We start from the raw sequence: 115,343 nt of genomic DNA on the forward strand, positions 1-115,343 counted from the left end.
GTCCCCCAGCCCACTCACATAACCCAAAAAACCAACATCAATCACACCACCGCGGGGTGGAGCAGCCCGGTAGCTCGTCAGGCTCATAACCTGAAGGCCGCAGGTTCAAATCCTGCCCCCGCAACCAAAAACACCCTCAAAACCCCGCTAAGTCCCTGACTTGGCGGGGTTTTTTGTTGCGTCCAACACCACACCCCTATCAAACTCCCCATTATTTCAATGACTTGGTACCAGTAGGTTCAAATCGGGGTGCCTGATACCCGCAACCAACTGTCCTGTACGCAGGCGTGCTCCGACATGCCGGGGCATAATCGCGCGCAGGAGAAAGAGCGGGGAGGGGACACTGTCCTCGGGCATGCAGAAACTCCTGAGACAATGCTATCTCGAGATGACGGTAATGGGGGGGGAACGGAAGGTCTGCTTTTGATAAGGCTATCGGTAAACCGGACACTCAAATGGACGACGCTCGCTAAGATATTGAACCTGTTCGAGGCCGTCCCAGAAACTTGCCGGAATCCGGTATTTGGTTACGGAATAATTAGGAGCTAAACGTTTAATTGAGTGTACGTGTATAAAACATACTCAGTTTGTTAAGCATGACCGATTTCTCTCTATAGTGCGATATTGTTGCCGCTCACTACACACACCGACGCGAACAGTTCTTTTGAAGGCAGAAAAAGCTGTAATCGTCCGTGACGTTGGCGCTGGCGTAATTATCGCGTCACAACGGGTAACTGGAGCTAATAATGATTCGGCAGAGGTTATTACAAGACAAGGTGCTTTGCATTTTCTGTGATAATGAAGTGGGCACTCGCATTAAACCTGAACATATTCTGCTCGACGCGCTAGGCTCAGGACCTATTAATTTATTGAACTGAGCGAGACGTTGTGATTCACAGGCTTACCGATGGAGGTAAGGCTGTGAGTGACGTATTTTTGCTGTCTGAACGCCAGATGGAGCGGATTGAGCCGTTTTTTCCTCTGCCGCATGGAGTGCCCCGTGTGGATGACCGGCGTGTTTTGAGCGGGATCGTTTATGTGATCCGTAACGGCCTTTAGTGGAAAGACGCTCCGAAAGCGTATGGTCCGCACAAGACTTTATACAACCGCTTTATCCGGTGGAGCCGTCTCGGTGTTTTTGACAGGACCTTTGTCGCCCTGACAGAACAGGCTGGCCGTTCGAAGCGGCTGATGATTGATGCAACACACCTTAAGGCACACCGGACATCGGCGTCCCTGCTCAAAAAGGGGCTTTCCCCGCCATATTGGACGCACAAAAGGCGGTCTGAACTCAAAGCTTCATGCCGTGTGCGATGATCAGGGCCGACCTGTCCGCCTGCATCTGACTGCTGGACAGGTTAGTGACTTCAGAGGCGCAGACGTGCTTCTGGCAGACCTCCCCGATGAGACAGAAGAAGTCATCGGAGACAGAGGCTATGACAGCAACCGGATCAGGCTATCGCTTGCAGAACGCAATATCACTGCCTGTATTCCTCCGAAAAAGAACCGGAAAATAAAGCCGCCTTACAACTGGCATCTGTATAAAAAGCGTCATCTGATCGAAAACATGTTCGTAAAGCTGAAAGACTGGCGACGGGTGGCAACACGATACGACCGCTGTGCTCATACATTCATGTCCGCAATCCAAATCGCAGCAAGCTTCATCTTCTATCTTAAAGAGTGAGTCCTGAGCCTAGGTTATGCCCAAAACGGGCTGAAGATGCTCAGGCGGCTGGAAAAGTCACCGGATGACATGAAGGGATTGCTCTCGGGTTTCGTCGAACAGGCGGAAAAGCTCCGAGAAGAGAAGCCGGACGACTTTCTAGGGGCAATGGAGACGTTGCTGTCGGGCTTTCTCGAAGAGGGCCAGCAGAAGCTGAAAGGTTAGGCTTCGCGTCGAGCGACCCTCGTTGTCGAAGGGGGTATCCCTCTCGACAGATGGGTAGGTCGGGAAGGCAGGCACCCAGCCAATCTTGAAAACTGTCAGAAAACCGCGTATATTTCTGACAGGAGATCTGCCATGCAGCGCTTGACCGAACAGATTCTTGAGCATGCGACGCGGCTGCCAGAGGGCACGCCGGTCGCAGCTAAGAGCTTGCTTCACCTTGGCAATCGCGCCGCGGTGGACCAGGCCCTGTCGCGCCTGGCCGAGCGGGGACAACTGATCCGGGCCGGACGTGGTGTTTACCTCCTGCCGGTCACGAGCCGGTTCGGGACCAGGGCGCCGTCCGTGGAACAGGCGGTCGAGGCGCTCGCCGCCCAGCGCGGCGAGGTTATCGTCTCTAGCGGTGCGGCCGCCGCCAACAGCCTCGGCCTTACGACGCAGGTGCCGGTCCGATCCGTCTATCTGACGTCGGGGCGCACCCGGAAGATGAGCCTCGGCAAGCAGACCGTTGAGCTTCGCCACGCGCCTCGCTGGCAGCTCGCTATGCCGCATCGGCCGGCAGGTCAGGCGGTGCGAGCACTCGCCTGGCTCGGGCCGGAGAAAGCCGAGGCGGCTCTCAAGACCCTGAAACGAAAGCTGCCACCCGCCGCTTTCAGCGAACTGGCGGCGGCGGCGCCGCAGCTTCCGACCTGGCTCGCGCAAAGCGTGGGGAAGGTCGCGCATGGCTGATGCCTTTCTGCTCCTTCCGGCCGAGGATCGCCGGGAAGCCTTGAGCGTCGCCGCCGACCGCTCGGGCAGACCGGCGCACCTTCTGGAGAAGGACGCATGGGTGGTGTGGGCGCTGGCGACGCTCTACGGCTCGCCGCTCGGCGAACATCTCGTCTTCAAGGGCGGCACTTCGCTTTCGAAAGCCTATCGGATCATCAGACGGTTCTCCGAGGATGTCGATCTGACCTACGACATCCGCGCGCTCGCACCCGACCTCGTCGGAGACAATGGCGAGGCGCTACCGAAGACGCGAAGTGAGGAAAAGCGCTGGACGAGCGCGGTGCGCGAGCGCCTGCCGGAATGGGTGGCCGGAGCCGTTCAGCCGATCATCACCGAAGCCCTGGCGAGCGGCCCCTTCTCGGCGACGACCCGGGTCGATGGTGAGAAGCTCTTCATCGACTACGAAGCGACGGCGACCGGCTCCGGCTATGTCGCCCCAAGCGTCCTGCTCGAATTCGGCGCCCGCTCGACCGGCGAGCCAGCAAGTTTGCGGGACATCGCCTGTGATGCGGCTGGCTTGGTTGATGGGGTGGACTTCCCGACAGCGCGGCCAAGGGTCATGCACGCCGAGCGGACGTTCTGGGAGAAGGCGACGGCGATCCACGTCTTCTGCCTGCAGCAGCGACTGCGCGGTGATCGCTTCGCGCGCCATTGGCATGACGTCGCCCGGCTCGACGAAGCAGGCTTGGCAATCACCGCTATTGCTGATCGTGAACTGGCAAATGCGGTCGCGCGGCACAAGGCGATGTTCTTTGCCGAGAAGGCCGCCGACCGATCGGCGATCGATTATGCCGCAGCTGTCAATGGCGATCTGCATCTCGTCCCCGCCGGCGACGGCGCGAAGGCCTTGGAAGATGATTATGCCCGCATGGTCGACGATGGCCTCCTGTTGGAAGATGCGGAGCCATTCGCTGAGCTTATGGATCGATGTGCAGATATCGCGGCACGTGCGAATGCCGGGGCTTCAGAACAAGGAAAAGCGCGCGAGGAAAGGGGCTGAGGGAGGATGTTGAGTCGGGGATCTGAATGGCGCCGGTGGGAGCCGCACATTCACGCGCCTGGCACCGTGATGAACAATCAATTCACCGGGCCGACGGCATGGGAAGACTATCTCACCGCACTGGAGGGTGCGACCCCTGCGATCGAGGCGATCGCAGTCACTGACTACTATGTCACCGACACCTATGAGGAGGTGCTGCGACATAGGGCCGATGGTCGGCTGCCGGGCGCGAAGCTCGTGTTCCCGAATGTCGAGCTGCGCCTCGATGTAGCGACTGCCAAGGGGGGATTCGTCAATCTCCACCTCTTCGTTAGCCCGGAAGACCCGAAGCATCTCGAGGAGCTGCAGCGCTTGCTATCACGGCTCCAGTTCAACGTGATGCAAGATCGCTTCGACTGCACGAGGTCAGAGCTCATTCGCCTTGGCAAGAAGGCGGATCCGACCATCACCGATGACCGAGCAGCGCTGGCCTACGGAGCCAACCAGTTCAAGGTCAATTTCCAGAAGCTTCGCGAAGTTTTTGGCGAAAGCGGATGGGCCAAGAAGAACATACTCATCGCCGTCGCCGGCGGCGCGACCGACGGCACTTCGGGCGTTCGGGAGGCAGCCGATCAGACCATCCGGCGCGAGATCGAGGGCTTCGCGGATGTGATCTTCGCGAGCAGCGCCGCCCAGCGGGAGTTCTGGCTTGGCGAGCGCGCCCTTGGTCCCGCTGAGATCCGCAACCTCTATGGTGGGCTCAAGCCCTGCCTGCATGGCAGCGACGCGCACAAAATCGAGGATGTCGCTACTCCGTTTGGTGATCGCTTCTCGTGGATCAAGGGCGGCTTGGAATTCGACGCGCTGAGACAGGCCTGCATCGATCCTGGTGGGCGCGCTTATGTTGGGGCTGAACCGCCGGGGACCGCGACGCCATCGCAAGTGATCTCACAGATTAAAGTCTTAGACGCGCCATGGGTTACCACGCCCATAATCCCGCTCAATCCCGGCTTGGTCGCAATTATCGGCGCTCGCGGATCGGGTAAGACCGCGCTCGCCGACATGATCGCTGCCGGCTGCGACTCCATAACGGATGAGACGTGGAATGCTGACGAATGGGCGAACCCGTCCTTCCTCGTCCGTGCCCGCGACGTGATCGGAGACGGCAAGGTCGAGGTGAGTTGGGCTGCAGGCGCGCCGAGCACGCGCCGGCTTGATGGTTCGGACGCCAATGGCTCCTTTGCCTATGAGCGGGTTCGCTATCTATCCCAGCAATTTGTCGAGGAGCTTTGCTCGTCGAGCGGGCTGACGGATGGGCTGTTGCGCGAGATTGAGCGGGTGATCTTCAACGCGCATCCGGACGAGTCCCGCGACGGCGCCCTGGATTTCGAGGAACTGCTCGAACAGCGTGCGTCACGTCATCGCCTTGCGCGTGAGCGCGAGGCGGAAGCCGTTTCCCAGATTTCCGATTTGATCAGTGCCGAGCTGGAAAAGGAGAAGTTGGTCACCAGCTTCGAGGGCCAGGTCGCCCAAAAAAAGAAGCTGGTCGATGCCTACACCGCTGATCGGGCCAAGCTCGTGTCGGCCGGAAGCGAGCAACGCGCGCAACGGCACACCGAGTTAGCCGGTGCTGCGAACGAGGTCCGTGCGAAGCTTCGCCGGTTTACCGGCCAGCGCCAGACCTTCCTCGCGATGCAAGACGAGGTGAAGGACTTGCGCCGAAACCAGGCGCCCGACGCTTTGCGACAAGCTCAAGGTCGGCACCCTCACAGCGGAATGTCGCCGGAACAATGGGCCTCCTTCCTGCTCGACTACAAGGGGCCAGTCGACGACGACCTTGTCGGGTATGTGAAGTGGGTTGATGGCAAGATCGCCGAGCTCAAGGGGACCACGCCTGCGCCGGGCGACCCGAACAAGCCCTTCTTCCCGGACGATACTGATCTCAACACGCTATCGCAGGCGATGCTCGAGGCGGAGATGGCACGGCTGGAGAAGCTGGTCAGCGCCGATAAGGAGACGCAGCGGCGATATACGGCGCTGTCTGGCAGCATCGCGAAGGAAACCGCCGCGCTGCAGACGCTCACGGACAAGTTGAAGGACGCGCAGGGCGCCAAGGAGCGTGCGCGTGAACTCCAGAAGGACCGCGAGGAGGCCTATGGACGTGCCTTCGATGCGCTGGTTGCGGAACAAGCGGTACTGGAAGAGCTATATGCACCGCTGATGGCCCGGTTGGCAGCCGCCTCGGGCACCCTGAAGAAGCTCTCCTTTTCGGTGACGCGTATCGCGAACGTTGAGGAGTGGGCGACTCAGGCGGAGAACGGGCTCATCGACCTGCGCAAGGCCGGCGCCTTCCGCGGCAAGGGCACGTTGGTGCAGAAGGCGAATGAGGTGCTGAAGGAAGCATGGGAGACCGGCGATTCCGCTGGGGTTCGCGCCGCGATGGCAGAATTCCGCCGCCTCTATCAGAAGGATCTTCTCGACCATTCGCCGGTCGCACATACCGATCAGGTCGAATTCCGCGCTTGGTCGAAGCGCTTCGCCCAATGGCTTTTCAGCACGGACCACCTCTCGATCCGTTATGGCATCGACTATGACGGCGTCGACATCCGGAAACTGTCTCCTGGCACGCGGGGGATCGTGCTGCTGCTTTTGTATCTGGCCCTCGATGACAACGACAATCGTCCGCTAGTGATCGATCAGCCGGAAGAGAATCTCGACCCCAAGTCGGTGTTCGAGGAACTGGTACATCTCTTCGTGGAGGCGAAGGCGCAGCGTCAGGTCATCATGGTCACGCACAATGCCAACCTCGTGATCAACACGGACGCGGATCAAATAATCATCGCGGAGGCAGGCCCGCACCCACCTGGCGCTTTGCCTCCCATCACCTACAAGTCAGGCGGTCTCGAAAATGCCGAGATCCGTAAGGCTGTGTGCGACATTCTCGAAGGCGGCGAAGGCGCGTTTCAGGAACGTGCGCGCCGTCTGCGAGTGCGGTTAGATCGATAGGATGAACAAAAAGGCGAACTCGTGCTGCATCTCTTAGTCGATACTTGCGTGTGGCTCGACATGGCAAAGGATTATCGGCATCAGCCGACTCTCGCCGCCCTGGAGCAAATGATCGAGGCCGGCGAAGTCGGCCTGATCTTGCCGAAGCAATCAGTTGATGAGTTTGCGCGCAACAAAGACCGCATCATTCGGGAGAGGGGGAAGAGCCTCAGTAGCACCTTCAAGCGGGTCAAGGAGGCTGTGCGGCAATTCGGCAAAGAAGAAGGTCGCGAGGAGGCCTTGGCCAGCTTGGATGACGTGGATCACCGCATCACCATCCTTGGCGAGGCGGTCCACGAGAGCGTTCAGCGCATCGAGAAGATTTTTGCCCAGGCGACGGTGATCGAGACCAGCGACGCGGTAAAGCTTCGAGCCGCAGAGCGTGCGGTCGATAAGCGTGCTCCGTTTCACAAAGATAAGAATAGTATCGGCGATGCAATTCTAATCGAAGTTTACCGCGAAATTCTCTCTGGAACTGACGAAAGCTCGGAATACGCTTTCGTAACGCATAACAAGCACGATTTTTCGGACATGGCGCGTGACGAGCGTGAGCCGCATCCCGATCTTGCGGACCTGTTTGCAGAGGAACACTCCAGCTACTCCTTGGCTATCGGTGAAGTGCTGAACGCGTATGCGCCGGACTTGATGGAAGAGGTGAAATGGGAGTTCGAATATCGTGAGGAGCCTCGCTTGCTGAGCGAGATCATGGAAGCCGAAAACCTGCTGTTTCGCCAAGTCTGGTATAATCGCCATTGGAATCTTAGGTCGGCGATTGAAAGCGGCAAGCACAAGGTCGTCAGCGAAGCGGAATGGACAAAACATCCCAAACGCCACCAGAAATTGACCGTCGATACCGTCTGGGAAAGGGCGTTGGCTGCTGCAAAGCGAACGGAGGATGAGGTTGGCTTGGAAAACCTCGGACCTTGGAGCGATTTTGAGTGGGGCATGCTGAACGGCAAGCTGAGCGCTTTGCGGTGGGTGATCGGCAGCGAATGGGATTTTCTCGATACCTGACGTCGAGGCTTTAGGTCGGCATGGCAATGGTTACATGGGTCTGATAAGGTCTCCGACGGTACTTTTCGGTGCTGAGTCATCTGAATTGCTCGCGCGATCGAAACTGAAAATTTGCGCAACCGATCTCGATAGATACCGAAATCACGCAAAAAAATTTTCAGCCAAATTTCCCTGAAAAAACAACACCGTAACAATTTGACGGCCCATGGGCCGGCTTCTTGCGGGGCGAGCAAGAAAAAAACCAGCTAGATCAATGACCTAGCTGGGTTTAGAACAATCGAGTGGGAGTGACGGATACAAACGGCGGCAATAGCGTAGTTTCGGCGGTGATCTTCGCCTTTGCTTATTCGCCTTCGCTTGATTGCTGTTCTCCTTCATTTCCCACGACCTTCCTGCGGACTCACACCATTTATGTCTTTTACAACGAATCTGCGATCACTCTCGAGATGATGTAAAGCCGCTTCGACAAGTGAGAGTGCCCTGGCGTAGGATAGCGTGCACAAAGGCGGGCCTGCTTTGCTTCCAGAAAGCGACTGACGCTGTTTCCAGGGCGGTCCTTGCAATTTTAGCCGAGCTGTTTCAAAGTGCAAAAATGAGCGGGAAAAAGGGTAAGGGCGCGAGGAAAGCGAAGGTAGCCGCTCAGCAGTCAGCGGAGCGCGACGATCTCATCAAAGATGCAGGCGGCTATGACTGGGGCTGGCCCGCCATCGAGATGGTCATGGCCAATATGGAACTGTCGCAGCGCCTGGCCGCCGGCGGCTTTTCGGGCTGCGGCTATGGCATCATCCCCGATGATCTGCCCTTCATAACGCTCGTTGGCTCCAACATTCGCGGAATGCAGTCCGCGCTCGCGCTGCTGAAGGAATGGACCACGCTGTCTGGACCAAACGCGATCCGCCTTGAGATCGCTTATGATGGGCCGGGCTATGTGCTCGCGATCTCGCAGCAGGTCGATCTCCTGTGCTGGCGTGTTTCCGGCATCGACACGGTCCGCCAGCCGCTGATGATGGTGACGAGCCATATCAAGCGCATGGATTCGCGGCATCGGGTGCTCGATCAGCTCGCCGACTATGCCGAGCAGCCGGTAGCGCCTCTGCGGCTGATTGTCGCGGAGATGCCGGAGAGCGTCTCGCGCGGAGGCGGCAGCCGCGACTTCGGCTTCACGCCCAATTGGGAAAACGCCATCCTCCTGCCCGGCATTGAAGTCTATCGGCGGCCTGAGGATCGACCGCCGCACACGATGGCGAGAACCGAGGCCGAATTCGAGGCAAGGACGAAAAATGGTCCGGATCCCGGCTGGCCGCCAGCCCCGGAACAGGATCCCGCGAGCGTCGCGAGCGCCCGTGAGCGGCGGCTCGCCGCGTCGATGCCCAAGACGCTCCACGTGCTCCGCAACACTCACCGAGGTGCCGCGTTTCTGGAGCAGGCGTTGGTGCTGGGGTGCGCCCGGTGGCAGGTCGAGCAGGCGATCTGCAATATTCGGTCGGCCGATTTTCTTGCCTATCAGCCAAACGGTGCGCGCAAGCGCCTCGCCATGATCGACGCCGTCCGTCATCGCGTGCTGGAGCCGGCCTCGATGGACGTCGATCTCACCGTCATCTCGAACGACCAGATCAGCGCCCAGATCGGGCTCGACGCCGCCTTCCTGTTGCGGCGTCTCGAACCCGACCGTGAGATCGGGGACGCCGTCGCTGAGCGGATCGAGCGTATTCGGGAGCTCGGTTATGGCTGACCCGCGTCTGCAGCGGGCGCCGGCGGACCGCCTGCGGGTCTTCATCAGCTCGACAATCGGCGAGTGCGCGACCGAGCGGGAAGCCGCGCGCGCTGCTATCCGGGGTCTCAACTTCGAGCCGGTGCAGTTCGAGCGTGAAGGCGCGCGAGCGGAGGCGCCCCGCGACTTCTATCTGCGCAAGCTCCAGGACTCGCACATCGTCATCGGCATCTATCGCAAGTCCTATGGATGGATCGACGAAGCCAAGGGGATGTCCATTTCCGGGCTCGAAGACGAGTTTCGCGAGACGCAGCGGCTCGGCAGGGATTTCCTAGCCTATGTGCTGAAATCCACGCCCGACCGCGATGCCCGGCTCGAGGCGATGGTCAGCGAGATGATGGGCGGTCCGCACATCCTCCATTTCTTCGATGACGGCGAGGATCTCGAGGCGCGGTTTCGCGATGACCTGACGGCGCTAGTCACCGACCGGGTTACGCTAGCGCAAACCCCGTCGCCGGCCATCGGCACGGCGAGCGCAACGCTCGCCGCCATCTTCCGCGGCGAAGCGCTGCGCGTCCGGCGCAACGGACTACTCGATCACCTTTCGCGGTCCGCCGCGCTTGCTCGGATCGTCTGGGTGACAGGAGCATCGGGCGCGGGCAAGACGGCGCTCGTGGCCGAATGGTCGCATGAGCGCGAAGCGGCTTATGTCAACGCGCGCGGCATGGACGCCCGCACGGCGCTGCTCGCCGCGGCCGAGCGGCTGGGGATCGCGCGCGGACCGGAGCTTGCGACACCCTTGTTCGAGGACGCCCGCTCAATGCTGGTCGCGCGCTGGCGACACGGCAATGGCTGGCCCTTGGTGCTGGACGATCCGGAAGATGCCGATGCGGTCTGGTCGGTCCTCGGCGCCTGTCTCGGGCAGAGCGGCACTGGCTCGGTGGTGATCGTCTCGCGCGAAAAGCCGGAAGGCGCAGCAGGAGACGAGCTGCCGGTAGAGGGCTTCACCAGCGACGAGCTGGTGGCGCTGCGCACGCTCGCAGGCGCGTCCGTCCCGGCCGGCCCGGGAGATCTGCCGCTCCTCCTTCGCACGAAGGCGGGGGCCGTGACAGGCAGCCAGCGCTACGACGCGCTGGCTGCCGTCTCGCGCGAGATTCTCGGTTATCTGTCGCTTGCGCCGGCGATGCTGACCCTGTCCGACATGCAAGCGCTGCTCGGGAGTGCGGCCGCGACAGCAACCGAGATCACCGAGCATGTCGCCGCTATGGACGATCTCCTGATGGAGACCCCGGCCGGGTACGGCTTCATCCACGAGAGCCTGCGCGAGGAGATTGGGCAGATTGTCCTTGAGCGCCCCCAATTGCATGGACTGCTCGTCGATCGCCTGTCGAAGCGGCTCGCGCGCACCGGAAGATCCTGGGCGGCCTTCAGCCTGCGGCGAAGCGAGATGTCCGAGCGGGTCGCGCGGCTCGCCAATCGGGCCGCCTCGGAGGCGGTGTTCAGTGGATCGACGCGACACCTGACCGATGCGCTCGACTATCTCGTTGACTATTATCGGTCGCGTTCGGAGAAGGGCCGCCTCGTTTCAGTTCTGATTGCGCTCGGCGAAGCGCGCGCGAACCAGGGCGCGACCAAAGCGGCCGAGCTGCTGTTGCAGGAGGCGCGCGACACCGCGGCGCAGATCGACGATCGCGAAGCCGGCGAGATGATCGATCTGCTCCAGGCCTCGATCGATCTGAGGCGTTCGGCATCGGCGACCGCCCTTGAGCGGGTGCGCGCGCTTCGCGACATTGCGCGAGCACAGGGTCGCAAGGATCGCGAGGGGCGGCTGCTGCTTGACGAGGGCGTGGCCTATCTGAGCGTGAACGACACTGACGCAGCCGCGCCGATCTTTCGACGCGCCCGCGAGGTCTTCGCGGAGCTCGAGGATGGATATGGCCTCGAGATCGCGACACGCAATCTGATCGCATCGCTCACACTCTCGAAAGAGGGGAGAAGCGAAGCCGAAGCACTCCGCGCCGAGCTGGAGGTCGACGAGCCCGATTCCCCACGTCATCGCGCGTGGCTGTGCAATTTGGAAACTCCGCGCCTCCGCATCGAGAAAAGGTTCGAGGAAGCCGAAGCGATGGCCCGCGACGCGATCACCATCGGCGAGGAACTGGGCGACAGATATTTGGTGGCGATCAACCAGATTATGCTCGGCAACGTGCTGCGCGATGCGGATGATCTCGCTGGTGCGAGAGAGGCCTATGCCGAGGGCGGCAAGCTCGGCCAGTCAGTGGGCCGGCCCGACATTGAGGGACGTAGCTCGCGTTTGCTCGCCTCGGTCGACAATCAGGCCGCCGCAGCGGCGGACGGTGTGGAAAGGCGCATACTCGCAGCACGTGCCGAGCAATATGCGACCCACGCCGCCGGGCTCTTGGCGGACAGTTATGCCTGGGTCGAGCAGGCCTTCGCGCTTGAGGAGCGGGGAGACGCCCACCGGATTCAGGGGCACGACCGTGACGCAATGTCCGACTATGCGCTCGCCATCGCCGGGTATCTGCGCGGAGATGATCGTGCCGAAGCCGAGCGCCTGTTGCGCTACTTCGTACCGTTCATCGCCGAGGAGGAAGATCTCGAGACGCTGATCGCGCTCGCCTTCGATGGCCGGAGCGATCTCAAGGGGTCGAGTGCTTGGGTCGAAGCAATGACAGTAGCGCTATCGCGCTGCCCGAGCGCGGCCGCACCCAGCGTCCTCGGCTCTCTGGTCCGGTCCTTTCTCCCCGGCCGGAATGGTGCATTTTGGTTCGATTGTCTGGTCCGGTGCCTCCTTGCTGTCGACGAGCGGCGCGGTCTGAGAAAGCAGGGATCGCTGGGCTCTATGCTCTTGCTGGCGATCCTTGGCTTTGGTCGGCATCGCGCCTTCACTACCGCGGAATTGCTTACGCTTATGGGGATCTGCGCGAGCGGGCTGGACCATATGGTCGTGCGTCATCGCCCCGACGACGATTTGAACCTTGTCCTTCGGCTAGGCAGCACGCAGCGCCTGCTTTTCACCGTGCGCACCGATGGCAAGAAACCTGAATCCATGTTCGTGGCGCTGGTGATCGGAGCCTTCCTCGATGCCTTTGCAGATGAGCTTTCGGACATTCTCTCGCCCGACCTGTTGGAAGAGGGTGCCGCGATTGACGTCCATGTCTTCGGCCAGGCAGTCAAAAGCAAGACGGTCGCGGACTTTTTTCGCGAACGCCTCAAGGACAAGCCCGTTGCGACCGCCCGGATCATCGCGAAGGAGGGCGAGGAGCCACCCATCGTGGTCTTTGCGCGGAAGGATGCGATCGAGGCCCTGACAGCGAGCGAGGAACGGGGTGGGGAACTCGAGATCATGCTAGCGCGCGTCCTTGACGAAGTCATCTTCGTGACCACGGGTCGCAGCGTCGACGACGAGATTTTCTCCGCGAAGATCAGAGATCTGCTCATCTCAATCCTGCGATAGCGCGTCACGGACAAACGGCTCGCCTCAGCAGATCGGCGCCGCTGCGGCTTTGTTGCGTTCCTCGACGCCGATAGCGAGCGCCAGTTGGATCAATGCTGCCCTCGCGATCTTCATCATCCGGAGCGCTTTGGCTTCGAGCAGATCGCTGTTGATCGACAGGCCTAAGCCGTTGGATGCGGGCAAGGTGAGCATCAGATCCCATGCCCATTCCACCAAAGAAGAACAGGAAATCAAAGCCACCTTACAATTGGCATCTGTATAAAAAGCGCCATCTGATCGAAAACATGTTCGCAAAGCTGAAAGACTGGCGACGGGTGGCAACACGATACGACCGCTGTGCTCATACATTCATGTCCGCAATCCAAATCGCAGCAAGCTTCATCTTCTATCTTAAAGAATGAGTCCTGAGCCTAGTGCAGCCATGTGTGTATTTCTCGCATACCTATGACATATAAGCAATATATAGCGAACGTCTACACGTTAGCAGCCGGTGAACGTCTGGTTTCGGGATTTGCTGTCGTGCTCCGAACGACCGAATTGAGGGCGAAAGCAGTCTGTCTGCTTGCTACGCGCTAAACGGACCTACCGGTTTCGCCTCATGTCGGACGCTGGACGTAGTATCTCAGAGGTCGTAAAGCCGACATTAAGTTGGCTGATCTATGCGACATACTCTTCGGCTGGTCAAATTGTGCGCTTTCTGTTACTAATATGCTTAGATCGGAAGTGGATCGAACTCACTCTGAAAATTTCAATAAATTTAAGCTCGTATTTTGATGGACGCCGGCGTCTGGCGTTGGCCACTCATGCGACATGCAAAGCCCGCCCTTACCGGTGGGCTTTTTTTATGTCCGCATCACAGGATATTTTATGCCCGATACGGATCAGCATCCCGCCCTGACCTTCGTCATGAGCACACATCACCTGCTCGGCATCGTTAGGCAACATCTACCCAGTCAGGAAACAGTCATCCGCCTCGACGGGCTTGCGCGGACGGGCTTCGGCGCGGCGGAGATGGCTGGAGGCGCTGCCCTCCTCGCTGACCCAGACCCGATCTTCAGCAAGATTGGCGGCGCTGCGCTCATCGCCCATGGAATGGATATAATGGCTGCGGGAAACCGGGCCTGGACCACCGGTCAGGCTACGCCGACGATGACCGAACGAGCGGCACGGGCTGCCGCTCTAATGGCACATGCGTCACCGGTCGTAGCTGATATAACGGGGGCTGTTGCTGACGCGTTGGTCCCCACCAGTATATTGCATAAAATTGGTGCGCTTACCGCCACACGGTCTATTCGGGTTGTCTCCGCTGATCGTGGCCATCTTAATTTCGATCATGGTGATATTGTTCCGGAGCATTTCCACTCGCCTGCTCCAGATTTCGGACAACCGACTAGCCAAGATCTGCTTATACCTCATCGACAGAGCAGTCTAAATCTCGACCATCATGAGGCCCCCTCGCATAATCGCCGTGCAGGCGGACATGTTTTACTCAGACACATTGCTCTGACAAAAGAGTATATCGAAAAACGCTTCACGAAAGAGGGGCGCCCTGTCGTCTCATTTTTTACGTCGAAGCACGAGGCGGAGCGCGCAATCCACCAGGTTCTGCAAGACAACGCCCATTTGATTGATAACTGGCTTAAGACAGCGCCAAAAGACGCAAAATTTGATATTTCAAGTAGTATTTCAGGGCATGGAACTGTCGTTATCCATCAGGCCGATCGAGTGAGACGGGCAGCACGCCGTGCAGAGGTTACAATTAAGAACACTGAGCATAATGGGATGATTTACCATGTTTTCACCGTCAAACTCTTCGCACGCTGAGATTCGAGATGCATTTCCCCGGTTGTCCAATGTGGGGACCAGTTCATTGGGTGAAGATGCCGACATGTGTGGTGACACGCTGGACGAAGCAATTCAGGATGGACCACGAGGGCGTAGCCTACAGTTTAAACTTGAGACGATCCATGAGCTACAACGCCTTTTGAGTTTTCCTGACAAAGAGATTGATCGGATCACGCAGACATGGGTTCTGCTTTCGATTGATCCGATAGCGGATGTTGAGGAACCACCAAATTGGGGCCGATATTCGACTTATAGAGCTTTCTGGGAGGCGGTTCTGCGTGCCTTCGAGACCGACTCAGAAGTGCAAAAGCACGTGCATGTCTGACGTTGGCCGCCATGATGAATGGCGGCTATCAGGCCCCTGGATTCCTAAACCGGACAGACCGGTGTCCCCCCATTGCTGTCGGAATAAGACACGGTGGGTACGGCTTTATCAGGACAGGTGAGAAGGACAGGGTAACTTCTCGATTGGTCCCTCAACCAACGTATGTGGGGAGGGACAGCTATATTCCCCGCATGTTATGCGGATATAGTGTTGCAGCTTGCGGTGATTGATCTCTATATTCTCCGCAAGGAGTGCAGGGAATATGGCGCGATACATTCATGAGCTCGGAGACTGGCCGGACTTCCGGTGGGACAATGATGCCATCTCCCATGCATTGGCCGCTGTGCGTCACCGGCAGGGTCGGCTTCTGGGACGTATGGAAAGTCTCGGCTTCGATTTCAGATCGGAAGCGGTACTCCAGACCCTGACCGAGGACGTCATCAAGTCGAGCGAGATTGAGGGGGAAAACCTCGATCGCGAGCAGGTGCGCTCTTCCATCGCCCGGCGACTGGGTATGGATATTGGTGCGCTGGCGCCAGTGGATCGGGATGTCGAAGGCGTCGTGGAGATGATGTTGGACGCAACCCGGCATTATGCTGAGCCTTTGACCGAAGAAAGGCTGTTCGCCTGGCATGCGGCTTTGTTTCCCACCGGACGAAACGGCATGTCACGCATTCTGGTGGGAGAGTGGCGTGATGACAGAACCGGCCCGATGCAGGTTGTGTCAGGGCCTGTCGGGCGAGAGAAAGTCCACTATGAGGCATCCCCTGCCAGCAGCGTACCCACTGAGATGCAGGTCTTTCTCGATTGGTGTAATGTCGGGCAGGCGCTAGACCCTGTGCTGAAGGCAGCCATTGCGCATCTGTGGTTTGTTACCATTCATCCGTTTGAGGATGGAAACGGGCGCATGGCGCGGGCCATCGGCGACCTCATGCTGGCGCGCTCGGAACAGACAGACCAGCGTTTTTACAGCCTGTCGGCCCAGATCCGTCAGGAGAGAAGGGATTACTATGCAATCCTTGAGGTCACCCAGAAGGGGGATATGGACATCACGCCTTGGTTGCGCTGGTTTCTGGGGGCTCTGGATCGCGCATTTGATCGCGCTGAACTGGTTCTGGGAAAAGTCATCCAGAAGGCCCGTTTCTGGGATAATCTGGCTGGTCAATCGATCAATGACCGGCAGCGTCTCATGCTCAACCGTCTGCTCGACGGGTTCGAGGGCAAGCTGACCTCATCCAAATGGGCGAAGTTGGCGAAGACGTCACCGGATACCGCTCTGCGTGATATCAATGATCTCGTGTCACGCGATATTCTGGTTCGGGAGGCTGCGGGAGGAAGAAGCACCAGCTACAGGCTAGTTTTCTCTGAGGCGTAAACCGAAGATCCGCACTGGTGCCTTCCTGATCGCGGGAAAGGACATCCATCGTCTCTGTCACAATAAGAGACTTGCCGTGCGGCAGGGGCGGCCGGACCATGAGGAGTAGGGGGGACGGATCAAACGAACATAAGGAAAAAAGTGTTCAATGTTTCAGTCACTTAACTACGCTGCCACACGTTCAACGAACCCGCTGACAAGCGGCAGTTTTCTTTGGTTGCAGGCCCCCGCAACCACCGATACCCACACTCCCGTGAGCAATGCTCCGGGAGTGTTTCTTTTGTGTGCACAAGATGTGTATAAAGCGTAAATGCTGAATATAAGAACAGAACGACTTATTCTCCGCAACTTTCGCGAAACGGATGGTCCGGCTTTATATTCCTATCTGCATAATCCACGATCCAGCTGTTTTTTTTTCGCTCAGGCTTTCTGATGAAGTCGCCTCAATGTCTTAACGCCGGTAGGTTCAAATCGGGGTCAAATGAACCCGCAACCAACTGCTTTGTATGCAGGTGTAAAAGGGCGGACTCAGGGGTACCGGGGCATAAGCGGGCGCAGCATGCTCAGCCGGTGGCGGCGTCAGCGCGGCTGGACGTTCAAAAAAAGACCGCCCGTGCACTGGAGCAGGAGCGTCCCGACGTCCTGAAACGGCGTGCGGGCTGGTTTGATGCCCAGCCGGATCTTGACCCGGAACAGCTAGTGTTCATCGACGAAACTAGCTTTTCTACAAAAATAGCCCGGATGCAAGGGCGTGCCGTGCCCCGCGCGGAGAACGATGCCGTGCGGGCGTGCTGCATGGACATTGGAAAACTACCACCTTCACTGGAGTCCTGCGGCACGGTAGGCCTGACCACGCCATTCGTACATGATGAGGCCATGAACGGTGTCGTGTTCCAGACCTATGTTAGCCAGATGCTCGTGCCGAAGTTGCTGCCGGGCAACATCGTCATCCTCGATAATTTGCCCGCCTACTGGATGCCTGGCGCACGTCGGGCCGTAACAGGCCGAAGCGTCGATAATGTTCCTGCCCCCCTATAGCCCGGACTTCAATCCGATCGAGATGGTCTTCTCCAAGCTCAAATCCCTCATGCGGAGCCGGGCAGAACGCACCGTCACGGCACTTTGGGATGTCGGCGGAGACGTCCTCCGGGCCTTCACCCCAACCCAGTGCGCCAACTTCTTCACCGCCGCAGGATATGAGCCGGATTAACGTGGAATGGCTATAGCATCGCGGAAATAGATACGGCTGTCTATTAATAAGATAACAGATATATTTGAAATAAGGATTATATTTCTCATTATGAGAATTAATAATCTCAAAAAATTTTAATATATGAGAGGATAAGATGGAAAACAAAACAAATATAGACATAAATAAATATATACATATGTATCTTGTTTTTTCAAAATTCTCTCTAATTATAGGAGGAATATTCATACTGTTATATAGCGCATCAAATGATATTTTATCTGATATCATCCATACTATTAGTTTAATTGAATTTCTAATTTATGGTTTAAGCCTTATGGGTGCTATATTTTTTACAAATATTATAGGATCGCTTTTATCATACTGGATGTATTTTCTAATTACATAGTTTAGTGTTACCAGAAGACGATTTGCAAAACCAGAGAATCGTCTGGATTATAGTACAACAAACACAGACAGTGTTTTTGCATCTACCAAAGGAACCAAAATATTTTATGTTATAGTTTCATTTATATTATTCTTTTTTGGGACATTATTTGGCATAAATTATTATACAAAAACAGGCAGTTCTGATTTTCTTAAATATTTCTCTTATGTGTTTGCTTCTGGCTTCTTCTTGTATTCTTTCATTAATATAAGATACGATAAAAATAACGAAATGAAAAGTTTAATGAGGAATAGGTATTTTTTCATAATTGTTCCTCTTGTCCCATTCATTCTTGTTCCGATTTCGACATTTATAGGACCAATATATTTAACAACTATAGGAATAATACCTTATGAAAAAACCAGCTTTATAATGAATGAAGAAGCTTCTGATATTATTAGGGATATATCAAAAATTAATAATAACAGAAAAGATAAAATTCCTCTTATGGAATGTGTTGTCTCAAACGATAAGAAGAAAGAACGTCTATATCCACAAGTCAAGCCCATACTCTATGGAATAGGAGATTACACTTTCTTCTCAGTCCCAGTAGCTGAAAAAGAAAATCCTATTGTCGTAAAAATACCAACCAAAGATTTAATTGTGTTGAAAAATGTGAAAATCGTATCTTGCCCTTAGAGCCCTTTTGGAAAATGGGGGTATAGGGCTTTGCATTGGGTATGAAAGGTGATTTTCCCCGTTGGGATATGGACACCTCAAACCCTAGCACGCATGGCCGCTCTATCCCGCAAGACGAAACGCTACCCATCTGATATCTGACCGACGAGGAGTAGGAGTGGGGACAGATTGCGCCTCTGATGCCGTCTGCAAGCCCGCAAGGGCGCAAGTGGAGAGTCGATTTTCGGGAGATCCTCAACGCTCTGTGCTATCTGGTGCACTCAGGCTGCGGGTGGAAGATGCTTCCTGTTCATTTCGGCCCCTGGCAGACAGTCTACTGGTGGTTTCGCCGTCTGATACGCCGGTTCTTGTTCTGCACGATCCATGACGTCTGCACGATGCTCGATCGTGAAGCTGAAGGGCGTGAAGTGAACCCGACGGGCAGTGTGAGTCGACAGCCAAAGTATAAAGGCACCTCTCGCATAGACGCGAAGCTATGACGTAGGCAAGAAGATCGTCGGGCGCAAGCGGAATATCGCCGTCGATACCGACGGCCGCCTGCTGATGGTGTACCTGACGCCCGCGGATATTTCCGACAGCGTCGGCGGCCAGATGATCTTGGATGCGATCCTTGGGGAGCTGACGCTGGCGGAACTGGCTTCGAAATATGGTGTGCATCAGACGATGATCGCCCAATGGAAACGGCAGGCGATCGAGGGAATGGCGCCGACCTTTTCCGGGAAGATGGTGTCTGAGCCCCCAGTCAGCTCTGCTGATGTGGAGAAACTGCACGCGAAGATAGGCGAGCTTCTCATGGGCCGGGATTTTTTACGCGATGCCTCTGCTCGGTTGGGCGTGATCAGAGGCGGCAGATGATTGACCCCAAGCGAGCGTATCTGCCGATTATCCGGCAATGCACGTTGCTGCACCTCAACCGGTCTGGCATCTACTATCGACCTGTACCACAGAGCGGGGCCAATCTGGATCTGATGCGGCTGATCGACGCCCAGTTCCTGCAAGCGCCCTATTATGTATTATGGCTCGCGGCAGATAACATGGTATCTGCGACGCCTTGGGTATGAAGTAGGCTGCAAGCGGGTCTGGCGGCTCATGGCGATCATGGACTGGTTCACGTGCAAGGTGCTGTCCTGGCGCCTGTCGAACACGATGGAGGCGGAGTTCTGTATTGAGGCGCTCCGGGATGCGCTGATGCGTTACGACACCCCGGAGATTTTCAACACGGACCAGGGCTCACAATTCACGACGCCCCGTTTTACCGGGATCCTGGGAACATCAGATCCGTATCAGCATGGACGGGCTTGGGCGCTGGCTGGACAACGTGTTCATCGAGCGTCTGTGGCGGTCGCTGAAATGCGAATGTATCTACCTGCACGCGTTCGAGACTGGATCGGCACTACGGACCGGGCTTGCCAGATGGATTGTGCATTACAACGGACAGCGGCCCCATTCAGCTTTGGCTGAACGCACGCCCGATGAAGCGTATCATGACACGCCGAAGCCATCTGGTCCGGGGTTAACCCCGGACCAGAGAGCCAACAGCAGCGCCGTCAGAATGGCGACATAACAACAACCGGGTATAGCTTATTCAAACCTAAAAACTGTCCGAACGGACGGGGCTACCCCTATACGTCCAACGCTACGACAAATGTCAAACCGTTTTGTTCTCCGCCATCTGCCTCGCTGCAACTGTCATGTTCTGGCTACTAATCTTGAGTTTGATAAGAGTATAAGAGTGATTTGTTTTACTGTCTGGGTAGCCTTCTGCTTGGGTCAACGGAACCATGGGTTCATACAACACGGACATCCGGGGTGGTTTTTCTTTTCCAGAACATCGTCTTCCGGAGCATCGCAGCTCACAGAAGATGCATGCTGCTTACTTTCTTTCGCCGTGTTCGGGATCGAAGCATTATCGAGCAAACAACTCCCTTCGTCTTGTGTGTGATCAGGCTTCATCATCGGTTCCATAGTAGAGTTTACCAAGCTCGATCGGCAGACGTTCCTGACTGCGACGATGAGCATTGGTATCTCGCAGCGAATAGGCGCAGCCGCAATATTCCTGCTGATAGAACTTCTCCTGCTTGCTGATTTCAATCATCCGGGCGGACCCTCCACCCTTACGCCAGTTGAAATCCCAGTAAGACAGCCCTTCATAAGGGGATACACTGCGTTGGCCGCAGTTATTGATCTGCGCCATGTTCTTCCATCGCGAAATACCGAGAGAACTGGTCATCACCGGGAAACCGTGTTCGTGAGCGTAAAGCGCTGTGCGCTCGAAGCGCATATCGAAACACATGGTGCAACGTATACCGCGTTCCGGCTCCCATTCCATGCCTTTCGCACGGGCAAACCAGTTGTCCCGGTCGTAGTCGGCATCAATGAAAGGAATGCCATGTTTATGGGCAAAACGGATGTTTTCATCCTTGCGGAGGAGATATTCCCGTTCGGGATGGATGTTCGGATTGTAGAAGAAGATCGTGTAGTCGATACCCGATGCAGTCATCGCCTCCATCACTTCACCCGAACAGGGTGCGCAGCATGAATGGAGGAGCACCTTCTTGTGTCCATTCGGTGGTGTTAAAATCTGTCGGGGTTTCTCGCTCATCGAAGATTTCCATTTTTTTCAAAGGGTCTATCAAATTATGAGATGCGACCTGGTGCATAGGGCGTACCCCGAGAATATGAGCAATCGCGCAAACGAGGTCAGATCGGTTCAGCGTGGAGACATGAAACTCGTTAATGCCATAGGCCTGCAAGGTACGGATCTGCTCCACCGCCACCATAGTTGAGACGATACGACGAAGTTCAGGACCCTTCGCTGTACCTTCAAACAGATATTTCAACCACACCGGAACTGTTACTCCACACAAGGCTGAGAAGCGCACGATCTGTTCGTAGTTCGAAACCGGCATAATACCAGGAATGATTGGCGCAGTAATTCCGGCCTTCAGGCAGCGGTCCAAAAAACGTAGATAGACCTCAATATCAAAGAAATACTGCGTGATGGCGCGTGTTGCCCCCGCATCAATCTTGCGCTTGAGATTGTCCAGATCAGCTTCTGGGCTTGACGCAGCAGGGTGGGTCTCAGGATAGGCGGCCACAGAGATATCGAAATCCGCGATGCGACGCAGACCGGTAACAAGATCGCTAGCATAAGGGTAGCCATTTGATTGCGGAGAGTAACCAACCGCGCCTGTAGGAGAATCACCACGCAGGGCCACGATATGCTTAACGCCAGCGTCCCAATAGCGACGGGCCAGTTCATCCACCTTCTCGCGGGTTGCTCCGACACAAGTCAGGTGAGCGGCTGGGACAAGGTCTGTCTCCCGCCTCAAGCGCAATACTGTGGAGAGCGTACCGACCTGGGTGGTCCCGCCGGCACCATAGGTGACCGAAACAAAGCGAGGAGCAAGAGGGGTGAGGCGTTGGATGCAGTCCCAGAGCCGCTGTTCCATTGCGTCTGTTCGCGATGGGATAAACTCAAAAGACAGGATTGGAGCTTCGAAGTTACGCGATAACAGTCCGTTAATACGCTTTTCTGACAGCCAATTGGTGAGTGTGTCGGTCATATTAGCCGCATACGATAATAGCTTCCGCACCTTTTCCTGAAAGCCTCAGATGGAAACGAATGCGAGTTTGAATTCAGAGCGAAGTAAGGTCGTGAGGTCGGTGACGACCAAGGAAAACTATTCGTGTCAGGCATGGGACTACTACGATAAGAGGCCGTGATGATAAGCAGAAATGATTTATTTTTATAAATATATGAATTTTTTGCATTTATGGAATGAGACGTTTCATATCAATCATATGCCACTTGATCAGGCCAAACTGATCAGAGCCATGCTGGCAGATCGGGGCTATAACAGTGACAACTTCCGCTACGATCTGCTGATCCACGGAATGTTGCCAGTCAATTCCATTACTCAAAGGCCAAAGTGCGCCGCAGCAAAACAGACTGGCTGGTGTTATGGGGATCTTAACCCGTTACAACGAGACAGCCCGATCCTTCATGAATTTCCTCAATCTCGACGCCGGGAGGCTCTGGATTAATTCTTTTTCAACGCGCTTAATGAACTTTGACAAGCTGTACGGGCGCTAGAGAGGGAGATTGCTAACAGGGTTGGCCGTGTTTCGCTGATACTGGCAAGATAACCTGATTTATCTCTTTTTGGACCGTTTTCATGCAGTTAAGGAAAATAATCCATAGTGCTTTGCAGCTTCTTTAATAAAATTGTTCTCTCATGACGACCTGTTTTTTCAGGTCGTCATGGTTTTGTGTATTTATGATTCTGCTGTTGGTTTGATTTTGTACCAGATCGCATAAAGAGCGGGTAGAAAGATTAGGATCAGTACTGTTCCTGCAGCCGTTCCGCCAATGAGCGTAAAGGCCATGGAGCCCCAGAAGACTGACTCTGTCAGGGGTATGAAGGCCAACACGGCGGCGAGTGCGGTGAGAATAACAGGACGCGCGCGCTGCACGGTGGCTTCAACGACGGCATGGAATGGATCAAGTCCTGCCGCCTGATTGACCTTGATCTGCCCGATGAGGATCAGCGTGTTGCGCATCAATATGCCCGACAGTCCGATCAGTCCCAGGATCGCATTGAAACCGAAGGGCTGGTGAAAGAGCAGTAAGACAGGGACGGTGCCGATCAGCCCCAGAGGAGCCGTCAGAAAGACCATCATCATTGCTGACATGCTGCGCGTTTCAATGACCAGAACGAGAAGCGTCAGGAGGATCATCACCGGGAAGATCGGGAGAAGCGCGAGATTGGCTTTGCCTGCCTCCTCGGTGTTCCCGCCAGTTTCAATGCGATACCCTGCCGGCAATGTTGCCTTCAACTGGGTGAGGGCGGTCTCAATCTCTGCTGAGACCTGAGGAGGTTGAAGGTTTTCGTCGATATCGCTCTGGACGGTTATGGTCGGAACACGATCACGCCTGCGCAGGATCGGATCTTCCGCGCGATAGTCTATATGGCCGATCTGGCTCAGGGAAACTGCGCCTCCCTCATTATTGCTGATGATCATGTCCTTGAGACGAGCAGGATCAAGGCGGTCAAGACCAGCGCTTCGGGCGATCAGATCGACGGCCCGGACATCTTCGCGGATTTGTGTGACCGGGATGCCCAGAAGCAGAAACTGGATCTGAGAAGCCGCGTCTTCCGGTGTCAGACCCAAGAGCCGCAAACGTGCCTGATCCAGCAGAAAATGGGCTGTGGGCGCACGTTCACCCCAGTCGGTGTTCACCTGACGGGTGTTCGGATTTTCCCGCATGATGTCCTGCACTTGCCGGGCAATCACTCTTAGTTCGTCCGCGTCAGGACCCATGATGCGAAATGCGACGGGAAAGTGCGAATAGGGGCCAAATACCAACTGGGTTGCGCGGATACGAGCCTCCGGCGCCAGTCCTTGAGCAACTTTCGTGCGAAGCTTGAACTTCAGGCGATCGCGCGCTTTTTCGTCAGGCGTCAGAACGATGATTTTGGCAAAAGACGGATCGGGGAGTTCAGGGTTATAGGCAAAGAAAAATCGGGGTGCGCCCGCACCGACATAGCTGGTCACAATCCGGGCTTCAGGCTGGGTACGCAGCCAGCTTTCCACTCTCGCGGTGATTTTGCTGGTCGCTTCGATACTTGTACCTTCAGGCATCTGAACTTCGACCAGAACCTCGGGGCGGTCTGATGTTGGAAAGAACTGTTGCTTGACTGCTCCCATCCCCATGACTGCCAGAACGAACACCATGCCCACACCGCTGGCGACAAGAAATTTTCGGCGTATTGCCCAGATGACGAGACGTCGGAATTTCTGATAGCGGGGCGTCATGTACGGCGACCCGTGTTCGTTATCGACCTTATGGATTTCGGGAAGCAGTTTCACGCCGAGATACGGGGTGAAAACGACCGCCACGATCCAGGAGGTGATCAGTGCAAATCCGACTACCCAGAAAATGTTCCCCGCATATTCGCCGGCCGTGGATTTTGCGAAACCGACCGGTGTAAAGCCGATAACCGTGACCAGAGTGCCTGCCAGCATCGGAGCAGCAGTGTGGCTCCAGGCATAGGCGGCAGCCTTGGTGCGCTCATAACCTTCTTCAAGTTTTACGACCATCATCTCGATCGCGATAATTGCGTCGTCCACGAGAAGGCCAAGAGAAATGATCAGGGCACCGAGGGTGATGCGATCAAGGGCACGGCCCGTCAGATGCATGATGATCATGACGGTTGCCAGTGTGAGAGGCACAGCGGCTGCAACCACGATGCCGACACGCCATCCCAGACTGATGAGGCAAACAATCATGACTACGACCAGCGCGACGAAAAATTTCAACATGAATTCGCCGACCGCTTCGTGGATGTTCACGGCCTGATCGACAACCTTGGTCAAGGTGACACCCTGCGGCAGGCCAGAGGAAAGTGTCTTTCCTGCTTCGTCCAGTGCATGTCCCAGTGTCTGTCCGTTCCAGTGCTCCTGCATCACGACATTGAGGACCAGAGCCTGCTCTCCGTTGTGCCGGATCAGATAGGTCGCGGGATCTTCATAGCCCCTTTCCACAGTCGCGATGTCGGATATCCTGAAGGTGCGACCATGGGCTGTGACCGGCGTGTCACGGATCGCTTCGAGATCGGTGAATTTTCCGTCCAGACGAATGAAAACCTGCGGACCACTGGTATCGATCGAACCCGCCGCAGTGACATTGTTCTGGCGGACGAGGGTGTTGAAAATATCCTGTGGGCGAATGCCAAGCGTAGCGAGACGTGAATTGGAAAAATTGACGAAAATCTGCTCTGGACGTTCTCCGACGATATCGACCTTTCGCACGCCAGGGACATGCAGAAGGCGCTGACGAACGGTCTCGGCATGGCGAACCAGCAAACGCTCGGGGAGGCCATGGCCCTCAATCGCGTAAACCGCGAAATCGACATCACTGTATTCGTCGTTGACGAAAGGTCCCATGACGCCGCGCGGTAGCTTGGGGGTCGTATCGAAAAGCTTCTTGCGCGCCTGATAGAACTGCTCCGGTACCGCGGATGGCGGCGTACTGTCCTTCAGCGTCACCAGAAGGACGGTCATGCCGGGTCTGGCCAGCGTCTCGACCCTGTCATACCACTGGAGTTCCTGAAGCCGTTTCTCCAGCGGGTCGGCGACGAGATCCTGCATTTCCTGCGCTGTGGCCCCCGGCCATGCAGCGGAGACGGTAAAGCTTTTGACTGTGAAAGTAGGGTCTTCAGCGCGCCCGAGCTGCCTGAAGGCAAAAGCTCCAGCGAGACTGAGAGCGATAATCAGAAAGAGAGTAATCCCGCGCTCACGAACGGCAAGAGCCGAGAGGTTGAAGCGACTCATTGCATCGCCACTTTCTTATGGGCGAGAGCGACCTGCTCATCGGTATGGAGATAATGACCGCCGATTGCGACGATAGTTGCTCCGACCGTCAGGGCAGGGTCCTGGGTGAGCCTGAGCACGGCGTTTTCTGCCGTCAGACGTGAAATCTGCACCTTGTGAAAGCTCACGCGGGAGGTCGTGCGATCCACAACCCATATCCCCTGACCTTCTCCTTCGTCGTCCAGAGAACCTAAAGGAATTTGCAGACTTTCACGCGCTGTTTCGTTCGGGAAACGGACCTGTACCGTGGCGCCGAGGGGGGCTGCTGCTCCTTCGCCCTCCATGACATAACGGGCCTCGTAGGTCCGTGTCGTGGAATCCGAAGCATCGGAAAGCTGTCGCAGATACGCTGGCACGCTCTGCGTACCGCCATACAGAATGGCCTGAACGTCAGAGTGCAATGCAGGACGAAGGCCCTCGGGCAGGTCGATACGGGCTTCGCGTGGGCCGGCATGTGCCAGAACGATAACCGTCTGGCCGCTCGAGACGACCTGTCCGGGCTCTGCCCGTGTCTCGACAATTACTCCGTCAGCATCGGCCCGAAGCAGCGAATAGTCGTCCTGGTTGCGGGCAACTTTTTCCTGCGCAATGGCGGCATCGAGCTGGGCTTTTGCACTGTCAGCCTCTGCCTTCATCTCATCATAGGTTATGGCAGAGGCCGCTCCCGTTCCGACAAGCCCGCGATAGCGTTTTTCATCAGCCGCGGCCTTTACCCAACGGGCACGAGCGGAAGCCATGCTGCCGGTCTGTGCTGTCAGGGCATGGACATAGTCGGTTGGGTCCAGACGCATCAGCACCTGACCAGCTTTTACCTGCTGGCCGGCATCAACCAAACGCTCAATGATTTTGCCCTGAATACGAAAACCAAGATCACTCTGTACGCGTGCGACGACGGTACCTGTAAAGCGGTAGGACTCACTGTCCGCGCGTTCGATGTGGGCAGCTTGCACCACCCGATCCGCAACACGAGGGTCGTGTTGATCCTCATGTTTGCAGCCGATGAGTCCTAACGTGGCGGATAAGGTGACCACCGCAAGGCGGGGCGGGCGCAAGACGGCCATTGAAGGGCTCCAGGACGAAAATAATATCTCATCCTGTTTATTGGTGAACGATTTGTCAATCCGTCACAAATAAATCTATGGTGCTAGGCTGCGTAGCACCAGATTGGCGATCATCGTCGCATCATTATCGAGAGTTTCCAGATTGTACTCCAGAAGGGCAGGGTGCCTGATTGGCTGGAGGCTCAGGACGATCGCCCGGCAGGTCTCGTCAATGGGGGTTTTGCGTTCGAACTCCCCCCGCTCGCGGCCCTCTAGAAGAAGGTTGCGGATGATGCTGCTTAATTCCTGATCGAAGGCGATGGCGGCGTGCCATTTCTCCTCAATCGCAGACGCTACGATGTCGTGCATCTTGCGATCATGCAGGAAAAGCTCTGCGCCGTTATGAGCAAGAGACTGAAAGATTTTCCGCAGTTTTTCAGAGGGTGTAATGTTGTCTTTTACGATGGCCTGAATATCGCTCAGGAGCGTGTCGTGACAAAGGGAGCAGATCGCTTCGCCGATGGCTTTTTTGGATTCGAAGAATTTATAGAGATAGGCGGTCGAGAGACCGATTGCCTTGGCCAGATCCGCGACGGTTGTTTTCTTGTAGCCGTAGAGTCCGAAGTGCTCGTGAGCGGCCGCGATAATCTGGTCCCTGCGTTCGTGATCGACTGGTCCTCGCTGCCCTGATGGTTTTCTGGTCATCGTCTCGTCCTGCTGTGTGCCTTCAGAGCCTTGTAAACCTCCCACCTCGCATTGACAACGAGTGACGAATATGGAAACAATTCACTCGTATTGCATGCCCAGACAGCATTTCTGGTCTTACATTTGGGGTATGAAACATATGGCTGTCGATCATGCTGCGCGAACGATCCTGCCGAAATCCTTCAGGTCGCTCCCAGTCGAGCGGCTTTTTCTGTCTTCTGTCGTTATGCTGGGTCTTGGAGCCTGCGCAGTCGGACCGGATTACAAGGCGCCACATACGGATCTTGCTGCGTTTCATAATTCCGGTTTTGAGAACAATGTTGCAGGACAGGCGCCACTGCCTCTGGATCGCTGGTGGGAAGGATTTCATGATCCCGAACTGGTGCGTATTGAGCAGCGTGTCCTGACGCAGAACCTCGATCTTGAAGCGGCACTCGGTCGTATACGACAGGCTCATGGTGCGGCCGAGGCCGCTGCCGCGCAAATGTTGCCGACACTGGATTTTACTCCGCAGGTCTCGGCTTATCGTCTGTCCAATGAAGGGCTGATTGGTCGCATGGCACGGAATTTTCCGGGTTATAACCGCGATCAGCGCGCCTATGATGTGCATGGCATTGCCAGTTGGGAGCTGGATCTTTTTGGAGGACTGCGTCGGGGGCATGAGGCGGCCAGAGACGAAGCCGAGGCGGCAATCGCGCAGAGTGCAGGGGTGCGGGTCAGTGTCGCAGGGGATGCTGCGGACGCTTATTTCCAGATCCGTGGATATCAGGCCCGGCTACGTGTTGCGGAAGATCAGATCACGACAGACGCCCATCTTCTGAATCTTGTGCAGCAAAGATATGCGCGGGGTGTTGCGTCGCAGCGCGAGGTCGATCAGGCGCAGGCGCTTCTCCAGTCCGCACAGGAGACAGTGCCGGTGCTGCGGGTCGTTTTGGAGGTACAACTCAACCGGTTGGATTTTCTGATGGGCGTGCAACCGGGAACCTATGCACAGGAACTGGCGCTTTCCTCGCCTCCGCCAACGATCCCGCCCATTGGGAATGTCACCCCCGCAGATGTTTTAAGGCGTCGCCCCGATGTTATTGCGTCTGAGCGACGTCTTGCCGCGTCGAATGCCCGTATCGGGCAGGCATTGGCGGATTATTATCCAAAACTTTCACTCTCGGGGGCTCTGGGCTTCCAGAGCCTGAGCGTGAACAAGATGTTTACGCCAGCCGGTTTCGGGCCGGCGGCGTCCGGGGCTCTGCGATGGAGAATTTTCGACTTCGGCAAGATTGATGCGGAGGTTCAGCAGTCAAAAGGAGCTTATGCCGAACAACTGGCACAATACCGATCGACTGTTCTTCACGCAGCCGAAGATGTGGAAAACGCTTTCATGGCGTTGGAGCAATCTGAAAAACGTGCGGAAGATCTCGGAATTGAAGTCGCGTCTTTGACGCAGGCGCGGGATCTGTCCAGCCAGTCCTACAGGGCTGGGGTCATCCCGTTGACGGATGTTCTCGACGCTAATCGGCAGTTGCTGGACGCCAAAGACCGTCAGGCCGACACTCAGAGCGAAACTGCCCGTGCGGCTGTCAGATCCTTCAGGGCGATTGGCGGGGGCTGGGAAGGGGCGACGGACGTCACCAGAGTGGCTTCACGTTAGGTCAACAGACCATCACCATTGTTGTCGTAATACTCCAACCTGAAAGAACGGGATATGAACCAGAATATTTCGGAAGCAGAAAAAATGCCTGCGAATAACAGCGCGAATTCCATTCGGAAAAGAGCTCTGGTGACGGGTGCTTCAAGTGGTCTTGGTATTGATTTTGCTGATGTGCTGGCAGTGCAAGGATACAATCTCGTTCTGGTGGCACGGCGACAGGAACCGATGGAAACCCTGGCTGAACAGCTTCGGATCAAGCATGGCGTGGAAGTCGTTGTGCAGCCTGCTGATCTTGCGGTTCCGGGTGCAGCGGCGGCTCTCAAGGGATATTTGGAGACAAGGTCGCTTCAGATTGACGTTCTGGTGAATAACGCCGGTTACGGACTGCATGGCGATTTTCTGGAAACGCCAATTGAGCGCACCGTCGATATGATTCAACTCAACGTAACAGCACTTACGGAACTGAGTTATGTGTTCGGGCAGGATATGGCGGCTCGAGGTCATGGTCATGTTCTTCTCGTCGCAAGCCTATTGGCATTTCAGCCAGTGCCGACCTATGCAGCTTACGCCGCGACAAAAGCTTATGTGCTTTCTTTTGGAGAGGCGCTTCATGACGAACTCCGCTCCTGCGGCGTCACCGTGACTGCGCTTTGTCCGGGCCATACCAAGACTGGATTTGATGCCGCCGCCGGAGCAACTGTCTCAGCTGCGCTACGCTTGCTGACCATGCAGCCCCGTCCGGTGGTTCAGAGTGGATTGCGTGCGCTCTGGAAGGGGCGGGCAAGTGTGACCGCCGGTATCATGAACAAATTCGTCGTGTTCTCTAATCGTCTGATGCCGCGATCCATGCAAAGAGCTGCAATGAAGACAGTGCTTGGCTCGTAAATAATCATGGCGAGATTTTTTTGACAGGACGCTAATATGTCAGAAAAATTGTGCTGATTGAGATCTGCAAAAGGCTCGCCGGATCATGCCAGCGAGCCTTTTGCAGAGAGTGAATATTTCTATTCTTTACTCAGACAGGTTGCGCCAGAGGTCGATATGTCCTTCGCGGGCATATTGATCAATCAGTTTCAGTTCATCCGCGCTGAAAGACTGATTTTTCAGGGCATCCAGTGAATCGTCAAGCTGCTGAACATTGCGTGCGCCAATGAGGGCGGATGTGACACGGGGATCGCGCAGGATCCAGGCAATGGCCATCTGTGCGAGGGACTGTCCGCGTTTTTGCGCAATGTCATTCAGGGCCCGGACATGTGCGATATTGTCCTCTGAGAGCATGGCCTGAACAAAGGAGTCTCCGATGGCTGCGCGTGAGTTTTCGGGAACGCCATTGAGATATTTGTTGGTCAGAAGCCCCTGAGCCAGCGGAGAAAAAGCGATACATCCAACGCCAAGGTTTTCGAGTGTATCGAGCAGTTCCACCTCAACCCAGCGATTGAGCATCGAATAAGACGGCTGGTGGATGAGGAGCGGTACGCCCTCAGCCTTCAGAATGGCAGCAGCCTGTTTTGTTCGCTCCGGACCATAGGATGAAATACCAATATAGAGCGCTTTGCCCTGACGATGCATCTGCACCAGAGCACTCATTGTCTCTTCAAGCGGGACATCCGGCGTTGGGCGATGGGAGTAAAAAATATCGACGTAATCCAGCCCCATTCTCTGGAGGCTCTGGTCGAGAGAGGCGAGAAGGTATTTGCGGGACCCGCCGTTACCATACGGGCCGGGCCACATGTCCCATCCGGCTTTTGAAGAAATAATCATTTCGTCGCGATGGGCCGCAAAATCCTTTTTGAGGATCGTGCCGAAATTTTCTTCGGCAGAGCCGTAGGGCGGTCCATAGTTATTGGCCAGATCGAAGTGCGTTACGCCACGATCAAAGGCGCGCCTGATGACGGCACGACCTGTCTCGAACACGTCAGTGCCTCCGAAATTGTGCCACAAACCAAGGGAAATGGGCGGCAGATCAAGGCCGGAGCGGCCACAACGACGAAAGGTCGCTGTTTCATAACGGGAGGGGTCTGGTGTCCAGGTCATGCGGCTTTCCTTTTTGTGCGTATCGTGATGCTGGCTTCAGTCAAACCGGGAGAGTGAAGCATGGTTCAGATGTGGCAAGACGTGCCGGGCGAACAGGTCGCATTCGCTCTGATGAGGGTAGCCTGACAGGATGAAGGCTTCCATCCCGAGTTCCTGATAGGCGCGCAGCTTGGCCAGAATCTGGTCGGGAGTGCCAACCAGGGCTGCACCACAGCCAGATCTTGCCCGGCCAATGCCGGTCCACAGAATGTCTTCGACGTAGCCTTCGCTATCGGCGCGATCCCTGAGTTCTCCCTGTCGCAGCACTCCGGCCGTCACAGCATCAAGTGAACGGTTGCGGATGCTGGCGCCGGTGGAGGCGTCCAATTTGGAAACAAGTCGAGAGGCGGCGGCGCGCGCCTCTGCTTCGGTATCCCGAACGATGACATGCACGCGATAGCCGAACTTCAGGGTGCGGCCGTGTCGGGCAGCACGGGCCCGCATGTCAGTGACGACATCCCGAACGCCTTCGAGTGTATCAGGCCACATCAGATAGACATCGGCCGCTGCCGCTGCGGTTTCACGGGCAGCTTCGGAAAGACCGCCAAAATAGAACAGAGGAGACTTGCCGCCGTAGCCCTGCAAGCGAGGGGGAGCGATGGACAGATTGTAAAACTCCCCCTGGGCCTCGACAGGCTGACCGTTCAGGAGGGCTCGCAGGATATGCATATATTCGAGGGTGCGTCTGTAACGCGGCGCGCTTTCCAGCGTCTCGCCCGGAAGATCCGAGGAAATGATGTTGATATCGAGACGCCCCTCGGCCATCTGGTCAAGCGTGGCGAGCTGTCTCGCCTGTTGAGGGGGCCAGACCTCTCCGCAGCGAATGGCTGTCAGCAGTTTCAGACGACGCAGCAGGGGAGCCATCCCACCAGCAAAAGCGATTGTATCCAGCCCCAGACTGTATCCGGAAGGCAGAAGGATACGGTCAAAGCCTCCTTTTTCCGCACCTAGTACGATATTCCTGCAGTGTTCCCAGGATGACTGGAGCGCCTTGTCCGGAACACCGAGAAATTCATAGTCATCATCACACAGGGCGGAGAACCAACTGACTTCACAGGATGGAGTTGAGGCGGGAGGGGCTGACATCTGAAGACCTAATCACTAAATATAAATGTTTAATACTTATTTACCACTTTGTTTAATTGATGTATAGCGCGCTTCGCGGCATTAACAACAACACGTGGCGGACAATGCGTTTTATCCTCGTTGGTACCGGCCTTATGGCTCAGGAACATATCCGTAATCTGGCGCTCGTGCCCGGAACACGTGTCGTTGCGCTTGTTGATCCTGAACCCTCTTCCATCGTCTGGGCACAAGAAAGCCTGCGGGCCAGTTTCGGTGAGGATGCTGGCGATATTCCGGCTTATGCCGACGTTCCGTCCATGCTTGCAGTAACTGAGGCTGATGCGGTGATTGTCGCGTCGCCAAATTATACGCATCACGATGTGCTTTTGCCGCTGCTCGATACGGATCTTCATATTCTTTGCGAAAAGCCGCTTTGTACTACGGTGGCGGACGCCGCAGACATTGTCGCGCGGACAGACGGACGGAAGGGTATTTTCTGGGTCGGGATGGAATACCGGTTTATGCCCCCTGTCTCACGCTTCATTGCTGATGTGCATGAGGGCAGGATCGGTGTTTTGAAGCGGCTGGCGCTCCATGAGCATCGCTTTCCGTTTCTGGCCAAGGTTGGAGACTGGAACCGCTTCAACCGCAATACCGGCGGTACGATGGTCGAAAAATGCTGTCATTTCTTCGATCTCATGACCTGTATCGTACGTGCCAATCCTGTCAGCGTTTTTTGTTCGGGAGCGGCGGACGTCAATCATCTTGATGAGCGTTATGACGGGCAGGCGCCTGATATCATCGACAATAGCTATACCATTGTCGACTTCGACAACGGCGTGCGCGCCATGCTGGATCTGTGCATGTTTGCAGAAGGGGCTGAAGAACAGGAGCAGCTTGTGGCAATTGGGGATCGCGCAAAGCTGGAAGTGGGTATTCCGTCCGGGGTCAAGGTTTTCTCTCCCCGCGTTCCTGTGGGTGAGCCCAAAGCCGTTGTGCGGGAGACGATCGAAGTGCGCGATGACGTGCTTGCTGCCGGACATCATCATGGGGCGACTTACTTCCAACTCCTGGCGTTTTTGGATGCAGCCGCCGGGCGCGCACCGGTTCAGGTGACGGCCGCAGATGGTCTTCTGGCCGTAAAAATCGGGACGGCAGCCGAGATCAGTGCCCGGGAAAAACGGGTGGTCAGACTGTCGGAACTGGAGGGTTAAGGTCGGGATCGGCAGTCTGGGAAAGAAGTTTCCTAACCGGTGCGAAAAGCGCCAGTGCGAGCCATCCCAGAATATAAGCGACGGCGCAGTAAGCGAAAACAGGCTTCAGTGACTGGCCCGGAGCCGCAAATTGCCCCAGAAGATGCAGCATGAGTGCGCCGCCGATATTACCCGCAAAAGCGCCCACTCCTGTTGCGCGCCCAGTCATCCGTGTCGGAGCCCACTCGGTAATGAACCCGAACAGATTGGTGGCGAAGGCCTGATGAGCTGCCAGAGTAAGCCCGCAGACTGCAATGCCGAAAGTCAGGCTGGACGTTGTGAGCAGCAGAGGGAGCGGCAGGGCGCACAAGGCGGCGAAAGCCATAATGACGCGTCGTGCTGTTTCATGCCTGTACCCGGCCCGCGTCAGGAAAAAAGGTCCGTACCCTCCCAGAATGGAGCCAATCCCTGCCATGCCGTAGGCTATGGCGAGCGGAAAACCCATGGAAGACGGCTCAAGTGCAAAGCGGCGATGAAGCAGGTCGGGTAGCCAGAACAGCAGGAACCACCAGACCGGGTCGGTAAGAAACTTTCCCAACGCAAAGCCTGTAACACAGCGCCAGACAGGGAGGGTTGTGTGTTCTGCATGAGCGGTTGTCGAAGCCGGTGCCTTGCTGCCGCCCACCCGGGCAAAACGGAACCAGAGCAACGCGCAAAGCAGTCCTGAAGCACCAACCGCGATAATTGTGCCGCGCCACCCCAGCACGGGGAACAGAAGAGCTACAATCAGAGGTGTGCCCATTGCGGCCAGATTTGGAGCCGCGTTGAGCAGGCCGATCATGCGACCCTGAGAATCACGAGGGAATGTCGTTCTGATGGCCTTCATGCTGGCGGGTGTGCCCACACCCTCAAACAGCCCCAGAGCAACCCGAACGGCTAAAAAGCCGCTGACACTCCGCACCGCAGCATGCAGGATGGTTGCAAGGCTCCACCCTGTCAGACCAAAACCCAGCGTCTTTTTTATTCCCAGGCGATCGACAACCCACCCACTGACCAGCAGGCTGATAGCAATTGTCGCCTGTGACCATGAGGAAATTGAAGCGTAGTCCGCGGCAGTCCAGCCGAAAATACGGTCCAGTTCAGGCTTTAGAAGGGCCAAAATCTGCCGGTCTGCGTAAGCTATGATACCGATCAGAAACAGCAGAGAGGGCATCAGGATAGATTGTTCTTCTGCTTTGTCCGCTTGTGCCGTTTCTGGTGCTTGTGATGGTCTGAAGAGCCGTCTGGCCATCGGCTCAGAAGTCCTTGTGCAAGGTAAAGCCACCATAACGGCCGTAATCGCGCGGGAGCCAGTTTACGACACCTCCCAGGCTCCCATAGCCCATATAAGAGGCGTAATGTGTATTGATGGCATTGCGCATGATGAGCGTAAGACGCAACCGATGCTTCTTATCCTCGATCGTCGTACCGAGATTCCAGATCCCATAAGCTTTCTGAATGGTGTCGGGCGTTTCCGTCAGCGAATACTGGGTGCGGCTCTGCCATGTATAATCACTGTCTAATGAAAGGGTGAAACGATCATTCAGCGGTCGCGTGTAATCCGCATTCAGGACAAGTTTCCAGCGCGGTGCAAAAGGTAGCGGCTGGCCGTTTACATTGCAGGAGAGAGGCGCACCGGCAGGGCAATTGAAATGATCGACCGTGGCATAGGTATAGGCAAAATTGCCTCCAACAGTCAGATAGCGGAAGGGGCGTGCGGTAATGTCCCCCTCTACGCCTTTGCTGGAAACTGTTCCTGCATTGATAAGGCGCGTGACGGTCGCACCTGCAACGGTATCCAGAAAATTGGCCTGATAGTTTGAAAAATCTTCAATGAAAGCTGCGAAATTCGCTGTAATCCTACGATGCAGGAACTGTGATTTCAGACCAATTTCAAAGCTGTTATTCTGTTCTGGTCGTAGAGATTTTGCGTCTGTGTTCTGCATATTAAAGAACACATTATAAGCTGGTCCTTTATATCCATGTGAATAGGTGAAATAGGCATGGATATCGTGACTGACGTCATATTGCAGGCCGATCCGGTCAACATACCCGTTATGGGCTGTCGAGCCATTGGAAGAATAGTCTGGACGAATACCCGTTACTGCTGCAGCGGATGTCGATGTCCGGTTGAAGCGGTAATCCAGATCGTCTCTCAGGAGACGGAGCCCCAGAATAGCTCTGAAATCCTTCGTGAAATTCAGGTTGCCTTCGGCAAAAGCTGCGTAATTGTTTCCAGTAGTTCCGAAATCGGCATGCCCGGAAGTAGATGTTCCGCCGTAAGGCTGCAAAGATCGGTCATATGTCTCTGAATCAGACGTATGAAGATAATACAGGCCTGCTACATAATCGAAAAAATGCCCTTTCGGGGATGCAATACGGATCTCCTGAGATGCCTGCCAGAAATCCAGCCATCCATGATCAGCGAGTTGCGGCAGGGAAGGGTAGGGCTGAGACAGTTGGTCGTAATCCTGATCCTGTGTGTTCTGCCAGCGCCGGTAGGCGGAAATGGAAGTCAGGGTATAATCGCCAAACTTTCGATCAAGCGTGATTGAGGCACCTCCATTGTGGTCAATGGATTTGCTGAGAGTATTATTACTGACACGCGTATTATTCGATGACGGCTGAATACCTTCAGAACTTAGAGCCTGCGCCAGTGCAGCATTGTTCGTCACTGTTCCTGTAGGGTAGGCAACATGTGAGGTCGATGAAAAGACCCCATTGGGAACAGCATCGTTGGAATACATATAATCCAGCCCCAGGGTGACCCGTGTCTGGTCGTCAGGCGTCCATGCCAGCTTCGTTCTCGCGCCGCGATGCTGATATCCGTTAACGGTTTCGCTGTTGTACACATTACGGACATTCCCGGTGTACCCTCCAACCAGAAAAGACCCAATGGCTGTCAGTTTTGACGGAATGAGTGTGCCTGAGGCGCTAGCACTCAAGCGATACTCGTCTCCAGAAAAATAGGAAGCGTCGGCATGGGCATGAAAGGCTTCTGTTGGCGCTGAGGTGACGATATTCACTGCACCTGCCGAAGCATTTTTACCAAACAGAGTGCCCTGTGGCCCCCGTAACACTTCAATATGTTCAAGATCGAGAAGATCTGCAGTGGCCTGACCCGAGCGGGCCAGAACCACACCATCCAGAACGGTAGAGACAGAAGGCTCTACGCCCGGGGATGTGGAAATCGTCCCTATACCACGCACAAAAACCGTCCTATCTTTGGAAGATGCACTTGTGCGGAAATTGGCCGACGGAACAAACTGGAATATTCCCTGAAGGTCATGGACGTTGTTCCGTGCCGCATCTTTGGCTGTGAAGATCGATGTGGCAACAGGCACCTTCTGCAATGGTTCGCTGCGACGTCGCACAGTGACCGTAATTTGCTCGTAATTGCTGGAGTTCTCTAATGATTTTTCCGGATTTTGTTTCTTACTTGCTGGAGGATGGCTTTCTCTGAAGTCTCTCTTTTCAGCCGCCAAGCTGTGGACAGTGGACAGGCTGACGGAGGCTGCGGTTAACGCGAGCATGAATTGTCTTGAGTACCAAAAGCGCAGACGCGCGGATGGATTCAGGCCGCGAGGTGGATAATTCACTTTTTAATGCCCGTTTTTAGTTTGTGATATTTTCATATAGTTATAGAAAATAGTCAATAATATATTTTACATTAAACTTTTTATGATAGTTTAATTTTGAGGGTAGCTGATTGTCGGTTTGTTCAGAAAAAATGTTTTCGAGACATGCTTCCTGAAAGAGACGCTTTCATACAATCGGCAAAAATAACGCGGTGAGGTGAGAAAGGCACTTATGAGGTGCCCGCTGGTGAACGATTTTTTCATGCCCTTGAACTGCTGGTGAAGTAGAAAAACCTCAATAAGATCGTCTTGCCCACACAATAAGGAATATTGACAATCGCGTTCTTATGGTTCCTGCCGCGCAGAAGGCGTAAAATGTTTGTAATAGCGGTGGTTGGAGGTTTGTAGGATATGATGCGGTAAGCGCCCAGCGACGCTCCGGTAGGATGTACTGCGAAGAGCAATTAAAACCTGCCAAATTTGATCTCTAAATTGTGTCGTCATTAGTGATATAATGTGTGACCATCAATATCTGAATATTCCCGACGCTTACTTTCGCGTCACCCTAAAAATGTTAGGGCCGCGCTTTTGTGGTAAGCGATATGGCCGGTTTTAAGGCTTTCTATTTCATATTGAGGTTGTTCTGACGTCGCGTGATGCTGATAGCCTTTGACCAGAAAGGGGGTTTCATGAATGGCTCTGATTCGCCCACTCACGTGTCCCGCTTCCGAGTTCCAGGAGACGATATCTCCAATTTTGAAAGTCTGTGACGACATGGAAAACTCCATATCCAATGTGAACCTCGGAGAAGAGACAAGATCATCTTGCGGCAGACCATTCTACACTATTGGTCACTCGACGCTTCAGCTATCTGATTTTATCGCGATTTTGCGTCATTATGGTGTGACATTGATCGTGGATGTAAGGGCTTTTCCGTATTCCCGTCGTAATCGTGATTATGATGGGACGAACCTTCAGTCCGAACTGGCGACACATGGGATTGACTATAGCCACTTGCCCGAGCTTGGAGGGCGAAGACCGCGATCGAAAACGGTGGCGACGGCGGTCAACGCATTCTGGCGTGTCCAGAGTTTTCATAATTATGCTGATTATGCGCTTGGAGAAGATTTTCACCGCGGTCTTGTGCAACTTATTGAATTGGGACAGCAGGCAACCGTTGCGATCATGTGTGCAGAAGTTCTCTGGTGGCGCTGTCACAGACGCATTATCACCGATTATCTTCTGGCCCGTGGGATGACAGTCTTTCATATTCTGTCCATGACGGATGTCGTTTCTGCACGCCTCACTGAGTCAGCAATTATTGATAGCAGCCAGCATATTACTTACCCTGAGATGGAAATTTCAGTGATTGAAGGTAAGATAGGATAAATAAAGGAACGATATTTCCAAAATTTCTGTAGAAGTTGCAAGACAGTTGAATATGAATAAATCGGATTAAAGAAGAATTTTTCGCTAAAATCGCAATGTAGAATCTGAATTTTTTCAAAAAATAAGTATTTATTAATAATATATCATGGTTTTTTTATAGTTTTATCTAATAATTATTTGTAGAATGTATTTTTGTTGTTTAATATATTTCCATAACGGTAAAGTTATTGCATCAGACAGATGGGAAATCTGTCTGATGCAATGTCGAAAGAGGCTGCTAAGAATTTAAAATTTAAATAGTCTCAATATTGAGATTCGAGACGTCGGTAAGGATTTTTGGTCTATTCGTGTGCCAGTTCAGGCGTTTTTTTGTCTTCGCGCTTGATGCAATCATATTTTTAGAAACGAACCCGTTCAACCATCCGAAGTGGGGAATAGCAGCCTCCTTCGATAAGGATATAACGGGCAGATTAAGGCGCTGTCCGATCGTTTCTGCAATGGATCGGACAGACACACCCTCCTCAGCGGTTGCATGATAGCATGCCCCGGCAATCTGTTTTTCCACAGCAAGACGGAACAGATGCACCGTATCGGAGACGTGAGCGGCAGACCAACGGTTCGCACCATTCTCAACATAGGCTGACTGACCCGTTTGTTGGGCCAGTTGCACTAAAAAAGTAACTAGTCCCTGACGATGTGTATCGTGAATTTGTGATAGGCGGACTAACGATACGTTTTGGCCTCGATCGATCATAGTCTGAGCGGCAATCTCGGACGTAACGCGTGGATTGGAATGTTGAGCGTTAAAAACGTCTTCATCCGCGAGCTGACCGGGGATCGCTTCGCCAAACAACGTTGTGGATGTAATGACAAGTGGCCTATTCGAGCCTTGGAGTGCAGCACCCAATGTTTCGATTACTCGCCGATCCTGATCACAATTGGCAGTGTAGTTTGCAAAATTGTGGTTAAATGCTGTGTGAATGACGCCATCGCATCCTGCTGCACCGACACGCAGGCTGTTAAGATCCTCCAAATCACCGCGATAAGCTTCTGCTCCTGCCGCGATCAGTTGCTGCACTCCTGCATCCGAACGGGTTAGTCCAAGAACCTGATGTCCGGCATCGATCAGTTCAGAGACAAGTTTCGACCCGATAAATCCGTTGGCACCGGTAAGAAAAATTTTCATCGTCTGCGTTCCGATATTGTTTGATTCCCATCGTGTCGTTAAATTTTATACTGTTACAGTAGTGACGTTATCATAGTATGAAAACCAACAGGATGACTGTGAGCTCTCCCACTTCGCTCGGCACCTACCTTAAAGATCGACGCACACGCCTCGACCCTGCTGCGTTTGGTTTTTCCAGTGCGCGACGCCGTACACCAGGCTTACGCAGAGAAGAAGTCGCGCAACGCGCCAATATAAGTCCAACATGGTATACTTGGCTGGAACAGGGGCGAGGTGGCGCTCCTTCTCCTGACGTCCTCGATCGTATCGCTAAAGGCTTGCTCTTGACTGAACCTGAGCGGCAACATCTGTTTATGCTGGCACTCGGCCATCCGCCAGAAGTGCGCTATCGCGTCCCCGATGGAATTACGCCACGCCTGCAACGTGTTCTTGATGCCCTTGAACATAGTCCAGCGATTGTCAAAACGCCGTTATGGGACATTGTAGCCTGGAACAGGGCAGCCGCTGCCGTGCTCACTGACTATAGCGAACTGCCACCAGAACAGCGTAATATTCTGCGTATTGTATTCTGTACTTCTCGAGTTCGGGATATGCAGGTGGACTGGACAAATCTGGCTAGATCCGTTGTTGCGGCATTTCGCGCCGATGCCGTGCGCGCAGGCGCCTCCGCCGAGGTTGATGAATTTGTAAAAGAACTAAGTTCGCGTAGTCCGGAATTTGCAAAACTCTGGCAGGATAATGACGTACAGATTCATGGAGAGGGAACGAAGCGGCTGAATCATCCGACAGTAGGATTGATCGAATTGGAATATTCCGGGTTTTCTGTAGATGGTCGTCCTGATCTCGGTCTGATTATTTATAATCCAGCGACCCTTGATGATTTAGAACGAGTTCGCAAACTTATAGAAAATTCTTCTCAGAAAAATAGATATTCCACTCCATATCAAGAAGAAGCAATGCGTGCCGTATAGATGGAGGAAACAGCAATTCCAGTTTTGCAGATCACGTCAATCAGAACCGATATGGCTGCCTCTAAATCCGCTTTGGCATCGACTATAATATAGGAAAGCTTTTTCTTTCTGGCAGCAGTGAACTTCTGTCAGAAAGGACTTCCACTAAAGCCGGGCGTTCTTTGTCTCATTATGATAAAGATCTTTAGACAGATTGTGGTGTCAGCAGACCCATTTTGTAAATCTGTAGAATAATCACAATGGCTTAGAAATAAAATAAAGAATTATATTAAAATTAATTCGGAACAATTTTTTCTATATTATTTTTATTCACCAGACCGAATTGATTTTCCAACATGAGACGGTAATGATTTTGACGAGTTATATGAGACTCTGGAAGTTGTAGTTTCTTTTTAAGAATGTGATGAATATATGCTACTTCTTCAATGTGATTCCGTCGATTAAGAGTGTGTGTTGCTGAATCAGCGTGTCTTCGATGAATATTAAGAGGCTTTGCTATGTATATGACTTCGGAATTTTTTTGGGTCAGGAGTTCAATATAAATCCGCCAGTCACCAGCAACACGAAGGGTCTGTAAGTCTTTTTGGCAAGAGTTAATTGCGGAAAGCAAACGATCTCTTTTAAAAATAGCGCTACTGACATTGAGAACAAGATTGCGTTCGGACAAGCATCCTCTGACAAATTCTTCTCCTGTGAAGTGGCTATTACTTTCCAAAAGTAGTCCTGCAGTTTCTGAATAATAAGGACGATAAGATGGAGAAATTGGCATTCCATCTTCGTTTACGGAGCGGCTATCGGTAAATCCCATAACAATAGCCGCATTGTTTTTGATGCCATCTAGAATATTTTCAAGAAAATGAGGTTCGCAGAAGTCATCGGCCTCAGCAATCCAGATCCAGTCACCCTGCGCTAGCTTGAGAGCTCTGTGCCATTGACGGAAGACTGACCCCGAAGCAATATTGTTTTCAACACAAACGATATTTCTATTCCAGTCTTTTGCAGTCTGGCGGGCTATCTGTAAACTATTATCGTCCGATGCATCGTCAAGCACGATTATTTCGAAAATCGGTATGGTTTGTGCAAAAATTGAAGAAAGACGTCCACTCATGTAGTGGGCATAATTATGAGAAGGAATGACGACAGAAATTTTTGGTATCTCAGGCATAGAGAGGCTGAGAATTGTTTGTGTATAGTTTTTAAAATCGAAAGATTTTTGTGCAAATAATCCCGCTTTCTGACGCTCTTTATTTGTCCTCCGCATAGACCATTTCGCCATATCTTCAGACGCGTTGGCTAAAGTGGCAACATCTGCAAATGGAATAATTCTATTGTGAAAAATCTCATTACTGTTGATTTGTTTTAGAAGATCCGGGATTCCTCCTGCTTCGTCAAAAGCGGCGCATGGAAGGCCGGCTGCCAGCGCTTCCAAAACTACCGAAGGATATGGGTCTTCGCGGGAAGGCAGAACAAAAACATCTGCGGCGGCAAGCCATGCTGGGACATTATCTATTCTGCCTGGCATATGAAATGTTCCGCTGGAACACGCGTTTTCGAGTTCGACGTGAAGGCTATTTTTAAGTGATGGATCAATATCACCCAACCATACACAATGAGCTTTACCCCTCAGTTTACGCCAAAGCTGAAGAAACAGGTCAAACCCTTTTCGCAGATCCGCATAACCAGCCCCCATCACAACGGGGTCTGTTGTCGTGAAGCCCAACTGCTTGCGCATCATTTGTCGTGTCTGCATAGAAAATGATGCTGTAGAATACAGACCTTGTGGCAGGATTTTCAGGTTTTTTGCTGCTTCAAGATTCAGTTTTTTAGCCATACTATTGGTTGGAACAATGATTTGTCGTGCCAGTTTGCAGGCAAGTTCCATTGACGGATAAAGATTGCGACTACGAAGAAGAGTCGGGAGTTCGTGAATAAGGAACACGAAATCGATATTGGCCTGTGCAAGGCCTGGTGCTGCAGTCGAAGCCGCTGCACTATTGATAATTGCTGAATGAAAGCCTTTTTTCTGAAGAGCACTAAGTTTGTGAAGAGTCGTCTCTGATTCTACGGCAATAATCTCAGTGGGTGCCACGCTATGGAATTCGTTGAGGAGCGTACCCCCTTCAAGAAGAAGGAATCGAATTTCAACTCCAAAGTAATGTTTTAGCGCACGTCCCGTTTCTAAAAGTAATTTCTGGGCGCCAGCAGGAAAGGCATCATGACCAATTAGCAAAAGCTTTGATCGTGACTGGCTTTTCCCAAAGCCAGTGCAGGCACGGGCCGTTGCATTGAGGTATGCGCTTCCGAAATGCTGGTCTGGTTCCAGATAAGCTCCTTCTGCCCATTCGTTCCAGGCGTTGATGCAGACAACGGACTCTCCGAAAAATGTATTAGTCTGTGCGTGTTCGATCAGACCACTCAGCCAGTGTTCGTAGAGTTCGGGCGTTGATCCATGAAGGACAAGCCCTTTTCCCTGTCGGCGTGCGTCGTTGTCCCAGGAAGGAGCCGCAGTGCGGATAAGGGGAAAGGGTGTTTTGGGCTGTGCTAAAGCTGTGTTTACGACTTCATTGTAATCATAGACCTGACCACTGAATTCATTATCAAAAAGATGAATTTCATCATTTATCAGGCTGCAAGCCGAGACAACTTTGTGAGGTGGAAATTCGATAGCGCCATCCAGACCAAAAAGGTCAGGGTTTTCATCCCCGAAAGCCTGTCCCATGACAAAGAGTGGATCTATTCCATGTCTTTTTCGGAATATGGAGCGCCATTTGATTATAGCGGCCGGAGCGTCCGGGATTGTTCCAGGCCGATAGATCATGAGCACAGGACGACCGTCGAAATGGATATAGCGCGGGTCCTTTAGGTAGTGTGCAAAGCAGTCTACGAGAGCCTCATCGTCTTCAGGTCTATAATTTTGTGCAATCAACAGGTCTTCGTCCGATCCGTCCCATCGACGGCTCCAGTTTTCATTGGCCCACATGAGGCAGAATGGAAGATCGATTTGCGGGTTTGACAGCAAAATATCTAAAGGTTGTTCAAGCAGGCGTGTACGGTTGAACCAGTAGAAATAGAAAATAAACCCTTCAATACCGGCCGCATGGGCCATTCTAGCCTGTCGTTCGAGAATTTCTGGAGAATTCAGGGTGTAATGACCCAGATCTCTTGGAATGCGCGGCTGATAATGATCAGAAAAACGTGGAACGCCACGAGAGAGGTTGGTCCATTCCGTGAAGCCATCCCCCCACCAGGCGTCATTTTCTGGGATACTGTGAAACTGTGGCAGGTAGTAAGCTAAGACGCGTGCACGACGAATGGCGCTTGCCGGGAGGGGGGCAGCTTTTTCGAAAAAGGGGCCTGGTTTGCTCCTGCGCTTTATTTCGCCAAAAACAGATACTTCCGTTTCTGGGCTGCAAGGATGTACATCCGGCCGATCACGGTTTTCCAGATAGTGAAGTAATGGATTACTTTCTGGAGAATGTCGTAAATGTTTCCGTCTGTAATAAAGAGGGTCAAATCCGTCAAAGGGACGTCTCGCTTCGCGGAAGCCCTGAACCATGTAATGTTCAAGCGCATCCAATCCGGCTTTGGCGACGTCTGGGTAAGAGCGCAGATAGAATTCCGGATCAAACTCGGGAATTGGGCGCAATGGTGTGTTGTGACGGTTCAGCAAATAGTGGGCGAGGGCTGGCATCCGTTCGGGAACGCGGTAAGTCCGGGCGTACCATATGGGATCGAACCATGCGATCGGACGTCGTCCTTCGCGCTCTCCCCGAAGAATATAGTGAAGTAATGGATCGCCAATAACGTCACGATTCTGGCTGAGATACCAGTGAGGGTCAAAAAAAGCATTGGGTTTGCGGCCTTCGCGCCACCCATGCTGGTGGTAATGGCGCAGGACTTCGGTTCCGAATGCTTTCAGATCCGGGTTGGATTGCAGGTAGTAGAATGCGTCAAACAGCCCCGAATGCCCGAGGATCTGCAGAGGCGATGCATCGACCGGGAAAAGCGGTGATTGTGAATCTTCGACAGGGGAATGTGAAAACGCATTCGGCATATGCGGCATTTTTACGTTTTTTTAACTTTATTCAAGCCGTTAATTCATCGTCAATCCAAAAGGAATTTGCTCGTATTGTCGGGCAGTGTCATATCGTGGCGCCAGGAAGGTAATGCTGCCTTCCATCGTGGCATCAGAGGCAGGTTAACGATGGACATCAGCGTGTTACCGATTGTCGCGGATAGTCCGGTTCATAAGCACCGGATCGTGTGCCTTGAGGGCGGTCTTGATCTGGAATGCGGTGTGCATCTGGCGCCTCTGGAGGTTGCCTATTGTACATATGGCACGCTCTCGCCGACGCGCGACAATGCCATTCTGGTCTGCCACGCCTTAACGGGCGACCAGTATCTCGCGGAACAGCAGCCCCTGACCGGAAAACCCGGTTGGTGGAGCCGCATGGTAGGGCCCGGTCTTCCGATTGATACGGATCGTTATTTCGTGGTGTGTTCCAATGTCCTGGGGGGCTGCATGGGCACGACGGGGCCACGATCTATCTGCGCCGCAACGGGAAAAGCATGGGACAGCGCGTTCCCGCCTATCACCATGCACGACATTGTGGCGGCTCAGGCCAAGCTGATCGACCATCTGGGGATTGATCGTCTGTTTGCCGTTATTGGCGGATCAATGGGCGGAATGCAGGCGCTGACCTGGGCTGCGGATTTCCCGGACCGGGTGTTTGCTGCCATGCCGATTGCAACGTCTCCTTTTCATTCCGCTCAGAATATCGCGTTTAATGAAGTCAGCCGGCAGGCTATTTTTGCCGACCCCGACTGGCATGATGGCCACTACAGGGATTTCGATGCCATACCGGCTCGTGGGCTCGGGGTTGCGCGGATGATGGCGCATATCACCTATCTATCGGAGGAGGCGCTCAGCAGGAAGTTCGGGCGGCGGATCCGGCATGACGCTGCCACAGCCGTGCCTGCGTCCAGCAGCCCGTCTCTGTTCGGCGAGATGTTCGAGGTCGAGAGCTACCTGCGCCATCAGGGCTCGTCGTTTGTGCGCCGTTTCGATGCCAATTCCTATCTGACCATCACGCGTGCGATGGATTATTTCGACCTGGCAGCTGAACATGATGGCGATCTGGCTAATCCGTTCCGGGAATCGCAGACGCGTTTCTGTGTCGTATCTTTCAGCTCTGACTGGCTTTTTCCGACGTCTCAGTCGCGCCTTCTGGTGAGGGCACTCAATCGGGCAGGGGCAAACGTCTCGTTCGTCGAGATCGAGAGCGATCGCGGTCACGACGCCTTTCTGCTGGAAGAACCGGATTTTGACAGGACAATCCGGGGCTTCATCAATGGCGCTGCCGAGCATGCAGCCCTTCTGGCGGGAGAAGGCTGATGCGTGTTGACCAACGCCTGATTGCAGAAATGATTGCGCCTCGGTCGCGCGTTCTGGATGTCGGAAGCGGAGACGGCACACTCATCGACTATCTGTACCGGACGCGCTCATGCGATGCCCGCGGCATTGAAATTGACATGCAGAACGTCACACAGTCCGTTGCGCACGGTCTGCCTGTCATGCACGGCGATGCGGACCATGATCTGGCGGATTATCCGGATGGTACGTTCGATTATGTCGTGCTGCAAAGAACTCTTCAGGCTGTCGAGCGTCCGCGGGAAGTGTTGAAACAAATGCTCCGGATTGGCCACCATGCAATTATATCCTTCCCGAATTTTGGACACTGGCGACTAAGACTTCAGCTCCTGACAACAGGGCGCATGCCGATGACGCCTGTCTGGAGTACACCCTGGTATTCGACGCCAAACATCCATCCCTGTACGATCCGTGACTTTCTCGTTCTTTGTGAAGAAGAGGGATATGTTGTCCAGCAGTGGCTGGCGATTGATGAAGATGGTGCCAGAGCGCCCTGGCGTCGGTCTAGCAGACTTGCCAATCTCTTCGGAGAGCAGGCGATGTTCCTGCTGCGACGAGCAGAGCCCTGACCGGGTTCAATCGTTTGCAACCTTTCCTTCAGGGAAAGGTTTGAAGTCACAGGCCTGATGCAGGTCTTTCACCATGAGAGCGGAGTGTAGGATTCATGAGCGAAATTCTTCAGGCCATCGCATCCCGTCGTGCGACCAAACATTTTGATCCGAAATATCAGATCACGGATGCCGATCTGACGGCGATTCTGGAGGCAGCCCGTTATGCGCCAACTGCGTTCAATATCCAGAACTATCGTTTTCTGGTTGTGCGGAATCCGGAGCAGCGTCGCAGAATTCGTGCTGCCGCGTGGGATCAACCGCAAGTCGAGGAATGTTCTGCACTGATCATCATGTGTGCCGACATCAAGGCGTGGGAAAAGGATCCTGCGCGTTACTGGAAAGACGCGCCGGAAGCCGTGCGGGAAGGATATGTCGGCATGATCCGCTCTTATTATGAAGGGCGTGAACAGGTGCAGCGGGATGAAGGGTTCCGGTCCTGTGGTCTGGCGGCCTATGCGCTTATGATGGCTGCGTCGGCATACGGCCTTCAGACGTGCCCGATGGACGGGTTTGATTTTGACCGGGTCGGGGAAATCATCAATCTCCCATCGGATCATGAAATTGTGATGTTTGTCGCGCTCGGACGTGAGGCATCATCGCCACGGCCGCGCGGTGGCGTCTTGCCTCTTGATGCACTGGTTCAATACGACAGCTTCGCCTGATGGCAAAATTCAAGAAATAGCAATGGTTTTTCACAGAATGCCATTGCTGTATCCTTGCAATGGGACAAGTGCTGTCCTACATCCCTTGAGCACTTCAGGGCATTTTCTGAAATGTGACGATGACTTCGTGATCCTGCTTGTTCTACGGACAAATCAGGCAAGAGGTGATCTGCAATAAAAACCTGCGGCCAATTGGCCGGGTGGGATGTATAGCGGTGCGGTTAACTGAGCATGACCTTGCCGTCTCAAAGGAGAGGTCCATGACCAGTTTCGCCGAACTCAATCTTGCCGAGCCAATTCAGAAGGCTCTCGCGGAAGAGGGTTACACCACCCCGACGCCAATTCAGGCCGGAGCTATTCCCTATCTTCTGGAAGGTCGTGACCTTCTGGGACTTGCCCAGACCGGTACTGGCAAAACTGCAGCATTTGCGCTGCCGATCCTGAACCATATCTTTTCAAACCGGCGTCCTGCTCCCCCAAAGGGTGTTCGGGCTCTAGTTCTGGCGCCAACGCGCGAACTGGCATCCCAGATCGGCGAAAGCTTCGCCGCTTATGCGCGGCACATGAAGTTTTCCTACGCTGTCGTGTTCGGCGGTGTGGGGCAGGGACGGCAGATTGAAGCGACGCGCCGCGGCGTTGACGTTCTCGTGGCCGCGCCGGGCCGTCTGCTTGATCTGATCGGGCAGAAGTATATCGATCTCTCCAGTCTTGAAATCCTCGTGCTGGATGAGGCCGACCGGATGCTGGACATGGGCTTCGTGCGCGACATTCAGCGCATTATGGCTCTCCTGCCCAAGCAGCGTCAGACGTTGCTGTTTTCAGCCACCATGCCGCCATCCATCAGCGATTTGGCTCATTCCCTTCTGAAGGACCCGGCGACCGTTCAGGTGACCCCTGAATCGAGCACAGTCGATCGTATTAATCAGGCTGTCATGTTTGTTGACTCTGACAGCAAGAAAGACGCTGCTCTCATGCTGCTTGAAAGTCCGAGCGTCGCGCGGGCCGTGGTCTTCACGCTGATGAAGCACGAAGCCAACAAGGTTGCAGAATTTCTGAACAAAAACGGCATTCGGGCCGAAGCCATCCACGGCAACAAGTCTCAAGGCGCCCGTGAGCGCGCCATGGCGGGTTTCCGTAGCGGTGCCATCAAGGCATTGGTTGCCACGGACATTGCTGCGCGTGGCATCGACGTGGACGAAGTTAGCCATGTCTTCAATTATGATCTGCCCAATGTTCCGGAATCCTACGTACACCGTATTGGTCGGACGGCGCGCGCAGGACGTGAGGGCTGTGCAGTGTCGCTGTGCGATGCCGAACAGCGCGCATGGCTCAAGGATATTGAAAAGAAAATCGGCAAGCCTATTCCCGTCGTGACCGATCATCCCTTCCATTCCGAAGAGGCGCGCCTGTCCACGCAGCGTCCTCCTGTTCTTGGCGGCGGTCGTGGTGGCGGAGGAGGCGGGCGCCGTCGTTCGGGACCGCCCTCCGGCGGTCGTCCGGGTGGTGGTCGTGGGGGAGCTCCCAGCCGCGGCGGCCCCCGTTCCGGCCCTCGCTGATCTATTTTTAAAATACTTTCTAAAAAACCCGCTTCTACACCATGTGCAGAAGCGGGTTTTTTTATGTTGTTGTGCGGATAAAAAAGCTCAAAGCAGCACAAATTAAATCAATAGAATTTGAGGGTTTTGGCGGAGAGGGTGTCCGCCGATCTGGGGCGTCATGAAAGGGCGGATCAGCGCAATAACCCTTGTTTTTCATGGTTTTAAGGAAAATCATGCCATCCTGAAGAAGCAGATGGACGCATTGAAACCCATCCCGTAAGGTGGGACGGAAGATGGGACTGAAAAGCCATGAGCAAGCTTCCGCCGAACCAGATGAATGCCCGCAAGGTCGCCTCCCTTAAAGACGGGGTTCACGGCGATGGCGGAAATTTATGGATCACCGTCCGGGGCGACACCCGGGCCTGGACCTTCCGCTACAAAAGCCCTGAGACCGGCAAAAGACGGGAGATGGGACTCGGTCCCGCCCGGGATATTTCTCTGGCCGATGCCCGGCTCCGGGCGACCGAGAACCGGCGCCTGCTTCTGGAAGGGCTCGACCCGCTGGAAGAGAAAGCCCGGCAGAAGGGGGAAACCGTTCAGGAGCGTACCTTCGCGCAGGTTGCCGAGCAGTACATCACCGAACAGGCGCCGGGCTGGAAAGATCCACGCTCGGCGCCCATGTGGCGCAGCTCTCTGGAGCGTCATGTTTATCCCGTCCTCGGCTCGAGACCGATTGGCAGCGTGCAGACAGAAGACGTGCTCGCTGTCCTGCGACCGATCTGGGAGAGCACGACCGAAACCGCAACACGGCTGCGTGGACGGATGGAGCGTATTCTGGACTACGCGCAGAGCCATCACTGGCGCGAGGGGGAGAACCCGGCCCGCTGGCGGGGGCACCTGGCGAACATCCTCCCCAAACCCACGGCAGTCACGAAGGTGGTGCATCATGCCGCCTTGCCCTATCGCGACCTCCCGCCAGTCTACAGCCGGCTCGGCGCCGAGCATGGGGTAGGAGCTCTGGCCGCACGGTTCGTCTGCCTGACCGCAACCCGGTCTGGCGAGGTCCGCAAGGCCCTGTGGTCGGAGATCGATCTGAAGAAAAAGATCTGGACCATCCCGGCCGAGCGGATGAAGGCCGGGCGGGAGCATCGTGTGCCCCTGACGAACGGAGCGATGGCTTTGCTGTATAAAGTCCAGACCCTGAGATCCAGTTCCGGTGAGGACAGTTTCGTGTTTCCCGGTGGCCGGGTCGGTTCGCCGTTGAGCGATGTCGCGGTCTCCAAAGCCCTCCATCAGGCCGCAGGCACGAAGGATGTGACGATCCATGGTTTGCGCTCCAGCTTCCGGGACTGGGCGGCCGAGGAAACCGACTTCCCGAGGGAGGTCGCCGAAATGGCTTTGGCCCATGCCATCGGTGACAAGGTCGAGGCCGCCTATCGCCGCGGGGATCTCTTCAACAGGCGTTCCGAGATGATGCATGCCTGGGAACGCTTCTGTGCCGGGCAATCCACGGAGGCGGTCGCAAAGCCGCCGCGTTCCAATCCTGACAGCGCGCCGCTCTTCACCTGGAAAGACTCTGAAATCGGAGATCCAGATGCCTGAAGGCCCGTCAAAAGCCCAATGACGCGTCACGGATTGCGTCGTACCGGTCCGCACAATCTCAGTGACGCGTCATCAATGCGCTATGTCGCCATTCCATGAGCAGCTCAAAAGAATGGCACTGCGCCATGAAATCGTGCTGCCAGATCGCTTAAGATGGCACGATACCGGGTTTTTGGAGCAAGGCTCCAAAAAACCCTTTCAAAACAGTTCCTTAAAACCGTTTCATGTTCGTGCCCTGCTGAGGGCGTCCGCATCACGCTGTGACGCGTCATCCAGAGCTGCACGCGCCCCCGTGCCGGGGTCGCGCCGCCCTAAGGGCGGCGGTGCAGAATTCGGCCTCTGTCCCTCTCTCATGACGGGAAATGATCAGAGGGTTCTGTCGTTTTTTGGCTTAGCAAGGGAGGACCGGGCTGGTCCTCACCCCAGAGGGGCTCACGCGGGGCGTGAGCTTGAATGGTCGCCGTGCGACCAGAGCGAGGGTTTTCTCTCTTGTTTTCTCTGGGGCTCTCTTCTCTTTGGAGCCTTTCGCAATGACCAGATTAGTCACCGAACTCGACACGCTTTTTGATGCCCACGCCGTGCTTGCGGGCGTCGTTCTTCCCACACTGCGCGATGTGATCGCGCAGCCCGGAGCCTTCACAAGCGACACCCGGCTTGAGGGCACGCTGATCGTTCTGGCGCAGACGGTCCGCTCCCTGAACCGGGCGCTGACGAACCGCGTAGGAGACCGGACATGATGTCCTTCCGGCGCACGGACATGGCTGTCCGCCTGATGGGTCTCGTCTCCTCCCGCGATCGCCCGGACGCTCCGCTCGAGCCGACCGGGACAGCGATCTGTCTGTACGATCTTGTTCTGTCCCGGGCCGAACCCGTGCCCGTGGCTGAACGGTTGGGCCTGTGGTTTCCCTGTCAGGAGGCCGATCCTGACGCGGCACACAGACAGGCTCTGCGCGACCAGATCCTGCAGCAGCCCATGCCAGATTTAACGGGTGCAGGAGAGGACGGCACAGACAGCATCCTCTCTTCTCCTGTCCTTCTTCCGGATCTCGTTCTGCTCATGGGGGTGCAGGAGATGGCCTGGCTCGGCCCCTGCTCAACGAAAACGCCGCAGGTCATGACCCTGGGCGATCTGATGCACCGGCTTGCGTCAGAACTGGCGGGCGTTGGAAGGGATCCGGAAGAACTTCTGGCCCGGTTTATCGCGGAAGACCAATCGGGCGTTCATCCGGCTTCCGATCTCGTCCGTATTCATGCCGCAGCGCGGCTGATTGAAGCGATCTGCACCGGCCAGGTCCCCGAGGGCGGCCTCACGTATCGCCTGTAATACCTGACACCGACAGTCCAGACGGCGTCGGCCTGTCCCTTCATTTCATCTTCTCAAAAATCTGGAGGCTTCATGCTTCTTACAAAAACTCCGGTCGCTACGGCGACCGCGCACCGTCACACGCGCTCATTTTTCGAGCCCACGGATGACGATCTCGATCTGTATCGCGACATCAGTTTCAGGCTGAAGGCACAGCCGCCCTCAAGCCTGTTCCGCTACCTCCAGCCAGAAGGACGGCACCTTATGCAACTTGGCGATGAAGAACCCGGCGTCTGGGCCTGCCTCCTGCGCAGGGTCGAGCAGCGCTGGCCCGGTCTACCCAGCCGTGGCCGCGTTGCTTCTGACGGAACCCGGTTGAATTCAGCGCTTGAGCGCATTGCTTACGAGGCCGTCAAACCCGTCGTTCCGCGGGATGTCGCGCTGGATCTGGAAATCGCCCTCGACCCGTCTCAGCAGCCACGGTTCTATTCCGATTTCGCGATCCGTTTCGGGTCACGTGTCATGCATATCGAAATTGTAGGCGCCTGCGGTGCGGACCGCGTGACCCGAAACAATTGGGAATCCCATCTGCTAGCGCAGTTCGACCGACGACTGGAGGTCTACCGGCAGCAGCGCCTTACGCCCGAGATCTGGTATCTCAACGATCTTCTTGAGCCAGCGCAGTTACAGAAGCGTTTCCTCGCCCTTGTAGCGCAGCTTCGCGCGGGAGGCGGGTCATGACCCCTGGTCCGATCCGGCTGCCGCGCTGGCCCATCACGCGCCTGAAACTCCTCGATATCACGCCGGATCAGAAAGGAGCGCCCTATGCGGGCGCTCCCGTCACGCTGCTGCAAAGGGACGGCTTTGTCGAAGGGCGCAGCCTGCTCTGGCTCGGCGCCCCCCGGCGTTCCTCGGGTCATCTGGAAGAAAGTCCCGACGAGCATGGTCAGCCTGCCCTGACCATCAGCGATCCCCTGTTCCGGGCCCTGATGCCGGTGGATGCCCCGCGACCCTTTATTCTGGCGGGATTTCACATGTCCTTCCTGCGCCGCGTGCTGGGTGGGCCGCAGGATCGACCACCGTATGATCTCTGCCTGTACCGGCTCGCACGCCAGCGGGCGTCCTGGTTGCGGCCGTGTGGGTTGCAGGAATCCGTTCTCGAACTACGGACAGACCTGATGACAGAACTGACGCAGGACAGCCCATTTCTGCGTCTGAAATGCGCAACGGCTCTGCTTGAAACACTGCTGGAATGGGAGCCGCTGAACCGGCTGCTGGTGCTGTCAAGCAATGTCGTCTCTCCACCGCCTGGCGAGGAGGAACCCTTCGGTCAGGCCGCAGAGTGGGCCTGTCTGCCTCAAGGTCCCGCCATGCTGGAAGACTGAGTGACCAGCGGATGCGTGGATCGTGGCGGAGGGCTCCTCCACGGTGCCCTCAGACCTGTACGATGCATGCCGGTTTTCAGCGATGTGGGTTAGCCCCTCTGCTTGTAACGGCAGAGGGGGCTCTCTCTCTCTCTCTCTCTCTCTCTCTCTCTCTCTCTCTCTATTGCGTAACCTCAGAACAGCCCGCTGCCGGTTTTGACAGCGGAGGCGTTCATGGTGTGGTGCCAGACGACATCGCCGTTGAAGATCACGGTCAGCGTCTTTTCGGTGCCATGGGTGCCCTGATGCAGATCGCCATACAGCGGAATGAAGTTGGCGGCGTCAGACGAGGCGTTGGTGAACGCATAGCGCCACTGCTCATGACCGCTATCGGTGAACGTGCTCTCGCGAGGGTCTCCGAACAGGGCTCGGATCTGATCCTTGGTGGTCACGCCATCGTGGATCTTCTGATCAATGGAGGCGCTGGTCTCGTTTTTGAGGGTTTCGTTTCCTTCCGAGGCACAGCCTGTCAGGGCGATCAGCCCCGTGAGAGACAACGTGACGGCAAGAGTTCTGAGAAAACGTGCAGACATGCGGGATCCTTTGCTGTTTTTGCAAAACAGTCGATGACGGGAGAATTGGAAAAAAGCGGGCGACCTGCCGAAAAACGAACGGACCGTCTCAGTCCAGCCCGCGAAGCCTCCGGCGGTCTTCAGCAGCTTTCAGTTTCCGGAGAAACGGTTCTCGCGGAGCCGTCCAACAGCTCATGCCCAGAATGAACGCAAAGAGCGGATGCCAGGGCAGAGCCAGCGCGATGCCGCACAAAAGACAGATGCCCGCTCCGAACCACGAGACATATCTCAGCAGAACCCGCGTCTCGTCTTCCTCGGCACCATACTCTTCGAGATAGGCAGCCAGACGGGCCGCGCGTTTTGCTTCGGTCGCTTCGCTGTACAGACCGTCTGTTGAAGACGTCATGAGCGCTTATCTCCCCCAGTGGGCGTGGAAGACGACCCGGATCACCAGCGCCGTGCCCAGCATCAGCGCCGCAGGCGGCAGGATGTCGCGCGCCTTCAGCCACGCGAACAGCCTGACCGACGATCCGAGCGCCAGTACCAGCAGGAGAAGAACGATCAGGACAAGGAGGATGGAGACGACCATGTCAGACGCCCCCTGACAGGCAAGAACAGAGGCCAGACCAGAAGACACAACGGGACAAAGACATCATCGCCAGCTCCTTGAGGTTCCTGTGTGGCAGGACAGCCCTGCACACACGATGAACTCAACAAGCCTGATGATATACGATTTCCCGCTTACCGTCAATACGGATATGCGCCCGTTTTGAGAAACAGGTTCCCGTATATCGCAAACGCCTCAGGGATGAGGCACGCCGCCGGTCCAGACCACTTCGCCGAGCAGTTTAAAGCAGTCCAGACGATCAGCTTCGACGTCCTGAGGTGGGTAGCGATGATTGTCAGCAATCACCCGGACCCCGCCACCGAGTTTGGGATCAAGGCGACGGATCAGAACGGCGCCAGCACTCTCCAGGGCATAGAGCGCGCTGCCCGTCACAGCTGTGACGCTCCGGTCCACGATGACCAGATCGCCTGAGGACAGGGTCGGCTCCATCGCATCCCCCGCATTGCTGATAAGGCAGAGGGACGTAAGGTCCCGGGGAATGATGCCCTGCAACCAGTCGCGGCCAATCCGCAGACCGTCTTCATGATGATCATACCAGGGCACGACGATCTGACGGGTCGAGGTGGTCTGCACCGCTGTCGTCCCGGAGGGTGAGCCGCCAGCCGTGGCAAAGGCGATCCAGTCCAGAGACACACCGCAGACCCGGGCCAGGGATGCGAGGGCGGAGAATTTCATCTCCCCGCCATTCATGTAATCCCTCAGGGTCGTATACGGCACGCCCGCTGCCTTGGCGGCATGGGTGATACCAATACTCTGGGCCGCTTCGCGGAGGCGCTCGCCGCGCTCGCGCATCAGGCGGATCTGGTCGTCCATGAGTTTACGCTTTCGCCTGGAATGTCGGGGCACGCAGAGGGTCCTCATTCGGAAATGAGGTATGAATACGATATTCCGCTTGATATGTAAGTCGGAAAACCGTATCACTTGACGTCGAAATGTTGCGTGGCCCGTGACTCGTCATCGTCAGATCCTCGCATGAAACCGACATTTTTGTCCAAGGGATTGTCATGCCTGAAGATCCACTGTTGCCACCACCCCGCCCAGCCGGTCTCGAAGACCTGCATGCCGGTCTGCATGACGTGCTGCGTCTGATCGAGATCGAGCATGCGCTGCTCAAAGGGCGGTTGGAGAGCCTGCGGGCGGATACGGAAGGTGCGCGCCTGCTGGAGGGCGTGATGGTGCTCGGGGCCGTGCTGCAACAGCGGATGGGCGGTCTGCTCCAGCTCTGCCGCGAGGTCGGGAAGCTGTGACGGACCGGTCCGTCGGACACAGCACGTCCTGAACCTGCCGTTTGCTTCATCGAAGCCCCGTTGCTCTCTTCCATACGGTCATCATCTCTTATGTCAGAACACTCAGAACTGTCTTCCGAGCACGTTGTGCTGGACGGACACCCTCTCTCACGTGCGCTTCCTTTTGGTGCCTATCCATTGACGGACGTGCAGAAGAAAATCCGGAAGATCTTCTTCAACACGCCGTTGGGATACAGTCGTCTGCGTCGGCCGTTTATTGAACGGTTCAAACGAGACTGCTCCTCAGGTCCTGTCGATGCGACCCTGTTCGGGCTGAAGGTGCGGTTTTACCCGCAGGACAACCAGACGGACGCAAAATCGGCGGTGTGTGGCGCGTGCTACAATCATCGCGAGCTGAGATGGCTGCGGCGCCATCTGCCAAAGGGTGGGACGTTTGTGGATGTTGGCGCGAATATGGGGTTCTTCTCCCTGTATGCCGCACAGCGGGAGGCCCGTGTCATCGCCGTTGAACCGAACCCGGTCCTGTTCGAGCGGCTGACGACCAATGTGACGCTGAACGGAATGCGGGCCCATCTCCTCCGTGTCGCCGTTGGGGATCAGGAGGGCTCTGGTCAGCTCGTGCAGGTGAACGGGGATTTCGGCGGTGGTCGGATTGGTGCGGGACACGGTGCTCCAGTTCGGATCCGTCCGCTTCTGGACATTCTGCAGGCCTGTGATGTGACGGCCGTGCATGTTCTGAAGATCGACATCGAGGGCTACGAAGACCGGGCGCTGCTGCCGTTTTTCCGCGAGGCGCCGGCCGCGTTGTGGCCCGATTATCTCATCATGGAAGACACCGAGCATGGCCGGTGGGTCCAGGACGTCTTTCCGGTGCTGCGTCGGTGTGGGTATGAGCGCCGTGGGCGTAGTCGTGGGAATCTTCTCCTCTCCAGATTTTGAGTGACGCTGGGGAGAAGAGGCTTGTCTGCTTTGGGGGGGGGGGGGGGGAGCGGAATGTCCGCTATAGGATGCTCCGACTGCAAAAGCAGCCATTGTCACAGATACGATTACTAATGCAGAAAATAGTAAATAAAGTTACTATAATTTTTATAATTTATCTTAATTAAATCAAATTAATATTTAAAATATTATCTCTTAATCTTATATATTCCATTTATAATCTTGAGTTATTTTCGATATTGCGTAGTGAAGTCAGCAAGGTATTCTGATGTAGGCATTACTCCAGTCAGCAACAAATGCTCACGTGCCCGCGTACAGGCCACATAAAGCAGCCGGCGCTCGGTTTCGTAGATTTCGTCGAGTTCCGCCTCATCGGCGGCGTCAGCGACACGCTCATCCAAAGGTAGGAGTCCCTCGTCGCAGGCCATCACAACAACGGCGCGAAATTCCAGCCCCTTGGCTAGGCTCATAGGCGCGGTTGTCATCTCATCAGCGCCAGAGAGCCCGGCGATGGCGGCCCGGGCACGCGTGACGAGATGCGGCGTTCGTACGAACAGGCCGATCTCGTGCGACCTAATCCCTTCTGCGCGCCAAGTCTTGACGGTCTGGCGGACCGTGGCTGCTTCCGCAGCGACGTCGGCGAGGGATTTCACCTCCGGCGTCGGACCGTCGAAGACCGAGATAATGCCGCGGCGCTCGTCCTCCAGTCCATCGGTATCGCGTAGCACGGTGGGCAACAGCTTGTCGGCTGCACTGCGGATCTGTTGCGAGGTGCGGTAGCAGACTTTGAGCGTGTGGGAGCGGCCTTTCACGTCGACGCCTAGGCTCGCCCACGAGAAGGGATGCTGGAAGATGCGCTGTCCGATGTCGCCTGACAGGAACAGGCCATCTGGTTTCGCCGGGGCCAACGCTGCGAAAAATCGAAGCTCGGCTGGGGCAAGGTCTTGGGCTTCGTCGATGACGACGTGGTCGAAGGGCTTGTTCTCGCGCTTAGCAAGTGCATCGGCCAAACCGTTGAAGACATTTGCCCAAGTGGTGTAGCGCTCCGCCGCCAGCGCATCGCGCACCACTTGGAACACTGGCCACAGGCGAGCGCGCTGGTTGGGTCCGAGCCGGCTCTTGCGGCCCATGCGCTGCACAGTCGAATAGGTGTCGAGCGACGTCAGCCCCCAAGCGTCGATGACGTTGGTCCACTCAGACAACAGAAAGCGCTCGGAAAAGCCCTTGAGATCGATGGACGCGGCGGCGGCCCGTAGGCGCTCGCGCAGCACGACATCATTGGCGATGCGGGGCCGCACCCCATGTTCGAGCTGAAACATCTGCTCAGCAATGCCCTGGAACGACGCCGTAGTAATCCGAGGGACGACGCCACTGGTCTCGGGCGCCAAGACCAGCACCTTTTTCGACAGTTCCGCCGCCAGAGGCTCGGAGAAACTGGCCAGCAGTACCTTCGCGATCGGAGTCTCGCGGGCGAGACGGACGGCGCGATGAATGGCCACGATGGTTTTTCCGGTACCCGCCGAGCCGGCAACGCGCCCCGGCCCCGAGAATGAGCGCTCGACCAGCGTCCTTTGGGAGGGGTGGAGAAAGACGCCCCATTTCTCCCACGGGAAGGCGAGCGCCTGCTCCAACTCCTCCTGGTCGGCGATCAGCCTGATCCGTCGCAGGGCATCGGGATGGGCGAAGGGATTGGCCGCGACGAGAACTGGTGTCGGCGTGACCAGCCTGCCGGTCGCGGCATATTCTAGGAGGGCTTCAGAGGCTTCGGCCGGGAGGTGAGAGGCCAGCGCGAAGAAACCATCCTCGCTTGCCGCGCGAACGTCGACCAGCCAGTCGGCGGGAACGCCGATCGAGAGCAGCGCGTCGTCGTTCAGTGAGGCGAACAGCGCTGGTGCGGTGTCGGCTTTCTCCTCGTCCTTGGCGTGCTCGGGGAAGACGAAATGGAGCGTTGGCGGTGGGGCGACATCTTCTACGCGCTCGCGTACCTCGACGATCTGGACGGCGCCAGTGCGCGGATGTGCCTCGATCCGGCGGCGTTCGGCCCAGGCGTAGGCGTCGTCGTGATGGCCGACATAAGCAACCAGCAGGCTCTGGCCGGTCCTGTGGACGATCAGGCGGATGTCGCGGTTCACGCGCGCAGACCAAAAATTCTGGTCCTTGCTCTTATCGATGCGATGCAACTGGAGGCCGTTGCCGGTCGGATTCATCTGAAGATCAAAGACGCTTGCCTTCACAGCCTTCTGATCTAGGCCAGGCAGGCGGCTAAACGAAGCAGTGAAAGTATCTGCGATCAAAAAATTCATGTTTAGCCCACCGCCAACTTGACACCCTCGCGTGCCAACAACCCCAGACGACCGCGCTCATGGAGCCCACCGCTTAGCCAATTCGGCAGGAGCGCTCCTTGGGATGCGAAGTGTTCAGTGTGAACTACCATAACCTTGTCATCCGTGTAGGTAACTTCGTTGATGGTGCGCCATCGACCAGGGCGTGCCTTGGTGAGAGCCTTCCGACATGCGGCAACGTAGTTCCCGCGCGTACCGAGACCCAACATCAGGATCAACTTCGTCTGGGGAGGTAAATCGCTAAGAAAGCGAGTCGTGCAATTTTCCAGAACGATCTGCCCAAAATCTCGCGCGACAAACTTGTCGAGCATACCGCCACCTGTCCCTTTCCATTGCCTCTCGGAAGCCGTCTCTTTTTCATCGAAACGCTCGACTGTGCATCGGATTAGGGAAGCGAAGTGAAATCGACCATTCCTATTTGCTATCGCCTGATCCACAAGTCGGCTTTCAGGGGCAGGCAATAGCCCGATATGGTGCAGAATCTTTGCGAGATTGGTCCGACCGCCCCGATAGGCGATTTGGTCATGTGGCTGAAGGGCCAAAGCTCCGGCTTGCGTCGGTCCTTTTGAAAAGCCCAGCACGAGAATTTCCGGTGCCGGATTGCCCCAAGCCAACGGATTGGCTGTGATCCGCCAGCCGTTGGCTTCTGTTCGCATGACGTCGAAAGCATAAGCTTGCCCGCGATGACAAAGGGCACATTCCACGCGACCATGATCGGGAAGGAGTGTCATTTTTTACACCCCGAAGACCTTCATCACTTCGTCGCCGAAGTGATTGATGACCTTCACCGCAATGCGACGGCTTTCAGGGCGCTCGAACGGCCGTGAAGTGTCGGAGTAGAGCGTCGCCCAGGCGTCCTCGTCGATCTCGGCCTGAAGCGCGGTTTTCAGGCTCTCGTAAGGATCGTCGGCGCCGAGGAAATAGGCATGGCGGACGAAGAAGCTCTCTTCGTTGTAGTCGGTGTCGATGAACCAGGCGGCGATGCCCGCCGTGTCGTTCGAGCGTATGTCGCCGGTGTTGGGATCGAACACATCGACGCCATTTACCTTCACGCGGATCTCCGGGCCACCGTCGTCGAGGATTTCGACGTCGGGTTCGCCGAACACCACAAACATGTTGCCGCGCCCGGTGTTCTTCAACTCGTCCGACATGTGCATGTCGGGATTGATCCGGGCTTTGAGGATTTTAAGGCTGCCGAGACTTCCCAGTTCCGATGAATGGGCGTCAAAATTAAAGGCGCAGGCGATGAGCACATCGAAACGATTGTCCACTGCCTCGCGGGCGGCGGCCACGAGATCCTGCCGGCCGACCGTACCGTATTCCGGGCCGATCAGGATCGCGGCCCGGCGTTCGGGACCGTTCTCACCTTCGACGAAGGTGCCGCTCGCGCCGATGAAATTGCCAGGCCAGGGCGCCAGGTTCTCGAAGGTGATGCGGTCGCCCTTGTCCTGCTGCTTGACGCCCTCGGCCTTGAGGTAGTCGATGACGATGGCCGAGAAATTCTGTCCCGCCAGATCGGCGTCGGCGGGGGAGCGCCGGCCCTCGGCGGCGTCGGTGTCGTCGATCAGTTCTTCCTCGCTGGCCGGCAGGACGCGGTGCGGCGACAGGCTTTCGACCGTGAACGGCCCGGCGACGCGGACGCGTGCAGGATCGGAATAGGGCTTGTCGTAGAGATATTCGACCTCGGCGCGGGCGGCGATAGAGGCGTCGATCTCTTTCTGGCGCGCAATGCGCGCCTCCCACCATTGATTGTGAAGGCGGATGGCCTCGTCATTTACCCAAGGGTCGATGGGGCGATCAGGCAGCGTCTGGAATGTGTAATTCCGGCCGAATTTTGCATTCAGCTTTGCCAGCAGGTTGTTGGACTTTTTGCCTATATCGTCCTTGGCAATCGCCGCGCGTAGTTTGGCGTGCATCTTTGCGGCTTCGCCATCCCACGGGTCGCCGGCCTCTCGCGAAATCTCCCATTCTTCCCAAGGCTGGTCCCGGCCGAGCGTCCGGTTCAGGTCGTGGCGTAGCGGCTCAAGCACCGCCTGCCATTTTTCCCAGATGTCGTCAATCAATGAGTTGTTGGCGATGTCTCTCAGGGTGATGTGAGGTGCACGCTCATACACGAAACCTTGGCGGATATCGTTGTGCGTGGCTATTTCCGGTGGCGGGCGCATGGTTAGTTCGCCCTGTTTCAGTTGTCCCTCTCGACTGTCGGCAAGGATATACCAAGGGTAGCGGGCAGCCATAAGTCGTGTACGGGCGAGCGCCAGTGCGACGCGGCTGGTGTCAATTGTGATCCAGCGCCGTCCCCACTGCTCCGCGACGTAGGCTGTGGTCCCTGAACCGCAGGTGGGATCAAGCACAAGATCACCTGGGTCGGTGGCCATTAGGACGCACCGCTCAATGACCTTGCTCCCGGTCTGAACAACATACAACCGAGGATCGGCGAAGCCTGAAACACCTGTATCAGGCCAGACATCCGTGATTGGAAAAACAGGAAAGTCCGCTAGCTTTCTGACGTATCGCGGTGTGCTACCGAGCAACAATACCCGGTTAGCTGCTTTTAGGCGCCCCATACCTTCTTCGGTGGTTTTCCACCGCTGATTTGCCTGTTTGAGGCGGAATGTTTTGCCAAAGAGATCAAGCGGATAATTTGTTGTCGAGGCAAATCCAGTCGATGTGATGTTGTCGTGAGAGATCAGACTGAATCCTGGTGGGACTTCTTCGTTCCCACTGAGGCTTCGCCTGCTCTGATCTTCATCGTTCTCGATCCAATTAAATTGCGTGGCGCCTTCCTGACCGGCCTCTTTGGTATTGAAAATACGCCTGAATTTTGTCTTCCTGCGGTCAAAACCATAGTAAATAATATAATCTTTCGATGATGCTAAATAGTCTGACGCAAGACCAGCCGTTTTTTTGAAATCTATCTGCGCGATAAAATTGTCTGTTCCAAATACCTCGTCCATGACCGCCCGCAACCGATGGACGTTCTCATCGCTAATCTGCACGAAGATCGAACCGCTCTCGGTCAGTAGATCGCGCATCGCGGTCAGTCGATCGCGAAGATAGGTCAGGTAGGAGTGGATGCCGTTCTTCCAGGTATCGCGGAACGCCTTCACCTGCTCAGGCTCACGACTAATGTCGGTTTGCTTCCCATCTCGCACGTCGCGCGACTGGGTTGATACCTGCCAGTTCGAGTTGAACTTGATGCCATAGGGTGGATCGAAATAGATGCACTGCACCTTGCCCTTCAGGCTCTCGCGTTCGGACAGGCTCGCCATCACCTGCAGGCTGTCGCCCAGGATCATGCGGTTCGACCAGTGCTGGTCGTGCTGGTAGAACTCCGCCCGCTGCTCGGGTGTAATGCCGTTGAAATCGGCGAACAGGTCGGCCATTTCGGCCTGCGCGTCTAGCTTTTCGGCCGTGCGGCGCTTTAAGTCGTCGATGATCGCCTTGGGGTGAATCTTTTCCTGAATGTAGAGCGGCGGCACGTTGACGACGAGATCGGTCCAGTCCTGCCGATCCTTTCCGCGCCAGACGAGTTGCGCGTCGGAGAGGGTGAGCGTGCCAGTTTCCGCCAGTTCCTTCATCTGCACGTCAGTGATGGTGATCTTCGCACCGTTCCAGATCAGTTCGGGTTGGCGCGGCTCTTCGGGAGTTCGCGTCTCGCCTTCTGCCAGGGGCCGGCCGCGCGGATAGTGCTTTGGCGGCATGGGCGCGGCGTCTTCCTCGCGCCGGAAGAAGCTCTCCATCTCCGCTGTCGGAATGTTCCGCCGGGTGGCTTCGTTGTGCTTGAGGGCATCGATCTGTTTGGAGGACTTGCCGCTGGAGGATCGGGGAGAGCGGGCCATCAGACGGTAACTTTCTTGAGAAGTTGATCGACCAGCGTGGCGAAGTCCTCTTCCATCACGGCCCAATCGCGAAATTCGGCGAAAGCCCAGCGGCCGAAACCGCCGAGCGCGTTGACACCTGGAACCCAGAGATCGCGCGTTGTCTGGGCCTTGGCCTTGTCGGCTTCGTCCTTGATGCCCTTCACTTCTAGCACCAGGTTGAGCGCTTCATCGCCACCATCGTCGAGCCGGACGAGGAAATCGGGCAGATAGCGCCGGGTGACGCCACTATCGAGATACGGAATCTCGAAGCCCAGCGCCTGGTTCTTGGCATAGGCCAGTACGCGCGGATGGGTTTCCAGTGTCAGCGCGAGCTGCTCCTCCCAACTGGAGTCCAGCACGACATGGCTAACATGGCTCCTAGGTGGCTGCGCGCCGGTCTTCCAGCAGGGTTTGGAGGTGATGAAGTTGACGTGGCGTGTCGAGCCCTTGGGATTATAGGGATCGAGCACGGCTAGGATGTGCCCTTCGCTCGCGCGCGTGCAGGCGATGTCGATCTTCTCCGCCGCACGGGCGAGCTGATCCTGATAGAGGATCGCGCCGACCGGGACGCCTTTGGTGACGAGATAACCATCGTCGAGCCAGCGACGCGCGAGACGCTGAATTTGCGGGAAGAGGTGCTGCTTCGGGAAGCCATCCTCGTCGCGGAAGCTAGTGTAGAGCAGGTGCTTGGCGAGGTTGAAACTGATCTCCGAAGGCCGCAGCCGCTCCAGCACCTGAGGCGTGATCGTCACGCCGGCGCCGACGATTCCTTCCATGACGACCGAAGTGGGACCAATGTCGGCCGGCGTGATCTCCAACTTACTCTCGTCGGTGAAGACGGCTTCGAGCTTTTCGGACGGCAGATCGCGGCGATAGCCACTGACGCGCGGGAAGACGATCTCCAGCGCCTCGCGTTCCTTTATCGCGTGAACACGCGTGACCGGCTTTGGTTTGGTCGGCTTGGCGACTTGCGGCGAGGAAGCAAAGTCGAACGGAATTCCCATGATGTCGGCGTATTCGACATCGAACAGGCCGGTCTCAGGATTCAGATCATAGGATTGGCGACGCAGGCCGCGCCCAACCACCTGCTCGCACAGAAGCTGGGTGCCAAAGGCACGGACGCCGAGGATGTGCGTCACGGTGTTGGTGTCCCAGCCCTCGGTGAGCATAGACACGGAGACGACACAACGGATCTGTTCGCCAAGACGACCGGGGCGACCGACAGTGTTCATCACCTCGCGCAGCAAGGCGCTCTCGCTGACCTCGCCCTGTGCAGCCCCGGCGCCTTCGCGGGTCGCCAGCTCGCGCTTGAACTGCTCAATCTCCGGACCTGCGGCTTCCCGGAAGCCTTTGTCGAGTGCTTCGCCAGCTTCGAGCTGGCGGGAATCGATCAATAGGGTCCGCGGATGGGCAAGGCGGCCCCCCTGTTCGTCGTAATTGCGAAACAGCTCCAGGTGGCCGATATGAAAGGCCGCGCGCTCTCCTTCCTCGGCGTCGCCGCGCTCAAAGCCTGCGATCCATTCGAACACCAGCTTAGAAATTGCTGTGTTCTGGCAAACCACGATGAAGACGGGCGGCACGCCGATCCCAGCGCGCTGCCAGCGCTTATACTCGCCCTCATAGTGGCTGTAGAGAGCGTTTAGCGCGGTCTTCAGCGTATTGGGCAGCTCGAAGGGGCTGAGCTTGGCTGCCCCGGCGGCGGTCTTTGGCAAGGCCTTGCCGATGTGCTTCCACAGGTCGCGATAGACGACAGTGTCAGTCTGCACGAGATTGTCGCTCACCGGTACGCGGGGTAGCTTGACGATGCCGCTCTCGATGGCATCCATTAGACTGAAATCGGACACAACCCAAGGGAAGAGCGTACCTTCCTGATAGCCTGAGCCGCGCAGGAAGAAGGGCGTAGCGGAGAGATCGTAGACCGCACGTACCCCCTTCGATAGCTTGCGGTCCAGCGCTTCGATGCCGTTAATCCAGAGACGCGCGGCTTCCTCGTTTTTAGCCGCTTCTTTCTTGTCGTCGCCGGTCAGTGTGCCCTCTGCGTCGTCGCCTACCTTATGACGGTAGCAGTGGTGAGCCTCGTCGTTGATGACGTTGACGCGATTGTAGTGCAGGAGCTTTCCGCACGCGCGATCCAGCATCTCGACATCGGTTTCGGTCGTCTTGAGTGGCTCGGGATCGTTACCTTGAAGGAAGCTGCGCGCCACCTTGGGCAGGGAAAGCGTCTCGCGGTGTTGAAAGGCATGATAGTTGGTGATCACGATCTCCGCGCGCCGGATGTCGGGGAGCATCTCCGGCGGCACGATCTCGCGTGTCTCGTAGTAGTTGTCCGGTTCGCTCGGCTGGAGCACACGAAGCCGGTCCTTAATCGTGATGCCGGGGGCAACGATCAGGAAGGCGCGGGAGAAATCCTTCGATTCCTTGCGGGCGGCGTTCACCGCCTGCCAAGCGATAAGCATCGCCATGACAGTCGTCTTGCCGCTGCCTGTCGCCATCTTCATGGCTAGGCGGAAGAGTTCCGGGTTAGCCTCCTTGTTGGCGTTGCCGATCTGATCCAAAAGGCCTTTGGTAGCCGCGCGCTTGGATGCAACTTCGGTCAACCAGATGATCGTCTCGACGGCTTCGATCTGGCAGAAAAAGGGACGCGGGCCGACGAAGTCGTGATGGCGCCAGTATTCCAAGAGACGCTGGGAGACAGCGGTTACCCCCCAGTCGGAGGGATTGCGCAGGCTCCGCCACCGCTCAATATAGCCGCGGATTTCGTTGATCAGCGCATTCTCGGTGTAGGTCTCCAGGTCGAGGGAGGCCTGGGTGGCCGACGCCTTCTTCCGTGATGCCGGAACGGGGACGATGAAGCGCGACGGGCGACGCCCTTGCTGCGGCTCTCCCTCAATTGGCTGTCCATTCTGATCGAGCGGGTGGTGCAATTTAGGAGCGCGATAGGGCGAGTTCAGAATTGGTCGATCATAGAAACTATTCAATGTTTTTGCCTTAAACTTATGGCTGGTATCTCGCGCCCGAAGTGTTCCAATTGTCTATCATCGTTACGTCAGGTGGCCAAAACGTAGCCCAGTTAAAGTCACCTGAATCATATCGGACTGTCCGCTATTGGAAAAGTGCATACCTCGGCTGAACGACCGACTTAAGGCGTAAGCGGACCTGCTGATTACGCCTCCAGTCAGACATCAAAGTGGTAATGGCGATTGCTAGAAAGCCGACATTGCCGGACGAGCCGCGATAGACCACGTTTGGAACAAAGCCGTCTTTCTCCGCCCGCCACTTGAATGACGTTTTCGGCGAAATCCGCCATGAATTATGCCGATCAGGCTCACCCGGAAAGTTCGGAAATTCGGGGTTCTCCGAAGGTGCTCGGCATAGTCTTATCATCGGCATAATTCGCGGATGTATTGCTCGGCCAACTCCACACCCTTTCAGATCACATCTAGAGCCGGCCAGATCTTGACGGCGAGCGACGCCAGGTGCTCGCCACGCTCGTTGATCTGGTCCTCCGCCCATTCTTCGCGGCCGACGAACCACTTATTCAAGAACAGCCCTGTGTGCTCGGCGAACTTCGCGCGCTTCTCAGCAAAGCTGCGATTGCCGGCGGAGATGTTTAGGCCGCTGGTGATCAGCGTGAGGTTGCCGAGAGAGTTGGCCGCAGCCTTCCGGGCGATCGCTTCTGGAGAATCACTGCAGCGCGAAAAATATTCACCTCCTGGGAAAGGCCAATCATCAGTCCACGTCTGTGGCAGAACGTGCTCGACCCAGAGCCCGGTCGGGCGCTCGGGCTTTTCTGCGAGGTTCGATCGAGACGCCTTCTCCAATTCCCAGAGAATGTCGACGAGTCTCGACTGAGGCGAGATCGAATAGGCATTCTTGGACAATATTCCGGACTGGAGCTCGCGATCACCGGGGAACCGGATGCTTGCGCCATCGCGCCCCTCAAAAAAGCTCCTGAAAGTCTCAAGTGTGGCTCCCTTTTCATGGAAGCGCGCCGCAAGACCCTGAAAGACGTTATTGAGATTCTTCGTCGTCAGATCGCAGAGCGCCCGCCTCACGATATACGAATAAAGTAGACGGGTGACGGCTGCTCGGGTTTGCTGAGTCACCCCATCGGCGCCCAACTGCATGGCGACAGGATAGACCGTTGTCGTTTGCCAGGCGGCCATTTTCCGTCCGAACCAGACGAGATCGGGATCGTCCGACCTACGCCCCTCGAGCGTCTCGTAGAGCGGAGCGTAGTGCTCCAGTAGCCTTAGCTCGTCTTCGACGTCGTCGAAGCGTGGCCGCCCCTTGGGCACCGCGAATGTGCGGTATTCCGCATATAGCTCACGCATCGAGATCTTGCCGCCCGTTTCCGCTGCAAGCGTGTGGGCGAGGAAATGGTCGATCCGTGGCCTAGTTGGTCTGGCGTTGGGGGCCGGTTCACGCCACCATGAATCGTCAAGCGGATCCCACAGCTTTCGGTATAGTTCCTCGACTTGGGCACCTTGCTTTTCAGCGCGGTGGAAGATGTTGTTGCGGACCAGATCCATAGCCAGCAGCGGCTCGCCCTTCGAGTTCAGCGTCTCGAAGATCACCTGGGCATCGTCGTTTTCGCCCAGACTTATGACGACCAGCTTCAGGCGGTCCAGAACGGCGTGGAGCAAGGCCTCGAGGCGGACTGACGCGAGCTCGACATCATCCTGCTCGTCCTCGACCTGTGCTTCGGCATTCTCATCCTCTTCGGGCGGGGCAGCGTCGCTAGGGCCATTCAGCAGAAATTCCTCGATCCATTTTATGAAGAGAAAATAGGCTCGAAATGCGGGAAACTGGGTGTTCTTAGGGACGGTCGCGCCCCAGAACAACATTCGATACTTCGAGACAACGGCCCCGTAGTTCAGGTCCATCAGGTCGTGGAACAGTTCCCGATCCGAAGGGGTCGGGGTCAACTTAAAGCGGGTGAGTGGATCAGTGTCCTTGCTCTTCCGGTTATTGAAGAGATAGCCGTTGATGTGGTCGATGAAATCGGCGAAGTCGTGGCGACGGGCGACTTCCCGGAGAGCTACAAGGAATAGCTGAAATGTCGTCAGCCGCTGCTGCCCATCGACCACCTGCACCACTGGCGTTTTGCTGATCTGCGACCCGATGTCGACCGGCGCGATGATGAGGGCGCCCATATAGTGCTCGAAACGGCTCTCATTGACGAGAACCTCGGCCGCCTTGGCCTGTACGTCCTCCCAAAACGGCAGGAGGCGATGCTCCGCCCACTGATACTTCCGCTGATACAGAGGGACGATGAACCGACGGTCTTCCTTGAAGACGGCTTCCACCTTGTGATCTTCGGCATCCATTTGATTTCATTTCCCCGCGAAAACTTTCTTGGGGTATGCTCTAAATCCGCCCTGAACACGAGTGCAAGCAATTGAGGGGGCCGTGGTCTACATCTTGTTCAGTGACGACAACCGGGCGCGCCTGAATGCCCCACAGCTTGTTGAATACTATTCCGAACTGGGAAGCTGGCTTGTTTGCCGTGCAAGAGAACCATTCCACCGTCGCGATTAGTCATTGAAGCATATGCATACCTCATATAAGGCCGCCGTTCATGATGAGCGCGGGCTCTTGAGGCGTTCGAAAACATGCTATCGGCAGATCTTCGCGTAAGCCGACATTCGTAAGCATGGCGCAAAATGTCGTAAGTTGGTCCGTAGCTGTTATGAAAGTGCACGGCGCTTTCGATTTCTCAGCACCGATAGCCGACTATCGTCTTCCCCCCCCCAATTCCGCCATTAGCCAGATGAATGCTGGGTAATCATTCAATCCCATTTGCGGCAGGCGAGAGTATGCCATCCTGACCTTTGCAGATCTCGCGACCATGCCTGAACTCTGTGTGCTCATCGCCCCAGGCTTTGAGAGCCATGATGACGGGCTCGAGGGTCCGCCCGCGCGGGGTGAGACTGTATTCCACCTTTGGCGGAACTTCGGGATAAACCGTCCGTAACACAAACCCATCACGCTCCAGCTCGCGAAGCTGGGTCGTCAGCATTCTCTGCGTGATATTGGGCAGGCGCTTGCGGATGGCGTTGAAGCGTAATGTTCCCTGAAGCAGATGATAGAGGATCACGCCTTTCCATTTCCCGTCGATGAGCTGAAGCGTTGCCTCAACAGCGCAGCCGGGGCTGCAATCGAGCGACTGATGGCGGATGCGGGTCATAACGGTATCATTTCCGACACTATGGGCGTTAAAAGTGCGTTCTTGTCTGAAAACAGCATAGTGCTCACTCTTCTCCTCATTCAACAGAGGAGCAGACATCATGCGGGCCATCGGTTATCAGACGCCGCTTCCCATCGAAAATCCGGCGTCTCTTCAGGATATTGAACTGCCGAAACCTGTCCCTTCGGGCCGGGATCTTCTGGTGGAGATCAGGGCCGTGTCGGTCAATCCGGTTGATACCAAAGTCCGTCGCAGCGCGACACCGGAGGCGGGTCAGTGGCGTGTCCTGGGCTGGGATGCGGCGGGAGTTGTCGTCGGCACCGGACCGGACGTGACGGATTTCTCTGTCGGCGACGAGGTCTTTTATGCGGGGGCGATCAATCGTCCGGGGACCAATGCCGAGTTTCATCTGGTTGATGAGCGGATTGTCGGTCGCAAACCCCGCTCCCTGAACTGGGCTGAAGCCGCGGCCTTACCGCTGACAGCAATCACCGCCTGGGAGATGCTTTTCGATCGCCTGGACATTCGTCGGCCTGTCCCGGGAACGACGCCGTCCATTCTGATCATCGGGGGCGCAGGTGGAGTCAGTTCCATGGCAATCCAGCTGGCCAAGGTTCTGACTGATATCACGGTCATTGCCACGGCTTCGCGCCCCGAAACGCAGGACTGGGTCACATCTCTCGGGGCAGATTACGTGATCGATCACAGCAAGCCTCTGGCCGCACAGGTTGCTGCCCTTCCGACAGGTGCTCCCGGTTTTGTTTTTTCAACGACGCAGACAGACCGGCATCTGACAGAGATCGTCGAACTTCTTGCCCCTCAGGGACATTTCGGCCTGATTGATGATCCTGATGAACTCAATGATGTACCCCTCAAGCGCAAAAGCCTGTCCCTGCATTGGGAGCTGATGTTCACCCGCTCACTGTTCGGAACGGCAGATATCAGCGCACAAGGGAAACTCCTGAACGACGTGTCGCGCCTTATAGACGAAGGTCGTCTCCGTACGACACTCGGTAAAAATCTCGGGCATATCACCGCCGCCAATCTGCGAGAGGCTCACGCTCTGATCGAGAGTGGTCAGGCCAAAGGCAAAATTGTTCTCGAGGGTTTCCCCGCCTGAACGGAGAGAACCGTGACGAAAACAGTCAAAGCGCTTGAGAGGAGCAGACCTCATGAATGACGAAGAACATCTGATGACCCTGAACCGGACGGGAGGTCGCTTCGATCTCAATAAAATTGCGGCGGCATTCCCCGAAACGGCGGACACGATGCTGCTGGACACCTATCTGACCGACAAGCCGGAAGCCAGTATCCGGGTCTTCCGGATCTATCGGGATGTGCCGCCGCATTACCATACCCAGTGCGATGAAGTGCTTCATGTCCTGTCCGGGAGAGGCACGTTCTGGATAGATGATCCGGCTGACGAAGCCCCGTTTGCACCCGGCCATCTTCTGGTGTTCCCCCGTCAGGCTGTGCATGCCGTGCCCCGCATTCTGGGCCATCCAGTCGTTTTTCTGGCTATCGACACGCCGCGACGGGCACCAGACGACGTAGTGTTTGTCGATCCTGCCGACGGTACGCCGTCCGGTTTTATTGCCGGGATCTGACGACATGGGTCTCATGGAACAGAATCGGTGGCAGGCTTTCCTAAAAAGAGGCCTTCGCAGGATCGCTATTGCCCTTTTCACGGGATTCGTTGGGGTATGTGCGCATCCTGTTTCTTCCCCTGCCCAGACCATCAGGATTGAGGCAACCACTACGGCCATGGACTGGAACGCCGTAGCGCTGGCTGGCGGTCATGTGTTTGTCTCAGGCCCTCGCTGGAGCGGGTTTTCCGGACCGGCCGTGGGTCTTCTGACGAAAAGCAAAGAGATAGAGCCGTTTCCGGATGCTGACTGGAATGGCTGGAAACCCGGACGGGATGCAACGCATCAGTTTGTCAGCGTCAACGCCCTCCATATCGCTCCTGACGGCAAGCTCTGGGTTGTTGATACGGGAACTCCGTCTTTTGGAGGTGCTCCCATACCTGAAGGAGCCAAACTGGTCCGCATTGATCCGGCAACGGGTCATGTGCTGCGGATCTATCCTTTGGACCCGGATATCGCGCAGGCGGGGAGCTATATCGACGATATCCGTTTCAACGGGAGGCATGCTTATCTGACGGATGCGGGCAAGGCCGCCCTGATCGTTCTTGATGTCGAAACAGGTCATGCACGTCGTGTTCTGGACAACGATGTTTCCACACGCGCGCGGACAGATCGACCGATTGTCATGGATGGACACGTCGTGGAGAACGGTCCGCATCAGCCGCTTCTGGTGAACGTCGATCCGCTAGAAGTGAGTCCGGATGGGAAATGGCTGTATTTCGGGCCGCTTGAAGGGCCGTGGTCTCAAGTTCCGACAGCACTGCTCGATGACCCTAAAGTGTCGTCAGCCGATCTGTCTGCGGCTGTGAAGCCCTGGGCAGATTTACCTCCGATCGGAGGCAGCGCCATGGATGCTGCAGGAAACCTTTACTTTACTAACCTGAAGGATAGCGGCGTCTATCGTAGAGATATTTCTGGAAAGATCACGAGACTGATTTCGGATCCACGTCTGCACTGGGCGGATGCACCTTGCCTTGCTCCTGACGGTCGTCTCTGGCTGCCCGTCGCGCAACTGGATCGTCTTCCGATGTTCCATCAGGGACATTCCCGCAGTCACCAGCCATTTTTGCTGACATCTATCGATCTTCGATGACCATCAAACGCCATGATAATCGCCTGCGGGATGTTTTCTCTCGTGCAAAGGTACTCGCGAAGTCGCTGTGCTTTGGCGGACGTGTTCACCTGTAATGCCATCGAAGTTTGCCGGGATCTTTTGTCGGAAAATCAGGGGGAGCAATCCATCGGCGTGTCTGGGCGGTACGATGCCGTCGCCATCCAAGATATGTCAAAGCACGGGCAAGAATAAGCTGCTCGTCAGATCGTATCGGCCTTTTATAAAACAGGACTTGCTCCGCGATAACGTTCAGCGGCAGCCCTCCAGGCGGAGACTGATCATGGACCTGGATCATCCTGCCAGAAGCCAGCTGCGGCGGAGATCTTCAATCGTCAGTTTATCTGACCAATGCGAAGCACGGGCAAACAAAAGCTCCATGATTTCATCTATCGTTGGCTGTGCAATCGTAGATTTGTCTTTCAGGAAAAGAAATGTATTGAGGATTTCAAAGAGCTTAGTGTCTGAAAAATTACCGTTTATCATTTTGAATAGAGACCACCCTTCAGAAATCTCCGAAGGAGATGCCCAGAATAAGTTATGTAAGTCATTTACGGTAGTTGGTGGCGAAAATAAACTATCGGGATCATCTACTTTGTAGCAATTGGTCTTGTAATAGGGATCAATCTCTCGAGTAACATCACACAGGATCCAGAAAACAATATCCTGATAGACGCATTTCATCTCCAGGGAGTCCCAAGGGCTGTCCCAAGCAAAGTCAATCTCAGCGACGTCAAACATAGCGCTAGCTTTCATCATGGAAAGGAAAGATCCGCAGGTATCCTGCGTTGATGAAATCAGCAGCTACGACCAGACGTTGCTCAGTGTGGTCTGCATGGCGGAAGAAGCGCTGCCGTCACGACGGACGAGCCTTTCGACATCGCGCAGTCGAAACAGAGTTCGCCTTGGACCGATTTTCAATCGTTCGAGCTCGCCCGCTGCGACATATCTGTCGATTGTCGAGAGGGACACGCGTAGTCGCTCGGAAGCTTCCCGACGCGTTATAAAGATGTCGTCAGAGCGACGAAGGGGGAAAACAGAACTCATGACACGCCTATCCAAACAGCCCCTCATGGGACTAACGATGATGCTCGGTTTTGTTTGGTTTTATGGGCGTTCAAGAGTTCAACAGAGTTTCTGTTTAACTCCGTGGAAGATGGTTCGCTGGTCTTACAAAATCTTTGGTACTGTGAGCATCAACTCATTCCAGAACGTTAGCCGAACACGGACGACGATTTCAAGATATTTCTAAGCGAAGTTTCGCGGATCGCCACTTCAGTTGCGTCCTCGGATTATCTGGATGTCCCTGAGAAACACAAGACTTCAGTCAGCAGGTCGCATTGATAAATTTACAGGACGACGCATATCGCGTCCGGGCGCTGCACGATGACGCATTTTTTAAGATGGGACCCAAGGTGGGATGGATTTTGATAAATCAGATATCTCTCTGAAAAACTTGGGTATTTTTGATTTATCTGGCGGAGAGGGTGGGATTCGAACCCACGGTACGCTTCCACGCACGGCGGTTTTCAAGACCGCTGCCTTAAACCACTCGGCCACCTCTCCATCCGGCAGGCTTCATTTCTGAAGGAGTCTGTTCGGATCTGGATGCTTCATGCGACGGGAAAAATTTTCCGTCAAGTCGGCGTATTACATATACCCTATGCCCTTACTTTTTGAAACGGAGGAGGGGGAACTCAGCAACATTGAAGCGTGCCATCTAGAACGTCATGGAGGCGCCCCGTGCGTTTCCGGCTGCCATAACCTCCAAGGATATGACGTCCATGACGATCCTTCGCCCTACTGCTTTACTTCCCGCCATGGTGGCTCTGGGCCTGATGGGAACTCCTCTTCTGGCCTCGGCACAAGCGCATCATGTGTCCGGCTGGGTTCAGCCGTATCTGGGAGGCCCGCGTGGTGCTCCCGGCCATATGATGCCTCCTGTTCTTCCTGGCGTTACGCTGACGGCGGATCAAAAAACAAAGCTTAAGGCCATTTTTGAGAAGGCTCATCAGGACGAGCGCGCGCTTCGTCTCGAAGGGCGGGCTATCGAGGAGAAAATCCACGATGCTCTCAGTTCTGTCGGGAATCTGGATCGTGCAACACTCACGGATCTGAATGGACAGGAGAATGAGCTCAAGGCCAAAGTCTCCGCGCTCCATCTCGAAACCATGGAACAGCTTCATGATCTGCTGACGCCCGCACAGCGCCAGCAGGGTAAGGAGACCATGACCAAGCTTAAGGCGCTTCATGAACAGATGAAGGCTCTGATGGGGCACCCGCCAGAAGGTGAACCGGACGATATGCCCTGAAAAACTGAGGCTTCTGCGTCTATCGCTTGACGCTTCTGCTGCAAGGGAATAGACAGGCCCTGTTTCCGGACACGCCACCTCGCGAAGACTCGCGCAGTGGCGTGTTTCTGTTTGCTTTTAAGGTGACCCGTTGTTCGATCAACTCTCAGGCAAGATGTCCGGTGTCCTCGAAGGGCTTTCCAAGAACGGGAAGCTCTCGGAGGCTGATGTCACCGAGGCCATGCGTGAAGTGCGTCTCGCCATGCTGGAGGCGGACGTTGCTCTGCCTGTGGTGCGGGATTTCGTCAACAAGGTTCGCGAACGGTCTGTCGGGCAGGAAGTGCTGGAAAGCGTTTCCCCCGGTCAGGCTGTCGCCAAGATCGTCAACGATGCCCTGATCGATGCGCTGGGCGGAGCAGGGGCTGTACCTCTAAACCTGTCCGCCAATCCGCCGGTTCCAGTGCTGATGGTGGGGCTGCAGGGCTCTGGCAAGACCACAACGTCGGGCAAGATCGCTCTGCGTCTGTCCGGTCGTGAGAACAAGAAAGTCCTTCTGGCCAGTCTCGACGTCCAGCGTCCGGCAGCGCAGCTCCAGCTTCAGCAGTTGGCCGAGCGCGTCAACGCCAAGACGGGTTGTGTTCAGGCTCTGCCGATCATTGCCGGGCAGTCGCCTGTCCAGATCGCAAAGCGTGCTCTCGAGACTGGTCGTCTCGAAGGGTATGACGTCGTTATTCTCGATACGGCAGGCCGTCTGTCCATCGACGAAGCGCTGATGGATGAAGTGCGGGAAATCCGCACGCTCACCAAGCCTGCAGAGACGCTGCTGGTCGTTGACGCGATGACCGGTCAGGACGCCGTCAACACCGCAAAGGCCTTCAACGAAGCCGTCGGCATTACCGGCGTCGTCATGAGCCGGATGGACGGCGATGCGCGCGGTGGTGCGGCCCTGTCCATGAAGGCCATTACGGGCGCGCCGATCAAGCTGACCGGTTCGGGTGAGAACCTCGAAGCGCTTGAAGAATTCCATCCCGAGCGTGTCGCGGGCCGTATTCTCGGTCTGGGTGACGTTGCCGGGCTGGTGGAACGTGCTGCCGAAACCCTCGATCACGAGGAAGGTGAGCGCGTTGCCAAGAAGATGCTCGCGGGCAAGTTCGATCTGGATGACTATGTGTCCCAGATCAACCAGATCAACCGCATGGGCTCGATTTCCGGCATTCTCGGCATGATGCCGGGGATGGGAAAGATCAAGGATATGCTGGGTGACAAGGAGCTCGATACGTCGATCTTCAAACGTCACAAGGCCATCATTTCCTCGATGACGAAGCAGGAGCGCAAGACGCCGGAGATCATCAAGGCGTCCCGCAAGAAGCGTATTGCGGCAGGCTCGGGAACCACGGTTCCGGAGATCAACCGTCTGCTCAAACAGTTCAACGACATGTCCACCATGATGAAACGCATCAGCAAGATGGGCCTTGGTGGCCTGATGCGCGGCATGGGTGGTGCAGGAGGTCTGGCGGATCTGATGAAGGGCATGGGTGGCCCCGGGGGTAAACCTGGTGGACGCCCGCCTTTCGTCTGATCTGTCCCGTTTTTTACAAGTTCTGTCTCTCAGGAGTATTTCATGAGCCTCAAGATCCGCCTTGCACGTGCAGGTGCCAAGAAGCGTCCCTATTACCACATCGTTGTCGCTGACAGCCGCAGCCCGCGCGATGGCCGTTTCATCGAGAAGGTCGGTTCCTACAACCCGATGCTGCCGGCCGATCACGCTGATCGTATCCGTCTGGTTGACGAGCGCATCAAGCACTGGCTGTCCAACGGCGCTCTCGCCACGGACCGTGTTGCCCGTTTCCTCGGCAATGCAGGCCTGGCTCCGAAGCCGACCTACAACGAACAGCCCAAGCAGTCCGCTCCAAAGGCGAAGGCTCAGGAACGCGCCAAGGCTGCCGCTGCCGCTGCTGCGGCCTGATTGATCCGTTTTTCAGGAAGCCCGAGACGTGCCCCGCTTCAACCCTGACAGCGATGTCCTGATTGCCACTGTCGGTCGCCCGCACGGTGTTCGCGGTCTGGTGCATCTTCATGCTGCCACAGATGATCCGGCTTCGGTCGAGACGCTGGGCGTGTTGCATGACGGGCAGGGCATGGCATGGACGGCACGCTGGGTCTCGGCAGGCGTGGCTGCACTGACGGATGCCGACGGTCAGGATCTTCCTGACCGTACGGCCGCCGAACGTCTGGTCAATGCCAAGCTGTATGTTCCGCGGACCGTTCTTCCGGAAACCGGAGACGACGAATTCTATCATGCCGATCTGATCGGTATGACGGCTGTCTCGGCAGACGGAGATGTTCTTGGGACGGTATTGGTCGTTCACGATTACGGCGCAGGCGTCAGTCTCGAAGTGGATCGTGGTCTGATCGTGCCGTTCACGCTGGCCTGTGTGCCTCGTGTGGATCTCGCGAAACGGGAAGTGACCCTTGTCCCTCCTGTTGAAGTCGAGGTCGAGGGGGATCTCTCCGGCGAGGTCCAGGTGCGGGCATGAGCTGGCGCGCGGACATCCTGACCCTTTTTCCCGACATGTTTCCGGGGCCGCTGGGGTTCTCCCTTGCGGGTCGGGCGCTGGAGCGGGGGATCTGGTCCTGTGAGGCGCATGATCTGCGCCAGCATGGGCTGGGACGTCACCGGGCCGTGGACGACACGCCTTTTGGTGGCGGAGCCGGCATGGTGATGCGGGCGGACGTTCTGGATACGGCTCTCTCGGCGCTTCCCGCGCTGGATGGTCGTCCGGTCGTCTACCCGACACCACGGGGCAAGCGCATGTCGCATGAAGATGCGGAGCGCCTGTCCTCTGGACCGGGGGTCGTGGTTCTTTGTGGTCGCTTCGAAGGCGTGGACGAGCGCGTTCTGGAAAAGCACGATATCGAACAGCTCTGCATGGGCGATGTCGTACTGTCGGGCGGGGAAATTCCTGCCCTGACTCTTCTGGATGCGTGCGTACGGCTCCTTCCCGGCGTCATGGGGTCGGACGTCAGCGGTCAGGACGAGAGCTTCGCTGAGGGGCTTCTTGAATATCCACAATACACCAAGCCGGCAGTGTGGGACGGGCGGGACGTGCCCGACATTCTTCTCTCCGGCAACCATGGTGCCATCGCCCGCTGGCGCCATGAACAGTCAATCGCCGTCACGAAGGCGCGCCGCCCGGACCTCTGGGATGCGTATCTGGCACGACAGCAGGTCCATTGAAGTTTTGTTTTCAGGAGTTTGGTCATGAACATTATCCAGCAGTATGAGGCGCGCGAAATCGAGCGTCTTTCCGGCGTCCGCGCTGTTCCCGAGTTCATTGCAGGTGACACGGTTCGCGTTGGCGTCCGCGTTGTCGAAGGCACGCGTGAGCGTGTTCAGAGCTTCGAAGGCGTTGTCATCGCCCGTTCCAACAAGGGTCTGAACAGCAACTTCACGGTTCGCAAGATCTCGAACGGTGAAGGCGTGGAGCGCGTGTTCCCGCTGTACGCACCGTCGATCGCCAGCATCGAAGTTGTGCGTCGTGGTAAAGTCCGTCGCGCGAAGCTGTATTACCTGCGTGGCCGTTCGGGCAAGTCCGCCCGTATTGCCGAGCGTCCCCGCGATCTGCCGAAGGCTGACAGCAAGGCCGCTTCCTAAACCGTCCGGAGTAGAGACAGGATGCCCGTTACCAATTCGTCCAGAACCCTTTTTGACAAGATCTGGGACGACCATGTCGTCGAACGCCTCGAAGACGGGACGTGCATCCTCTACATCGACCGGCACCTCGTCCATGAGGTGACAAGCCCGCAGGCTTTTGAAGGTCTGCGGCTGTCCGGGCGCCGCGTGCGTCGTCCGGATGCTACGGTGGCCGTGGTGGACCATAACGTCCCCACGTCCGACCGTTCCAAGCCAATCGAGGAGCCGCAGAGCCGTCTCCAGATCGAAACGCTTGAGAAGAATGTTGCCGAATTCGGCATCCCCTATTTCCCGCTGCGTTCCGCCTCTCAGGGGATCGTGCACGTCGTCGGGCCGGAGCAGGGCATTTCCCTGCCGGGCATGACGATCGTCTGCGGTGATAGTCATACCTCCACGCATGGCGCCCTTGGTTCTCTGGCGTTCGGGATCGGGACGTCCGAAGTCGAGCATGTACTCGCGACGCAGACGATCCTGCAGAAACCCGCGAAGAACATGCGCGTCTCCGTTGAAGGCAAGGTCGGTCCGGGCGTAACGGCCAAGGACATTATGCTGGCCATTATCGGGCGCATTGGCACCGCTGGTGGCACTGGCCATGTCATTGAATTTGCAGGATCTGCAATCCGTGATCTGGACATGGCAGGGCGTATGACGCTGTGCAACATGTCCATCGAAGCTGGTGCACGTGCAGGGCTGGTGGCGCCTGACGAGACAACCTTCGCTTATGTAAAGGGACGTCCGTTCGCGCCGAAGGATGAAGCGTTCGAGCAGGCTTGTGAGTACTGGCGCAGTCTGGCGTCTGACGAAGGTGCCTATTTCGATACCGAAGTCACGCTCGCCGCTGAGGAAATCATCCCCTCCGTGACGTGGGGTACCAGCCCGCAGGACGTGCTGCCGATCGATGGTTCCGTGCCATCCCCGTCGGATGTTGCCGATCCGGCCCGTGCCGCCCAGATCCAGCGTGCTCTGGATTATATGGGGCTTGAAGCCGGGCAGAAGATCGCCGGAACGCCGGTGGATGTCGTGTTCATCGGCTCCTGCACGAACAGTCGTCTGGAAGATTTGCGCGCTGCGGCGGATGTGGTGCGCGGACGACATGTTGCCGAGGGGGTTCGGGCAATGATTGTTCCTGGCTCCGGTCTGGTGAAGCAGGCCGCTGAAGCCGAAGGGCTGGACAAAATTTTCCTTGATGCCGGTTTTGAGTGGCGTGAGGCTGGTTGCTCGATGTGTCTGGGCATGAATCCGGACCGTCTGACGCCGGGTCAACGTTGCGCTTCAACGTCCAATCGTAATTTCGAGGGGCGTCAGGGACCTGAGGGCCGGACGCATCTTTGCTCGCCTGCCATGGCGGCCGCCGCAGCGGTCACGGGACGCCTGTGCGATGTGCGTGAACTGGTGAAGGAGACCGTCTGATGGACAAGTTCACGGAACTGACCGCCATTGCGGCGCCCATGCCGACCGAGAATATTGATACGGACCAGATCATTCCGGCCCGCTTTCTCAAAACCATCCAGCGGACTGGTCTGGGAAAAAGTGCCTTCGCGGCCCAGCGCTATGACGCCGATGGTAACGAAAAGCCGGATTTCGTGCTCAATCAGGAGCCATACCGGCACGCCGAAATCCTGATTACTTACGACAATCTGGGATGTGGCTCCTCGCGTGAACATGCCCCTTGGGCGCTGCTGGATTTCGGAATCCGCTGTGTGATCGCACCCAGCTTTGCCGACATCTTTTTCAATAACTGCTTCAAGAACGGTATCCTGCCGATCCCGCTGCCGCGCGAGATCTGCGACGAACTGATGGACGATGCGCGTCAGGGTTCGAATTCACGTCTGACGGTGGATCTGGAGCGTCAGGTCATCGTACGCCCGAATGGCGAAACCATCGCTTTCGAAGTCGATCCGTTCCGTCGTCACATGTTGCTCGAAGGGCTGGACGATATCGGACAAACCATGGCCCATGATGCCGAAATCAGCAGCTTCGAACATCGCCCGGCTCGCGCATGGGTGCCGTCAACTACCATAGGGACTGTGAAATGAGCGACGCACACAAGCTTCTGGTTCTGGCCGGAGACGGGATCGGGCCGGAAGTCATGCGCGAAGTCGCGCGGATCGTACACTGGATGAGTGCGCATCGCGGACTGAAGCTTGAAATCACGGAAGAACTCGTTGGCGCAGCGTCGCTTGCGGTGCACGGCGTGCCGATCCGCGATGAGGTTGTTGAACTGGCCCGCCAGTCTGATGCGGTTTTGTTTGGCTCGGTGGGTGATCCGGCCTGGAGCCATGTCGGGTTCGACAAGCGTCCGGAAGTGGCGATCCTCAAGCTCCGCAAGGAACTCGAATTGTTCGCCAATCTGCGTCCGGCCAAGCTGTTCGATGCGCTGATTGATGCTTCTGCGCTGAAGCAGGAAGTGGTGCGCGGACTTGACCTGATGATCGTTCGCGAGACGGTCGGCGGCATCTATTTCGGTGAGCCGCGTGGGATCGAAACGCTGCCAGATGGTTCACGTCGCGGCATCAATACGGAAGTTTACACGACATCAGAAATCGAGCGCGTGGCTCGTGTGGCGTTCGATCTGGCCCGTAAACGCGACAACCGCGTCTGTTCGGTCGAGAAGTGTAATGTCATGGAAAGCGGCCTTCTGTGGAAGGAGGTCGTAACCGACATTCACAAACGCGAGTATTCCGACGTCCAGCTTTCGCACATGCTGGCTGATAACTGCGCGATGCAACTCGTGCGTGACCCGAACCAGTTCGATGTCATCGTGACGGGCAATCTGTTCGGAGACATCCTGTCCGATCTGGCATCGATGCTGACGGGCTCGCTCGGCATGCTGCCGTCTGCAACGCTTGGCCCGGTTCGTGCCGATGGCAAGCGCAATGCGCTGTATGAGCCGATCCATGGCAGTGCGCCGGATATTGCTGGCAAGGGTATTGCCAATCCGCTAGCTCAGATCCTGTCTTTTGCAATGTTGCTGCGGTACTCGCTCAATCGTGGCGAGGATGCGGATCTGATTGAAACGGCTGTGTCGAACGTGCTGGCTACGGGGCTGCGGACCGGGGATATCATGTCCCCCGGCATGGCTCGGGTTGGAACGGAAATGATGGGCCAAGCGGTTCTTCGTGAGATGGAAAAGCTGGCCTGACCTTGGTATAGGGTTTGTCCGACAAAGATCAGGCGTCTTCCTCAGGGAAGGCGCCTTTTTTGTTGATTGGAGCACGGCTACCTGTGGTCAAAACTGATGGAACGTGCCTAGAATCGCTCCATCAAAATGATCCGGAAGCCTGTCATGTCCTTTATTGCCGACCGTCTGAACCGTATTCTCCCCAGTCAGACGATTGCCGTGACCCAGAAAGCCCGTGCCCTGAAGGCAGAGGGCCGCGATATCATCAGCCTTTCTGCGGGTGAGCCGGACTTTGATACTCCCGACTTCATCAAGCGTGCGGCAATCCGGGCGATTGAGGCCGGTAAGACAAAATATACGGACGTTCCGGGCACGCTCGAACTGCGCAAGGCCGTCGCGGCCCGTCTAAACGCTGATTTCGATCTGGACTATAAGGCAGAGGAAATCTGCGTTTCCACGGGTGGCAAGCAGGTTATTTACAATGTCATGGTCTCGACCCTGAATGTAGGCGATGAGGTCATCATTCCAGCCCCCGCCTGGGTGTCTTATCCCGACATCGTAACGCTGGCCGATGGAACACCTGTCATTATCCAGACGGCCCCCGAAAATGGTTTTCGCCTGACGGCAGAACAGCTTCGTGCAGCCATCACCCCTCGCACGAAATGGCTTTGCCTCAACTCGCCATGCAATCCAACAGGGGCAGCGTATGACGAGGTAGCCCTGAAGGAATTGACGGATGTCCTGCTGGACTATCCGGATATCTGGATCCTGACGGACGATATGTACGCCAAGCTCCTGTATGATGGGGCAGTCGCCAAGACCGTTGTGCAGGTCGAGCCGCGTCTGCGCTCCCGGACCGTGACGATGAATGGTGTGTCCAAGGCCTATGCCATGACAGGCTGGCGGATCGGATTTGCCGCAGCGCCGGTGGAGTTCACGAAACAGCTCATCAAGCTGCAGGGACAGAGCACGAGCAATCCCTGTTCCATCGCGCAGGCAGCAGCGCAGGAAGCCGTATCCGGCCCGCAGGATTTCATTTCGGAAATGGTGGCGGTCTATCAGGAGCGGCGCAATCTGGTGATCGACATGCTCAATGATGCACCCGGTCTGGCTTGCGCTCTCCCTGAAGGGGCGTTCTATGCCTTTCCGTCCATTGCTGGCGTTCTGGGAAAGACCAGCAAGGGCGATCGCCTGATCGAGAGTGACGAGGCTTTCGTAACGGCTCTTCTGGAAGAAACCGGCGTGGCGGCCGTGCATGGAACGGCGTTCCTGACCCCGGGATATTTTCGGATTTCCTATGCCACCAGCACGGATCTGCTGGTCGAAGCCTGCACACGGATCCAGAAGTTCTGTCAGCGTCTTTCATGAGTTTTACCATCGCATCACGCCTTGCGGACCTGCCGCGTCCTGCAACGATCGCCATGGCGGCCCGCGCTCGTGAACTGAGGGCGCAGGGCGCGGATGTCATTTCACTCGCCTTGGGGCAGCCCGATTTTCCGTCTCCTCCAGAGGCGATTAAAGCTGCTTATGCAGCCGCGAAAGCCGGGGATACGGGCTATCCGCCGATCCCCGGACAGAAACCGCTGATCGATGCCATCATCCGCAAGTTCAGGCGTGATAACGAACTGGACGTTGCGCCTAATCGGATCATGGTCGCGAATGGCGGCAAGCAGATCATTTTCAATGCGCTGATGGCCTCACTGGAAGTTGGCGACGAGGTCATCATTCCTGCGCCGTACTGGGTGAGTTATCCGCTGATTACTCGGATGCTGGGCGGGATTCCGGTCGAAATTCGATGCCGGGAAGAGAACGGCTTTCGTCCTGATCCTGAGGCCATCCGCGAAGCCATTACGCCGCGTACGAAATGGTTGGTTCTGAATTTTCCGAACAACCCAACCGGTGCCATTCTGGAACGGCGGGACCTTGAAGCCATCGCGGATGTGCTGCGTCAGGCGCCGCATGTTCTCGTGATGAGCGACGAGATCTATGAGCATCTGACGTTCGACGGCCGCAAACACCTCTCCTTACTGAACGTTGCACCTGATCTTGCGGATCGGATTCTGATCGTGAACGGGATGGCGAAAGCCTACGCCATGACGGGATGGCGCGTCGGGTTTGCCTGTGGTCCTGTGCCGCTAATTCAGGCCATGGTTGCCGTTCAGGGCAATTCCACGTCGGGCGTTTGCACGCTGGCACAGGCCGGATCGGTGGCCGCTCTTGATGGAGATTCCGACGGAATTGCACACATGCTGGCGACGTATGAGCGCCGTCGGGCGCTGGTCGTCAACGCCTTGCAGAAGGTACCCGGACTGACCTGCGTCATGCCGGAAGGGGCGTTTTATGCCTATCCGGGTGTCGCGGTCCTGATCGGTCGCACATCCGGGCAGGGGCGTCTTCTAGAGACGGATGTGGCGTTTGCGGAAGCACTGCTCGAAGAGTCGCATGTCGCGACCGTGCCGGGTTCGGCCTTTGGATACAGTCCGTATCTTCGTCTGTCCTTTGCGGCGTCTGATGAGCAGTTGGCAGAAGCCTGTCGCCGTATTGCGCAGTTCGTGAGCGCTATCCGGCCTGTCTAACGGGAGCAGAGGCAGGGCATGGACGCAGAAGCGGGGGAATGTCAGAATTGGATCATGACGAAGACGATCCCTCCCTTTTCCGAACTGTCTTTCCCCCGGCCTGACGAGAACTCGCTCAAGGCGCGCTACGATGCCATCGCATCGCTGCTTGATGCCGGAGACCGCGTCGAGGCCTTGGAGGCTTTTGATGCCGTCCGTCGCGAGTACGAGTCCTGGGCCTCGCATGTGCATCTTCAATTCTCGCGCAATACGCAGGATGAGGCCGCCAAGGCGGATCGGGATTATGCGGATCGGTTATCTCCGGTCGCGACTGATCATGAGGTGACGGTCAAGAAGCGCCTGTTGGCCGATCCTGACCGCGATGGTCTTGAAGCCATCGTAACACCTCATGTGGTACGGCTTTGGGAAGCTGATACGACCACGTTCGATCCGCGCATCAGTACGGATCTGGAAGAGGAAGCGCGTCTTTCAGGGGAATACACGGCGCTTCTGGCGGCCGCGAAAATTTCTTTCGATGGGAAGACCCTGAACCTGTCGGGATTGGTGCCTTATCTTCAGGGCATGGATCGGGATGTCCGTCATGCTGCCGAAAAGGCGCGCTGGGATTTTTTCGACCAGAACGGCGCTGAACTGGATGCCCTTTACGGCAAGCTGGTCGCTCTGCGGGACCGGATGGCGAAAACTCTTGGTTTCGAGAACTATCTCGAGCTCGGTTATCGCCGGATGCGTCGAACGGATTACGGCCCTGAGCAGGTCGCAGCCTTTCGCGAAAAGGTTCTGGCGTATGTCACGCCCTTGATCAGCGCGCTTATGGAGCGTCGTCGTCTGAAAATGGGCTGGGACAAGGCGATGGCGTGGGATGAAGCCCTGATCGACCTTCAAGGCAATCCAGAGCCTGCTGGTGATCATGACCTGCTGGTGGCGCGCGCGGAAACCATGTTCCGTGACCTCGACCCCTCGGGGGAGATGGCGGATTTTTACGTCCAGATGCGCGATCTTGGGTATCTCGATCTGAAAAACCGAGACGGCAAGGCGGGGGGCGGGTTTTGCACGTCTTTTCCAACGGTTGGAACGCCGTATATTTTCGCCAATTTCAATGGCACCCATAACGATATCGGCGTTTTCACCCATGAAATGGGCCATGCGTTCCAGAACTGGAAAAGCCGTGACCTGCCGTGGATCGATCAGCTTTGGCCGACCATGGAAGCCGCGGAAATTCATTCCATGGGCCTTGAGTTCCTGAGCTGGCCGCAGATTGGGGAACTGGTCGAGGACGGTGCGGCAGAACGCTATCGGCGGATGCATCTGATTGATGCGCTGTCGTTCTTTCCTTATGGCGTGTGTGTGGATCACTTCCAGCACGAGATCTATGCCCATCCTGACATGACGCCGGAAGAACGACACCAGACATGGCAGCGGCTTGAAAAACTCTACATGCCGTGGCGTGACTGGGGCGACTTGGCCTATCCGGCAAAGGGTGGCCGTTGGCAGGCCCAGCTCCATATTTACCGGCTGCCGTTCTATTATATCGACTATGCGCTGGCACAGTGCTGTGCGCTGCAACTCTGGCTGGGGTCGCGTCTGGATCGGGAAGGGACGCTGGAAATCTACCGCAGGCTCTGCGCCGAAGGTGGGTCGAAACCGTTCGCGCAACTCGTGTCCGAAGCGGGACTGACTTCTCCGTTTGAAGCAGATGTTCTGGCGGAAGTCGTCCATGAAGCCGAGCAGGTGCTCGCGCTCTGAGGATATAGTAAGGATCCGGGAAAAAGCCGGATCCTCAAGGACTTATCCGCGTTTGTTCCAATCGGAAATGAGGTCAAGAACAGCCTGCGGTGACATGCTGCGAGCGTTGCCAAGCGCCTTGGAGCCGTCGCCGTTCAGGGCATGACCTTCAGGCGTGACGATGATGACGGTCGGGACGGCCTTGATGGTCACGCCATAGCGTTCCGCCAGATCGAGATTGGTGTTGATGCGCCCGACATTGACCGGTACCACCACGAACTGGCTGTCCAGCCAGCGCGCTGCGTCGGGCAGTGCAAAAATACCGCTGAGCATTTTGCAGTCCGGGCACCAGTTTCCGCCGAAATCGAGCAGAACCTTGCGATGCGTCTTCTGTGCGAGCGCGAAGGCCTGTTCTACCTGCTCGTGCGCTACGGACGTATCAGGATAGGGCGCTGCTACGGGCGGTGCGGATGTTTCGGTCAGTTGTGGCGCGGGGACTACTGGTGTTGTGGATGCGGCATGTGCCGGAAGGGTTGCAGTCAGCGCCAGACCAAGGCCGGCGGCAAGAAGGGAACGGTTCATGAAAAAGGCTTTCATTGATGTTGTCCTCTGCATGCCATAACGCAGAATGACAGGAACAGATGATTAAAGCCCAATTTTCAGGAAAGGTCATGCGTTTGAAAAAAGCACCACCCCGCCCGCAAGTCGCGTCTCCGCGTGAAGTCAGTGTTATGGAAACCCTGATCCGGACTGCGATCCTCGTAGGGTTAACGCTTGCCTTTGCGTCGGTCTTCCGTTTCTGGCAGCCAGCCATCAAAGTTGCGCAGCACACAGCTGGAACGTCTGCCTGGCAGGAACTTTACAGTCTGTTTCATATCGACTCAGGGGTCGGACGCGAACAGCTGATCCTGACCGGAATCATGCTTGTCTGTTTTCTGCTGGCGCTTGTCGTCCAGTCCGTCGGATTCCTGGTCTTTCGGAAACTCAGAAAAAACCGGGCCTGACTTTCAGGGCCGAAATGGCTGCCAGACACCACGCAATCATGAGCATCGTCCCGCCATAAGGCGCGATCCGTCCGACTGATACCGGACCCAGCTTCAGGTCAAACAACGCCAGCAGGGTGACGGGCACGCAGAACAGAACAATGCCGATCGCCATGCATAGACACGCCGTGCGGATCAGCCGCGGCGACAGGCGTGCGGCGTTCAGAGAAAGAAGGCCGAGCCCAAGTGCATGCCACATCTGGATTTCCACTGCGGAATGCAGCATGGCCCTGCCGCCCGGAACGGCAAACAGCCGGTCCGGCAGGTGGGCGGACAAAGCCCCGAGCATGACGCCCGATGCTGCGGACAGGGCAGCGAAAATGAAACTGCCTCGGAGCAGATCGGGCGTGCCGGGGCGGATGGGGTTTGCGGACATGCCGTGAATGTATCATGTGTTGTCTGAACAGCGAATGAGAGACTGTCATGAGTGCATTGTCAGTCTGTCGCGGCCTGTCTTTTCGGGGCAGGCGCGTTTGAAAAAGGAAGCTTCAATGACTGTTTCGTATCTCCGTCTGTGTCTGTCCGCGGGCCTTCTGGCCGGGCTTGCCGCCTGTAACGCCCCCGATGCCCCGCCTGCGCCCGCGCTGCCGAGCGTCGCTTCGACTTACAAGCTGACGACGGCAGATGCGGCTTTCATCCAGCAGATCGATGAGATGGATCAGACCCAGATCGCCATTGCGACGCTCGCCGCGACCCATAGCAACAGTGACGTTGTCAAGGCATTTGCCTCGACCGTTCAGGGTGATCACACGACCAATCAGAAAGCCGTCGCCAAGATCGCCTCCGACGCCAACCTGACGGTCGCCGCCAAGATTGACGCGGCCGATCAGGATCATGTCGATTCGTTTTCCCATCTTTATGGTGCTGCGTTCGACCGTATGTTCCTGCGTGATATCGTCAGCATCCGCACACCGGATCTGAGCAAGGCCATCGCGACGGCTCAGGCTTCGGGTGGTACGCCGGACATCAAGACGCTCGCTACCGACACGGACAAGATGTTGACGGATCATACATCCCGCGCCCGTGATCTGATGGGCGATCGCAGCATCGGTCATCACGCAAAGCACAAAAGAAGCCACTAAAACCAGCGTGGAGGGTTGGACAGGTTATGACGATCCGCATCGATAAGATCGTGACACGGGGTGGAGACGGGGGGGAGACGTCTCTTGGGGACGGCACACGCGTTCCCAAGTCTTCAGACCGGATCGAGGCGATGGGGACTGTTGATGAACTGAATGCCCAACTGGGAGTTTTGTGCTGTTCCATGGTGCAGGACTCCCGGATGGCTGATCTTGTAGACGAAATCCGTCAGATCCAGTCCTGCCTGTTCGATCTTGGTGCCGATCTGTGCCTGCCGGACCCTGAGCGCACCCCTAGTCTGCCTTCGGAAGCCATTCTATGGCTGGAAGACCGGCTGGAGGGTCTGCGTCGTTACCAGCAGGAACTCAGAAGCTTCGTGTTGCCGGGCGGCAGTCCCGTTGCAGCTCAGGCACATCTTGCCAGAACCGTTGCGCGCCGGGCCGAGCGGCGTGTAGCGCTACTGGAGCAGAGGCCGGTAGATGGGCTTCGTTTTTTAAACAGATTGTCCGATTACTTCTTTGTTCTTGCGCGTCACGCCAACAATCATGGTGAAACGGATATTCTCTGGTCGCCAGGGCGTTGGCATGAGAAGAAAATATAAATAAACGCTTATTGCCCTGATGACAGAATATGCGTGAAGTGCTAGAAAATCCTCGTCAGAACGCTGGGGTTCTTCCAGTCGAGTCGACTTTTCATATCCTTGTCAGGACATGTTTCGGCTGAGCGGGTTTAAATCCGGTCAGCTTTTCTGCCTTTAGGCAGACCTGTTCTGCAGGGGAAAATCCATAAATATCATATTGGTTGAAGAATACAGAATGCAGGACGAGCATCAGGCTAACGAAGAAGACAAACTGAGACAGGCTCTTGCCCGTCTGGGTGCCGGGGCGTCCTCCCGTACTCCCAAATCCCGCCCCGTCCCGCCGACTGCCGAACGTCGCCGTCGCTTTGTACGAGACGGTCAGGTCGTGGTCGAACATCAAGGCGGTCGTGGAATTGCGGCGCGTAATCCTATTCAGGACGATCAGGAAGAAGTTGAGCGGCTGCGTCAGTCGGTCAAGCGTGAGCAGCGTCGTTGGGAAGAAGCCGAGCGGAGCCTTGCCGAAATTCGGACCCAGCTCAAGGCGTTTGAGACGCGCGAAGCTCATGCGAAAATTCAGATCAGCGAACTGAACCGCGAGCTGCGGGAAAATCAGGACACGATCCAGACGTTAAAAGCGTCCCTCCATCAGGCACGCGAACAGGCCGCTGAAGCGGCACGCCGTACACCGCGTCCTGTTGGGCGTCCCCGCAAGGAGGTCGCTCCTGAAACGCCAGAGATGGTCAAGACCGAAATGTCCGAACAGGAGCCTGTGCAGTGGTGGGTAAAGGCCTGAACACAGGCCTTTATTCATTTATTCTGAATGTCTGACCCGGCGTCCGAACCAGAGCAGAACACCACAGAAAACAGCCCATCCTAATCCGGCATTCCACAAGGCCGGAACGGGAAGCGCCAGTGTATCGGAGCTTCCCGTAGCGCCTGCCATCGTCGCGAGCGCCACGCCGATCAGACTTTCCCCGACAATAAAGCCTGAGGCGATCATCGTTCCCTGTTCTCTCGGGAAGCGGCGTAGAAGCCATCCAAGCCCCGCACCAATCCCGATGGTTACGGAGACATCTGCCGGGAGGTAGATACCCATCCCCACGGCTAAAGGCGGAAGAGCAAGGCTGCGTCGATGCAGCACAATATCCAGAACAACCAGCACCACGCCCAGAGCCGCTCCGATTTCCAGCATCAGCCAGTCGAGCTGATGCGTCAGGATACCGGTTGCAATGGCGGCCATCAGTGCGGGTTGTGGCGCGGCGAGCGCACGCGATGGGTCCATATCCATACGTGGCATGGCGCCCACGAAGCCATAGGCCTGATACAACACCTGGAGCACCCAGGGGATGACAACTGCGCCAACGGCACAGCCGATAAGCAGCGCAACTTCCTGCCTCCAAGGTGCTGCGCCGACGAGCTGGCCTGTCTTGAGGTCCTGAAGGTTATCGTTGGACACGGCTGCCGAAGCAGTAATGGCGGAGAGGACAAACAGGCCGAACGCAATGGCAATCGGGCGTTGCTCGACCGTCAGGATACCGCCGCTTTCCAGTCCCCAGAGGGCAACCGAAATGGCGATGATGGCGATAATTCCGACGCCGGATATCGGAGAGGATGACGATCCGATGATGCCAGCCATGTAACCACAGGCGCTGGCGACCAGAAAACCCAGTCCGAAACAGGCAATCAGCCCCAGAACGACCAGTGTTCCCAGAGCGCCGCCATGCGGCATGACAGGCCACAGAAAATAGCTGAACAGCGCAGCGAGCAATATTGCCAGTCCTGCACACAGAGCAATCAGCGTCCGGGGTGACAGATCGCGGTCGCTGTCATCACCGGTTGCCAGATGGGTAACGGAAAGCGCTTCTCTCAACCCCTGTGCGACGGGACGGGCAAGAGCGAGCAGCGTCCAGACCGCTGCCACCGCAATGGTTCCGGCGCCGATGAAACGCACCTTGTGCAGCCAGAGGCCCGAAGCTTCGGCCAACGGGGTGGCTGAAGGCGCGAGGTGGCCCAGTACCGGGACCATGACGCCCCAGGCAAGAAACACGCCGAGCAGCATCGCAACGCCGCCGCCGATGCCGACCAGATAGCCGGTACCCAGCAGGGCCAGCGAAAAACTCCCGTTCAGACGGAACGCGGATGAGCCGACGACGGTGGCGGCAGAAAATCCATCTGACAGCAGACGTAGTCCGGATGTGGCAAACGCCACAGCCCCCGAGACAAGAGTGCCGAGGGTGAGGGATCTGAGGCTCCGGGCATCACCTTCCGGGGAGGAAGCGCGCAGGATTTCCGCACAGGCTGTGCCTTCGGGGTAGGGCAGATTGGAGTTACTCACGAGGGCCCGGCGCAGCGGGATGGTGAACACAACGCCCGTCATGCCCCCCGCCATCGTCAGCAGCAGCGTGATGACATACGGGAATTCATGCCAGTATCCGACCATGATAAGGGCCGGGAGTGCAGCAAATACGCAGGACAGAGTTCCGGCAGCGGAGGCCTGCGTCTGGACCATGTTGTTTTCCAGCATAGTCCCACCGCCCATGAGGCGCAGGACGGCCATCGAGATGATGGTGGCTGGAATGGACGATCCGAAAGTCAGGCCGATTTTCAGACCTAGATAAACGTTTGCTGCCGTAAAGACGACCGTGATGAGGGCTCCGAGAATAATCCCCCGGAGGGTCAGTTCGCGATTGTCCATGTATTTCTGTTCCGAAATGATGGCGGGCACAGCAAAACCCGCTGTGCCCGCATGCCGGGTCTGATGGTATCCGCCCCGGCGTATTTTTTACTGGGTGTGGCTGTGGAAAGCGACCGGGGCCAGATGCTCGCGGTTATACCCCAGTTCACCGTGCGTCAGCTGATACCCGATCTCCAGCGTATAAGGATTTTCCTGCGCCATGTTGTCAGTGGACGGAAGGTCGATCAGGCGCAGGTCCGTGCGGACAGACTGTGTGCTGACATTCGGCGGGAAGCGGAACGTGTCTGTGAAGACTTTCTTATCCACGATCTTGCCGTCCCGCATGATGACAATGAAATACGGAACGTCGATCGTGCCGCTGCTCGCCGCCGGGCCGCGGGTCAGGTTCATGGCAAGGCTCAGGCGTGTGCGGACCGTCTGATGGCCATGAGGTCCCTCGGGGCCACGTTCGCAGTCTCCGGACACGGAGGTGATCTGCGCATGGCTGACAAGGCTTCCGATATCCGCGCTCTTGCCGTCATAGACGAACTGGTCAGCTGCCGATCCCGGGATATCGAGCGCCGGACAGGCGGGGGCGAAGAAACTCTGGTTGGATTCGTCGCAGCCGGCCAGACTCGAAAGGGCCAGGAGGGCGAAAGCCGGAGCAAACAGGGGCGAGGCGAAGCGCCGGATGGCTGGCATCAGCTGAAGAAACTCCTACAAAGAGGCTCGGCAAAGAGGCCCGGACGTTGCGACGAGAGGCAATCCGGTCGATACTGGTCCTACATATCGAACTCCGCCCGCTTGGGGAACACCATGTCAGAACAGACGACTTTCGCTCCTGCCCGCACCGATGGTGTGGCCGCTCCTCCAACCCTTCGTGTCCTGCTCGCCGGTCCGCGTGGATTCTGTGCCGGTGTGGACCGCGCCATTCGTGTCGTAGAAGAAGCGCTGCGTCGTTATGGCGCTCCGGTCTATGTTCGCCACGAGATTGTCCATAACCGGACGGTCGTAGAAGGACTTGAAGCCAAGGGTGCCATTTTCGTCGAAGAACTGGACGAGGTTCCTGAAGACGGACATGTCGTTTTTTCCGCTCATGGCGTTCCGAAATCCGTTCCCGCCGAGGCCCAGCGCCGCAACCTGCTTTATCTGGATGCGACCTGCCCGCTGGTATCGAAGGTCCATCGTGAGGCCGAGCGTCACTTCGCGGGTGGCGGTCCGGACCAGCTCCATATCCTCATGATCGGTCATGCGGGCCATCCGGAAGTTGTTGGCACGATGGGCCAGCTTCCGCCGGGTGCCGTCACGCTCATCAATGATGCGGAAGAGGCCCGGACGATCCAGCCGGAAGACCCCGCGAAACTGGCCTTCATCACGCAGACCACGCTGTCTGTCGATGATACGGCCGAAATCGTGGACATCCTGCGCTCACGCTTTCCGCTCATCGAGGGGCCCAAGCGCGAAGACATCTGCTATGCGACGACCAACCGCCAGGAAGCCGTGAAGGCAATTGCGCCCGAGAGTGATCTGGTGATCGTGATCGGTTCTCCGAACTCGTCCAACTCGCAGCGCCTGCGCGAAGTGGCCGAGCGGTCTGGCGCGCGTCGTGCGCTTCTGGTGCCGAAGCTCGAAAATCTGGACTGGAATGTTCTTGAAGGCGTGGAAACGCTGGGCATCAGTGCCGGTGCATCCGCTCCCGAGAGCCTTGTTCAGGAAATGGTGACGGCTCTGGCCGAGAAATATACGCTCAAGATTGAAGAGCGTATCGTCAAGGAAGAGAACATCAATTTCCGTCTGCCCGGTCCGCTGGCTGGCGAGGAAGACTGATCTCTCATGGCCGTCTATACGGAACTGGCGGCCGAGACGCTCGAAGCGTTTCTTGGCACTTACGCGATCGGGACGCTGGTCTCGTTTCATGGCATCGCCGAGGGTGTCGAAAACAGTAATTTCCTCCTCCGTACCACAGAGGGGGATTTTATTCTTACGCTGTTCGAGCGCCGGGTGAATGCCAGTGAGCTCCCGTGGTTTCTGGGGCTTATGCAGCATCTGGCGGGCAGGGGGCTGAACTGTCCGCTTCCCGTATCAGACCGGAATGGCACCGCGCTGCGGACACTGGCAGACCGTCCAGCTGCCATCACGACATTCCTTCCCGGTGTTTCTGCCACACAGCTCGATGCGGGGCTGTGTCTGGAACTCGGCAAGGCGTTGGCCCGGCTGCATATTGCAGGCGAGGGATATAGCGCTGTTCGTCCGAATGCGCTGTCTCCGGCGGCATGGGGGCCGCTTCTTGAGAGTTGTGGCGAGAGTGGAGATGCGCTGTCGCCCGGCCTGACGGCTGAAGTGCGGACTGCGCTGCAGCGGATCGAAAGCGCATGGCCACTCTCGGATGAACTGCCGCGTGGGCAGATCCATGCGGATCTGTTTCCGGATAATGTTTTCTTCCAGAACGGGCAGGTTTCGGGCCTGATCGACTTCTATTTCGCCTGTACGGATTTTCTAGCCTACGATCTGACGATCTGCCTGAATGCCTGGTGTTTCCAGGACGAAAAGACGTTCGTGCCGTCATTCGCGACCGCGATTCTTCAGGGTTATGAAAGCGTTCGTCCGCTGACCGAGGCAGAGAAGTCAGCACTTCCCCTTCTATGTCAGGGGGCTTCAATCCGTTTTCTGCTGACGCGCCTGTATGACTGGATCAACACTCCGGCCAATGCGCTCGTGACCCGTAAGGACCCGTTGGCCTATCTGGTGCGCCTGCGTCATTTCGCAGGTGTTTCCCATGTCTGAGACCTCTTCAGAACGGCCTCAGGTTGAAATCTGGACGGATGGCGGGTGCAAACCCAATCCTGGTCCCGGTGGCTGGGGTGCGCTTCTGGTCTTCCGTGGTCAGGAAAAAGAGCTTCTGGGTGGGCATCCGGAGACCACCAACAACCGTATGGAAATGACGGCTGCGGCCGAGGCGCTGGAGGCTCTGAAGCGCCCCTGCATCGTGACACTGCATACGGACAGCGAATATCTGCGGAACGGAATCACGCGGTGGCACACAGGCTGGGTACGCCGGAACTGGCGGAATGCGGCAGGGGACCCTGTTGCCAATATGGATCTGTGGCAGCGTATTCTGGAAGCTGCGAAGCCGCACGAGATTGAATGGCTTTGGGTCAAAGGGCATTCGGGCGACGAAAACAACGAGCGCGTGGATCAGCTTGCAACGCGGGGGCGGGAAGAGCTCTGAAAATAGCGGTTTTTCTCAGGTCTTTGAAGAAAAACGAAAAAATCTCCAAAAAAATTTCATTTAGGGGCTTTACCGACCCCGGCCATTTGGCTACATACCACCTCGCCGGTCCCGAATAGCTCAGTTGGTAGAGCAAGCGACTGTTAATCGCTGGGTCGTAGGTTCGAGTCCTACTTCGGGAGCCAGCTTTTCTTTTGAAAAGCTGCTTCGGCCGCAACAAAAAGCTCCCTTTAGGGAGCTTTTTGCGTTTCAGGACTTACTGTTCTTCGGGAAAGACGTCTTCCAGACGATCCAGCGCCCAGAGTCGCGGAAACACACGGGCCCACGCAGCCGCTACCAGAATAGTGCCGACGCCGCCTGCGATTACAGCTGCCTCAGCTCCGATTGCTGTTCCGAGCATACCGCTTTCAAATTCGCCAAGCTGGTTGCTGGACCCGATGAATAGCGTGTTCACGGCTGAAACACGTCCACGCATCGAATCCGGCGTTGCAAGCTGAATCAATGAGGAGCGAATCACGACGCTGATGACGTCAGCAGCTCCGAGAACCATCAGTGCGACAATCGAGAGCCAGACCGTGTGGGATGCGCCAAAGATAATCGTAGCCACGCCGAACACGACGACCGACACGAACATGACAGGGCCTGCACGGCCTTTGAGAGGATACCGTGACAGGCCCCAGGACATCAGAAGTGCACCAATCGCCGGAGCCGCACGAAGCAGGCCCAGTCCGACCGGGCCGACATGCAGGATGCCGTCCGCATAAACCGGAAGCATGGCTGTTGCGCCTCCCAAGAGGACGGCGAACAGATCAAGCGTGATAGCCCCTAGCAGGTCACGGCGTCGGTTGAGAAAGGAGAGCCCTGCAAAAACTGAAGCGAATGTGATCGGTTCTTTCGGTGGGATGGTGTGCACCAGTTTCAGGGAGAATGTCCCTGAGAAAGCTACCGCGAACCCGAGGGTCGAGAGACTGTAACAAACGACTGGTCCGATACCGTAGAGCAAGCCGCCAAGGCTGGGGCCGACGATGGAGGCTGTCATGAAGAGTGAGGAAAGCAGCGCCTGTGCGCGGGGCAGAAGAGCCGGCGGCGCGATCGCGGGCAGAAACGCTTGCTGGCAGGGCATCTCAAAGCTGCGCAGAACTCCGTAAAAGGCTGCGAACGCATAGATTCCGCCTGTCGTCAGGACGTGAAATGCGGCCGCCACGGCGAGAGCGGCCGTAGAGAGGATTTCGCAGATCTGACAGATGAGAACGATGGTGCGCCGGTTGAAGCGGTCCGCAACGTGCCCCGCGACGAATGTCAGAGGAATCATGGGCAGGAACTGTGCCAGTCCCAGATAGCCCAGAGAGGCAATGTCATGCGTCAGCGCATAGATCTGCCATCCAATAGCGATCGTCATGGTGGTCGCGGAAAGCTGTGAGAAAATTCTTCCGACTATAAGAGCCGGAAGGCCGGGAAGGGTGCGCAGGGCCGGATCGATCATTGCAGCACTTTAGGCAATTCCGTCTCTCAAGTTTATTGCAAAATTGCGAGACGGAAGGCAGAGGAAGATCATGACAGCCAATCAGACTCCCCAAACCGTTCATTATGCGACCGTCACCTGGGACCAGCTCCATCGTGACGCGCGTCTTCTGGCCTCAACTCTCATGCAAAAGCATGGGCCTTTTCGCGGTATGGTCGCCATTACCCGTGGCGGCCTGATCCCCGCTGCCATTCTTGGCCGCGAAATGGGGTGCCGCCTGATCGAAAGCGTTTCGGTCATCAGCTATGCGGGCGAAGAAGGCACGCAGCACGAGCCCAAGGTCGTCAAGCCGCCTGTCGCTGCGGGCGATGGCGAAGGCTTTCTGATCGTGGACGATCTCGTGGATTCGGGTGTAACGGCCCGTATCGTGCGTGAACTGCTGCCCAAGGCAGTTTTTGCGTGCCTCTACGCAAAACCTGAGGGCAAACCCTTCACGGATCACTATGTGACGGAAGTCGCGCAGGACACTTGGGTGCTGTTTCCCTGGGATACTGCACCGCTTTTTGTGCCGCCGCTCGTAAGAAGCGAAGGCGAATAAAAAAACCCTCTTGCCTCGGCCGGCCAGACATCCTAGGTTCCGGCCGGTTCGGGGCGTGGCGCAGCCTGGTAGCGCGCTTGTTTTGGGTACAAGAGGCCCCCGGTTCGAGTCCGGGCGCCCCGACCAGTTAACGGCCAATTGATGCGCCCTTAGCTCAGATGGATAGAGCAACAGCCTTCTAAGCTGTGGGTCGATGGTTCGAATCCATCAGGGCGCACCAGCCATTCTAGAGAAAACGGCTGGCGCTCCATTTTCCTTTAAATTCAGTCTGCTGGATTATTATCCTGATAGGCTTTGAGAAGAACCTTCTGCATCTCGGCATCAGGCGCGCCCAGAAAATTCTGTTTCAGTGGCCCATCCCGTTTGATGCTCAGCAGCCCCCATGCTGCTGAATGATCTTTCGCAAAAACAACTTCAAGCTGTTCTGCCGCACAGTCGTGCTGACGGCACATATGCCCCAAAAGATAAGACTTGCCTCCGAGGCTGAGATCGCTGACCGGCACGGATGTCGCATGTGCCGTCATCACCCATGACGGCAGTGTCACCATAGCCTGATAAGCCTGCCTGAACCCCTGCGTGTTCGCCAGATCCGCCGTTGTCGGAGGTGTCGCTGCCGAAGCGGTCTGGAATGCCGCGTATGCAAGCAGCACAGGAAGCAGTCTGGTTATATGCATGATTGTGCCCTTCAGAAGGCATTCAGATTTTTCAACAGAACGCCTTGTTTTTCAAGTTTTTCCAGGATGACTTTTGAATCGGTAGCAATTCCTCGGCAGGCTTCCGGGACGACGTTGGTCTTATAGTCGTAGCCCACAGCATCCAGCGCTGTAGCTGTGACGCAGTAATCCAGAGCCAGTCCGCAGACGACCACATGGTCTATACCAAGACCTCTTAATAACCCGTCGAGCCCCGTTGAAGTTGCACGATCGTTGTCGAGAAACCCGGAATAGCTATCCCGTTCCTGCAAAACGCCCTTGCGGATGATATGCGTTACGGGCTCGGACCTGAGTGTTTTGGGGAAATCGGCGCCATAGCTGCCAGCAACACAGTGAATCGGCCAGGGGCCGCCCTGAGAGCTGAAAGAGCAGTGATCTGGGGGGTGCCAGTCCTGCGTTGCGATTACTGCCCTGAACGGGCGTCTGGCAAGCGCGTTGACGGCTTCAAGGATGCTATCACCGCCTGGCACGGCAAGCGCACCACCGGGCAGAAAATCATTCTGGATATCGACAAGGATAAGAGCGGAGCGGCTGAGATCAATCATGTGATGATCTAAGCAGCCTGCGTCGGGCAGAGGAAGTCAGTTCAGACGTGTCACCAGTAACTGGTTGATCCTGAAGCCTTCCACGTCAACCACTTCAAACCGGAATCCTGATGACTGCACACTGTCTGCCTTGCGCGCCATGCGGCGCAGACGGTTCATGACAAACCCGCCGACCGTGTCAAAGTTTTGGGCATCGTCGAACATGGGGATGTCCAGTTCGCGGATGACGTCGCCAATGGGAGCCGCGCCATCAATCAGCCAGGATTTATCGTCGCGGCGGACGATGGCCTGTTCTTCGAACGGGCTGACCAGACCGTCCATCAGTGCACCCATGATGTCCTTATAGGTGATGAGACCGACCACAAGACCGTATTCGTTAACGATCAGGGCAAAGCCTGCCGAATGCGCCTCGAACTGGGCAAGGGTTTCCCACAGGTTCAGGGTGTCAGGCAGCGAGAGGACATCGCGGCGCATGCGGAAGATCTGGCTGGCGATGGTGGCCAGACCCGTGCTTTTGGGCTGGGGTTCATCGACGACGGCAACCAGAACGTCTTCTGCGCGAATAGAGCCTATGACTTTGTCGAGGCCGCCATCGCACAATGGATAGCGCGAATAGGGCCGAACCCGAACTTTGTCGCGCTGGCTTTCCGGGCTTTCCTGGACGTCCAGAAAGACAATCTCGTCACGCGGCGTCATGGCGGACGTGACGGCGCGATCCTGAAGGCCAAGCACGTTCTGGATCATCTGGTGCTCTTCTTCCAGAAGCACGCCGGAGGCTGTTCCTGCCGCGAGAATGGCGCGCAGGTCTTCAGGGGTTACAGGCTCGACGGTCGCGGCGGCCGGAATTTTAAGGAGCTTAAGCAGCCAGTCCGAGATTTTCGAGAACACCAGAACCGCGGGGTAGAGAACCTTGAGGGCAACAGCCGGGAACCAGCCGACCTTGAGCGCGATCCGGTCAGGCGCGTTCATGGCGATCCGCTTGGGCAAAAGGTCCGCAAACAGGACGAAAAGGCCGGTGATCAGCATAAAGGAACAGGCCGAACCCAGCTTGCTGGCCAATGCCGGGCTTGTTCCCATCGAACGAAAGCCCGCTGCAATCGGGTCGCTCAGCATGGATTCGCTGATGATGCCGCCCAGAACGCCCACGGCGTTCAGGCAGATTTGCAGAACCGTGATGACCTGACCGCTGTTGCGTCGCAGTTTAAGAAACGCGACAGCACGAGGGTCTCCTGCCTCAGCTTTGGAACGAAGGCGCACATCCCGCGCCGCGGCAAAAGAGATCTCCGATAGCGAGATCAGGATGGAGACGCCAATCAGCGCGACCGTGGCGGCTAAGCCCAGCAGGAGGAGAATGATCTGGTGCTGGGAAGAAGGGAGGACTGACATGCGGGAGGCGTTATACCCTGAAAAAGTGAAATATTACCAACTTTCTCACGGTTTTGGTTTTGCAGTTCTGTTACAGTCCCGCCAGCACACGCCAACCGTTCTCATCTGTGGTTTCGATCCCGAGTTCGGCGGCTTTTTTGGCTTTTGAGCCAGCTTTTTCACCCAGAACAACCAGAGACGTCTTTTTCGAGACGCTGTCCGTGACCTGTGCGCCCAGACGTTCGGCGATGGCTTTGGCCTCCGGGCGGCTCATGGTTGTCATGGTCCCTGTGAAGACGATGACTTTTCCCGAGAGATGGCCTTCCTGAGGGGCGTCTTCGGGGGTGATCTCCATCAGTTCCGTCGCCAGATCATCAAGAGTTTGGATGTTATGGCTCTCTGCGAAGAAGGCGGACAGTTCGTCGGCGATCGCATCGCCTACGCCCATAATCGCGCCCAGAGCCGTCCGCTCTTCAGAGTCCGGACGGGCGGCCAGCATGGCGTCGCGCCAGTTTTCGAAATTCTGGTAGTGCCGCGCCAGAAGCTGAGCATTGCGTTCGCCAATGCGCCGGATACCGAGGCCAAAAATAAGCCGCGCCAACGGGATAGTCCGTCGTTCGTCAATCGCGCGGAACAGATTGTCGACCGACAGTCGTCCCCAGCCGTCGCGCTGGAGCAGGGCGTCTTCATGCGTTCGCAGGCGGAAAATGTCGCCCGGTGTGCGGATATATCCCGCGTCGTGGAATTCGCGGATGCTGCGCTCGCCAAGGCCATCGATGTCGAAGGCGTTGCGCGAGACCATGTGGATCAGCCGTTCCACGACTTGGGCTTCGCAGGTCAGGCCGCCCGTACAGCGACGCACGGCTTCTCCATGAACACGCTCGGCGAGAGATCCGCAGACCGGGCAGTGATCGGGATAGACGAACGGTTCTGAGCGTGGTTCTTCGCTTGGGACAGGACCTAGGATCTGCGGAATGACGTCTCCGGCGCGTTGAAGACGGACCAGATCGCCAACGCGCACGTCCTTGCGGGTAATTTCGTCTTCGTTGTGCAGCGTGGCACGCGAGACGATAACGCCGCCGACATTCACCGGCTCCAGATGCGCGACAGGCGTTAGGGCTCCTGTGCGACCAACCTGAATTTCGATCTCCAGTAGGCGGGTGATGGCCTGCTCAGCCGGAAATTTCCAGGCTATGGCCCAGCGCGGCGCACGACCGACGAAACCCAGCCGTTCCTGCAAACTAATATCGTCCAGTTTGAAGACGATACCGTCGATATCGTAGTCCAGTCCTGAACGTTCGCGGGCCAGCTTGTCGACATAGGCAGGAATGTCGCGGGCATGGGCAATCATCTCGGAGAGTGGATTGACCCTGAAGCCCCAGTTCCGCAGCTTTTCGAGATAGTCCCAGTGGGTCGCGGCGACGGGCGAGGACGTATAGCCCTGTGAGTAAGCGAAAAGCGAAAGCGGGCGGCTGCGGGTAATTTCGGCGTCCAGCTGTCGCAGAGAACCGGCTGCTGCGTTGCGGGGGTTTGCGAAGGGACGCGCGCCGCGCGCGACCTGCTGTTCGTTCAGAGTCAGGAAGCTGCTTTTGGAGAGGAAGACTTCGCCGCGGATTTCGAGACGCTCGGGAACAGGGCCGGTGAGTTCGTGAGGAATATCGTTCAGGGTCAGAAGGTTGGCGGTAACATCCTCACCTTCGATCCCGTCTCCGCGTGTGGTACCGCGGACGAAGCGGCCGTGTTCGTAGGTCAGGCTGATCGAGAGGCCGTCGATTTTCGGTTCCGCCACGAACTGGAGAGCCTGAAGGCGTTGGTCGTCCAGCCCTAAAAAGCGGCCGACTTTTGAAACAAAACCGTCAAAGCCTTCCGGGTCGAAGACGTTGTCGAGAGACAGCATTGGGAGAAGGTGGCGGTATTTCCCGAAAACGGAATCGGGAGCCGATCCGACCCGCTGGCTGGAGCCATTTTCAGATCTGAGGTCCGGGTGTGCGTCTTCCAGAGCCAGAAGTTCACGTCGGGCCGCATCATAGACGGCATCGGAAACTTCGGGCTCGTCGCGTCCATGATAGGCCTCATCCCACCGTGCGAGGTCCGCTTCGAGTTCAGCGTGACGCTCGGCGGCGGAGACTGGGGCAGTGGTCATGAAATCTGATGTCCAAGAAGGCTGTCGGCGGCCCCGCGGGCCGCGTCGGTAATGATGTCGCCTGCGAGCATCCGGGCGATTTCTTCGCGCCGGGCGTCATGGGGCAGCGGTTCGGCCAGTGTTTCGGTCCGGTCATTGCGGATACGCTTGGCGATTCGCAGATGGTGGTCGCCACGCGCCGCAACCTGCGGACTATGGGTGACGACGAGAACCTGCACGTCCTGCGCGACCTTGTGGAGCCGGTCTCCGATTGAGGATGCAGTGGCACCGCCCACGCCGGAATCGACTTCATCGAAAACCAGCGTTCCGATGTCGGAGCGTTCCGCCAGCACCACTTTCAATGCCAGCATAAGGCGCGATAGCTCACCACCCGATGCCACCTTGGCGAGCGGTCCGGGAGACTGGCCGGGGTTGGCAGCGATCAGGAACGAAGCCTGTTCCATGCCCTGACTGTTCCAGTGATCGGGGTCCAGAGGCAGAAGCGAGACGATGAAGCGCGCGCGTTCCAGTTTGACGGGACGCAGTTCTGTACTGACGGCTTTTTCAAGCTTTTCGGCTGCTTTCTGGCGGGCAGCAGAGAGGTTGCGGGCAGCGTCTTCGTAAGCCAGACGGGCCTCAGTCAGGGCCGTCTGAAGGCGGGCCAGTTCGGCGTTGCCGGAATCCAGTGCGCTCAGCCGTGTTTTCAGGGCGACGAGAAAGCCGGGCAGTTCGGCCACGGAAATATTGTGTTTGCGGGCCTCTGCCCGGAGCGCAAACAGCCGCTCTTCCGTTTCTTCCAGCAGACGCGGATCGCCTTCCGTATCTGCGGCAAGGCGACTTAAGAGCATCTCCGCTTCGGCGAGGGCTTCTTCGGCTTTTCCGAGGGCGTCGAGCGCGTCCTGTGCCTGTGTCTGATGGCTGTCCGAAAGGGTTTCCGTTTCCGTCGGGGCTGGCAGCAATCTTGCGAGCGCGCGGCTGGCTGCACGCAGCGCGGCAGCAGGCGCAGACGAGCGCCGGTCACGGGGGGTCAGTTCTGACAGGGCCGCGGCAACGGCTTCACCGCGACGTTCATCACGCTGGAGGCTGACGCGCGTGGCCGCCAACGCATCTTCTTCGCCTTCCTGTGGAGCCAGACGTTCCAGATCATCGACTGTCTGACGCAGCCATTCTTCCTCGCGGGCGGCGGCTTCCATGTCGGTACGGGCAGCTTTGAGGGCGTTACGGGCTGCGGCCCATTGCCGGAAAGCGCTGGCCGTTTTCTCCCGAAGCGGTGGGGCAATTCCGAACGCGTCCAGCAGATCGAGATGGGTGCTCTGATCGGCAAGCCCCATCTGTTCGTGTTGGCCCTGAATTTCCACGAGATAGGCACCCACGCGGCGCAGGAGACCGACGCCGACCGGCTGGTCGCAGACATAGGCGCGGGAGCGGGCATCCGGGGTCACGATGCGTCGCAGGACAATCGGGTCCGAAGGATCTTCGCGGACGATGCCGTGTTCATCGAGCAAAGCAAGAACAGGGTGACGGGCGTCGACTTCGAAAATAGCCGATACGCTGGCCTGCGTGGCGCCTGAACGTACGAGACCGCCGCTGGCACGCTCTCCGAGGGCCAGCCCCAGACTGTCGAGCAGAATGGATTTACCCGCTCCGGTCTCCCCGGTCAGGACGGTCAGACCGGGAGCGAGACCAAGATCGAGCTTTTCGATCAGAACGACATCGCGGATCGAGAGATGGGTCAGCATGACAGCAATGTTGGGAGTGTGGCGGCCTGTTTCAAAGGGCCAGTATCAAAAGACGCTGTGCCACATCCGGGAGAAAAACCCATGATGGTCCGCCTGTCCGGGGCGGATAACGGGTTTCTTGAAATCGTTGTTGAGCAGCTTGTTATCCCGAAGATTATTGTAGGCATAACGATACCACTGACTATCGGGATAGTTATAGCCGAGAACGGCAGCCGTCTGACGGGCCTGATCTTTAAGACCAAGGGACATGTAGACTTCCACGAGCCGCTCAAGAGCTTCAGCGACGTGGTTTGTCGTCTGGAAATCCTGAACGACACGCTGATAACGCGTCATGGCAGCTTCGTAGTTGCGTTGCTGCTGATACCAGCGACCGACCAGCATTTCCTTACCAGCCAGATGATCGCGGCACAGGTCGATCTTCAGCTGGGCATCACGGGCATAGGATGTCTGGGGGAAACGGGTGACGACTTCTTCCAGTGCGTCCAGTGCCTCAACGGTACCCTGTTGATCACGTTCGACGTTGGCGATCTGTTCGTAATAGCAGAGTGCCCGTAGATAGAAGGCGTATGCCGCGTCGGGGCTGGTTGGGTGCAGCTGGAGATAGCGTTCGAGCTGCTGGACCGAAAGCGCGTATTCGCCCTGGAGGTAATAGGCATATCCCTCCATCAGCTCTGCGTTGCCCGTGAATCCGGAATAGGGATAATTCTGCTGAAGCAGTTCGAATTCGCCGCCTGCCAGCTCGTAATGGCCCGTATGCAGAGCATCGATGCCGTAATTGTACAGGGTTTCGGCATCTGCGGTTTTGGGGATCGCAGGTTTTTCATGCTGATGCGAGAACATGGAACAGCCAGAGAGCAGCAGAAGCCCGCTGACAGCCGCAGCTCTCAGAATGAAACCACCATTCGCGACCGATGCTTCAAAATGACGCTGAGTGCTGCTTGTCATACCTGCTCTTCCCGTGGAAGCCCGTCTTATATCACGGGAATGCGCTGACGAAAGACCTGCCATGCGTCTCAGGCGGCAACGCGCGTGCGGAGAGCTTTTGTAACAGACCGGGAGGGGCCTGTGGGAAGGAAGCGCCAGTTGGAAGTGTCTGAAAAAACCGTTCGCAGAAGCCGGTTGTTGAGCGTGTGACCGGATTTGTGCCCAATAAAACCGGCCTGCATCCTATGGCCGGCACAATACAGATCGCCAATGGCGTCGAGTAATTTGTGACGGGCGAATTCCCGTTCGATTTTTAATCCTGCAGGATTGAGGATATTTTCACCATCCACGACGACGGCATTTTCCAATGAGCCACCGCGCGCCAGGCCGATACTTTGAAGGTATTCGATATCCTGCCGGTTGACGAATGTCCGGCAGAACGCAACCTCTTCCATGAAACGCTGCTCGTTGAGCTGCATGGCGTAACGCTGGTTTCCAATGGCCTGAGCGGCGAAGCTCAGAGAAATGGCCAGTGAAAGTCCGCGCTGTGCAGGGCGCAGTTCGGCAAAAGCCCCGTCTTCGCCTTCGACGCGTATATTGCGCAGAATTTCAATGACCTGACGGGGGGTATCGAGGACCTTGCGGCCAGCGCACTGGATCAGAAATGCGAAAGCGTCCGAAGCCCCGTCGAGAACTGGCAACTCTGGGCCGCTGACTGCAATCAGGATGTTATCGATCTCGCAGGCATTGAGGGCCGCCATCAGGTGTTCGATTGTGGCTACACGCAGGGATGGATCAGTTTGGCACGCAACGACCGTTGAAAGACGGGTGTCCACGATATGGTCATAGGTCGCTGGGAAAGAGGGGGAACCTTCTTTATCCGAGCGTTGGAACCTGATCCCTGTATTGGCAGGCGCAGGAGAAAGATGGAGATTGACCGTGACGCCGCTATGCAGGGCGATTCCCTGACAGTGGATGGGGTATGCAAGAGTTGTCTGCAGATTTTTCGGGCCGCTGCGCTCTAGGCGGGAAGACGAACCGTCAACGCCTGACGCCATCTCCAGTCGTCCTGCACCAACGCTATTCGCCGTTTTTACACCTTGCTTGGGCGCAACCTGCATAAAGCCTCCGAAAAATTTGGTTCCGGAGACTAAAAAACAGATACCGGACTTTGGTTCCAGTCAACGATTGTTGCCGGATATTACCCCTCTTGTTCGCAGAACAAGAGGGGGTATTGATCAGCGACGCAGATAGGTCGGGATATCCAGATTGGAGTCATCGCCGCCGCTCGAAGGCTGTTCGGGATGCTGTGGAGCCTGATGCGGGTATCCGTCGCGTGTGTTTGGCTCAGCGCGTTGTGTCGGCTGCTGGTCCTGTTGCGGCTGAGGCGGACGGCTGCGGAAAGCGCCTGTGACCATGCCAAACAGGCTGCGGGGCGGTTCGGCCTGCTGCTGGGGAGCATGGCGGGATGGGTCGGAAAACAGCCCGGCTCGGGGGGATGGCTGATGAACGCTGTCCTGTCGTGGCGACTGGCTTTCAGGAGCATGGTGCTCGGGCGCAGGGGCTTCCTGCGAAGGCGGGGGGGCTGTGTTGTGAGTCTGTGCCTGTTGGGCATCAAGCGCGAAGTTTGGGCGCGGTGGGCCGCCAGCATAGGTTGAGCCGGGCTGAAAAGACGGTGTGTTGGCACGAGGAGAAGACGTCTCTCTGGGTGCCGACTGTGAGGAAGGGTTCGCGTGGGGCGTGGAAGTCTGAATGGACTCGGGGGGAGCGGACGGATCCTGACGCGGCTGGGTGTCTATACCGGTTGCGACGACAGAGACGCGGACGCGACCATTCAGCTTTTCGTCAATCAGCGCGCCGAAAATGATGTTGGCGTCATCGGCTACTTCTTCGCGGATACGGTCTGCGGCGGCGTTGACTTCGTAAAGTGTCAGATCTTCGCCACCGGTGATGTTAATGAGAAGGCCACGTGCGCCAGCCATGGAGGCGTCTTCCAGCAGCGGGTTGGAAATCGCACGCTCGGCTGCGAGAACTGCGCGGTCTTCAGCGTCTTCTTCGCTGGAGGCTTCGCCCGTCCCCATCATGGCCTTGCCCATCTCTTCCATCACGGCCTTGACGTCCGCGAAATCGAGATTGATCAGGCCAGGCGAGACCATGAGGTCGGTAATACCGCGTACACCCATGTTCAGAACGTTGTCGGCCATCCGGAAGGCTTCGCGGAACGTTGTGTTCTGCGTTGCCGAATTGAACAGATTCTGGTTCGGGATGACAATCAGCGTATCGACGTGCTTCTGAAGCTCGGCAATGCCGTTTTCGGCAGCGGTCGTGCGGCGGCGTCCTTCGAAGTTGAAGGGCTTCGAGACGACGCCTACCGTCAGAACACCACGCTCACGAGCCATCCTTGCGATGACGGGAGCCGCACCTGTTCCTGTGCCGCCGCCCATGCCAGCTGTGATGAAGACCAGATTGGCGCCTTCAAGCTGCCGGTCGATTTCCTGAGCCGCTTCTTCGGCGGCTTCACGACCGATTTCTGGTTTTGCGCCTGCACCCAGTCCGCGCGTCAGATGGGGGCCAAGCTGGACGCGGCGTTCGGCCTTGGAGTGTGCAAGCTGCTGGGCGTCGGTGTTGGCAACGACGAATTCGACGCCCTTGAGATCAGACGCAATCATGTTGTCGACGGCGTTCGTCCCTCCGCCGCCAACGCCGATCACGGTAATCCGTGGCGCCAGCTCAACGTGGGAATTGGGAGTAGGGGTAAGGTTCAGCGTCATGATCTGGTCCGGAACTTCAGGAAAGCGACAGGTGAGGGCGTTATGATCTGTAATAGCTTATACATTATTGCGTATGAAGCCTACGAGACGTTTAACAAGTCCGCGAGGTCTTGGTTCGGGGGCGGAAATATCTCCGAAATCCCGATCCGCGCCCGCTGCCCAGGCCAGAAGCCCCGCAGCGGTTGAAAAGCCTGCCGAAGCCGCGGCTGTCTCGGGCAGGCCGTAGATGTTCTGGGGTTTTCCCATCCGGACAGGACGGCCCAGAATACGGGTAGCGACGGGAACGATCCCTTCAAGAAGGGAGGCTCCGCCGGTAAGGACGACCCTGCCATTGGCAAGTCGGCCCAGTCCGGCATTGTCGAGTGATTGCCGGACAAGTTCAAGGGTTTCCTCGATCCGGGGCTGGATGACGGAAATGACCTTGGAACGCTGAAGGCGCACCAGCCGGTCGCTGTTTTCGCCGATCAGGGGAACCGAAAGGATTTCCCGCTGGTCGTCAGAACCCATCTGGGCTGCGCCATACATCGTCTTGAGACGCTCAGCCGTTTCCAGAGACGTTGACAGGACGCCTGCAATATCGCGCGTGACATGCAGGCCGCCGACGCGGATCTGGGCCGTGTGAAGCAGTTTTCCTTCGCAGAAAACAGCTAGAGACGTGGTGCCCCCGCCCATTTCCACGACGGTGACGCCAAGCTCCCGTTCTTCCGCCGCCAGAACCGAAATTCCTGAGGCAAAGGGGCTTGCAACCAGTCCGTCCAGCTTGAGTTCTGCATGTTGCAAAACGGCGTCCAGAGTACGCAGGGCGCTGGAATTCATGTCCACGACATGCATCCGGGTCGCCAGTTCTTCGCATTGATGGCCGATTGGGTCGGCAATTCCAGGAATGGAATCCACGACATATCCGATCGGGAGGGTATGGATGACCTCGCGGCCTTCCATCCAGGCTCGGGCCTGTCCTTCCGCAATGAGACGCTGAACGTCTCCGGCTGTCACTTCGCGTCCGCCGATCGGAATCTGCGCGTCCACCAGACGGCTCAGCGGTCTGCCGCACGACAGGTTGACAACCAGTGAGTCCATCCGTCGTTCGGCGGCTTCTTCGGCCTGACCGACCGTCGCCCTGATGGCGGCTTCCGCTTCGCGGATATCGACGATCGATCCTGAACGGATACCGTGTGAGCGGCGCCATCCGTGACCCAGGACCTGAATGGAACCGTCGGCCTCGCCCTTGCCGATCAGGCAGGTCATTTTCGTCGTGCCGATATCCAGTGCGCCGAAGATGCCCGGGCGCCACGCGATGCTGCGATGCGTTTCTTCCGGTGGAAGGGGCAGGATGTCGCGCGGGACCCGGTTGACGCTGACATCACGCTCGCCGCCAACAGGGATGAGGGACCGGCCCCTCAGACCGCCCCGGCGCCGGAATGCCGGAAGATCTGACATGGCATTATGGTCGTTCATGGCTGCTTCGTGCCGTCTGCTTGTGGTGGCGGTGAGGACGGATCAGGCTTTGCGCCATCTGGTGACGACGCTGCCTGAGGTGGTTGGTGGACGACCATCCTGTCCGGGAGACGCAGATCGATCGACTGAACCGGACGCTCCAGAAGATGCATGCTCTGCTGGTAACGCGCCAGACGCGCAAAAGCTGCGGCTTCTTCGCCTTCAGGCAGCAAAACGGTGGTGCCGTCCTTGAGCGTTGCATTCCAGCGTCGGCCTCCAACCCGGATCAGGGCCGTAACCTGAGCCTTGACCAGCGGTTCGTGGTTGAGTGCATCAATGACGCTTGCCGCAGCGGTATTGGCGCCTTCACCTACAACGAGAGGAAGCTGAAGGAAGGCCTGCGCATTTTTTCCCGTCAGTCCCTGATCGGGAACTTCCTCACCAACGCGGTTGATGAGCATGAAATGCCCGCGGTCCTGCCAGACGGCGATCGGGGTGCGCTCGACCAGTGTGATGATGACGGTATCGGGCATGTGCCGTTCGACTGTGGCGTGGTCGATGAAGGGAAGCTCGTCCAGTCGCTGGCGGGCGGCCTCGACGGAGAACCCGAAAATCGGGTGTCCGATGGAGGTTCCGAGCGCGTCCTGAATTGAGGCTTCGCTCGTCATGCCGCGACCGTTGATGACGATGTGGCGGATGGGCAGCGGCTCCATTGCGACCAGACGTTCGCGCAGGGGTGCAAAGCGTGCTTCCGAAGCTGCGTCGTACAGCAGGCGCATGCCCGCACCTGCAAGACCCATCACGACCAGAAACACGATTGCAGGCCTAACCAGCCGCCGTTGCCGGCGCCAGAACAGCTTTGCCCGGGAAGGGCGATCTTCCTGCGGCGGAATACCGCCGGAATAGCGTTCCCGGATAAAATCGTTTTTCTGAAAGGACGGGTCTTCCCGCATCAGCGCGTCAGTGCCTCCCGGACCATCCAGTCACACAGGTCCGGATAGGGAATGCCGCAATAGGCGGCCTGTTCCGGCAATAGGGAGGTTGGCGTCATGCCCGGCTGTGTGTTGATTTCAAGGATGACCAGCGTGTCGGTATCCTCGTCGTAACGGAAATCGGTGCGGCTGGCGCCCTGACAGCCCAGCGCCTGATGAGCGCGCAAGGCGTAGTCGAGCGCGCGATCAGTCACGGTCTGTGGGATGTCTGCGGGAACGACGTGACGCGAGCCGCCAGCCTTGTACTTGGCTTCGAAATCATAGAACGCGGCTGTTTCGCAAGGCAGGATATCTGTGACGGCGAGGGCCCGGTCTCCCATGACGCTGGCGGTCAGTTCCCGGCCAGGAATGAAGCTTTCGACCAGTGCGTTCTTTCCGAAACGCCAGGTCTGCGCAATTTCAGCGCGCCGATTGTCTCCGGATCGGACGATCTCGACCCCTACGGACGAGCCTTCGGCGACGGGTTTGATGACATAGGGTGTGGCAAGAGGATCGGCTTCGGCCAGTTCCTCGACCGTGATCACACGTCCCTGCGCCACCGGCAGACCTGCGGCGGCCAGAAGGATGCGGGTAGCGCCCTTGTCCATGGCGACGGCAGAGGCGCGGATTCCGGAATGCGTATAGGGAAGACCGAGCCACTCCAGAACGCCCTGAATGGCGCCGTCTTCGCCGCCCGGGCCGTGCAATGCGTTGAAAACGACGTCCGGAGCAGCAGATTTCAGACTGGAAATTGTCGCGGCAATATCAGCGCCGACATCGATCGGCGTGACGTCATGACCTGTGTCACGCAGGGCCTTGATCACGGCCTCGCCAGTGACGAGGCTGACGGGGCGCTCGCTGGATGTTCCGCCCAACAGGACTGCGACTTTCATAGCGTCTGCTCTCCTTCGGACTGACGTCCGATCCGTTTGATTTCCCAATGCAGACTGACGCCGCTTTGCGCCAGAACTTTTTTGCGCACCGTTTCGCCCAGCGTTTCCAGATCCGTGCTGCTGGCCTGTCCCAGATTGAGCAGAAAATTGCAGTGTTTTTCGCTGACCTGCGCATCTCCGATCCGAAGGCCGCGGCATCCGGCTTCGTCGATCAGTTGCCAGGCTTTGTGGCCTTCGGGATTGCGGAACGTGGAGCCGCCTGTGCGTGCACGGACGGGCTGTGAAGCCTCGCGGGAGGCTCTGATGTCCGCAATGCGGCTGCGGATGGCGTTCGCATCATCGGGCGTTCCTCGCAGGCAGGCCCGGATCACCACGCTGCCTTCGGGAAGCTCTGAATGGCGATACGCAAAACCCAGTTCTGCACGGGATAGACGGCGCAGTTCGCCGTTTTCGGTCAGGATTTCGGCCCATTCGAGGATGGCATCGAGATCAGATCCGTAGGCGCCTGCGTTCATACGAACTGCGCCGCCGATCGACCCCGGAATGCCAGCCAGAAACTCCAGACCGGCCAGACCGGCTGCGGCGGCATGTTCGGCCACGGTGATGTCGAGGGCTGCCGCCCCGACGATCAGGCTGTTGTCCTGTATGTCGATATCCGCAAAGCCACGCGCCAGACGAATGACCGTGCCTGCAATGCCGCCATCGCGGATGATGACGTTCGAGCAGGCACCCAGAACCGTAACCGGCATGGATGCAGGCTTTTCACGCAGGAAAAGTGCCAGATCGTCCTGATCTTCAGGAATGAAGACCCAGTCCGCCGGACCGCCGACGCGGAACCACGCACGCGGACCAAGAGGGGCGTTCGGCGTCAGTCTTCCCCGCAGGCCCTTGACCGGAAAATCGCTGCTGTCCGTCATGCCGCGCCTTCGGTTGCGGGCTGGCGGTTCAGAGCTTCGAGCTGGGCAGGGAGCGCTTGCGCCCACTGGGTGATGGTTCCGGCGCCGAGGCAGACAACGTAGTCACCGGGCTTGGCGATGGCATTGATCATTTCCGGCAGATGTGCGGGGTCGGGGAGCGGTACGACGGAGCGGTGGCCACGATCGCGCAGACCTTCGACGAGTGCATCGCGGCCGGCGTCTTCGATGGGGTTTTCACCAGCGGCATACACGTCTGCCACGATAACCGTATCGGCGTCGTTCATGCAGGTGCAGAATTCGTTGAACAGGACTTTCAGGCGTGAATAGCGATGCGGCTGCACGACGGCGATGACGTTCTTTGCGCCGGCCTGACGTGCGGCTTTCAGAACGGCGGCGATTTCAACCGGGTGATGGCCGTAATCGTCGATGATGGAGATACCGTTGTAGTCGCCGGTGCGCGTGAAGCGGCGCTTGACGCCCTTGAACGTCGTCAGGGCAGACGCGATGACGGAATCGCTGATTTCCATTTCAAGGGCGACGGCGATGGCGGCCAGCGAGTTCAGGACGTTATGGTGCCCAAGCATCGGCAGACGGAACGGACCCGCCCGGCGGGAGCGGTTACGCTGGCGGTTCGTGACCACGACCTCAAACGTGGCGCCCCGCTTGTCCATGACGACCTTTTCAGCGCGGATATCGGCCTGCGGGCTGAAGCCGTAAGTGATGACGCGATGATCGGACAGGCGCGGGATCATCTGCTGGACCTGAGGATGGTCCACACACAAAACTGCAAAGCCATAGAACGGGATGTTGGAAACGAACTGATCGTAACCGGCCTGCATGGCCTCTTCCGTGCCCCAGTGATCCAGATGTTCCGGGTCCATGTTCGTCACGACCGCGATCACGGCAGGTAGACGCAGGAAAGAGCCGTCGCTTTCGTCGGCCTCGACGACCATCCAGTCGCCCGAGCCCATGCGTGTATTGGTGCCATAGGCTTCGATGATGCCACCATTGATGACGGTGGGGTCGAGTTTTGCATGTTCCAAAACACAGGCGACGAGGCTGGTGGTCGTGGTCTTGCCGTGCGTGCCACCGATGGCGACGGACCAGCGCAGGCGCATTAGTTCGGCCAGCATTTCCGCACGGCGGACGACCGGGATGAGCTTGGCACGCGCCGCCACGACTTCGGGGTTGTCTTTCTTCACTGCCGTAGAAGTGACGACAACCTGTGCATCGCCCAGGTTGGCTGCGTCATGGCCGATATGAACGACAATTCCGGACTGACGCAGGCGTTGCACATTCGCACCCTCCACGATGTCCGAACCCTGCACCCTGTAGCCCAGCATGTGCAGCACTTCGGCAATGCCGGACATGCCGATGCCGCCGATACCGACGAAGTGAATGGTTCCGATGTTCAGGGGCAGGGCGCGCATGGGGCAGGTACTCTTGGGTAGAAGCGGAGGATCAGGGACGAAGAGCGGATTCAATCAGATCCGCGACTTTTGCGGCAGCATGAGGGCGCGCACAGGAATGAGCGGCTTTTGCTGCATTTTCGAGTTTTTCAGGATGGGAAAACAGCTCTGTCAGCAGACTGGTCAGAGCTGCGGGCGTAAAATCCGGCTGGCGGATCATCCAAGCGGCACCCGCATCCACGAGCGCCTGACCATTTGCGCCCTGTTCATCGGAGGCTGCGATGGGAAGCGGAACGAGAAGGGAGGGGCGGCCTGACATGGTCAGTTCCGCGACCGAAGAGCCGCCCGCACGACCGATCACCAGATGTGCGTCTCTGAGGCAGGTGGGCACATCTGTGAAAAACGGTGCGGCTTCGACTTCGATACCGGCTTCCATATAGATGGCGCGGACGCGGTCCAGATCGTCGGCTTTGATCTGCTGCGTCACTTTGAGGCGCTTGCGGAATTCTTCGGGAAGGGCAGCGAGGGCCTGTGGAACGATCTCGGAAAAGACACGCGCTCCGAGAGAGCCGCCCCAGACCAGAAGATTGATCCGCTCTTCGGGAGTTGCATAGGTGCTTTCGAAGAGCGCTTCGATGCCTGCGCGTACAGGCATGCCAGTGAGTGTCGTCTGTGCGTTTTGCGGGAGGCGCGCGACTGTCGTGTAGGATGTGGCGATCAGCGGAGAGAAACGGGAGAGGAAGGCATTCGCCTGTCCGAGGACCGCATTGCCCTCATGAATGACCATGCGGGGCCGCTTTGCGGAGGGTAGGAACCGGGATGCGGTCAGGGGGGGGATGGATGGATAGCCGCCAAAACCGACGACGGCTGCCGCATCAAGGGATTTGAGGACGCGACGTGCTTCTCTTATGCCGCGCAGCAATGCGAGCACGCCCCGGACTTTTCCGCCAAGGCCTTTGCCTGCCACACCGGCACCATCCAGCACATATTGCGGGAGGTCTTTGAACAGGCCCGTGTCCCGGCGTCCATGCCGGGCGTCGGTCATGAGTACGAGGTCATGGCCCCGTTCCGCAAGAATGGTCGCGACGGCTTCGGCTGGAAAGAAATGTCCCCCGGTGCCCCCGGCGGCGATAACGATGGGGCGGCTCACGGCGCATTCCTTTCAAATAACGGGTTCTGGCCGTAAGACGCAGAGGCTCTCTGACCGATTTTACCTTGGCCGACATGATGACGGGTCAGGGCCAGGACCATCCCCATGGTCAGGGCGATCGACATCGCCGAACTGCCGCCGTAGGAAATGAAGGGGAGCGTCATGCCCTTTGTCGGGATCAGATGCAATGTCGAACCCATGTTGACGAAGGCCTGAAGGCCAAAACCCGTCACCAGTCCCGCTGTTGAGACAATGACGAACGGATCGTCTTCATGCATCAGCTTGAGGAGGGTCCGCAAAACGATCGTTCCGAAAAGCAGAATGATGATCACACACAGGATCAGGCCGTATTCCTCACCAGCAACCGCAAAAACAAAGTCGGCATGGGCGTCGGGAAGCAGGTCCTTCACCCGTCCTTCACCGGGGCCGCGCCCCAGAAGGCCGCCGTTTCCAAAGGCACGCAGGGCAGTGTCGATCTGGTAGTGATCACCGACATCGGGATGCAGGAAGCGCTGGACGCGGGACTGGACGTGCGGAAAGACGATATAGGCCACCGCAAAGGCGCCTGCCATGCCTGCAACGCACAGTCCAACCCAGTAGAGCTTGAGGCCATCCACGAAAAGCTGGGTCATGAAGACCATCGTGATGACGGAGAGCATTCCGATATCAGGCTGTGATTTCAGCAGGAGCAGGATGAAGCCGAAGCACAGGAACGCAATCAGCATGCCTGGAAACGCGATATTGCCCCAGATGACGACAGAACGTCTTGCGGAGAGCAGCCATCCCGTCACGACGGCAAAGCAGGGTTTGAGGAACTCGGAGGGCTGCACGGACATCATCGGGAGCGCGATCCAGCGGCGTGCGCCCTTGATTTCCATACCGTGCACCAGCGTCATGGCCGTGGCACCCAACGCGATAATCCCGCCGATGATCGCCAGTCTTTTGATCGCCCTACGGGACAGATATGATGTGCCGAGCACGATCCCTCCAGCCAACGCCAGAAAGATCACCTGCTTGAGAATGAACATGTTGCGTGAAGCGCCGATGCGTGACGCCACTGCGGGGCTGGCGGCGAGCATCAGCACATAGCCCAGTCCGATCAGCAGGCCGACGCAGGCCAGCGTGACGCGGTCAAGGTTTCGCCACCAGCGGGCGACAGCGGAGGTCTCGACACGGGACAGTCCCGACATGGTGTCAATTCTCCAGCTTTTGCATGAGCGTGGTGCCCGAATGGTCTGATTTCACAATATTATCGCAAATCTGAAGAAAGTGTGACCCACGATCCTCGAAACTGCGAAATTGATCAAAACTTGCACAGGCAGGCGAGAGCAGGACAACCGGGACAGTCTGGGCGAGAGCCGCACTGAAGGCTGCCGGGACGGCATTCTCCAGCGTTCCGCACTGCTGGAAAGGCACATCGTGCCTGACCAGTGTCGCAGCGAGCATGTCAGCATCCTGCCCGATCAGAAAAGCCTGTGCGATATGTCCGAAGAATGGTGCAAGGCTCTCGATGCCGCCCGCTTTTGCAACGCCGCCCGCAATCCACATGACCCTGTCATACGAAGTAAGGGCCTTAGAGGCGGCTTCGGCATTTGTGGCCTTGCTGTCATTGATAAACGACACGCCGTCGCATTCCGCGACTTTCTGCAGGCGATGTTCCAGGCCAGGGAATGATTTCAGACCATCGCGGAGTGCTGCCTCATCAAGGCCGAGATGACGCGCGATGGCGCAGGCTGCACCAACATTCTGGGCGTTGTGCCGGCCCGGAAGGGCTGGACCGTCGAAAGGGGGCAGAGTATCGGCGTCCAGTTCCATGACCTGCACGCCGCGCGCTGCGACCTTTGACGCAATGGCGCGGCACCAGTCATCATCGGTGCCGATCACGGCGAGATCACCGGAGCCCATATTGTCGAAGACATGCGCCTTGGCTGCGGCATAGCCGGTCATGTCGCCGTGCCGGTCCAGATGGTCGGGCGTCAGGTTCAGCAGGCAGGCCGTGCTGGCATGAAAACGGTCCAGCCGTTCGAGCATGTAGGACGACATTTCGATCACATAGACGCCGTCATCGGGCAGGAACGGGAGCGCCAGAGAGGCCGTCCCCAGATTGCCGCCTGCTACGCAGGGGCGCCCGGCCATCGTAAAAAGATGGGCGATCAGGGCTGTTGTCGTTGATTTGCCGTTTGTGCCGGTGACGGCCACGAACGCGGCTTTTGAACCGGATTTCCGAACGACCCGATACAGGATTTCGGCATCGGACAGGATCTGGATGCCCTGCGCGTGGGCGAGCTCTGCGACTGGATGGGCCTTCG

Annotated in this window: 96 protein-coding genes, 5 tRNA genes and 5 pseudogenes (1 of these 106 running past the window's edge); 59 read left to right on the top strand and 47 right to left on the bottom strand. The window is 57.0% G+C overall.

Translation table 11 applies throughout. The features are described from left to right. Positions 1-50 precede the first annotated feature (50 nt). The 9 genes and pseudogenes from ABDK74_RS00005 to ABDK74_RS00045 all read left to right on the top strand — a co-directional run bounded on the left by ABDK74_RS00005 (position 51) and on the right by ABDK74_RS00045 (position 12,880). A tRNA-Met gene (locus ABDK74_RS00005) sits at positions 51-127 on the top strand. A 794-nt stretch (positions 128-921) separates the two neighbouring features. Further along, a pseudogene (locus tag ABDK74_RS00010) lies at positions 922-1,684 on the top strand (IS5 family transposase). Positions 1,685-1,753: 69 nt separating this feature from the next. Continuing rightward, positions 1,754-1,888, top strand: coding sequence for a hypothetical protein (locus tag ABDK74_RS00015; protein WP_346002213.1), 135 nt, complete (start codon positions 1,754-1,756; stop codon positions 1,886-1,888). A gap of 132 nt (positions 1,889-2,020) precedes the next feature. After that, positions 2,021-2,614 (top strand): DUF6088 family protein, encoded by a 594-nt coding sequence (locus ABDK74_RS00020; protein ID WP_346002214.1) that lies wholly within the window; start codon positions 2,021-2,023, stop codon positions 2,612-2,614. After that, positions 2,607-3,653 carry a nucleotidyl transferase AbiEii/AbiGii toxin family protein gene (locus ABDK74_RS00025; RefSeq protein ID WP_346002215.1) on the top strand — a complete coding sequence of 349 codons (1,047 nt, stop codon included), beginning with the start codon at positions 2,607-2,609 and terminating at the stop codon, positions 3,651-3,653. The genes ABDK74_RS00020 and ABDK74_RS00025 overlap by 8 nt, the downstream gene beginning before the upstream one ends. A gap of 6 nt (positions 3,654-3,659) precedes the next feature. Then, positions 3,660-6,638, top strand: a complete 2,979-nt coding sequence (locus ABDK74_RS00030) for a TrlF family AAA-like ATPase (RefSeq protein WP_346002216.1) — start codon at positions 3,660-3,662, stop codon at positions 6,636-6,638. A gap of 21 nt (positions 6,639-6,659) precedes the next feature. Further along, the gene (locus ABDK74_RS00035) at positions 6,660-7,691 is read left to right on the top strand and encodes a PIN domain-containing protein (protein WP_346002217.1); all 1,032 of its coding nucleotides are present in this window, start codon (positions 6,660-6,662) and stop codon (positions 7,689-7,691) included. 592 nt (positions 7,692-8,283) lie between these two features. Further along, on the top strand, positions 8,284-9,423 hold the full coding sequence (locus ABDK74_RS00040) for a hypothetical protein (protein WP_346002218.1): 1,140 nt from the start codon (positions 8,284-8,286) through the stop codon (positions 9,421-9,423). Continuing rightward, positions 9,416-12,880, top strand: coding sequence for a DUF4062 domain-containing protein (locus ABDK74_RS00045; protein WP_346002219.1), 3,465 nt, complete (start codon positions 9,416-9,418; stop codon positions 12,878-12,880). Before ABDK74_RS00040 ends, ABDK74_RS00045 begins: the two co-directional genes overlap by 8 nt. A 24-nt stretch (positions 12,881-12,904) precedes the next feature. Here ABDK74_RS00045 and ABDK74_RS00050 read toward each other — a convergent pair whose 3' ends face one another. Further along, positions 12,905-13,072 (bottom strand): hypothetical protein, encoded by a 168-nt coding sequence (locus tag ABDK74_RS00050; protein ID WP_346002220.1) that lies wholly within the window; start codon positions 13,070-13,072, stop codon positions 12,905-12,907. Positions 13,073-13,086: 14 nt separating this feature from the next. On the opposite strand from ABDK74_RS00050, the pseudogene ABDK74_RS00055 reads away from it, so the two are divergent. From ABDK74_RS00055 to ABDK74_RS00085, 7 genes and pseudogenes are all read left to right on the top strand, one after another. Beyond that, positions 13,087-13,281 (top strand): annotated as a pseudogene (locus ABDK74_RS00055) (IS5/IS1182 family transposase); the annotation flags it as partial. A 466-nt stretch (positions 13,282-13,747) separates the two neighbouring features. Next, a complete protein-coding gene (locus tag ABDK74_RS00060) occupies positions 13,748-14,704 on the top strand; it encodes an RNase A-like domain-containing protein (RefSeq protein WP_346002221.1) in 957 nt (318 codons plus the stop codon). 608 nt (positions 14,705-15,312) lie between these two features. Continuing rightward, positions 15,313-16,425 (top strand): Fic family protein, encoded by a 1,113-nt coding sequence (locus tag ABDK74_RS00065; protein ID WP_346002222.1) that lies wholly within the window; start codon positions 15,313-15,315, stop codon positions 16,423-16,425. A 553-nt stretch (positions 16,426-16,978) separates the two neighbouring features. Then, a pseudogene (locus tag ABDK74_RS00070) lies at positions 16,979-17,635 on the top strand (IS630 family transposase); the annotation flags it as partial. A 670-nt stretch (positions 17,636-18,305) separates the two neighbouring features. Then, complete coding sequence (locus tag ABDK74_RS00075; protein WP_346002223.1) at positions 18,306-18,701, top strand: hypothetical protein; 396 nt, start codon at positions 18,306-18,308, stop codon at positions 18,699-18,701. A 66-nt stretch (positions 18,702-18,767) separates the two neighbouring features. Further along, positions 18,768-19,310: pseudogene (locus ABDK74_RS00080) on the top strand (IS5 family transposase); the annotation flags it as partial. After that, positions 19,293-20,265, top strand: a pseudogene (locus ABDK74_RS00085) (integrase core domain-containing protein). The pseudogenes ABDK74_RS00080 and ABDK74_RS00085, both read left to right, overlap by 18 nt. Before the next feature lie 378 nt (positions 20,266-20,643). Here ABDK74_RS00085 and ABDK74_RS00090 read toward each other — a convergent pair. Together ABDK74_RS00090 and metF are read right to left on the bottom strand one after the other, a co-directional pair. Then, positions 20,644-21,210 carry an epoxyqueuosine reductase QueH gene (locus ABDK74_RS00090; protein ID WP_408874450.1) on the bottom strand — a complete coding sequence of 189 codons (567 nt, stop codon included), beginning with the start codon at positions 21,208-21,210 and terminating at the stop codon, positions 20,644-20,646. 4 nt (positions 21,211-21,214) lie between these two features. Further along, the gene (gene metF / locus ABDK74_RS00095) at positions 21,215-22,267 is read right to left on the bottom strand and encodes a methylenetetrahydrofolate reductase [NAD(P)H] (protein ID WP_346002225.1); all 1,053 of its coding nucleotides are present in this window, start codon (positions 22,265-22,267) and stop codon (positions 21,215-21,217) included. A gap of 172 nt (positions 22,268-22,439) precedes the next feature. On the opposite strand from metF, the gene ABDK74_RS00100 reads away from it, so the two are divergent. Then, the gene (locus tag ABDK74_RS00100) at positions 22,440-22,748 is read left to right on the top strand and encodes a hypothetical protein (protein WP_346002226.1); all 309 of its coding nucleotides are present in this window, start codon (positions 22,440-22,442) and stop codon (positions 22,746-22,748) included. Positions 22,749-22,979: 231 nt separating this feature from the next. Here the strand turns inward: ABDK74_RS00100 and ABDK74_RS00105 are convergent, their stop codons facing one another. From ABDK74_RS00105 to ABDK74_RS00115, 3 genes are all read right to left on the bottom strand, one after another. Next, positions 22,980-26,039, bottom strand: coding sequence for an efflux RND transporter permease subunit (locus ABDK74_RS00105; protein WP_346002227.1), 3,060 nt, complete (start codon positions 26,037-26,039; stop codon positions 22,980-22,982). After that, a complete protein-coding gene (locus ABDK74_RS00110) occupies positions 26,036-27,139 on the bottom strand; it encodes an efflux RND transporter periplasmic adaptor subunit (RefSeq protein WP_346002228.1) in 1,104 nt (367 codons plus the stop codon). Before ABDK74_RS00110 ends, ABDK74_RS00105 begins: the two co-directional genes overlap by 4 nt. 75 nt (positions 27,140-27,214) lie before the next feature. Beyond that, positions 27,215-27,823 carry a TetR/AcrR family transcriptional regulator gene (locus tag ABDK74_RS00115; RefSeq protein ID WP_346002229.1) on the bottom strand — a complete coding sequence of 203 codons (609 nt, stop codon included), beginning with the start codon at positions 27,821-27,823 and terminating at the stop codon, positions 27,215-27,217. Positions 27,824-27,962: 139 nt separating this feature from the next. On the opposite strand from ABDK74_RS00115, the gene ABDK74_RS00120 reads away from it, so the two are divergent. Together ABDK74_RS00120 and ABDK74_RS00125 are read left to right on the top strand one after the other, a co-directional pair. Beyond that, the gene (locus ABDK74_RS00120) at positions 27,963-29,468 is read left to right on the top strand and encodes an efflux transporter outer membrane subunit (RefSeq protein WP_346002230.1); all 1,506 of its coding nucleotides are present in this window, start codon (positions 27,963-27,965) and stop codon (positions 29,466-29,468) included. Between the two features lie 129 nt (positions 29,469-29,597). Then, positions 29,598-30,353, top strand: coding sequence for an SDR family oxidoreductase (locus tag ABDK74_RS00125; protein WP_346002231.1), 756 nt, complete (start codon positions 29,598-29,600; stop codon positions 30,351-30,353). A 126-nt stretch (positions 30,354-30,479) separates the two neighbouring features. Here ABDK74_RS00125 and mgrA read toward each other — a convergent pair whose 3' ends face one another. Beyond that, on the bottom strand, positions 30,480-31,502 hold the full coding sequence (mgrA, locus tag ABDK74_RS00130) for an L-glyceraldehyde 3-phosphate reductase (protein ID WP_346002232.1): 1,023 nt from the start codon (positions 31,500-31,502) through the stop codon (positions 30,480-30,482). A 36-nt stretch (positions 31,503-31,538) separates the two neighbouring features. After that, positions 31,539-32,627 carry an LLM class flavin-dependent oxidoreductase gene (locus ABDK74_RS00135; RefSeq protein ID WP_346002233.1) on the bottom strand — a complete coding sequence of 363 codons (1,089 nt, stop codon included), beginning with the start codon at positions 32,625-32,627 and terminating at the stop codon, positions 31,539-31,541. A 104-nt stretch (positions 32,628-32,731) separates the two neighbouring features. On the opposite strand from ABDK74_RS00135, the gene ABDK74_RS00140 reads away from it, so the two are divergent. Continuing rightward, positions 32,732-33,820 carry a Gfo/Idh/MocA family protein gene (locus ABDK74_RS00140; protein ID WP_194256056.1) on the top strand — a complete coding sequence of 363 codons (1,089 nt, stop codon included), beginning with the start codon at positions 32,732-32,734 and terminating at the stop codon, positions 33,818-33,820. On the opposite strand, the gene ABDK74_RS00145 is transcribed toward ABDK74_RS00140, so the two are convergent. From ABDK74_RS00145 to ABDK74_RS00155, 3 genes are all read right to left on the bottom strand, one after another. Beyond that, positions 33,795-35,012 carry an MFS transporter gene (locus ABDK74_RS00145; protein ID WP_346002234.1) on the bottom strand — a complete coding sequence of 406 codons (1,218 nt, stop codon included), beginning with the start codon at positions 35,010-35,012 and terminating at the stop codon, positions 33,795-33,797. The two genes, ABDK74_RS00140 and ABDK74_RS00145, sit on opposite strands and share 26 nt — an antisense overlap. Positions 35,013-35,094: 82 nt before the next feature. Continuing rightward, positions 35,095-37,212: a TonB-dependent receptor domain-containing protein gene (locus ABDK74_RS00150; RefSeq protein ID WP_346002235.1), complete on the bottom strand. Its 2,118-nt coding sequence runs from the start codon at positions 37,210-37,212 to the stop codon at positions 35,095-35,097. A gap of 764 nt (positions 37,213-37,976) precedes the next feature. Further along, complete coding sequence (locus tag ABDK74_RS00155; protein ID WP_346002236.1) at positions 37,977-38,192, bottom strand: DUF2945 domain-containing protein; 216 nt, start codon at positions 38,190-38,192, stop codon at positions 37,977-37,979. Between ABDK74_RS00155 and ABDK74_RS00160 the strand changes: the two genes are divergently transcribed. Continuing rightward, positions 38,191-38,805 carry a DUF488 domain-containing protein gene (locus tag ABDK74_RS00160; RefSeq protein WP_346002237.1) on the top strand — a complete coding sequence of 205 codons (615 nt, stop codon included), beginning with the start codon at positions 38,191-38,193 and terminating at the stop codon, positions 38,803-38,805. The two genes, ABDK74_RS00155 and ABDK74_RS00160, sit on opposite strands and share 2 nt — an antisense overlap. Before the next feature lie 292 nt (positions 38,806-39,097). On the opposite strand, the gene ABDK74_RS00165 is transcribed toward ABDK74_RS00160, so the two are convergent. Continuing rightward, a complete protein-coding gene (locus tag ABDK74_RS00165) occupies positions 39,098-39,991 on the bottom strand; it encodes an SDR family oxidoreductase (RefSeq protein WP_346002238.1) in 894 nt (297 codons plus the stop codon). Between the two features lie 92 nt (positions 39,992-40,083). On the opposite strand from ABDK74_RS00165, the gene ABDK74_RS00170 reads away from it, so the two are divergent. Further along, positions 40,084-40,962 (top strand): helix-turn-helix transcriptional regulator, encoded by an 879-nt coding sequence (locus ABDK74_RS00170; RefSeq protein ID WP_346002239.1) that lies wholly within the window; start codon positions 40,084-40,086, stop codon positions 40,960-40,962. A 274-nt stretch (positions 40,963-41,236) separates the two neighbouring features. Here ABDK74_RS00170 and ABDK74_RS00175 read toward each other — a convergent pair whose 3' ends face one another. Continuing rightward, complete coding sequence (locus ABDK74_RS00175) at positions 41,237-45,025, bottom strand: glycoside hydrolase family 99-like domain-containing protein (RefSeq protein WP_346002240.1); 3,789 nt, start codon at positions 45,023-45,025, stop codon at positions 41,237-41,239. Between the two features lie 141 nt (positions 45,026-45,166). Here ABDK74_RS00175 and ABDK74_RS00180 point away from each other — a divergent pair, with 141 nt between their 5' ends. The 9 genes from ABDK74_RS00180 to ABDK74_RS00220 all read left to right on the top strand — a co-directional run bounded on the left by ABDK74_RS00180 (position 45,167) and on the right by ABDK74_RS00220 (position 53,494). Then, entirely contained in the window at positions 45,167-46,357 is a 1,191-nt protein-coding gene (locus ABDK74_RS00180; RefSeq protein WP_346002241.1) for a homoserine O-acetyltransferase, read from the top strand. Continuing rightward, a complete protein-coding gene (metW, locus tag ABDK74_RS00185; protein WP_346002242.1) occupies positions 46,357-46,962 on the top strand; it encodes a methionine biosynthesis protein MetW in 606 nt (201 codons plus the stop codon). Before ABDK74_RS00180 ends, metW begins: the two co-directional genes overlap by 1 nt. 95 nt (positions 46,963-47,057) lie before the next feature. Next, positions 47,058-47,666, top strand: coding sequence for a nitroreductase family protein (locus tag ABDK74_RS00190; protein ID WP_346002243.1), 609 nt, complete (start codon positions 47,058-47,060; stop codon positions 47,664-47,666). A 260-nt stretch (positions 47,667-47,926) separates the two neighbouring features. Next, complete coding sequence (locus tag ABDK74_RS00195; RefSeq protein WP_194256066.1) at positions 47,927-49,222, top strand: DEAD/DEAH box helicase; 1,296 nt, start codon at positions 47,927-47,929, stop codon at positions 49,220-49,222. A 291-nt stretch (positions 49,223-49,513) separates the two neighbouring features. Beyond that, positions 49,514-50,806, top strand: coding sequence for a phage integrase central domain-containing protein (locus tag ABDK74_RS00200; RefSeq protein ID WP_346002244.1), 1,293 nt, complete (start codon positions 49,514-49,516; stop codon positions 50,804-50,806). A gap of 530 nt (positions 50,807-51,336) precedes the next feature. After that, complete coding sequence (locus ABDK74_RS00205) at positions 51,337-51,543, top strand: hypothetical protein (RefSeq protein ID WP_346002245.1); 207 nt, start codon at positions 51,337-51,339, stop codon at positions 51,541-51,543. Beyond that, the gene (locus tag ABDK74_RS00210) at positions 51,540-52,130 is read left to right on the top strand and encodes a hypothetical protein (protein ID WP_346002246.1); all 591 of its coding nucleotides are present in this window, start codon (positions 51,540-51,542) and stop codon (positions 52,128-52,130) included. The genes ABDK74_RS00205 and ABDK74_RS00210 overlap by 4 nt, the downstream gene beginning before the upstream one ends. A 72-nt stretch (positions 52,131-52,202) precedes the next feature. Then, positions 52,203-52,850 (top strand): hypothetical protein, encoded by a 648-nt coding sequence (locus tag ABDK74_RS00215; RefSeq protein WP_346002247.1) that lies wholly within the window; start codon positions 52,203-52,205, stop codon positions 52,848-52,850. Then, entirely contained in the window at positions 52,847-53,494 is a 648-nt protein-coding gene (locus ABDK74_RS00220; protein WP_346002248.1) for a hypothetical protein, read from the top strand. Before ABDK74_RS00215 ends, ABDK74_RS00220 begins: the two co-directional genes overlap by 4 nt. Positions 53,495-53,667: 173 nt before the next feature. Here the strand turns inward: ABDK74_RS00220 and ABDK74_RS00225 are convergent, their stop codons facing one another. From ABDK74_RS00225 to ABDK74_RS00240, 4 genes are all read right to left on the bottom strand, one after another. Continuing rightward, on the bottom strand, positions 53,668-54,066 hold the full coding sequence (locus ABDK74_RS00225) for a hypothetical protein (RefSeq protein ID WP_346002249.1): 399 nt from the start codon (positions 54,064-54,066) through the stop codon (positions 53,668-53,670). An 88-nt stretch (positions 54,067-54,154) separates the two neighbouring features. Next, positions 54,155-54,451 (bottom strand): hypothetical protein, encoded by a 297-nt coding sequence (locus tag ABDK74_RS00230; protein ID WP_015072505.1) that lies wholly within the window; start codon positions 54,449-54,451, stop codon positions 54,155-54,157. A gap of 6 nt (positions 54,452-54,457) precedes the next feature. Beyond that, entirely contained in the window at positions 54,458-54,682 is a 225-nt protein-coding gene (locus ABDK74_RS00235) for a hypothetical protein (RefSeq protein ID WP_346002250.1), read from the bottom strand. Between the two features lie 165 nt (positions 54,683-54,847). After that, positions 54,848-55,486 carry a S24 family peptidase gene (locus ABDK74_RS00240; protein ID WP_346004117.1) on the bottom strand — a complete coding sequence of 213 codons (639 nt, stop codon included), beginning with the start codon at positions 55,484-55,486 and terminating at the stop codon, positions 54,848-54,850. Between the two features lie 191 nt (positions 55,487-55,677). On the opposite strand from ABDK74_RS00240, the gene ABDK74_RS00245 reads away from it, so the two are divergent. Both ABDK74_RS00245 and ABDK74_RS00250 read left to right on the top strand, forming a co-directional pair. Continuing rightward, positions 55,678-55,920, top strand: coding sequence for a hypothetical protein (locus ABDK74_RS00245; RefSeq protein ID WP_007284186.1), 243 nt, complete (start codon positions 55,678-55,680; stop codon positions 55,918-55,920). A 90-nt stretch (positions 55,921-56,010) separates the two neighbouring features. Then, positions 56,011-56,859, top strand: coding sequence for an FkbM family methyltransferase (locus tag ABDK74_RS00250; RefSeq protein WP_346002251.1), 849 nt, complete (start codon positions 56,011-56,013; stop codon positions 56,857-56,859). A gap of 227 nt (positions 56,860-57,086) precedes the next feature. Here the strand turns inward: ABDK74_RS00250 and ABDK74_RS00255 are convergent, their stop codons facing one another. The 6 genes from ABDK74_RS00255 to ABDK74_RS00280 form a co-directional block, all read right to left on the bottom strand. After that, the gene (locus ABDK74_RS00255) at positions 57,087-59,162 is read right to left on the bottom strand and encodes a UvrD-helicase domain-containing protein (protein ID WP_346002252.1); all 2,076 of its coding nucleotides are present in this window, start codon (positions 59,160-59,162) and stop codon (positions 57,087-57,089) included. 2 nt (positions 59,163-59,164) lie between these two features. After that, positions 59,165-59,932, bottom strand: coding sequence for a hypothetical protein (locus ABDK74_RS00260; protein WP_346002253.1), 768 nt, complete (start codon positions 59,930-59,932; stop codon positions 59,165-59,167). Positions 59,933-59,935: 3 nt separating this feature from the next. Beyond that, a complete protein-coding gene (locus ABDK74_RS00265) occupies positions 59,936-63,043 on the bottom strand; it encodes a site-specific DNA-methyltransferase (protein WP_346002254.1) in 3,108 nt (1,035 codons plus the stop codon). Next, positions 63,043-66,042: a BPTD_3080 family restriction endonuclease gene (locus ABDK74_RS00270; RefSeq protein ID WP_346002255.1), complete on the bottom strand. Its 3,000-nt coding sequence runs from the start codon at positions 66,040-66,042 to the stop codon at positions 63,043-63,045. Before ABDK74_RS00270 ends, ABDK74_RS00265 begins: the two co-directional genes overlap by 1 nt. A 450-nt stretch (positions 66,043-66,492) precedes the next feature. Then, a complete protein-coding gene (locus ABDK74_RS00275; protein WP_346002256.1) occupies positions 66,493-68,394 on the bottom strand; it encodes a DUF262 domain-containing protein in 1,902 nt (633 codons plus the stop codon). Between the two features lie 458 nt (positions 68,395-68,852). After that, entirely contained in the window at positions 68,853-69,254 is a 402-nt protein-coding gene (locus tag ABDK74_RS00280) for a helix-turn-helix domain-containing protein (protein ID WP_346002257.1), read from the bottom strand. Positions 69,255-69,354: 100 nt separating this feature from the next. Here ABDK74_RS00280 and ABDK74_RS00285 point away from each other — a divergent pair, with 100 nt between their 5' ends. From ABDK74_RS00285 to ABDK74_RS00295, 3 genes are all read left to right on the top strand, one after another. Further along, positions 69,355-70,374, top strand: coding sequence for a zinc-binding alcohol dehydrogenase family protein (locus ABDK74_RS00285; protein ID WP_346002258.1), 1,020 nt, complete (start codon positions 69,355-69,357; stop codon positions 70,372-70,374). 52 nt (positions 70,375-70,426) lie between these two features. Then, positions 70,427-70,861 (top strand): cupin domain-containing protein, encoded by a 435-nt coding sequence (locus ABDK74_RS00290; protein WP_346002259.1) that lies wholly within the window; start codon positions 70,427-70,429, stop codon positions 70,859-70,861. A 157-nt stretch (positions 70,862-71,018) separates the two neighbouring features. Beyond that, positions 71,019-71,993, top strand: coding sequence for an L-dopachrome tautomerase-related protein (locus tag ABDK74_RS00295; RefSeq protein WP_346002260.1), 975 nt, complete (start codon positions 71,019-71,021; stop codon positions 71,991-71,993). A gap of 312 nt (positions 71,994-72,305) precedes the next feature. Here ABDK74_RS00295 and ABDK74_RS00300 read toward each other — a convergent pair whose 3' ends face one another. From ABDK74_RS00300 to ABDK74_RS00310, 3 genes are all read right to left on the bottom strand, one after another. Next, a complete protein-coding gene (locus ABDK74_RS00300) occupies positions 72,306-72,752 on the bottom strand; it encodes a hypothetical protein (protein WP_346002261.1) in 447 nt (148 codons plus the stop codon). A gap of 63 nt (positions 72,753-72,815) precedes the next feature. After that, positions 72,816-73,058, bottom strand: a complete 243-nt coding sequence (locus tag ABDK74_RS00305) for an AlpA family transcriptional regulator (RefSeq protein WP_035729032.1) — start codon at positions 73,056-73,058, stop codon at positions 72,816-72,818. 429 nt (positions 73,059-73,487) lie between these two features. Next, positions 73,488-73,577 (bottom strand) — tRNA-Ser (locus ABDK74_RS00310). Between the two features lie 218 nt (positions 73,578-73,795). Here ABDK74_RS00310 and ABDK74_RS00315 point away from each other — a divergent pair. The 12 genes from ABDK74_RS00315 to ABDK74_RS00370 all read left to right on the top strand — a co-directional run bounded on the left by ABDK74_RS00315 (position 73,796) and on the right by ABDK74_RS00370 (position 85,436). Next, entirely contained in the window at positions 73,796-74,323 is a 528-nt protein-coding gene (locus ABDK74_RS00315; RefSeq protein WP_346002262.1) for a Spy/CpxP family protein refolding chaperone, read from the top strand. A gap of 130 nt (positions 74,324-74,453) precedes the next feature. Then, positions 74,454-75,881, top strand: coding sequence for a signal recognition particle protein (ffh, locus tag ABDK74_RS00320; protein WP_346002263.1), 1,428 nt, complete (start codon positions 74,454-74,456; stop codon positions 75,879-75,881). Positions 75,882-75,923: 42 nt separating this feature from the next. Continuing rightward, complete coding sequence (rpsP, locus tag ABDK74_RS00325; RefSeq protein WP_062029531.1) at positions 75,924-76,268, top strand: 30S ribosomal protein S16; 345 nt, start codon at positions 75,924-75,926, stop codon at positions 76,266-76,268. 28 nt (positions 76,269-76,296) lie between these two features. After that, positions 76,297-76,839, top strand: coding sequence for a ribosome maturation factor RimM (gene rimM, locus ABDK74_RS00330; protein ID WP_346002264.1), 543 nt, complete (start codon positions 76,297-76,299; stop codon positions 76,837-76,839). Further along, positions 76,836-77,540, top strand: a complete 705-nt coding sequence (trmD, locus tag ABDK74_RS00335; RefSeq protein WP_062109737.1) for a tRNA (guanosine(37)-N1)-methyltransferase TrmD — start codon at positions 76,836-76,838, stop codon at positions 77,538-77,540. Before rimM ends, trmD begins: the two co-directional genes overlap by 4 nt. A 24-nt stretch (positions 77,541-77,564) precedes the next feature. Then, entirely contained in the window at positions 77,565-77,957 is a 393-nt protein-coding gene (rplS, locus tag ABDK74_RS00340) for a 50S ribosomal protein L19 (protein ID WP_041110658.1), read from the top strand. 21 nt (positions 77,958-77,978) lie between these two features. Beyond that, the gene (leuC, locus tag ABDK74_RS00345) at positions 77,979-79,406 is read left to right on the top strand and encodes a 3-isopropylmalate dehydratase large subunit (protein WP_346002265.1); all 1,428 of its coding nucleotides are present in this window, start codon (positions 77,979-77,981) and stop codon (positions 79,404-79,406) included. After that, positions 79,406-80,032, top strand: coding sequence for a 3-isopropylmalate dehydratase small subunit (leuD, locus tag ABDK74_RS00350; protein WP_346002266.1), 627 nt, complete (start codon positions 79,406-79,408; stop codon positions 80,030-80,032). Before leuC ends, leuD begins: the two co-directional genes overlap by 1 nt. Next, the gene (leuB, locus tag ABDK74_RS00355; protein ID WP_346002267.1) at positions 80,029-81,138 is read left to right on the top strand and encodes a 3-isopropylmalate dehydrogenase; all 1,110 of its coding nucleotides are present in this window, start codon (positions 80,029-80,031) and stop codon (positions 81,136-81,138) included. The genes leuD and leuB overlap by 4 nt, the downstream gene beginning before the upstream one ends. A gap of 144 nt (positions 81,139-81,282) precedes the next feature. Next, positions 81,283-82,485, top strand: a complete 1,203-nt coding sequence (locus ABDK74_RS00360) for a pyridoxal phosphate-dependent aminotransferase (protein WP_346002268.1) — start codon at positions 81,283-81,285, stop codon at positions 82,483-82,485. Beyond that, a complete protein-coding gene (locus ABDK74_RS00365; RefSeq protein WP_346002269.1) occupies positions 82,482-83,693 on the top strand; it encodes a pyridoxal phosphate-dependent aminotransferase in 1,212 nt (403 codons plus the stop codon). Before ABDK74_RS00360 ends, ABDK74_RS00365 begins: the two co-directional genes overlap by 4 nt. Before the next feature lie 54 nt (positions 83,694-83,747). After that, complete coding sequence (locus tag ABDK74_RS00370) at positions 83,748-85,436, top strand: M3 family oligoendopeptidase (RefSeq protein ID WP_346002270.1); 1,689 nt, start codon at positions 83,748-83,750, stop codon at positions 85,434-85,436. Positions 85,437-85,478: 42 nt separating this feature from the next. On the opposite strand, the gene ABDK74_RS00375 is transcribed toward ABDK74_RS00370, so the two are convergent. After that, positions 85,479-85,997 (bottom strand): thioredoxin family protein, encoded by a 519-nt coding sequence (locus tag ABDK74_RS00375; RefSeq protein WP_346002271.1) that lies wholly within the window; start codon positions 85,995-85,997, stop codon positions 85,479-85,481. 89 nt (positions 85,998-86,086) lie between these two features. On the opposite strand from ABDK74_RS00375, the gene ABDK74_RS00380 reads away from it, so the two are divergent. Beyond that, on the top strand, positions 86,087-86,419 hold the full coding sequence (locus tag ABDK74_RS00380) for a hypothetical protein (protein WP_194254691.1): 333 nt from the start codon (positions 86,087-86,089) through the stop codon (positions 86,417-86,419). On the opposite strand, the gene ABDK74_RS00385 is transcribed toward ABDK74_RS00380, so the two are convergent. Further along, positions 86,400-86,834 (bottom strand): DUF423 domain-containing protein, encoded by a 435-nt coding sequence (locus ABDK74_RS00385; RefSeq protein ID WP_194254690.1) that lies wholly within the window; start codon positions 86,832-86,834, stop codon positions 86,400-86,402. The two genes, ABDK74_RS00380 and ABDK74_RS00385, sit on opposite strands and share 20 nt — an antisense overlap. A gap of 115 nt (positions 86,835-86,949) precedes the next feature. Between ABDK74_RS00385 and ABDK74_RS00390 the strand changes: the two genes are divergently transcribed. From ABDK74_RS00390 to ABDK74_RS00400, 3 genes are all read left to right on the top strand, one after another. Next, positions 86,950-87,540: a DUF4142 domain-containing protein gene (locus tag ABDK74_RS00390; protein ID WP_346002272.1), complete on the top strand. Its 591-nt coding sequence runs from the start codon at positions 86,950-86,952 to the stop codon at positions 87,538-87,540. Between the two features lie 26 nt (positions 87,541-87,566). Next, positions 87,567-88,139, top strand: coding sequence for a cob(I)yrinic acid a,c-diamide adenosyltransferase (locus tag ABDK74_RS00395; protein WP_346002273.1), 573 nt, complete (start codon positions 87,567-87,569; stop codon positions 88,137-88,139). A gap of 214 nt (positions 88,140-88,353) precedes the next feature. After that, on the top strand, positions 88,354-88,911 hold the full coding sequence (locus tag ABDK74_RS00400; protein ID WP_194254687.1) for a hypothetical protein: 558 nt from the start codon (positions 88,354-88,356) through the stop codon (positions 88,909-88,911). A gap of 18 nt (positions 88,912-88,929) precedes the next feature. On the opposite strand, the gene ABDK74_RS00405 is transcribed toward ABDK74_RS00400, so the two are convergent. Both ABDK74_RS00405 and ABDK74_RS00410 read right to left on the bottom strand, forming a co-directional pair. Continuing rightward, positions 88,930-90,813 carry an OPT family oligopeptide transporter gene (locus ABDK74_RS00405; RefSeq protein WP_346002274.1) on the bottom strand — a complete coding sequence of 628 codons (1,884 nt, stop codon included), beginning with the start codon at positions 90,811-90,813 and terminating at the stop codon, positions 88,930-88,932. A gap of 87 nt (positions 90,814-90,900) precedes the next feature. Continuing rightward, the gene (locus tag ABDK74_RS00410) at positions 90,901-91,494 is read right to left on the bottom strand and encodes a hypothetical protein (protein WP_194254685.1); all 594 of its coding nucleotides are present in this window, start codon (positions 91,492-91,494) and stop codon (positions 90,901-90,903) included. A 114-nt stretch (positions 91,495-91,608) separates the two neighbouring features. On the opposite strand from ABDK74_RS00410, the gene ispH reads away from it, so the two are divergent. From ispH to ABDK74_RS00430, 4 genes are all read left to right on the top strand, one after another. After that, on the top strand, positions 91,609-92,619 hold the full coding sequence (gene ispH / locus ABDK74_RS00415) for a 4-hydroxy-3-methylbut-2-enyl diphosphate reductase (RefSeq protein ID WP_346002275.1): 1,011 nt from the start codon (positions 91,609-91,611) through the stop codon (positions 92,617-92,619). 6 nt (positions 92,620-92,625) lie between these two features. Next, a complete protein-coding gene (locus tag ABDK74_RS00420; protein ID WP_346002276.1) occupies positions 92,626-93,576 on the top strand; it encodes a homoserine kinase in 951 nt (316 codons plus the stop codon). Then, on the top strand, positions 93,569-94,021 hold the full coding sequence (gene rnhA, locus ABDK74_RS00425) for a ribonuclease HI (RefSeq protein ID WP_194254682.1): 453 nt from the start codon (positions 93,569-93,571) through the stop codon (positions 94,019-94,021). Before ABDK74_RS00420 ends, rnhA begins: the two co-directional genes overlap by 8 nt. A 109-nt stretch (positions 94,022-94,130) precedes the next feature. Continuing rightward, positions 94,131-94,206 (top strand) — tRNA-Asn (locus tag ABDK74_RS00430). A gap of 71 nt (positions 94,207-94,277) precedes the next feature. Here the strand turns inward: ABDK74_RS00430 and ABDK74_RS00435 are convergent. Further along, positions 94,278-95,504: an MFS transporter gene (locus ABDK74_RS00435; RefSeq protein ID WP_346002277.1), complete on the bottom strand. Its 1,227-nt coding sequence runs from the start codon at positions 95,502-95,504 to the stop codon at positions 94,278-94,280. Between the two features lie 70 nt (positions 95,505-95,574). Here ABDK74_RS00435 and gpt point away from each other — a divergent pair, with 70 nt between their 5' ends. From gpt to ABDK74_RS00450, 3 genes are all read left to right on the top strand, one after another. Then, entirely contained in the window at positions 95,575-96,081 is a 507-nt protein-coding gene (gene gpt / locus ABDK74_RS00440; RefSeq protein ID WP_194254680.1) for a xanthine phosphoribosyltransferase, read from the top strand. A gap of 49 nt (positions 96,082-96,130) precedes the next feature. Next, positions 96,131-96,207 (top strand) — tRNA-Pro (locus tag ABDK74_RS00445). Positions 96,208-96,224: 17 nt separating this feature from the next. After that, positions 96,225-96,301: transfer RNA gene (locus ABDK74_RS00450), tRNA-Arg, on the top strand. A 43-nt stretch (positions 96,302-96,344) separates the two neighbouring features. Here ABDK74_RS00450 and ABDK74_RS00455 read toward each other — a convergent pair. The 16 genes from ABDK74_RS00455 to murD all read right to left on the bottom strand — a co-directional run. After that, positions 96,345-96,755, bottom strand: a complete 411-nt coding sequence (locus ABDK74_RS00455) for an Ivy family c-type lysozyme inhibitor (RefSeq protein WP_346002278.1) — start codon at positions 96,753-96,755, stop codon at positions 96,345-96,347. 11 nt (positions 96,756-96,766) lie between these two features. Next, positions 96,767-97,339: a nicotinamidase gene (locus ABDK74_RS00460; protein ID WP_346002279.1), complete on the bottom strand. Its 573-nt coding sequence runs from the start codon at positions 97,337-97,339 to the stop codon at positions 96,767-96,769. Between the two features lie 36 nt (positions 97,340-97,375). Beyond that, entirely contained in the window at positions 97,376-98,725 is a 1,350-nt protein-coding gene (locus tag ABDK74_RS00465) for a hemolysin family protein (protein ID WP_346002280.1), read from the bottom strand. Between the two features lie 70 nt (positions 98,726-98,795). Beyond that, the gene (ligA, locus tag ABDK74_RS00470) at positions 98,796-100,847 is read right to left on the bottom strand and encodes an NAD-dependent DNA ligase LigA (RefSeq protein ID WP_346002281.1); all 2,052 of its coding nucleotides are present in this window, start codon (positions 100,845-100,847) and stop codon (positions 98,796-98,798) included. Continuing rightward, complete coding sequence (gene recN / locus ABDK74_RS00475; protein WP_346002282.1) at positions 100,844-102,565, bottom strand: DNA repair protein RecN; 1,722 nt, start codon at positions 102,563-102,565, stop codon at positions 100,844-100,846. Before recN ends, ligA begins: the two co-directional genes overlap by 4 nt. 45 nt (positions 102,566-102,610) lie before the next feature. Beyond that, positions 102,611-103,510, bottom strand: coding sequence for an outer membrane protein assembly factor BamD (locus ABDK74_RS00480; protein ID WP_346002283.1), 900 nt, complete (start codon positions 103,508-103,510; stop codon positions 102,611-102,613). A 68-nt stretch (positions 103,511-103,578) separates the two neighbouring features. Further along, positions 103,579-104,547 (bottom strand): UDP-3-O-acyl-N-acetylglucosamine deacetylase, encoded by a 969-nt coding sequence (lpxC, locus tag ABDK74_RS00485; protein WP_408874487.1) that lies wholly within the window; start codon positions 104,545-104,547, stop codon positions 103,579-103,581. A 180-nt stretch (positions 104,548-104,727) separates the two neighbouring features. Next, entirely contained in the window at positions 104,728-106,260 is a 1,533-nt protein-coding gene (gene ftsZ, locus ABDK74_RS00490; protein WP_346002285.1) for a cell division protein FtsZ, read from the bottom strand. Positions 106,261-106,317: 57 nt separating this feature from the next. Then, on the bottom strand, positions 106,318-107,715 hold the full coding sequence (gene ftsA / locus ABDK74_RS00495) for a cell division protein FtsA (RefSeq protein WP_194254671.1): 1,398 nt from the start codon (positions 107,713-107,715) through the stop codon (positions 106,318-106,320). Continuing rightward, the gene (locus ABDK74_RS00500) at positions 107,712-108,647 is read right to left on the bottom strand and encodes an FtsQ-type POTRA domain-containing protein (protein ID WP_346002286.1); all 936 of its coding nucleotides are present in this window, start codon (positions 108,645-108,647) and stop codon (positions 107,712-107,714) included. The genes ftsA and ABDK74_RS00500 overlap by 4 nt, the downstream gene beginning before the upstream one ends. Then, entirely contained in the window at positions 108,647-109,558 is a 912-nt protein-coding gene (locus ABDK74_RS00505) for a D-alanine--D-alanine ligase (RefSeq protein WP_346002287.1), read from the bottom strand. Before ABDK74_RS00505 ends, ABDK74_RS00500 begins: the two co-directional genes overlap by 1 nt. Further along, on the bottom strand, positions 109,555-110,475 hold the full coding sequence (gene murB / locus ABDK74_RS00510; RefSeq protein WP_346002288.1) for a UDP-N-acetylmuramate dehydrogenase: 921 nt from the start codon (positions 110,473-110,475) through the stop codon (positions 109,555-109,557). Before murB ends, ABDK74_RS00505 begins: the two co-directional genes overlap by 4 nt. Further along, on the bottom strand, positions 110,472-111,905 hold the full coding sequence (gene murC, locus ABDK74_RS00515; protein ID WP_346002289.1) for a UDP-N-acetylmuramate--L-alanine ligase: 1,434 nt from the start codon (positions 111,903-111,905) through the stop codon (positions 110,472-110,474). Before murC ends, murB begins: the two co-directional genes overlap by 4 nt. Before the next feature lie 31 nt (positions 111,906-111,936). After that, a complete protein-coding gene (gene murG / locus ABDK74_RS00520) occupies positions 111,937-113,034 on the bottom strand; it encodes an undecaprenyldiphospho-muramoylpentapeptide beta-N-acetylglucosaminyltransferase (RefSeq protein WP_346002290.1) in 1,098 nt (365 codons plus the stop codon). Further along, positions 113,031-114,224 carry a putative peptidoglycan glycosyltransferase FtsW gene (locus tag ABDK74_RS00525; RefSeq protein ID WP_346002291.1) on the bottom strand — a complete coding sequence of 398 codons (1,194 nt, stop codon included), beginning with the start codon at positions 114,222-114,224 and terminating at the stop codon, positions 113,031-113,033. Before ABDK74_RS00525 ends, murG begins: the two co-directional genes overlap by 4 nt. A 4-nt stretch (positions 114,225-114,228) precedes the next feature. Beyond that, positions 114,229-115,343 carry the 3' portion of a UDP-N-acetylmuramoyl-L-alanine--D-glutamate ligase gene (gene murD / locus ABDK74_RS00530; RefSeq protein ID WP_346002292.1) on the bottom strand. 232 nt of this gene lie beyond the right edge of the window, so only the last 1,115 of its 1,347 coding nucleotides appear in the window; the start codon falls outside the window, past its right edge; it ends in the stop codon at positions 114,229-114,231.

The organism is Gluconobacter sp. OJB, from assembly GCF_039638275.1.
GTDB lineage: Bacteria > Pseudomonadota > Alphaproteobacteria > Acetobacterales > Acetobacteraceae > Gluconobacter > Gluconobacter cerevisiae.

What these genes read in the sequence shown, in the direction of transcription:
- ABDK74_RS00015 (WP_346002213.1), top strand. Translation starts at nt 1,754, where the DNA reads ATGAAGGGATTGCTCTCGGGTTTCGTCGAACAGGCGGAAAAGCTCCGA.
- ABDK74_RS00020 (WP_346002214.1), top strand. Translation starts at nt 2,021, where the DNA reads ATGCAGCGCTTGACCGAACAGATTCTTGAGCATGCGACGCGGCTGCCA.
- ABDK74_RS00025 (WP_346002215.1), top strand. Translation starts at nt 2,607, where the DNA reads ATGGCTGATGCCTTTCTGCTCCTTCCGGCCGAGGATCGCCGGGAAGCC.
- ABDK74_RS00030 (WP_346002216.1), top strand. Translation starts at nt 3,660, where the DNA reads ATGTTGAGTCGGGGATCTGAATGGCGCCGGTGGGAGCCGCACATTCAC.
- ABDK74_RS00040 (WP_346002218.1), top strand. Translation starts at nt 8,284, where the DNA reads ATGAGCGGGAAAAAGGGTAAGGGCGCGAGGAAAGCGAAGGTAGCCGCT.
- ABDK74_RS00045 (WP_346002219.1), top strand. Translation starts at nt 9,416, where the DNA reads ATGGCTGACCCGCGTCTGCAGCGGGCGCCGGCGGACCGCCTGCGGGTC.
- ABDK74_RS00050 (WP_346002220.1), bottom strand. Translation starts at nt 13,072, where the DNA reads ATGCTCACCTTGCCCGCATCCAACGGCTTAGGCCTGTCGATCAACAGC.
- ABDK74_RS00060 (WP_346002221.1), top strand. Translation starts at nt 13,748, where the DNA reads ATGCCCGATACGGATCAGCATCCCGCCCTGACCTTCGTCATGAGCACA.
- ABDK74_RS00065 (WP_346002222.1), top strand. Translation starts at nt 15,313, where the DNA reads ATGGCGCGATACATTCATGAGCTCGGAGACTGGCCGGACTTCCGGTGG.
- ABDK74_RS00075 (WP_346002223.1), top strand. Translation starts at nt 18,306, where the DNA reads ATGAGGAATAGGTATTTTTTCATAATTGTTCCTCTTGTCCCATTCATT.
- ABDK74_RS00090 (WP_408874450.1), bottom strand. Translation starts at nt 21,210, where the DNA reads ATGGAGGCGATGACTGCATCGGGTATCGACTACACGATCTTCTTCTAC.
- metF (WP_346002225.1), bottom strand. Translation starts at nt 22,267, where the DNA reads ATGACCGACACACTCACCAATTGGCTGTCAGAAAAGCGTATTAACGGA.
- ABDK74_RS00100 (WP_346002226.1), top strand. Translation starts at nt 22,440, where the DNA reads ATGATTTATTTTTATAAATATATGAATTTTTTGCATTTATGGAATGAG.
- ABDK74_RS00105 (WP_346002227.1), bottom strand. Translation starts at nt 26,039, where the DNA reads ATGAGTCGCTTCAACCTCTCGGCTCTTGCCGTTCGTGAGCGCGGGATT.
- ABDK74_RS00110 (WP_346002228.1), bottom strand. Translation starts at nt 27,139, where the DNA reads ATGGCCGTCTTGCGCCCGCCCCGCCTTGCGGTGGTCACCTTATCCGCC.
- ABDK74_RS00115 (WP_346002229.1), bottom strand. Translation starts at nt 27,823, where the DNA reads ATGACCAGAAAACCATCAGGGCAGCGAGGACCAGTCGATCACGAACGC.
- ABDK74_RS00120 (WP_346002230.1), top strand. Translation starts at nt 27,963, where the DNA reads ATGGCTGTCGATCATGCTGCGCGAACGATCCTGCCGAAATCCTTCAGG.
- mgrA (WP_346002232.1), bottom strand. Translation starts at nt 31,502, where the DNA reads ATGACCTGGACACCAGACCCCTCCCGTTATGAAACAGCGACCTTTCGT.
- ABDK74_RS00135 (WP_346002233.1), bottom strand. Translation starts at nt 32,627, where the DNA reads ATGTCAGCCCCTCCCGCCTCAACTCCATCCTGTGAAGTCAGTTGGTTC.
- ABDK74_RS00140 (WP_194256056.1), top strand. Translation starts at nt 32,732, where the DNA reads ATGCGTTTTATCCTCGTTGGTACCGGCCTTATGGCTCAGGAACATATC.
- ABDK74_RS00145 (WP_346002234.1), bottom strand. Translation starts at nt 35,012, where the DNA reads ATGCCCTCTCTGCTGTTTCTGATCGGTATCATAGCTTACGCAGACCGG.
- ABDK74_RS00160 (WP_346002237.1), top strand. Translation starts at nt 38,191, where the DNA reads ATGGAAAACTCCATATCCAATGTGAACCTCGGAGAAGAGACAAGATCA.
- ABDK74_RS00155 (WP_346002236.1), bottom strand. Translation starts at nt 38,192, where the DNA reads ATGTCGTCACAGACTTTCAAAATTGGAGATATCGTCTCCTGGAACTCG.
- ABDK74_RS00165 (WP_346002238.1), bottom strand. Translation starts at nt 39,991, where the DNA reads ATGAAAATTTTTCTTACCGGTGCCAACGGATTTATCGGGTCGAAACTT.
- ABDK74_RS00170 (WP_346002239.1), top strand. Translation starts at nt 40,084, where the DNA reads ATGACTGTGAGCTCTCCCACTTCGCTCGGCACCTACCTTAAAGATCGA.
- ABDK74_RS00175 (WP_346002240.1), bottom strand. Translation starts at nt 45,025, where the DNA reads ATGCCGCATATGCCGAATGCGTTTTCACATTCCCCTGTCGAAGATTCA.
- ABDK74_RS00180 (WP_346002241.1), top strand. Translation starts at nt 45,167, where the DNA reads ATGGACATCAGCGTGTTACCGATTGTCGCGGATAGTCCGGTTCATAAG.
- metW (WP_346002242.1), top strand. Translation starts at nt 46,357, where the DNA reads ATGCGTGTTGACCAACGCCTGATTGCAGAAATGATTGCGCCTCGGTCG.
- ABDK74_RS00190 (WP_346002243.1), top strand. Translation starts at nt 47,058, where the DNA reads ATGAGCGAAATTCTTCAGGCCATCGCATCCCGTCGTGCGACCAAACAT.
- ABDK74_RS00195 (WP_194256066.1), top strand. Translation starts at nt 47,927, where the DNA reads ATGACCAGTTTCGCCGAACTCAATCTTGCCGAGCCAATTCAGAAGGCT.
- ABDK74_RS00200 (WP_346002244.1), top strand. Translation starts at nt 49,514, where the DNA reads ATGAGCAAGCTTCCGCCGAACCAGATGAATGCCCGCAAGGTCGCCTCC.
- ABDK74_RS00205 (WP_346002245.1), top strand. Translation starts at nt 51,337, where the DNA reads ATGACCAGATTAGTCACCGAACTCGACACGCTTTTTGATGCCCACGCC.
- ABDK74_RS00210 (WP_346002246.1), top strand. Translation starts at nt 51,540, where the DNA reads ATGATGTCCTTCCGGCGCACGGACATGGCTGTCCGCCTGATGGGTCTC.
- ABDK74_RS00215 (WP_346002247.1), top strand. Translation starts at nt 52,203, where the DNA reads ATGCTTCTTACAAAAACTCCGGTCGCTACGGCGACCGCGCACCGTCAC.
- ABDK74_RS00220 (WP_346002248.1), top strand. Translation starts at nt 52,847, where the DNA reads ATGACCCCTGGTCCGATCCGGCTGCCGCGCTGGCCCATCACGCGCCTG.
- ABDK74_RS00225 (WP_346002249.1), bottom strand. Translation starts at nt 54,066, where the DNA reads ATGTCTGCACGTTTTCTCAGAACTCTTGCCGTCACGTTGTCTCTCACG.
- ABDK74_RS00230 (WP_015072505.1), bottom strand. Translation starts at nt 54,451, where the DNA reads ATGACGTCTTCAACAGACGGTCTGTACAGCGAAGCGACCGAAGCAAAA.
- ABDK74_RS00240 (WP_346004117.1), bottom strand. Translation starts at nt 55,486, where the DNA reads ATGGACGACCAGATCCGCCTGATGCGCGAGCGCGGCGAGCGCCTCCGC.
- ABDK74_RS00245 (WP_007284186.1), top strand. Translation starts at nt 55,678, where the DNA reads ATGCCTGAAGATCCACTGTTGCCACCACCCCGCCCAGCCGGTCTCGAA.
- ABDK74_RS00250 (WP_346002251.1), top strand. Translation starts at nt 56,011, where the DNA reads ATGTCAGAACACTCAGAACTGTCTTCCGAGCACGTTGTGCTGGACGGA.
- ABDK74_RS00255 (WP_346002252.1), bottom strand. Translation starts at nt 59,162, where the DNA reads ATGAATTTTTTGATCGCAGATACTTTCACTGCTTCGTTTAGCCGCCTG.
- ABDK74_RS00260 (WP_346002253.1), bottom strand. Translation starts at nt 59,932, where the DNA reads ATGACACTCCTTCCCGATCATGGTCGCGTGGAATGTGCCCTTTGTCAT.
- ABDK74_RS00265 (WP_346002254.1), bottom strand. Translation starts at nt 63,043, where the DNA reads ATGGCCCGCTCTCCCCGATCCTCCAGCGGCAAGTCCTCCAAACAGATC.
- ABDK74_RS00275 (WP_346002256.1), bottom strand. Translation starts at nt 68,394, where the DNA reads ATGGATGCCGAAGATCACAAGGTGGAAGCCGTCTTCAAGGAAGACCGT.
- ABDK74_RS00280 (WP_346002257.1), bottom strand. Translation starts at nt 69,254, where the DNA reads ATGACCCGCATCCGCCATCAGTCGCTCGATTGCAGCCCCGGCTGCGCT.
- ABDK74_RS00285 (WP_346002258.1), top strand. Translation starts at nt 69,355, where the DNA reads ATGCGGGCCATCGGTTATCAGACGCCGCTTCCCATCGAAAATCCGGCG.
- ABDK74_RS00290 (WP_346002259.1), top strand. Translation starts at nt 70,427, where the DNA reads ATGAATGACGAAGAACATCTGATGACCCTGAACCGGACGGGAGGTCGC.
- ABDK74_RS00295 (WP_346002260.1), top strand. Translation starts at nt 71,019, where the DNA reads ATGGACTGGAACGCCGTAGCGCTGGCTGGCGGTCATGTGTTTGTCTCA.
- ABDK74_RS00300 (WP_346002261.1), bottom strand. Translation starts at nt 72,752, where the DNA reads ATGTTTGACGTCGCTGAGATTGACTTTGCTTGGGACAGCCCTTGGGAC.
- ABDK74_RS00305 (WP_035729032.1), bottom strand. Translation starts at nt 73,058, where the DNA reads ATGAGTTCTGTTTTCCCCCTTCGTCGCTCTGACGACATCTTTATAACG.
- ABDK74_RS00315 (WP_346002262.1), top strand. Translation starts at nt 73,796, where the DNA reads ATGACGATCCTTCGCCCTACTGCTTTACTTCCCGCCATGGTGGCTCTG.
- rpsP (WP_062029531.1), top strand. Translation starts at nt 75,924, where the DNA reads ATGAGCCTCAAGATCCGCCTTGCACGTGCAGGTGCCAAGAAGCGTCCC.
- trmD (WP_062109737.1), top strand. Translation starts at nt 76,836, where the DNA reads ATGAGCTGGCGCGCGGACATCCTGACCCTTTTTCCCGACATGTTTCCG.
- rplS (WP_041110658.1), top strand. Translation starts at nt 77,565, where the DNA reads ATGAACATTATCCAGCAGTATGAGGCGCGCGAAATCGAGCGTCTTTCC.
- leuC (WP_346002265.1), top strand. Translation starts at nt 77,979, where the DNA reads ATGCCCGTTACCAATTCGTCCAGAACCCTTTTTGACAAGATCTGGGAC.
- leuD (WP_346002266.1), top strand. Translation starts at nt 79,406, where the DNA reads ATGGACAAGTTCACGGAACTGACCGCCATTGCGGCGCCCATGCCGACC.
- leuB (WP_346002267.1), top strand. Translation starts at nt 80,029, where the DNA reads ATGAGCGACGCACACAAGCTTCTGGTTCTGGCCGGAGACGGGATCGGG.
- ABDK74_RS00360 (WP_346002268.1), top strand. Translation starts at nt 81,283, where the DNA reads ATGTCCTTTATTGCCGACCGTCTGAACCGTATTCTCCCCAGTCAGACG.
- ABDK74_RS00365 (WP_346002269.1), top strand. Translation starts at nt 82,482, where the DNA reads ATGAGTTTTACCATCGCATCACGCCTTGCGGACCTGCCGCGTCCTGCA.
- ABDK74_RS00370 (WP_346002270.1), top strand. Translation starts at nt 83,748, where the DNA reads ATGACGAAGACGATCCCTCCCTTTTCCGAACTGTCTTTCCCCCGGCCT.
- ABDK74_RS00375 (WP_346002271.1), bottom strand. Translation starts at nt 85,997, where the DNA reads ATGAACCGTTCCCTTCTTGCCGCCGGCCTTGGTCTGGCGCTGACTGCA.
- ABDK74_RS00380 (WP_194254691.1), top strand. Translation starts at nt 86,087, where the DNA reads ATGCGTTTGAAAAAAGCACCACCCCGCCCGCAAGTCGCGTCTCCGCGT.
- ABDK74_RS00385 (WP_194254690.1), bottom strand. Translation starts at nt 86,834, where the DNA reads ATGTCCGCAAACCCCATCCGCCCCGGCACGCCCGATCTGCTCCGAGGC.
- ABDK74_RS00390 (WP_346002272.1), top strand. Translation starts at nt 86,950, where the DNA reads ATGACTGTTTCGTATCTCCGTCTGTGTCTGTCCGCGGGCCTTCTGGCC.
- ABDK74_RS00395 (WP_346002273.1), top strand. Translation starts at nt 87,567, where the DNA reads ATGACGATCCGCATCGATAAGATCGTGACACGGGGTGGAGACGGGGGG.
- ABDK74_RS00400 (WP_194254687.1), top strand. Translation starts at nt 88,354, where the DNA reads ATGCAGGACGAGCATCAGGCTAACGAAGAAGACAAACTGAGACAGGCT.
- ABDK74_RS00405 (WP_346002274.1), bottom strand. Translation starts at nt 90,813, where the DNA reads ATGGACAATCGCGAACTGACCCTCCGGGGGATTATTCTCGGAGCCCTC.
- ABDK74_RS00410 (WP_194254685.1), bottom strand. Translation starts at nt 91,494, where the DNA reads ATGCCAGCCATCCGGCGCTTCGCCTCGCCCCTGTTTGCTCCGGCTTTC.
- ispH (WP_346002275.1), top strand. Translation starts at nt 91,609, where the DNA reads ATGTCAGAACAGACGACTTTCGCTCCTGCCCGCACCGATGGTGTGGCC.
- ABDK74_RS00420 (WP_346002276.1), top strand. Translation starts at nt 92,626, where the DNA reads ATGGCCGTCTATACGGAACTGGCGGCCGAGACGCTCGAAGCGTTTCTT.
- rnhA (WP_194254682.1), top strand. Translation starts at nt 93,569, where the DNA reads ATGTCTGAGACCTCTTCAGAACGGCCTCAGGTTGAAATCTGGACGGAT.
- ABDK74_RS00435 (WP_346002277.1), bottom strand. Translation starts at nt 95,504, where the DNA reads ATGATCGATCCGGCCCTGCGCACCCTTCCCGGCCTTCCGGCTCTTATA.
- gpt (WP_194254680.1), top strand. Translation starts at nt 95,575, where the DNA reads ATGACAGCCAATCAGACTCCCCAAACCGTTCATTATGCGACCGTCACC.
- ABDK74_RS00455 (WP_346002278.1), bottom strand. Translation starts at nt 96,755, where the DNA reads ATGCATATAACCAGACTGCTTCCTGTGCTGCTTGCATACGCGGCATTC.
- ABDK74_RS00460 (WP_346002279.1), bottom strand. Translation starts at nt 97,339, where the DNA reads ATGATTGATCTCAGCCGCTCCGCTCTTATCCTTGTCGATATCCAGAAT.
- ABDK74_RS00465 (WP_346002280.1), bottom strand. Translation starts at nt 98,725, where the DNA reads ATGTCAGTCCTCCCTTCTTCCCAGCACCAGATCATTCTCCTCCTGCTG.
- ligA (WP_346002281.1), bottom strand. Translation starts at nt 100,847, where the DNA reads ATGACCACTGCCCCAGTCTCCGCCGCCGAGCGTCACGCTGAACTCGAA.
- recN (WP_346002282.1), bottom strand. Translation starts at nt 102,565, where the DNA reads ATGCTGACCCATCTCTCGATCCGCGATGTCGTTCTGATCGAAAAGCTC.
- ABDK74_RS00480 (WP_346002283.1), bottom strand. Translation starts at nt 103,510, where the DNA reads ATGACAAGCAGCACTCAGCGTCATTTTGAAGCATCGGTCGCGAATGGT.
- lpxC (WP_408874487.1), bottom strand. Translation starts at nt 104,547, where the DNA reads ATGGCGTCAGGCGTTGACGGTTCGTCTTCCCGCCTAGAGCGCAGCGGC.
- ftsZ (WP_346002285.1), bottom strand. Translation starts at nt 106,260, where the DNA reads ATGACGCTGAACCTTACCCCTACTCCCAATTCCCACGTTGAGCTGGCG.
- ftsA (WP_194254671.1), bottom strand. Translation starts at nt 107,715, where the DNA reads ATGAACGACCATAATGCCATGTCAGATCTTCCGGCATTCCGGCGCCGG.
- ABDK74_RS00500 (WP_346002286.1), bottom strand. Translation starts at nt 108,647, where the DNA reads ATGCGGGAAGACCCGTCCTTTCAGAAAAACGATTTTATCCGGGAACGC.
- ABDK74_RS00505 (WP_346002287.1), bottom strand. Translation starts at nt 109,558, where the DNA reads ATGAAAGTCGCAGTCCTGTTGGGCGGAACATCCAGCGAGCGCCCCGTC.
- murB (WP_346002288.1), bottom strand. Translation starts at nt 110,475, where the DNA reads ATGACGGACAGCAGCGATTTTCCGGTCAAGGGCCTGCGGGGAAGACTG.
- murC (WP_346002289.1), bottom strand. Translation starts at nt 111,905, where the DNA reads ATGCGCGCCCTGCCCCTGAACATCGGAACCATTCACTTCGTCGGTATC.
- ABDK74_RS00525 (WP_346002291.1), bottom strand. Translation starts at nt 114,224, where the DNA reads ATGTCGGGACTGTCCCGTGTCGAGACCTCCGCTGTCGCCCGCTGGTGG.